The organism is Bacteroides timonensis (assembly GCF_000513195.1).
Lineage (GTDB): Bacteria > Bacteroidota > Bacteroidia > Bacteroidales > Bacteroidaceae > Bacteroides > Bacteroides timonensis.
This window is the reverse complement of sequence record NZ_CBVI010000104.1, coordinates 1-86101: the sequence shown is the minus strand read 5'-3', so window position 1 is coordinate 86101 and position 86101 is coordinate 1. Positions and strand designations below refer to the sequence as shown.

Sequence of the window (86101 nt, the reverse complement as noted above, 5' to 3'; positions counted from 1 at the left end):
GCGTATTTCTGTATCTGGTTGTCATACAGTAGAATGCGGTTTTTCCTTCCCGTATTTCCTCTGCAACGCACTCCCGGGCGCAAAGAAACGATTCTCGGAGCGTTGATAATACAAAATGTCAGAATGATACTTAGCGCCCATCCGGAACGGTTTTGAATGAACGGGATTCATCCGTTTCCGGTATCTTTCTGAAGGATAGCTCATGGATCAGATGATATTTATATACAAATCGCTCTTCCAAACCAAGATGATTCACTATTGGTTATCAGGTGATTACAAGAACCCAATTTCCTGTTTACAAAAAGTTAGGAGTTTGTCGACAAGAAGTTAACTCCTTGTCGACAAACTCCTAACTTCTTGTAAATGGGAAACAGGCCGTTTTTCGGTCTTATTTACAGCCTTATTTATGTACCGAAGGCGAAAACCAGCACATATCTGAGGATATTAGGGCTGTTTAGTGCCGTAAATACGGTGATTTTGCATAGATTATGAAGAAACGGTATATATGCGCATTAGTAGTTGATATACAGATGATTAATATGAATTTATTGTATGGTTATCGAAAAAAGAGTGTCGACAAATTTGCAGAAATTCTTTTGTTGTAAGATTGATCTTGATTCATGTTTCGCAAAGGAATAGGTATGCTGATGAATGGTAATTTAGCGGTGAGAATGAATAGGCAGAACTATCTCAATTCTCCTCCTCCTCGGAGGAGGAGTACCCGTAGGGGGAGGTGGTAGGTAAAATAATAAATACCTATTAATAAGAATATTAAGGAATTCTTTCCCACCTACCACCCCGCCCTCTGGGCACCCCTCCTCCGAGGAGGAGGGGAATTTAGATAGTCCGAGTATTTCACCGCTAAATTATCATTTATAAACCTCCGTGTACTCCGTGGTGAAAAGATTCAAACCCCATCAATAATGAATCAAATAATGAAACATACTGTCTCAACCTCTTTGTCAAAGGCAAGTAGTAACACATTCATGTTACATTTTCGGCTTTTCAGCCGTCCGGCCTCCACATTTGCCCGATTTGACTTGCCTTTGAGGTTAAAAGAGTTTTTACTGCTTCTGCCTAATGTTGTAATCTGGTAAGCATAAAAAAAGCGGTAAGGCATTTGCCTATCCGCCAGAGAGGGAGTCGAAGCCCTTACGCACAAACAGGAAACGCCTACCGCATAAACGATGAGGCGTATAGTCTGTTCTATGTGCGTATAGATAATTTTCGACTTTTCTCTGGCACAAGAAATCAGCTAAACGCTTTTTCTTTAATATGTAAAATCATAGTCGTGTTTACGACTGCACAAATATAATAAATAATCGAATCATAGAGTACAGAATTCTTTATTTTTTTCAGCAAAGCTTATTTTTTTCCTTTATGAAACCGTACGTCAACGTTTCCGGTGAATTCCTGCCAAAAGACTCATGAAACTTTCCATTTCAGATATTTATTCCGTATTTTTGTCCGTGAAGATTTATTGTTAAACCGTGAAAGAAATCCATATGAGGCAACTGAAAGTAATTTTGGCAGTCTTTTTTGTATCCTTGTCCCTGTATTCTTATGCCAATGAAACAGACTCTTTGCTTCGGGTACTTGATATGTCTATCAGGAACCGCCCTCAATATACATTAGAACGCCAGGAACAGATAGATGCTTTGCAACGGAAACTTCGTTTGCCTCATTCGGATCAGGAACGCTTTGATGTCTATCGCGAATTGTTCGGCAAATACCGTTCTTATCGCATGGACTCCGCCTTGTGGGTTGCCAACCAGCGTGTGGAGCTTGCCAAGCGCATGAAGAATCCCCTTCACATTTATTCCGCGGAACTGAATGTGGCCGAAGTCATGATCGGAGTGGCCATGTATAAGGAAGGGCTGGAGATACTGGACGGCATTAAATCCAGCGACTTGGATGCTTCCGGCATTTCTTACTATTATTATCAGTATCACCAGGTTTACACGTTAATGGCGGATTATGCTTTTTCCGATAAGATGAAAGATCATTACCGGAGTCTTGCTTATCAGTATAAAGATTCTATTCTCAATATCCGGAAGCCAGGTTCGCAGGGTTATCTGCTGATGAAAAGTGAGAAACTACTGTACGAGGAAAAATACGATGAAGCCATCGAGATACTGAGCAGTTGTTACGAGACGCATAAACAGAAAGGATATAGCGTTGCCATTCCTTCCATCGGGCTGGCGAATGCTTATGGCGTGATGGGGAAGACAGAACTACAGAAGAAATATCTGATTATTTCCGCTATTGCCGACATTCAGGCAGCGACGAAGGAATATATTTCTCTTTGGAAACTGGCAAACCTCTTGTTTCAGGAAGGGGATATTAACCGTGCTTATACCTATATAGAATGTTCCATGCAGGATGCCACATTCTGTAATGCCCGCTACCGTACACAGGAGATTTCGGAAATGCTTCCCATTATTAGCCGGACTTATGAGAATAAGTTGCGGCAGGAGAAGACACAAATGGTTGCTTTGTTCGTCCTGACTTCTGCTCTGCTGATAATCCTGCTGATTGCCCTGATGTTCATTTTCTATCAGATGAAGCGGCTGAACGTTGCCCGGAAGGCGGTGAGCGATATGAACGAGGAGCTCAAGCATATCAATGCAAACCTGCATACATTGAATGATAAGTTGCAGGAGTCCAACCAGGTGAAGGAAGAATACATCGGCTACGTTTTCAATATGTGTTCGCTCTACATCAACAAGCAGGAGGAACAACGGAAAATGCTTGCCCGGAAAATTAAAACCGGACAGTTGGATGATCTTTACAAGACTGTTAATTCTTCTTCTTTCGTAGCTAATGAACTGAAGGAGTTCTTCTATACGTTCGACAGTGTGTTCCTGAAACTCTATCCTAAGTTCATAGAGCAATTCAACACTTTGCTTCAGGAAGATGAGCGCATTTGTCCGAAGGAAGGTGAGTTACTGACACCGGAGTTGCGTGTCTTTGCTCTGATCAGATTGGGTATTACAGATAGTGGGAAGATTGCTAACTTCCTTCATTATTCAGCCCAAACGGTGTATAACTATCGCTTAAAAGTGCGGAACAAATCTCAGCTTTCTAAAGAAGAATTTATGGAAGCGGTGCAGCAAATTGGATGAAAGATCGTGCATATTCGGTGAATTATAGTAAAATAACGAATAATTTATTTAGTACTATTCATATTATTACTATATTTGTATGCTAATTAAGTCCAAAGCGTTATGAGTTACAAATCAGTGAAAGACGTTGTAACTATGTTGCAAGAGAACGGTTTTGTTCTAAGGAGTCAGAAGGGTAGTCACATGAAGTTTGAGAAAGACGGCAAAGTGGTTATTGTACCGAATCATAATAGCAAAGGCGTTGAGAAAGGCACTTATTACAGTATTTTGAGGCAAGCGGGGCTGAAATAAGTCCCCCTTGTTCTCATGATTTAAAAACAGGAGGTAATATGAAAACAGTAGAAGTTATTGTCGAACATGCAGGAAAGAATCTCAGCGCTTATATCGAAGGTGCCCCGGTTATCACTGTGGGCAATGATATGCGGGAGATTGAGGATAATATGAAGGAGGCTATTGAACTGTATCTGGAGGATAATCCTGGTCCTTGCGAATTGTTATCCGGGGATTTTGATTTGAAGTTCAAGATTGATGCTGCAACCTTTATCAACTATTATAGCAATATCTTTACCAAAGCTGCGCTAAGTCGTATCACGGGAATCAATGAACGTCAGTTATGGCACTATGCGGCTGGAGTTCACAAACCTCGCAGGCAGCAATTGGAAAAAATACAGAAAGGTATTCAAGCGTTGACGAAAGAGTTATCTGCCATTAATTTGCTTTAGAATACAGACTACCTAAAATATAAAGAAACACTATATTGCATTGATGAAATCTTGCAGAATGGTGTATTCTCGAAGTGAGGAGGCTATTTTTAGCCTCTTTTTATTTTCCTCAAATGTCTCCTCTTATCTACTTTCCTTGTATATAAGAGAAAATGTATATTTTCTGTATATCAGTTAATTATCTCTTTTCTGATTCTACTTCCGTCTACTTTGCCCATCTACTCTGATCACTTATCCTGAAAGTAATGCTTTAACTTTGCCGTAGAAAATAAAGTTAACAATAGGTCTTCTTTTAGGTATTAGTTTTTATTGGGTAAAATGTAGAATGAATTATCTTTTTTATTAATTATAATAATAACCTTATGAAAAACATTTTTAGACTTGTCAAGGGACTTCTCCCTTTGTTGGGATTACTACTATCCCTGTCGCTTTCAGCACAAGACATCGTGGTGAAAGGGCATGTGAAGGACGCTATCGGTGAATCGGTTATCGGAGCTAACATTCTTATTAAAGGTACTTCTATAGGTACTATTTCCGATGTGGACGGCAATTTTACACTGAAGGCGGCTGCCGGAAATGTACTTACCGTCACCTGTATCGGCTATAAAGGGCAGGAAATCACCGTGACAAACAAACCTCTCATTGTAGTTACCATGCAGGAAGACAGCGAATTGCTGGACGAAGTAGTAGTCATCGGCTACGGACAGGTGAAGAAAGGCGACGTGACCGGATCTTTGCTGACCGTGAAACCGGATGAGCTGAACAAAGGTAAGCAATTGACGGCTGAAGATGCTCTGGTGGGTAAAGTTGCCGGTGTGAATATCGTGCCGGGTAATGGTGCGCCGGGTAGCGGCGGTACCATCCGTATTCGTATGGGAGCCTCTTTGTCGGCAGATAATGATCCGCTGATTGTTATTGATGGAGTACCCGTGAGCAATACTTCTATCAGTGCCATCAATCCGAATGACATTGCTTCCTTTACAGTATTGAAGGATGCTTCTGCCACAGCTATTTACGGTTCGCGTGCCTCCAATGGTGTCATCATCATCACTACCAAGAAGGGAAGTGCCGACGGTACCTCTCGTCCCTCCTTCAACTACAACGGAAACATGACAGTGAGCAATGTATATCAGTATATGGATGTACTTTCTACCGAAGAATTCCGTCAGGCTTTTGCCGAGCATGCCAATGCTCCGGAGACTTTCAAGCTGGGCAATGCAGATGTAGACTGGCAGAAAGAAATCTACCGCGTGGCACTGGGTACGGATCATAACTTGTCCATGACCGGAGCTTTGAAGAATATGCCTTACCGTGTGTCCGTAGGATATACTAACCAAAATGGTACATTGAAGAATAATAACTACGAGCGTATCAACGCCAGTGTAGGTCTGTCTCCGAAGTTCTTTGATAAACATCTTTCTGTAGATATCAATGTCAAGGGAAGTATTGAGAATAATCAACCGGTTTCAACAGGCGTGATTGGCAGTGCCATCTCTTTTGATCCTACCCGTCCCGTTTACGAAGACTATGAAGGTAATGTAGGTTTGGGATATTATACATGGATGAATGGCGGTAAACCCATCACGCTGGCCGCTGCGAATCCGGTTGCCGATTTGGAACTGGCTGACAAACTCGAAAAGACAAAACGTTCTATCGGTAACATTGCCCTTGACTACAAGGTGCACGGATTGGAAGACTTGCGCTTCAATCTGAATATGGGCTATGACATCCAGAAGAATGACAATCGTGAAAATGTACCCGATCTTGCTCCCTCCATGTACACTGGTAATCAAAATGACGGTACGGGCAAGCGCTATAAATACCATCAGACCAAGCGCAACACCTTGCTCGATTTCTATGCCAATTACGACAAAGAACTTAAAGATCATCACATCAATGTCATGGGTGGTTACGGCTGGCAACGTTTCTGGTATAAGAATAATAGCGTTACCACCGATACCGAAGGCAAAGAACTGGCTACTCCTCAGCATGCCGAAGCCGAACTTTATCTGCTTTCTTTCTATGGACGTGTAAACTACTCCTGGAAACAACGCTATATGCTGACGGCTACTCTGCGTGCAGATGCTTCTTCACGTTTCTCTCCTGATAACCGTTGGGGGTATTTCCCTTCAGTTGCGGCAGCCTGGCGTGTGAACGAAGAGGCTTTCCTCTCGAACTTCAAAGCCCTGTCCGATTTGAAACTCCGTTTGAGCTACGGGCAGACCGGTCAGCAATCCATCGGTTCTTACTATCAGCACCTGCCGACTTATACGGCATCTTATGACGAATCCCGCTATTACTTTGGTGATCAATGGTACACTACTTACCGTCCCAATGGCTACGATGCCAACATCAAGTGGGAGACTACCGAAACTTATAATATCGGTATCGACTATGGTTTCCTGAACAATCGCATCTCCGGTACGATTGATTATTACTGGCGTACTACCAAAGACCTGCTGAATAAGATATTCGTTCCTGCCGGAAGTAACTTTACCAATATGATTGAAACTAATATCGGTAATATGAAGAGTAAAGGTCTGGAAATCGGTATCAATGTGATTCCCGTGAAGAATAAGGATTGGGAATGGACAGTCAGCGGTAACTTTACCTGGAATACTTCCGAAATAACAAAGCTGAACACCATCGACCGTGAAGATAACTATGTAAAGACTGGTAATGCCGGTGGTACGGGTAAATATCTGCAAGTCCACATGGTAGGCGAAACTCCGAATACTTTTTACCTGTTGCAACAGGCCTATGACGATAATGGTAAGCCGCTGGATGGCAAATATATCGCAAAAGATGGTTCCGTCACCAGCAGCGAAGAAGATGCCAATAAGTACGTGACCGGCAAAAGCTCCAAAGCTCCTTACTACTGCGGTCTTTCTACCCGTCTGACATACAAGAACTGGGATTTGGGTATCAACGGACATGGAAGCTTCGGTGCTTATGTCTATAACTATGTGAAAGCCTCCGATTCTTTGGACGGACTTTATGGTGGAACCGGCGTTTCCAGCAATATTCTGCGTTCTACTCTTGAAACCGGATTTACGCAGGATCGCATCTATACCGATTATTTCCTGGAGAAAGGCGATTTCTTCCGTATCGACAACATCACGTTGGGGCATACCTTCGATAAGTTGTGGAACGAAAAGACCTCTCTTCGTCTCTCTTTCACAGTACAGAACGTATGTACGTTGACAGGTTACAGTGGTCTTGATCCGGAAATCTACAGTGGCATCGATAAGAACATCTATCAGCGCCCGCGTATGTTCATGCTGGGAGTAAATCTTAATTTTTAATTCATGAAAAATCAGAAAACAATGAAAACGAAATATTTCAAGTTAGCAAGTATATGTCTGGTATCTCTCTTCCTTCTTTCTTCTTGTCTGGGAGATTTGGATACATTGCCTTTGGACGACAATGAGTTGGTGGGCGAGAAGGTTTATTCTACGCCTGAGGGATACATCGGAGTATTGGCAAAGTGTTATGCCAGCCTTATCCAGACCGGACAAAAGGGTGGTGATGGCGGAAACGGTGACGTGCCGGGTATTGATGAAGGTTATAGTGGTTATACACGTGCTCTGTTCTATTTGCAAGAGGCTTGTACGGATGAGATCGTTTTCCATTCCGGTGGCAGTCATGGAAGTTTGTCACTGTTGTATATGAACTGGGACCCTTCGACAAAGATTATTTGCTATTCATATTATCGTCTGTATATGGCCATTAACTACTGCAATGAGTTTTTGCGCGAAAGTGCGGAAGGGAAGCTGAAAGCCCGTGGCGTATATGATGCTTTGCAGGCTGAAATGCCTTATTACCGTGCCGAAGCACGCTTCATCCGTGCTTATTGCTACAGCATGATTTGCGACTTGTACGGTTCGGCTCCCTTCATTGATGAAACGATGGATGTAGGTACGATTCCCCATCAGAAGACCCGCCAGGAAATCTACGACTATGTGGTTTCCGAAACGGAAGAACTGACAACCTTGCTGAAAGAACCGAAGCGGAATGAGTATGGCCGTGTGGATCGTGTGTCGGCTTGGTTTCTTCTGGCACGTGTCTATCTGAATGCCGAAACATGGGTAGGCAAGAATGAATATACCAATGCTTATAAATATGCCAGGAAAGTGATTACGGAAGGTAATTATCCGTTGGCTTCCGATTATCGTCACATCTTCCTGGCAGATAACAATACTTGCTCCGAAATCATCTGGCCCTTGGTGCAGGATGCTGACTATGCACAGAGCAGTGCCGGAACCAACTTCCTGATTAAAGCATTGATGAATGGTCCGATGGATAGCTATGTAAAAACCGGAGTAGGTAGCCGTGGCTGGGGTAATGCCCGTGTAAAGGTGGCGCTTGTAGATAAGTTTGATGAGGCTGACCAAACCTTCTATGAAAATGATCCCTGGGGAGATAATAAGAAGGATAAGCGTGCACAGTTCTTTACCATCGGTCATACAAAGGAAACCTGGGTAGAAGGTAAGGCTTTCCAGAAGACTTTTGAGAATGGTTATGCGTGCATCAAATGGAGAAATGTAACCAAGGACCGTAAGGAATTGGTAGATGGCGGTACTAAGTATTCGTCTGTAGACCTCCCGATGTTCCGTACGGCAGATGCTTACCTGATGGCGGCTGAGGCTATTCTTCGCGGGGCTGCGGAAGGTACGCGTGCTGAGGCGCTGGGTTATGTAAATGAAATCAGAGACCGTGCTTATATGTCCGGCAACTATGGTGACGGGGTATCCGGTCGTATTACCGACGGTCAGTTGAATCTGGATTTCATTCTGGATGAAAGAGCCCGTGAGATGAATATGGAGTTGGTGCGTCGCACAGACCTGATCCGCTTCGGCAAATTCACAAAAGGATATAACTGGGACTGGAAAGGTAGCAGCGACGGTGAAGTTGGTACGTATGTGGGTAAAGATGTGGACGATAAGTATAAATTATATCCCATTCCGCAGGATGAGTTTACCACGAACCCGTATCTGACGCAGAATCCGGATTATCAGAAATAAGGATGAAGGTTGATTCATTACTTTCCCTTTTTACTAATACAATAATAAATACATTAAAAATGATAACTTATTTATGAGAATGAAACGAACTCTTTTTTCAATCGTCCTGTTAGCTGCTTTTGTTGTTCAAGGTTTATATGCACAAGCCACACGCGAAGAAATCTTCAATGATATTGCAACGACAGGTGGTGTATATTACGCTTATCCCGGTCCTTCGGGTGTCCAGACCAAGGCTCCGAAAGGTTATGAACCCTTCTATATCAGTCACTATGGTCGTCATGGTTCCCGCTGGCTGATTGCGGATGAAGACTACGTCCGCGTGATGGAAGTCTTTGAGAAAGCCCATGCAGCCGGAGTATTAACCGATTTGGGCGAAGATGTCCGTAAACGTCTGGACATTGTCTGGGCAGATGCCAAAGGACATGGCGGCGACCTCAGTCCGGTAGGAGTGAAGCAACAACGAGGCATTGCCGAACGTATGTATCAGGCATTCCCTGAAGTATTTAAAGGCGAACCGCAGATGTCTGCCCGCTCTACCGTAGTTATCCGTTGCGTACTCAGCATGGATGCATTCTGCGAACGCCTGAAGGAGTTCAACCCGAAGATGCAGATTGAGCGCGAATCCAGCAATAAGTATATGGATTACCTGAATTTCCATACACAGGAAGCTATGAAGTTTACTTCACGCAAAGGGCCTTGGTATGAGGAATTCCGTAAGTTCGAAGAAGAACATGTCCGTCCGGAACGTCTGATGAATACACTGTTCAATAGCAAAGAGTATATTCGTAAGAATGTGAATCCTGAAGAACTGATGCGCGGTCTGTATTGGGTTGCTTCTGATATGCAGAACGTGGAACCGGAGGTTTGTTTTTATGATATCTTTGAGAAGCAGGAATTGTTTGATATCTGGCAGATACATAACTATAAGAACTATGTATGCGACGGCCCTTCGCCCATGACGAACGGACTGATGCTGGCAAACGCCAAATCTCTGGTCGAGAATATCATGGACTCGGCAGATGCGGTGATTGCCTCGGGTACAAACTCGGCCACTTTCCGCTTCGGACACGACGGTAATGTTATTCCTCTGGTGGGCTTGCTGAGACTGGAGAACTGCTATAATGAAGAGTCCGATCCGGCCAAATTCTATCAGGCATGGTGTAACTTCAAAATGGTGCCTATGGCTGCCAATGTGCAGATTGTTTTCTTCCGTAAGAAAGGCAGCGCAGACGATATCATCGTGAAGTTCATGCTGAACGAGAAAGAAGTGAGTATTCCGGTGAAGACCGACATCGCTCCTTTTTATCACTGGAAGGACGTCAGGGCATTCAACAAAGACCTACTGTCCCAACTGCCGGATAGACCGTAAATCATAAGGAATACGGAATAGAACGCAAATTACACAGGTTACGCAATTTCTTTCAGGCCTCCTATCGGTTGCCTTATATAAGACGAAAAATTGCGTAATTTGTGTAATTTGCGTTCTGTCTTTATTCCCCACTTGCTTTTTTTCCGTACTTTCGTGCATTCATCCAATAAAATTAAAGAAGAACGATATGAAAATACGTGTAGGCTTTGGCTTCGATGTACACCAGTTGGTGGCAGGACGTGAACTCTGGTTAGGCGGTATCCGCCTGGAACATGAGAAAGGATTACTCGGACATTCGGATGCCGACGTGCTGATTCATACCATTTGCGATGCCTTGCTGGGAGCCGCCAATATGCGTGATATCGGTTATCATTTTCCCGATACCGCAGGAGAGTTCAAGGACATAGACAGCAAAATATTACTGAAGAAAACCGTAGAACTGATTGCAACCAAAGGCTATTCCGTGGGCAACATTGATGCAACCATCTGTGCGGAACGCCCCAAACTGAAATCCCATATTCCCGCCATGCAGCAGACGCTTGCCAAAGTAATGGGAATAGACGAAGACGACATCTCCATCAAAGCCACTACTACGGAAAAGCTTGGTTTTACCGGTCGGGAAGAAGGAATCTCAGCCTATGCAACAGTTTTGATAACCAAAGAATAATACTGATTTCAACCTAATAAACTACCTAAAAACTAATTACTAACAACATGAAGAGAATTTCTTTAACCCTTTGTCTGGCTTTTCTGACAGTTCTGTTCTGCCAGGCACAGGTTGCCCCCTTAAAGTTTAACAAGAACGGAGAGTTTAAAATCGTCCAGTTTACCGACATCCATTTTCAGTATCACAATCCAGCTTCAGCCATTGCCTTGAAGCGTATCAACGAAGTCCTGGAGGCCGAACGTCCCGATTTGATTGTTTTTACCGGAGATGTAGTTTATGCACCGCCTGCTGATACAGCTATGCGAGCCGTACTTGATTGTGCTTCCTCCCGTAAGATACCTTTTGTCGTGACTTTCGGTAACCATGATAACGAACAAGGCAAAACGCGTGCCGAATTATACGATATTATCCGTTCCATGCCTTACAACATCCAGCCCGACCGCGGTAGCGTTGAGTCTCCCGACTACGTCCTCACCGTGAAATCTTCGGATGGTAAGAAAGATGCTTCAGTGCTCTATTGCCTGGATTCTCACTCTTACTCCAAATTACCGGATGTGAAAGGGTATGACTGGCTTACATTCGATCAGGTGAACTGGTATCGTCAACAAAGTGCAGCTTTTACCGCTAAGAATAACGGAAAGCCTTTGCCTGCTTTGGCATTCTTCCACATCCCGCTGTCCGAATACAACGAAGCAGCTTCTGATGAGAACGCCATCCTTTATGGTACACGTATGGAAAAAGCCTGTTCGGCTGCTATTAATACCGGTATGTTTGCCGCTATGAAAGAAGCAGGTGATGTAATGGGTACGTTTGTCGGACATGACCATGATAATGACTATTCAGTCATGTGGAAAGGTATCGTACTGGCTTATGGACGTTTCACAGGTGGTAATACGGAATATAACCATCTATCTAACGGTGCACGCGTAATTGTGTTGAAGGAGGGGGAACGTACCTTTACTTCCTGGATACGCCTGAAAGGTGGTGAGTTAAAAGATAAAACAGTCTATCCCGATAGCTATGTGAAGGATGACTGGCGTAAACGTCCGTTGGTTACGGAGTAATATTGCAAGGAAAGTATATATTCAAATAGTTGAGGCTGAATCAAAAATCCTAGTTTGATTCAGCCTTTGTATGTTATGACAATCTTATAAAGAATGATGTCATTTTGTGGAAGAGGATTACTTTACTTTTACAATAATCTGTGTGAATGATCGCGGAGCAAATGAATATGTTATTTTCTCACCGGAAGTTTTTATTTCTTCTTTCTTTATATCAACGTTCTGTTCGTTTACAGAGTTTGTAATATTTGTGTTTGCTCCTGATACAATATTGGCTGTCGCTTTTTTATCGAAAGAGCCGGTTTGAGAAAGGATATCAGCTGTAATAGCTTTGTCTTTATTACGGTTAACGACATTGATCACTACTTCGTTCCGTGAAGGTTCGTAAGTGGATGAAACGTCCAGATAAGGAACTTCTTTATATTTATCAGTAGAATACGCCGGACTTTTTATGTATATGTCCAGTGCTTTTCCACGGCAGTTATTGGCAAAAAGATAGAGTGGGTAATAAGTGGTTTGCTTCCATAATTTATCATTGTCAACACGCATCGGAGCGATGACATTTACTAATTGTGCCATATTGGCCATCTTGACAATGTCACAAGTACGTAAGAATATATTGAGGTATTGAGCTACAATAAGAGCGTCCTGTAAATCATATATTTCCGATAGGGTATTGTCAGTACCTCCGAATGTCCGAGTCCATGCATTCCATTCGTCGAAAGCTATAAAAACATCTCTGGAAGAACGATTCTTCATTTTCGCTTCCTTTATCTGTTGTTCTACAATGCGGATGTAATTCTCTACTTCAATAGTATTTGTCAGATATGTGTAGTAATCTGAGGTGTTGTGCGAATAATGATGAAGAGAGATGTAATCGATGTAGTTATACATTTCGTCCAGTATTGTCCGGTTCCATTTATTCCAGTCGGCATCGTAATTGCTTGAACCGCTGGCTATGAGCTTGATGTCTTTATCAATCCAGCGCATTAATTTTGCTGTTTCTATTGCTATTTTAGAATAATCTTCGGGTGATTTGTGTCCCATTTGCCACGGACCGTCTACTTCATTGCCTAACCCCCAATACGTTACTTTATGCGGTTTTTCAAATCCATTTTTACGGCGAAGGTCTGAGTAGTATGTTCCTTTCTCCACATTGCAGTATTCCACCCAATTTCGTGCTTCATCCAATGAACCGGTTCCCAGATTGACACAGAAATAAGGTTCCACTTTTGCTTTGCGAGCAAATTGAATGAATTCATCTGTTCCTATCATATTACTTTCTTTACCTCCCCAAGCCAGGTCAATCCGAGTAGGGCGTTTGCTACGATCTCCAATACCATCTTCCCAATGGTAACCTGAAACGAAATTCCCTCCGGGCCATCGTAAGATGGAAACTTTTAACTCTTTTGTCTGTTCGATGACGTCTTTGCGAAAGCCATCTTCATCTGCTTGAATAGACTTCGGATCATAAATACCTCCATATATACCTTGTCCTAGATGTTCCGAAAAATTTCCGTATAGATGAGGGTTAATCTGGTCAATTATGCGATCTGTGTCTATTTTTATAATTGCTCTTTCTTGAGCAATCGTCTCATTGGGAAATAGAAATAAGAGAGAAGCAAATAATAAATTATACTTTTTCATAATGGTTGAATTAATAGATTTATAATAATACGGGAGTGTTGTTAACCGCTGCAAACATACATATAACACTCAAAAGTAATCATTCAAAAAATACTAGAAATCATTCAAACGCCTGAAATAACAGATTATTGATACTTAATGACGGCTTATTTTCACTGGTATTTGAATGAGGGGGATATCTTTGCATCACGATGTTGTTAACCCTCGTAAATGTTTTTATTGAACCTGTTTTATTAATCTTTAAAACTAATAAGATGATGAACGATTTCTTTAGTAACAAGCTTCGCTTGTTGAAATTTATTCTCTTATCAATAGCCTTAGGAAATTTCTTCGTATCAGAGGGCTATGCAACGACAAAGTCTGTTGTTATTGCTCAGCAAGAGAAAACTGTAAAAGGGAAAGTTACCGATGACAATGATGAACCTTTAATAGGGGTGTCAGTGCGGGTTGCCGGTACGAGTGCAGGTACTGTTACTGACTCTGATGGAATGTTTCAGTTGAACGTTGCTGGTACCGACGTTTTGGAATTTTCTTACGTAGGCTATAAAACTGTAAAAGTTACAGCTGGAAATAAACCATTTCTTGCTGTCATATTGAAAGAAGATCAGGAAATTCTGGATGAGATTGTTGTGGTGGGATATGGGACTAAACGTAAAGGGAGTATTGCTGCGGCAGTTACTACTATTGGTACAGAAGATATCGCCCGTACTACTTCTTCGACTGTTTCTGGAGCATTGGTTGGTAAAATAGCCGGTATCACTACCCGACAGAAGTCGGGACAGCCGGGTAGCGGTACTTCTATTCAGATCAGAAATATGGGTACTCCTCTCTTTGTGATAGATGGTATTATAAAAGATGAGGCACAGTTTAATAATCTGGATGTAAATGATATTGAGAACATTTCTATACTGAAAGACGGAGCTGCTGCCATCTATGGAGTAAAAGCAGCGAATGGAGTCGTACTGGTTACTACAAAAAATGGTTCTAAGAACCAAAAGGCAGCCGTAACTTTGGACTTTAATTACAGTTGGCAATCATGGACTTCTTATCCCAGAATGTTGAATGCGTATGAATGGCAATATGCTAATTATATGAAGGAGGCTAATCTGGGTACCCTGTCAGTTTCTCCGGATGTGGCTAGAGCTGAATTGGAAAAATGGCGTACGGGATATTATAATCCTGAAACTGGTGAAGACTATCGTGGATTTGATTGGGGAGATAACTATGTTAGTAATGCAGCACCACAATCATACATACATGCAAACCTGAGTGGCGGTGGAAATAAGACCACCTATTATTTATCAATCAGTAATATTGACCAGGATGCAGTTTTCAAGGATTATAATTTTCAACGTACTAATATTCAGTCTAATTTCAATATTGATATCAGTGAGAAACTGAAGTTGGGTTTCCGGTTGAACGGACGTTTGGAGAATCGTACTAATCCAGCTCTTCCGGGTAGTGATGACTATGCAAATGCCCGTCAGGCGGTTTTTAATCTTCCGCCCATTTATCGTCCTTATGCAAATGATAACCCTAATTATTTGAATAATGTACCCGGTGCTTCTGGTCTTAATTTGGCTGCACTAACTACTGATAATGCAGGTAAATCAGATAACAATACTACCGTGGTACAGATTGATTGGGATATGGAGTGGAAAACACCCATTAAGGGGTTGACGGGAAAAGGCATTTTCTCCTATTGGACCTCTCAGAATAAGGTGAATAATCTGGAGAAAGGCTGGAAAGAGTATACTTATGACAGGGCTGCGGATGAATATATTGTGGCCTATGATAAGTCAGCAGCTAATGAAACTTGGATGGAAAGATTTGATACGACTATCAAAGAATTTTCCGGGCAGTTTCTGCTAAACTATGACAATCAGTTTGGTAAACATCATGTAACTGGTGTAGGTGGTTTTGAGTTTACCAAACGGGATTATCATTCGCTGAATGTACAGCAACATCCGGTTGAAAATGAATTTATAGATCTTATTTCAACTAATGATAACAACTTGGTAAGCGAGAATAAAGCTATAACTTCTACAGCCAGCTGGGTATTCCGTGCAGGTTATGATTATGAAAATCGTTATATTCTTGATTTATCGGCCCGTTATGATGGTTCATGGAAATTCCCGAAAGGCAACCGATGGGGCTTTTTCCCCTCAGTTAGTGCGGCATGGCGTATTTCGGAAGAGAACTTTTTTAAGAACTCATCTATAAGTAGCTGGTTTTCGAATTTGAAGTTGAGAGCGTCGTATGGTATGATGGGAGATGATAATCTGGGCGGTTTATATCCTGACTTTGCATACCTTTCCGGATATACTTATTACAAAGGTCAGTCACTTATGCCTGATGACCCGTTCAGTTCTGTGAAAAGTAAAAAAGTAATAGGCTCGGCACCTAAGGGAATTCCTGTAACCACCATTTCATGGATGAAAATTAAATTGATGAATGTCGGTATTGACTTTGGTTTCTTTGATAATCGACTTACAGGAGAGTTTGACCTCTTTAAACGTATGCGTGATGGTATTCCGGGCACACCGAGTGATATTATGTTTCCGTTGGAGACAGGTTTGAGTGCTTTACCTGAGAATATGAATTCAGATATGACGGTAGGATTTGATGCATTTGTGAAATGGAATGATAAAGTTGGAGATTTGAAGTATAGTGTTGGGGCTAATATAACATTTGCCCGGCAGAAAAATGGTAAACGTCATGGAGAAATATTTGGTAATGCATGGGATAAATATCGTTGGGCGCAATCCAATCGCTGGTCCAATGTAGTGCTCAATACAGATCAGGGTAATGCCGGAGGTGTATGGATGTGGGAAGTAATCGGTCGTTTTGAAACACAGGAACAGATTGATAGTTATCCGGTTGATCAGGACGGTCAAAACAATGCTACTGTTCGTCCAGGTGACGTAATACTTCGTGACGTCAATGGTGATGGAATTATCAATGATTTTGACGAACGTCCTCAAGCCTATGCATCGGCTGACTGGCCCTGGGATTCAAGTACATCCAATAAGAATCCGTTGATTTCAATGGGCATTAATTTAGGATTTGAATGGAAGGGGTTTGATGTGGCTGCTGACTTTGCCGGTGGTTTTAAAAATACATTTGTTGCTGACTGGGATTTGAAGTGGGGTGTAACGCGCAGCGTGAATGGATATTACTATAACAATATTGACGTATGGAGGCATGAAGATATTTTTGATCCGAAGTCTCCTTGGATTCCAGGGAAATTCCCGGCCTTGCGTGGACAGGAAAGTCATTCGGGGCGTTGGTGGAACAGTTTCTATACGAGAGAAGTTAATTACCTGCGTCTCCGTAATCTTGTAGTTGGCTATTCTTTACCCAAAAACTGGATAAGAAAGGTAGGTATGGAACAATGCCGCATATATTTCCAAGGAACCAATCTTTTCTGTCTGAGTTCGTTGCATGATTATGGTTTTGATCCTGAAATTTCAACAGTGAATGGTCAGGACTATCCGCAACATAAGGTATTGACATTAGGTGTTAACGTTAAATTTTAAAAGAAGAGCATAAATATGAAAACAAAAATATTAGTATATGCATGTGTCGCTTTGTTGAGCTTTACCTCGTGTGAAGACTGGTTGAGTCAGAACGATCCCAAAGAATTATCCGAGGATCAAGCATATTCATCTGTTGCCAGTATCAGTAGTATTGCTGCAAATCTATACGGGCGTATCAAGTTGGACCAGAACTTCGCTTCGGATAATGAATCTTATGATATATGCAGGTGGGATGAAGCTACCAGTAATAGTTATTATTGGCAATTTTCGAGTAATGTTGGTCGTACCTACCGTAATTACTATGATTATAATCTGATACGGGACATCAATATTCATATCAGGAATTTGTCAGAGAAAACCTCACATTTGCCTGAAAATCAACGCGCTTATTTTCTCGGTGAAGCACGTTTTCTAAGAGCATTTACTTACTTCAATATGGTGAAAAATCTGGGAGGCGTACCTTTAATTACAGAAGTGTACGATTATAGTACTACTCCGATAGAATATGCTAAACCCCGTGATACAGAGGCAGCCGTATATGAGTTTGTTGCGACAGAAATGGATGAAGTGAAAGAGGCGCTTGATATTGCTCCGCAAGGAAGTAGCTTACTCACACGTGCCACTAAGGCTTCTGCATTGGCACTCAAGTCACGTGCAATGTTATATGCAGGTACTTTAGCCTACAATGAGGATAAAAGTAAAACAATGGGATTGACCTTGACAAGCGGAGCAGTCGGAATCTCTAAGAATAAAGCAACAGAATATCTGCAAAGTTGTATTGACGCCTATCTGGAGCTAAAGGAAATAGGGCGGTATTCTTTGCTAAAGGGTACTGGAAGCAGTCTGGGTGAGAACTTTAATAATGTGTTTGTATCCAAGACGAATAATCCGGAACTTATTCTCATTCGTGATTATGATGGAAGTACTGATTTCCCAAACAATTTTACAGTGTGGAATATTCCTCGTTCTCAACGTTCAACTGCTAATTTTGGTGGCCATGTGAACCCGACGTTAAACTTAGTCGAGAGTTTTGAAACTATAAATTCCGGTTCATCACAGCTGAATGCTTATGTTGGTAATGAGATTATCGAATCAATGGGAAATGAAACTTCCGCTTATAACTATGTTCTTTATGATTCTCCGATGGGTATTTTCGAAGGACGTGATCCGCGTTTGTGGGGAACCGTAATTCTGCCTGGTGCGGATTTCAGAGGAAAAGAGATTCAATTACAGGCAGGGCTGGCTGTGAAAACAGCTTCCGGTTATGATTTGAAAATGCTGGATTTAATCGAGAATGTATACGATCCGGACAAAAACTTTTATAATGGGCAGCAACTGACCAGCATTGACGGTCCTATCCGTAATAGTTATTATACCAGCCATACAGGTTTCTTGTTGCGTAAATATATAGATCCGGTTACTGGTTCCGAAGCATCAGGAAAGAGTGCAGTACCGTATATCATTTTCCGATATGGAGAGATTCTGCTTAATGCGGCTGAGGCTGCTTATTATCTTAATCAACTTGGTGTTGCTAATTATAAAGGCAGCAATACATTACAGTTGTCTTCTGATTGTCTGAATGAAGTAAGAGAACGTGCCGGAGGTACTGCTTTCCGTATTAAAAGTTCGGATTTGACACTTGCACTTTTGCAGAATGAGCGTAAGATAGAGTTGGCATTTGAGGATCATCGTTTTTATGATCTGAAGAGGTGGCGTATTGCTGATCAGATATGGTCGGGTGACTGGAATACTTCGACAGCCCGGATGACTGGCTTGTGGCCTTATAAAGTGTATGCTCCGGGACAGCCGGAAGATGGAAAGTGGCTTTTCCGAAGGGTGTATATTGAGCATCGTGGTAATGATAATGAGAAGGGATTACCTATCCGGTTCGGACAAGATATGTATTATGCAGAATATCCGATGACAGAAGGTAATCCGTATATTGAGAAGAATCCGAAACACTAAAACCTATTAATAGTAAATTGATTATGAAGAAGATTATTATATTATTATTGGCTACGATATTGTTTACTGCTTGTGAGTATGATAATTATGATGCGCCGAGCGTAACTTTCTCTGGGCAATTACTCTATAATGATAAACCATTTCTATGTGATGGTAATGATGCGCGTGATATATTTCTCTTTTTCCAGGAAGGGTTCGGTAAGGTAGACTGGGGAACGAAAATGCACACTTTGGCTGATGGTTCATACCAGCAATTGCTACATTCCGGAGAATATAAACTAACTTTAGGGAATGTAAAGTATCCGTTTGAAATAAATGAGTTTCCAGCTGGGACAGTAGGATATGATTCTATTTATTATGATCTGAAAAAGGATGTACGTCAGGATTTTCACATCACACCTTATTATGAGATATCTGATTTGGATGCAAAATTGGAAGGCATTAACATTGTTGCCAAGTTTAAGGTGAAAAAAGTTTCTGGAACGAGTAAGCCTGCTCCACGTATAGTGAAAGCTCGTATTTATTTAGGTATTAACCACTTTGTAAACAGTAAAAGTCCGGTTGTTGCCGAACAGGAAGTGGATGCTAATTTTAGCGGTGACGGAGAACTGACGGTGTCTATAGATGCGATAAAATATCGTACCGGCTATAAAGAGAATTACAGGGACAATGCTTTTTATCGTGTGGCACTTGAGTTGGAGAACATTCCTGATTATTATCTTTTCTCAGAAACGAAAGAAATTACTGGGATTCCGGAAGAGTTTGATGATATTACGAATCAATATCTAAAGAATTATAAACAGCCGTTTAATGTTGTTTCCTATTTCCCGGATTCTCGCCGTGGTATCCTTTCAGACTGGTTAACATCTAACGCAGCCGTACAGTATACAATGTATGACGGTTGGAGTGACCGCTTGTTTATGTGTGCTGAGAACTGGGGGAATCCTACTGCCTTACAGGGAGCTGTTTATCAGACATTCACTTTGCCTGCAGGAAAATACCTGTTTATAGCTACCCGTGGTTTCAATTGGTGGGATATTGAAAATGAAGGTGGAAAAGACCGTGCTTTCTTTGTTGTAGCAAAAGGTAAAGGAATTGAATGGAAAAGTCCGAGTATTATAGCCCAGAGTGATTGTGGAGATCCTGCAAGTCGTGTTTCCATGCCACTTAATATAACTTTGGAACAAGAAACGGAAGTTAGTATGGGATATGTAGTCAATTTCCCGGGTGGAGAAACGAATGCATTATCATTTACAGCATTTACTATCTATGCAATTTAGAATATGGACAATAAAATAATGAAAATTATAGCAGTTGTTTTTTGCCTGATGCTGAATGCAGGATGTTCAGATAATGATGATTTAACAGAGGAGCCTCCAGGCCCGGTTCATAATGAAAATATTAGTATAGGTTCCGGTAATCCGGAACTTATGCTCGCCTGGAAAGAGAATACGGGTTATACAGTAACAATAACAGGATGGGGGCAGAAATATATACCTGTCGATGAAGCGATTGTGTGTTTAGAAGTATTCCCAGTAGGTGTACAGTCGTCTAAATGGTACAGGGCAGCGTATCAGGAAGCAGAAAAACAAAATGATCGATTGGTTTGTAAAGCCAGGATAATCACGGACTCCGGTTCTGATTTTGAAGTGACAGATGTATATACCGTGGCGGAGAATGAAGATAAATTACGTTTGTCGAGAGTAGTAGATGTCATGAAAGCTTCCGGTAAGGATCATGCGTTCAACTCTTACTTTATGGTACGGAATGAAGTACAGCAAGCTATTACCGGATGCGAATATTTCATACCTTCTCTCATATATAAAGATGAATCTAATTTAAGTGAATCCTCCATAGGCGCAGATTTTACTCATGATTGGATACTAGCTCGTGAGGAACGTATGGGATTACCTCTGGCCATGTTCAGAAATAAAAGTTCGGAGGTATCTGTTGCTTTGGTAGACTATAATCTCAATCCGGTTACTTTTAAGGAAGAGGTGGGAATGGATCATCTGGTAAATGCGGATATGCATTTCGGCTCATTGGGTTTTTATTTGGCAAGCCAAAGTCCTGCATTAGTATATTGCTTTCCTGGTTCTGAAGGTGAGCATACTTATGCAGACGGAGGTGGAACTCGTGAAAGACGGTGGGCGCGTCGGAGTCATCCTGTACGGGTTGGTGTAGAACATGCCTATATGCTGGAATTGCAATTTAAGAAAGAAGTAGCTTTTCCAAAAGCGCTTGAGGAACACTGGAAAACGACATTCAATCTGTACAATCCTGAAGTATTGGAGGTGGATAACGAAGATGTAATGAATTACAGTCTGGAGGTTTTAGATCATTATTGGCTGAAAGATAATGATGCCCCCGGTTTTCCTTTCTCCGTACATCTTCCAAGTGGGGAAGTGAATGAGATTTCCTATTCTATGGGATTTGTGGGGATGCAGATTCCTTGCGCATATTATCTTTACCGGAAAGGCTTGGAAACCAATAATTCCATCTATACGGATAAGGGAGAGCAGATACTTGATTTCTGGGCGGAGAACAGTTCGGCGCCTAATGGGATGCCACGGATATGGTGGGATATATCTCCTTGGAATTTCTTTCGTAATCATAATGACTTACGTAATATGCAAGGTGGATTGGAGGCTATGGTTTTAGCATGGTCGCATGCTGAAAAACATTTTCCCGGAAGTAAAACTAATTGGTTGGATTATTGCCGGCGGTCAGCTGACTGGATGGTGAGCCGACAACATGCCGACGGTAGCTGGGACAAAGCTTTTGACAATGGCGGGACTTCTATAGATTCGGGTAAACTACTTACTTCCAATCTGATCCGTTTTCTTACTTACATGTATATAGTTACTAAGGAAGAATGCTATAAGACAGCTGCTGTTAAAGCCGGAGAATTTTGCTATCGCGAGATTCATGAACCCTATAAATATGTGGGAAGTGTAATTGATAATCCGTATGTAAAAGACCGTGAGTCCGGGCAAAAGATTATTGAGGCTTTCCTTTGTTTGTACGATTTAACCAAAGATAAAAAATGGCTTGAAGGAGCATCCCAAGCGGCTTATTACACTGTAACCTATATGTATGCCTGGAATATTCCGGCGGCTGGAGGAAATAACCTCATGGCTTGGGATAGCAAAAAGACTACTGTTGGAATTACAATCATTTCCACCGGACATTCCGGAGCAGATTGTGGGCTTTCATATAATTCTTTTGAATACCTGAGACTCTATGTTTTGACAGGCGATGAGTATTTCTTGCATATTGCCCGGCTATTGGAGAAAAATACGAAACAGACTATGGATTATGATGGTACGTTGGGGTATGCTTATCGAGGATTACAGACGGAAGCCTTGAGATTGGTCACCCGTTGGGGAGATGGAGTTAATTTGTGGTTACCCTGGGTTACTGCATCTGCTTTAGATCCATTGTTCAAGATACAGGATGCTTATGGAGATATGGATATAGAACGTATAGGAACAGAATCTTTATCTACATTGAGACAGAAAGATGCGGTATATGCTGCACATCAGGGAATAATATATTAATTCAGGAGCTTATGGAAAAAAATAGAAGAATAAGAAAGGTTGTATTCCGGATACTGATGATATCAGGATTTTGTCTATTGGGCATATCCTGCCATTATCATGCCATGATCGGGAAAAGTGATTTGAAAACTATTTCTCAGGAATGTATAGAAGAAAGTGATACAGAGAAAATCATTAAAAATGGTGATTATTCCCTTATACTAAGAGAAGGGGATGAAGGTTTTGCTATATTTTTACAGAATGGTAAAGAGATAGTGGGAAGCCAAGAACTGCCTGCATGGATCACTGTCCGGGGAAGTGATACTTTACCAACGGGGGAATATATCGAAACTGATTATAAGCAACCTTATCATCAGGTCATAAGAAAGAAATATGGCTTTTGTGCTACAGCCAGTGTCAACACGGAAAAAGGGTCTGTATTTATTGTAGAAGATAAGTATACTTTATTAAAGGATGGGGTATTTGGGATATATAGAGATGTGAAAGTGAAAGAAGCGCGGGCAGAGGATGTCGGGTTTGCCAGTACAATTTCATTTCAAACCGGGCTTCGTTCGTCTGATAACAATGATTTCGAGTATTTTATTCCTTCTGTTTTATATAGAAATACCTCTGAAGTAAGAGAAGACGCGGTTGCTGCTGACCTGAATACTGACCGGATGTATGTAAAAGAAACGCGTACGGGACTGCCGCTGGCTATGCTTCGGGAAAAGGTAACAGGAACTACTTTAACCCTCATGCATTATAATCCTAGGATAGATGTCGGACAAAATCCTGGTGGTGGAACATTCTATGAGGTGAATGATGCGTTACAATATGGTTCAATAGGTTACTCTATATATCCTTCATTATCGGTGGATTTTCATTATCCGTGTGCAGAAGGGCCCAGAACGTATGAAGTTGCCGGAAGAAAAAGGGATGCAAAGACTATATGGTCCAAAAGATACCATTCGGTGAAAGAGGGCAATATACATAGCTATTCTGTAGCCTTGATTCCTGATAAAAAGGATAATTATAATGAAGCTATGATGTATGCGTTTGGTATGGGCTATAAAACGGAAGAACCGACAATCGTGGATATGAATATGGATGAAATCTACCGGCAGAATATAGAACTTTTTAAAGCTGAATATCGGATGTTTGGAAAGGGAAACATAAAAGCGGCAGGTTTACCATGGTCACTTGATTTACCTGATGGTACAAACACTGAAGGGATATCTTTTCAAATGGGTTTTGTGGGACAACAAATAGCCGTTGGATATCACATGTATCGTTATGGTCTGGATCATCATGATTCAGAGACTAAGGGGAAAGGTAAATCAATGGTTGATTTCTGGGTTTCTGATGCCATCATGAAAACTTATTTCCCCACTGTATGGTGGGATCCTGCTGATAATGCCACAGCCGGACAAAGGCGGGAATATCCAAGTTTTCTTCGATGTTTTGTAGATGGTATGGAGGGATTACTGGATGCCTATCGTATTTCTGTGGCTCACAATGAACCTCAGGAAGCGTGGAATCAAGCTCTTAAAAGGGTTGCTTCTAATTTGGTGAAGAAACAAAATGAAGACGGTTCTTTTTATAGAGCATATAAGACGAATGGTGATGTTGAGACGGGAGGGGATAGGAATACTCATGGGACTTCTAAATTGAATACTCCGGTGGCTATTAGATTTCTGGTGAAGATGTTTGAACATACCGGAGAGACTAAATATAAAGAAGCTGCAATCAAAGCTGCTGATTTCTCTTACAATGAACTGTATCTGAAATTAGGGAAATATGTAGGTGGAACTCCGGACAATCCTAATACTGTTGATAAAGAGGCAGCCATATTTGCTCTCTACGGATTCAATGCCATACATGAACTGACAGGGGATCTGAAATATCTGAAAGCGGCAGAGCATGCTGCAAACTGTGCTATGAGCTGGACGTATTGTTATGATTTTGCCATTCCTAACCGAGATGCAATAGATGCCAAAAAGAATCCTTTTGTTAACGGAGGCATTACAGGGTTTTCTATTATTGCTACAGGACATTCGGGTGCTGATAATTTTATAGCTTATATGTTTTATGAAATGTATAAATTGTATATCAAAACCGGAAATGAACTCTATTTACATATGGCAAAACTCTTACAGAATAATACGAAACTGAATACAGACTTTGACGGTAGAATGAATTATAAATATCGTGCATTTATGCCGGAAGCAACTAATGTTGCTGATTTAGCTTTCAGGTCTGTATCCTTGTGGCTTCCATGGGCAAGCATTGCGAACATTGAGCCGATTGTTAATCTGGAAGAAGCTTTCGGAAAAAAAGATCTATCTCAGATTGATATGAGTTTACCTGAACTTCGCAGTAGATTGACAATCTATGGAGTAGGTGGAAAACCTCTCCATAGATAGAATGGCTTTGGTCTGATATATGATCGGAAAAGAACCATCTGTTGCTGCGGGAGTAGCCTGTTTTTATTATATTTGTAGATCACTTTCAATGAATCATATTGTATAGTTATGCTCATAAAGAAAAAAGAAATAGCGTTATTACTAATTTTTCTCTCTTTGGTAGTAACTAACCTTTTTGCCGAAAACTATTATTTTAAGCGATATGACAAAGAGAATGGGCTTTCTCAGCAAACTGTTTTCTGTGCAGTTCAAGATCGTAGAGGTTTCCTGTGGTTTGGTACGAAAGTTGGTCTGAATCGGTTCGATGGTACAAAGTTTAAGAACTATGTGGCCGATCCGGAACAGTCCAATTCTCTTCCCAACAATACAGTTCTTGCTCTGGCGGAAGCACCGGATGGTTCTCTCTGGTTAGGGACTTCAGATGGTTTATGTACTTACAATCCGGAGAAGGATACTTTTGCTCCGTTTGTCAGTGCTGACCTGACAATTGAAGGTTTAATAGATAATTTAGTTTTTGACAAGCAGGGAAACCTTTGGGTTATAAATTCCAAGGGCATATATTGCTTGGATGTAAAAAATGGAAATCATAAGTTTTTTCCTGCATCTGATTTCTTTGTGCCTACAGGGATAACAGTGACTCAGTCCGGTAGTGTGTGGGTATTGGGTCTGGATGGTAATATCTATTTGTTTAATCCTCAACGCATGGAGTTTTCGTCTTATCCTATATTGACAAAAGAAGAGAAAACAAAACATATTCTACTTTATCGGATTCTGGAATGTAGTAATGGAGACTTAGTTGTGACTACAGATCGTATTGGGGCCAGGCGTTTTTCCCCTAACAATGGTGAAGTTAAAGTCTTGTTTAGTAATGATTCTCAGAATAATCCTATTTATATCCATACGGCTATTCAACGGAATAAAGATGAATTCTGGTTTGGTACAGAGTCAGGCATTCATATCTATCAATTGGACTTGGGATTTATTGATCATTTACAGAAGTCGTATAATGATGCTTATTCGCTTTCTGATAATGCTGTTCATATGTTGTTGAAAGACCGTGAAGAAGGTATTTGGGTAGGGACTTTTTTTGGTGGTGTGAATTACTTGTCGAGTAATAATACATTGTTTGATAAGTATCTGCCGAAAGATGAAAAAGGAAGTATAAAGGCAAATGTTATTCGTGAAATTCATCCGGATGTGGAAGGAAATTTATGGGTAGGAACTGAAGATGGAGGGTTATGCTATTTTGATACCAAGACAAAAGTATTCAGGGCGTTGACTAATCTGAAATGGGATGGACGTCCCATATCCAAAAATATACAATGCTTGTTGGTTGATAAGAATATGATATGGATTGGAACTTTTGATAGTGGTATCTACCTGTTTGATTTGAAGTCGCAAAATATAATCAATCATTTCTGTAGTGAGAATACTGGTTCCGGATTATTGGTTAATGGGATCGTTTGTTTCAGGAAGACTTCTTTTAATGAAATATTGGTTGGTACAATGGGAGGGTTATACCGCTATGTAGAGTCAAAGAATAGATTTGAAATTGTTCCGCAACTGGACTGGGGACTTGTACATTCCATTTATGAGGATTTAGATCATACTTTATGGGTTGTTACAATGGGGAGAGGATTGTTTGCATTCAAATATAATGGGATACATGAGAAGATAACAGTTAAGACAATGCCATTCATAAGTAACTATATCACTACTATCTTCGAAGATTCCCGGAAGCGTTTATGGATTGGTACTGAAGGAAACGGCCTTTTTCTTTATGACAGGACAGATGGGACATTTACTCAGACTTTATCAAAACTGGATTATTCCGGGCAAATTATTTATCAGATTATAGAGGATGCCACAGGAATGTTATGGGTAACTACTTCGAATGGCTTATTGCATTATGATCCTGAGCAGAAAGCTTTAAGCAGGTTTACAACGTTGAATGGATTGCCGATAGATCAATTTAATTATAATTCCGGCTATCAGGATCGAATAGGCAATATTTATTTTGGCTCATTGAAAGGAATGATAGCTTTCTCGCCTGAGAATTTTATAAAGGCATTAGAACCATTAAAAGTATTCTTTACAGGTTTTCAGTTATTTAATAAAGAAATAGAGACCTATCAACCGGATTCTCCTTTGAAACAATCGATTATTTTTACAGATAAAATAACATTGCGTTATGATCAGTCTACTTTTAGTATTGATTTTGCTATACCTACTTATTCTATTTCTCAGGATGTATGGTATAGATATAAGCTTGAAGGGTTAGATCATGAATGGATTGTTAGTCAAGGACCTAAGAAATTGTATTATACAAAGTTACCACCGGGGAAATACACCCTTCGTGTACAAGCTTCAAGAGAAAGCGGAACATGGACTGGCGAAGCTTCTTCATTGGCTGTCATTGTAAAACCTCCATTCTGGAGTATGCCGTTTGCGTATTTCTTGTATGTTCTTATTATCTTTACTACATTTACTTGGTTTTTCATCAGATACAGAAGAAAACTCAAAGAGAAGGAACGACATCAGATAGAAATGTTACAGAACGAGAAGTATAAGGAAATTCTTCAGGCTAAGATTAGTTTCTTTACAAATATTACTCATGAAATAAGAACCCCTTTGACATTGATAATGGGGTCACTGAACCGTATAATAAAGTCGGGAGAAAAGAAACTTGCTGAGAATGAAAATATAGCTGTTATGAGTAAGAATACTCAGCGTTTGCTCGATCTGGTAAATCAGCTACTTGATTTCAGAAAGATAGAATCTTCTACCTTCTTGATGAGTTTTGTAAAACTGGATATCAAACAACTACTTGAAGAGACTTATAGCCGTTTTACTCCGATAGCTCAAACGAGATGCATTGATTTTCATTTTTCCATGCCTGATGAGGAATGTGAAATAATAGCTGATAAAGAGGCTTTGATAAAGATATTAAGTAATATGTTGAACAATGCGATTAAATTCTGTGACCATATTGTTGAGGTATCTTTAGTGAGTATACAGAAAGAAGACAATTCTATTGTTCGGATTAGGGTGAACAATGATGGAGACAGAATCCCTAAAGATGTGACAACAGACATCTTTAAACCTTTTTTCCAGTATTTCGGAGAAGATGCAAGAGTACCGGCAAAAGGTTCCGGATTAGGGTTGCCTTTAGCTAAATCACTGGCCGAGATGCATAATGGCGCTTTTTATCTTGATAATTCCATTACTGAGATGAATTCCTTTGTGCTTGATTTACCCTTGGAACAGCATGATGTTGCAGAGCCGGGACATTCTCCTTTTTATAAGGAAACCTCTTCTGTAGAAGGAAATAAAGACTATATGCATAAGAGTATGTATAATGTACTGGTGGTTGATGATGAAGTGGAATTGCGTCAGTTTGTTTGTGAAGAACTAACCCCACAATATAATGTGTTGGTTGCCGATAATGGGAAACAAGCATTGGAAATATTGGAAAGTCATGTAGTATCGCTGATTATTAGTGATTTGATGATGCCGGTGATGGATGGAATTGAATTGTGTAAGTCTGTCAAAACAAATATAAAATATTGTCATATTCCTATTATTGTATTAACAGCAAAAGTTTCTTTACAGGCCCATATTGATGTACTGGAATCGAAAGCTGATGCTTATATAGAGAAGCCGTTCTCTACAGAGCATTTACTGGCTCAGGTTTCAAATCTTTTAGCTAACAGAGAGCTTATCCGTTCTACATTTGTCCGCTCACCTCATGCACATCTCATAAGTGTTGCGTCTAACAGTATAGATGAGAAGTTTATTGGAAAGATGAATGATTATGTGATGAATAATTTGTCTGATTCCTGTTTGTCGGTTGAAAGCCTGGCTGAATATATGAATATGAGCGTATCGACCCTTTATAGAAAAGTGAAAGCCATCACTTCTTTGGCGCCTAATGACTTTATCCGTTTATGCCGATTAAAGAAGGCTGCCGAAATGTTGGCTAAAGGTGATCTTCGGATCAATGAAGTTGCTGAGAGTTTAGGGTTTTCTACCACTTCATATTTTACCTCATGTTTCATGAAGCAGTTTGGAATTACTCCGAGTGAGTTTATTAAGTTGAATAAGAATAAATGAAATATCCCCATGTTCCGGACATGGGGATATAATCCTTTCTGCTGTTAATCAGTTTGCTCAGCGGAAGTAATCTGCTTACCGTTCACCTCTACGTTTTCGAGCGTTAAGTTCACTACATTGTCCATCTGTATGGCTTTCGGTGCCTGTTTTACCTTTATGTTCCGCAGGGTGATATTATAAAGTTTAGCTTCCGGTAATCCGTTTGCCATGAGTGCTACGCTGTCCACGCGGTTGCAAGTTACATCTTCTATGCAGATATTGCGGAAGAGTGTCGGATGATTTCCACCGCGGTATCCGTGGTAGTTCGTACGGAAATTAATCACTCCCCACAGGCAGACGTCCGCTTCTATCCGGCGCATGTTCAGATTTTCAAAGTAACCGCCACGGTCCAGATTTGATTTGAAGTAAATACCATTGCGGCAACTGTCTATCTTGCAATCCTCGATAAAGATGTTCCGTACGCCACCGGACATTTCACTACCGATGGTAATGGCCCACCGGGCGAAGTGGCAGTTACGGATAATCACATTTTCCGTGGCTTGGCCGATGCGCCAGCCGTCCTGGTCGCGTCCTGATTTTATGGCGATGCCATCATCTCCCACATTGAAGTCCATGTTCTCAATCAGTACGTTCGTGCTTGATTCCGGATCACAACCATCGTTGTTGTAGTTGTTACTGTCTATATATACATTGCGTACGGTGACATTGTCGCAGAATACAGGATGGATAATCCAGAACGGAGAATCGTATATCTGTACATCTTCTACAAGTACATTCTTGCAGCCGTAGAATTGTATCATGCACGGGCGCAGGTAATATCCCTCTCCGAATACGCGTTCGTATACCGGGATGGAATCTATACCCATCTGGCGCAAGCGATCCAAGGAGGGACCTTGCAGGGCGTGCCAACCATTGAAAGTTACAGCTCCGTTGCCGTCAATCGTGCCTTTGCCGGTCAGGGCGACATTGGTGCACTGGTAGGCATAGATGAAAGGGGAGTAGTTGAAACATTCCGTTCCTTCCCATTTGGTCAATACCATGGGGAGATAGTCAGAGGCCACGGTCGAGAATTCCAGACGTGCGCCTTCCGCAACGTGCAGGTTTACATTACTTTTCAGCAGGATGGCGCCTTTGCTGAAATAGTTTCCGGCAGGGATGAGAACGGTGCCGCCGCCATTTGTATTACATTGATTGATGGCTTCCAATATGGCAGGTCGGCTGTCAAAACTCGTATCGTTTTTTGCCCCGTAGGCAGTTACGTCATATATACTGTCCGGAAAAGTGGGCGGAACAATGTTCTTCAGGATTTCGGGGACTTTTGCCCATTCACCGGATTCTTTGCGGGTGGTTGCAGTGCTGCTACATGCCGCCCATAGAATGGGGAGTAGACAGGCTAAAAAAGCTAATTTCTTCATGGTATTCAATATAAATATGGTATTCAATCTACATAATGCGTGTGGCAAAAATACCTGTTTCCAGTCGAAGTATATAGTCAGAATTGATTTTTGGATTGGAGATTTTGATATTATCGTTGCTTCATGAAGCAAATAATGATAAATTCATTAGTTTTGCCGAAAGAAAAAATGAAAGATATGGATAAGATAAGAACCGGATTGGCTGCCTTTGGAATGTCGGGACAAGTGTTTCATGCTCCTTTTATTTCCACAAATCCTCATTTTGAGTTGACTGCTGTCACTGAGCGTAGTAAAGAATTGTCACGGGCGAAGTATCCGCAATCCCGTATTGTGCGTAGTTTTGATGAATTGATAGGAGTGGAAGAACTGGAGTTAGTGGTAGTGAACACCCCTGACAGTTTCCATTACGAATATGCCCGTCGTGCTCTCGAAGCCGGAAAACATGTTATCGTTGAAAAACCTTTCACCACTACTGTAGAGGAAGGTGAAGAACTCGTAGCTCTTGCTGCGGAAAAAGAACTGACCTTAAGTGTTTACCAGAATCGTCGTTGGGATTGTGATTTCCTGACCGTGAAAGAAATATTGACTCAAGGATTGTTAGGCCGTCTGGTCGAATTTGAATCAACCTTTCCTCGCTACCGGAATTTCATCAAGCCGAACACTTGGAAAGAAACCGGCGAGAATGGTGGTGGTCTGACTTATAATCTGGGTGCCCATGTCATCGACCAGGCTGTTCAACTATTTGGCATGCCCGAAGCTGTATTTGCTGATATTGCAACTTTACGTACCGGTGGTAAAGTAGATGATTATTTTATCATCCATCTGATGAAACCTGCCCGGATGCCGGAAGTGAAAATCACCTTGAAAGCCAGCTATCTGATGTGTGAGAATGAACCTCGCTTTGTTCTTCATGGAACGGAAGGCTCTTATGTGAAGTATGGTCTTGATCCTCAAGAGGCAGATCTGACTAAAGGTATGTTGCCGGATACCCCGCATTGGGGAGAAGAGGATGAATCCCAATGGGGAATACTCCATACGGAAAAAGATGGTAATGTGGTGCGGAAACCTTATCCGACCCTTCCCGGAAACTACGCTGCTTTTTATGAGAATATTTATCAGCATATCCGGAATGGCGAAGTGTTGCAAAGTGATGCGTGCGGAGTGCTTGGCGTTATCCACCTGATTGAGGCGGCATGGGAGAGTAGTCGTACAGGGAATGTTATAAAGTTGTAATTTGGTTTATGGATAAGAAAGCAATCGTTCTTTCCGTTGCCGGTTCCGACAGTTCCGGTGGCGCGGGTATACAGGCAGATATAAAAGCTATCTCGGCACTTGGAGGTTATGCAGCTACTGCCATCACAGCCATTACAGTGCAGAATACATTGGGTGTGCAAGCCGTTCATCCTATTGCGGCAGAGCTGGTAGGCCAACAGATGCAGGCGGTGATGGAAGACTTGCAACCGGATGCCATTAAAATAGGTATGACCGGAAACGTAGAGATTATCTATGAAATAGTACGGATACTGCGTCGCTATTCTCCCCGGAAAGTGGTTTTCGATCCGGTGATGGTTTCTACCAGCGGGCATAGTCTGATGACGGATGAGGCATTGGAAGCCATTCGTACTAAGTTGATTCCGAAAGTAACTCTCGTAACTCCTAATCTGCACGAAACAGAAGTATTGTTGCAACAACCGGTTCAGACGATTGATGAAATGGAGGATGCCGCATGCCGGTTATTCGAAAAATATCACTGTGCTTTTCTTATTAAAGGAGGTCATCTGACCGGTCATGAAATGTGCGATGTACTTTATGACGGAAAAGAACTGAATATCTTTGGTGGCAGGCGTATTCATTCCGCCAACCTGCACGGTACGGGATGCACGCTTTCATCCGCCATTGCCACTTTTCTGGCGCAAGGATCATCCTTGTATGAAGCAGTGGAACAGGCCAAAGAATACATTTCCTGTGCTATTGAAGCCGGGAAGAATTTACGTATAGGGCAGGGGAATGGTCCTTTGTGGCATTTCCCGTTTCCGACGCATCCGGTAAATGAAGGATAGAAAAATGAAACTGATTATTATCACCTCTCCGGATTTTATTCCGGATGAAGCACGCATCGTCACTGAGTTATTCAAAGCCGGACTGGACTTGCTGCATGTACGCAAACCGGATGCGGATGTTCATGCGGTAGAAAATCTGCTGCAAGGTATTGCTCCGGAATATAGAACCCGGATTGTCATTCATGATTTCTTTTCTTTGAAAGATAAATATCTTCTAGGCGGAATTCACTTGAATTCCCGTCATCCGGAGGCACCTGCAAATTATGAGGGAATACTGAGTCGTGCCTGCCATAGCTTGGAAGAAGTGGAAAGTACAGTCTCCCTATTCAATTATGTGCTTATGAGTCCTGTTTACGATAGCATTTCCAAACAGGGATATCGCTCGGGATATTCAAAGGATGAGTTGAAACAAGCACAGGAAAGCGGAGTCATCCATGAAAAGGTAGTAGCCTTAGGCGGAATAAGTGAGGTGAACCTTGTGGAAATAAAGTCTCTTGGCTTTGGTGGTGCAGCTTTATTAGGAGATATCTGGAACCGTTACCATACGTGGAAAGATGCCGAAGAGTTGCTTGCTCATTTCAGGAGGCTGAAAAAGATTGCAGGATAAGTCTATACAAGAGTATGCCAAAGATCACCACAGATTAAATCTGTGGTGAAAAAATTGCCCACCTTGATAAATAGTGGTTTCTGGGAAATTACTTCTTCAGCTTCGCGATAATTTCCTCAGCTACCTTTTTACCGGACATCAACATTCCTCCAAAGATCGGTCCCATACGCGGAGTGCCCGAAACGGCGGAAGCAGCCATGCCGCAAACGTAAAGTCCCGGATAGATTTCCTTCGTACCGTTTACAACCTCTTCCTCTCCTGCAATTACATCCAGTGAACGTTCGCCAATTACACCACCGGTTTCGGTTGCCAGGCGACTGCCATTCTTGCGGGCTACGGTAGCGGCTATTTCGCTGTCATGGCCTGTTCCGTCTATTACTATCTTTGCAAGGATGTTTAGCGGGTCCACGTGCATGCCTTCGCGTAATACGGGAGTCCAGTTTACCACTACTCCGCTTACCGTATTATTCTTGAAGATAACATCTTCTACGGAATAGCAGTTGAATACGGTGGCTCCGGCATGTACGGCATGATAAAGCAATGCAGAGGTACTCTCTACAGAGTCCATCACATATAAGCCGTCCTCATATTCCTCGTGGTTGATATTGAATTCCTTTACAATGTCAATCGCTTCTTCCTGAATCACAATCTGGTTGAACATCATGGCACCGCCCCACATTCCGCCGCCGGGGGCAAGCTTACGGTCGAACTGCGCTACTTTCAACCCGGCCTTTGCCAGATAATAAGCGGCTACTATGCCCGACGGACCACCACCTACAATGGCAACGTCCAGATCAAGATTTCTCTCTAATTTCTCAAAATAGGTACTGATGATACCTTTGGATACTTTTGTTTCAATCATTTTCTTATAAGTTTAAAAAGTAATAGTTACAAACTACAAGTTACAAGTTACGAGCTACAAGCTACGAGTGGCTGCGCTATGAAACTGCAGAGCACTTGTAGCTCGTAGCTTGTAACTCGTAGCTTATTCATAATCACAATCTCTCAGTCGTTGGCTGATGCGCATGGCACAGAAGTTGGGCCCGCACATGGTGCAATACTTCCCGTTCAGGTGGTTGGCTTCCTTGTAATATTGCAAGGCGCGTTCCGGATCAAGACTCAGATTGAACTGGTCTTTCCAGCGGAATTCATAGCGGGCTTTGCTTAAGGCATCGTCACGTACTTCGGCACCCGGATGGCCTTTGGCAAGGTCTGCGGCGTGTGCGGCAATTTTGTAAGTTACCACTCCTACGCGTACATCTTCTTTCTGCGGTAATGCAAGATGTTCTTTGGGTGTCACATAGCAAAGCATCGCTGTTCCGTACCAACCGATTTGTGCTGCGCCAATGGCACTTGTGATGTGATCATATCCCGGTGCAATATCTGTAACCAGTGGACCGAGAGTATAGAACGGTGCTCCGTGGCATTTCTCAATCTGTCGGTCCATATTTTCCCTGATCTTATGCATGGGTACGTGTCCCGGACCTTCGATGAATGCCTGTACATTTTTTGCCCAGGCGCGTTCTACCAGTTCTCCCATCGTATCCAGTTCCGCAAATTGTGCCCGGTCGTTCGCATCACGGATAGCTCCCGGACGCAAACCGTCACCTAATGAAAGTGCCACATCATATTGTGTGCATATATCGCATATATCATCGAAATGCTCATACAGGAAACTCTCTTTCTGATGGATTTTACACCATTGGGAGATAATGCTTCCTCCCCGGCTCACCATTCCGCAAAGGCGGTCATTGGCATAATGAATATTCTTCAGGCGGATGCCGCAGTGGATTGTAAAATAATCTACCCCTTGCTCGCACTGTTCGATCAGGGTATCCTTAAATAGCTCCCAGGTAAGGTTTTCCGCCTTTCCGTGTACTTTCTCCATTGCCTGATACATGGGAACCGTACCTACCGGAACAGGACAATTCCGGATAATCCATTCCCGTGTCTCGTGAATATTCTCTCCTGTAGATAAGTCCATCAGCGTATCTCCACCCCATTTGCAACTCCAGACGGCCTTTTCCACTTCTTCTTCAATCGTGGAAGAGGTAGCTGAATTTCCGATATTCGTATTAATCTTTACGAGGAACTTTGAACCGATAATCATAGGTTCTGCTTCGGGATGGTTGATGTTGGCGGGTAAGGCGGCACGTCCTGCCGCAATTTCATCACGCACAAACTCAGGTGTGATGTAAGTTTCTATACCCAACTCTTGGCAGTTCATATTCTCACGGATGGCTACATACTCCATTTCCGGTGTTATGATACCCTGTTTGGCATAGTACATCTGCGTAATCTGCTTGCCTGCTTTGGCGCGATAGGGCAAAGTGATATGATCAAAACGGAGGGAGTCAAGACTTTTGTCTGCCAGACGCATCTTTCCATATTCGGAGCTGATTTCCGTCAACCGTTCTACATCCCGTTCCTGTATCCACGGTTCGCGGAGGCGTGGCAAACCTTTCTTTAAATCTACCTTCTGTTCCGGATCACTGTATGCGCCGCTTGTATCATATATGTAGACGGGTGCATTCTCCGTCATAACTTTTTTCCCGTTTTCCACTATTACGGTAGGGGTAAGGTTCACTTTTCGCATCCCAACTTTCAGATAAGGATGGAGTTGCCCCTGCATATAGACTTTCTCGGATTCGGGATAAGTAATTTTTGTTTTATCTTCCATGGTTCGCTAATTGATTGCTATTGGGTCAGTCGTATAATTGTTTCCATTTCACGTACCGGATTCTCAGCTTTTAGAATACCGCCGCTCAATGCTATTCCGCTCAGTCCTGATGCTTTCAGGGATGGGATGTCCTCACGTGTGATTCCACCGATGGCAACGACAGGAATTGTTATTCCTTCTTCGTGCATTTGCGTCAGGATGGAATGATAACCGTCCAGCCCCAGAATGGGTGATAACTTTTGTTTGGTAGTTGTGAAGCGGAAAGGGCCGCAACCGATGTAGTCGGCGCCATCAGCGGCATGTTGCCGGATGTCCTCGAACGTGTTGGCTGTTCCGCCAATAATGAAATCTTTGCCCAGCCTTTCCCTTGCTTCTTTTATCGGCATATCCAGTTTTCCTAAGTGGACACCGTCCGCGCCAATCTGTTTCACCAGTTCCACGTGGTCATCAATGATGAACGTGGCTCCGTATTGGCGGCAGAGTTCCTGCACTTGCATGGCTGTGGCTTTCAGCTCTTCTGAAGAAGCATCCTTCATCCGAAGCTGAACCCAGCGGCAACCCCCTTCAAGGGCTATGCGTGCGGAGTCCGAATAAGAAATGGATGCCGTAAAATGCGTAATGAATTGTACGTCAAACATTCAAACTCTGAATTTAGAAATTATACTTACAGAAAGGGATAGTAGTATAAACGAATAGTAGAATATAGAAAGAAAATTCCCTTCGACGGTACTAACCGTATCAGGTTCATTGGGTATAATCTCAGCTATTTTTATAGCACCCCCTTTTCTGCCGACAAAGAAAGGACGAATGTTTTTAATAGGAATAATACCGCTCTATCTTTTAAGTTTATTTAAACTTGACATAATTGAGGCGGGTGTATTGCTTGTTTCCCGAAGTAAAGGTACAAGAGATGCGTGCCGAGGCAATATATACCGATTCTCCGGGCTCGAAAGCGTGCTCCGTAGCGGGTACCTGGCACGATTCCCGGCTTGCCGTACGCGAGCTGATCCGGAAAGTGACGAGATTGCCGATAGGGTCTTCCAAAGTCAGTATCTGCCGGACATAGAAATAAGGAGTCGTTCCTTTCACGGTGGTTTTGTAAGGATCGTCTTCCAGCCGGACACGGAGCACTTTCAGTGTCAGTTCTTTCACTTTATCCCCTTCTTTTCCCAGAAAACGGCTGGTAGAATATTTCTGATGTGCCTGCCGCTTCTGAATATCCAGATGGACGGAATGATATACTTGTGCTATCTGTACGAAGCGTTCCTGTTTTGGTATACGTGGAGTAAATTTATAAGCAATCCAACTCACATATGCCGGATCGATACGGAAGATTTCGTGCAGGAAATGTCCATGATACTTTCCGAAAGAGATAATGTCGTCTCCCTTACTCTGCATGCGTTTGACATTGTATTCTACTAGCAGAATGCAACGTGGAGAATAATAACATAGGCTGCTTGCCGCTCGCAGACTTTCATGGATGTCTGTAGAGAGGTCCTGGACGTAAAAGATGGACTGGCGTTCGGGAAGAGGGGAATACACCCATAAGGAGTAACGGGGAGACTCCGGACGGGGCAGTACAACCAGATAAGCACCTGCCTCTTTGTAAGAGGTTCTTCCCTGATTGTATTCGTTTAGTTTCTTGTACAACAGTTCTTGTTCAGCTTCTGATATACCAGGAAGAATCGGATTTGCCATAAGCTCTGAGTTATTTACTCAAATATATGATTTTTCGGGCAAATAATCAAGTTTTGTATGGAAAAGTTTAGAAAGTCTCTCTTTTTTTATACAATTCATGCTTTCGTTGTGATGTGTTTCTTTTATATCTGTTCCGTACCCGAATCGTATCAGGGCCGTACTTGCTCCGTACATTCTTCGGTCAAAGGTACTTCTACACGGAGAAAGTACGGAGCGGGTACGGAGCAAGTACGGCTCTGATACGCCACAGATGTTTCTGGAGGTATTTAAGACTTGGTGTTTATCTCCCTATATTATTTTGAAATATCTGAAATTTTATATTCATAAATGGAGTCTGTGTCCGAATTATTATTACTTTTACTATCTCACGTTTAAAGTGCTTAATCTGATATGAAAAAGATATATTTGTTTTGCGTGGTTTACATGTTTTCTGTTATCTCATTGAATGCACAAAACATTGAAGCTATTATTGCACCTCCTGTGGGATATGTGCGGGAGGCTTGTGGACAATCTTCTTTTACTGCTTATTTACGCCAGTTGCCATTATTGCCGAAGGGGAGTAAAGTGTTGCTCTATAATGGGAAGGAAAAGGGGAATCAGGCTGCAGCATTTGCCGTAGTGGATATGGAGATAGGGCATCGGGATCTACAACAATGTGCGGATGCGGTAATACGTCTGCGTGCAGAATACTTATGGTCGCAGAGACGTTATGATGAAATTCAGTTCAATTTTACGAGTGGATTTAAAGCTGAGTATAAAAAATGGGCAGACGGAAATCGCATTAAGGTTAATGGGAATGTTGCGCAATGGTATGTATCCGGAGGTTCTGATTATTCTTATCAGACTTTCTGTAAATATCTGGATATTGTTTTTATGTATGCCGGAACGGCCTCTTTGTCGAAAGAACTTGTTTCGGTTCCTTATACATCTTTACAACCCGGAGATGTGTTTATCAAAGGCGGGTCACCGGGGCACGCAGTCATTGTAGTGGATGTGGCGATTTATCCTCAAACAGGAAAGAAAGTGTTCCTGCTGGCACAGAGCTATATGCCGGCTCAACAGATTCACATATTGGTGAATCCCGCTAACCGTGGATTATCGCCTTGGTATGAGCTGTCTGACAATGATGAAGGTAAGCTCTACACTCCGGAATGGGTGTTTGAGAAGAAGGGTTTGAAACGGTTTAAGTAGGATGAATGAGAGTGATTCAAAGAGTACTTACCGGACGTAAGGATGCACCTGTTGTTGGCAGGTGCATGTGAGGTGTTAGAACCTCACCATCAGTTCCAATACAATCTTATCTTGTTCAGACTCTTTGGCAATACTGTTTTTGGCGTAGAAATACTTTTCGTAGTTCAGCCGGAGGTCTGTACGGAATGCTTTGCTGAGGCTGAAAGTGATACCTCCGGTTATACGGTGGCGTTTGTAGTCGGTGGTAGTCAAAGCGCCGGTTTCTTCATCAATGGCTTTCCCATCGCTTTGGCTGGTCATCATGTCGTAGCGTGCCAGAAAGGACATCTTGTTGAATACTTTTCGTAAAGGGAGGTCGTAATTGATAAAACTATTTACGGCATGCACGTTGTCATAGGCATTGTCTGCATAAGTTTTGTACAAATACTCTCCTTCAATATGGAAGCGTCCGAATTCATAGAAAGCACCGATATCATACGAGTTTATCCTTACCTCTTGTGGCTGGATGCTCTGTATACTTAAAGCCAGATTCAGCTTTTTGGCGAAAAGGAATTGTGCTTTGGCGGAATAGTTTACCTCTTTGTGCCATTCTTTTTGATTAGTCAGTCCCGAACCATTGTAGAGTCCGCCTTCTAAGGTTACAGGTACTCCTGTGCCGAATTTATATCCCAATGTAACACCAACGTCACGTACATTACCAACTTGTTTCGCGATAAACGAACGGTTAGCGAAATATTGCTGATGTGGAGAGCGGTGGGCGTCGATTGTAAATGGTACTCGCATTTGTCCTGCGGTGACGGTCAGGTCTTTTATAGGGAAAAGGCGGGCGTAGGCATCCAGCATTTTGATTTGTCCTTCATCGGAGAGATCGATTTCCGCTTTATAAGCTACGATAGGCAATACATTTCCGGTAATGCTGATGCGTGCGTTGCGTACTTCGAAACGACTGGCGGCCATCTCAGTCTGATACTCAAACTTAGTACGGATAGTACCGTGTATTTCCGGCAGGTAATCCTTTGTTTCCAACTCTTCTTTATCAATCTTCTTTCCGTCCTCGTTGCGGTATGGCGTCTGGGCGTTTGCTGCCAGTGACAGCAGGGTGATGAGCAGCATGAATACGCTTTTCTTCATAATCATTAGTTGTAGTCGATTAATTAATGGCGGCAAAGTTCAGACATGTGTGTTATGTTTTTGTGTCATGCATGTTTCGTTTTGATTACAATCATCTTTATCTCTTCATTTCAGTGGCGATATTGCTCTTGAGAACCCATTTTCCTTCACTTTTATTAAAGGAGGTAACATAAACGAAAAAACGTGTTACACAAATATGAAGAATCTCTCTGAAAAAAGCATTCTTTTGTAACCGTTTCCAATTAGTGAGTGATATGCATGGAAAAATACATGAAATTGTAGATGAATAGATATACAATGAAAAACCTTTTAAATAATTATCAGATGAAACATTTATTCAAAATTTCTCTTTGCGCGTTGGCATTTACCATAGGCGCAAATAACGGGTTCGCACAAAGCGGCGAAACAGGATTGAAGGATGCTTATAAAGATTACTTCTCTATTGGCGTGGCTGTTAATATGCGTAATATCGCAAATCCCGAACAGATTGCCATTATCAAAAAAGACTTTAACAGTATTACGGCAGAAAACGACATGAAGCCGCAACCCACCGAGCCTGCCTACGGACAGTTCAACTGGGAGAATGCCGACAAGATCGCCAACTTTTGCCGTAGCAACGGTATCAAACTTCGCGGGCATTGCTTGATGTGGCATGCCCAGATAGGAGAGTGGATGTATAAGGATGAAAAAGGCAATCTTGTGTCGAAAGAGAAATTGTTCCAAAATATGAAGCACCACATCACAGCCATCGTGGAACGTTATAAAGACGTGATATATGCGTGGGACGTGGTGAACGAAGCTATCTCCGATGGTGGCTGGCAGGGTGGCCGGCGAGGCATGGGAGAGCAACCAAGTCCATATCGTAATTCCCCCCTTTATCAGATTGCCGGTGACGAGTTCATTAAGAAAGCCTTTATTTATGCCCGTGAGGCCGACCCTAATGTACTCCTTTTCTATAATGACTATAATGCTGCCGATCCTGGAAAGCGTGACCGTATCTATAATATGGTGAAATCCATGAAGGAAGAAGGTGTGCCCATTGATGGTATCGGCATGCAGGGACATTACAATGTCTACGGTCCGAGCATGGAAGATGTAGATGCTGCCTTGACAAAATACTCTACGATAGTGAAACATATTCATATTACCGAGTTGGATATTCGTGCCAATCAGGAAATGGGAGGACAGCTCAACTTCAGCCGTGATGGCGGCAATATCAGTCAGGTAGTGAAAACGCTTCAGGAAGATCAGTATGCTCGCCTGTTTAAAGTGCTTCGCAAGCATAAGGATGTGGTAGACAATGTTACTTTCTGGAATCTTTCCGATCGCGACTCATGGCTCGGCGCACGCAATTATCCGTTGCCTTACGATGAAAATTATAAGCCGAAACGTGTCTATAGCATCATTAAGGATTTTGATCCGGCACGCGATAATGCTGTGGTGAAAGAAGATTTCCGTCCTTCTGTGCTTAATCAGCCCGGACAGCAGTATCCTATGGTTAATTCGCAAGGATATGCCCGCTTCCGTGTAGTTGCTCCTGATGCCAAATCAGTCATTGTCAGCCTTGGACTGGGTGGTCGTGGCGGTACAGTTCTCCGCAAGGATAAAGAAGGTGTATGGGTGGGTACTACAGATGGCCCTATGGACGAGGGATTCCATTATTACCACCTCACTATCGACGGTGGCGTGTTTAATGACCCGGGAGCCAAGAATTATTACGGTTCTTGCCGATGGGAAAGCGGCATTGAGATTCCGGCTCATGACGAAGATTTCTATGCCATGAAACAAGTGCCTCATGGCAATATTCAGCAGGTTTATTTCTATTCCAAGAGTACGGACACTCACCGTCGTGCATTTGTTTATACACCGCCCACTTATGGCAAGGATAAGAAGAAGTATCCGGTTCTCTATTTACAGCACGGATGGGGAGAAGATGAAACGGCATGGTCCAACCAGGGACATGCGAATCTGATTATGGACAACCTGATTGCCGAAGGCAAGATTGAACCGTTCATCATTGTAATGACGTATGGTATGACGAATGATGTGAAATTTGGACATATCAGAGAGTTCACGGCTAAGGAGTTTGAAACGGTGCTGGTAGACGAACTGATACCTTATATTGATAGTAACTTCCGTACACAAGCCGACAAGAAGCACCGTGCTATGGCAGGGCTTTCTATGGGTGGTTTTGAGACGAAACTGATTACTCTGCGCCGTCCGGAGGTATTCAATTACTATGGACTGTTGAGCGGTGGTACTTATGCACCGGACGATATCAAGGATAAGAATCAGGTGGCATCCATTTTCATCAGTTGCGGAAGCAAGGAGAATCCGGATGGTGTGACTAAGGCTGTGAACGACCTCAAGGCTGCCGGTTTCAAGGCTACGTCGTTTGTTTCTCCCGATACGGCGCATGAATTCCTGACTTGGCGTAGAAGTTTGTATCACATGGCACAGTTGCTTTTCAAATAGGAATAAATTCGCTGAAACTGTTTTCACCGCGTTGTTCATTCCCTTCCGGAAGCTATGTCTTTTTATCCACCGTGATAAAGAACAGTCCCGGTAGGCGACCGGAAAACAGCCGAGGCGTTGATACTCAGACGCGGAATTTCACGGATTTTTTTGCTTATTCCGTGAAATTCCGCGTAATCTGTACGAAGTGTTCCTGTTTGAGGATGCGTAGGAGAATTTGCAGGTACCCCAACTGATATTGGCACTTAATAAATGTCGCATCTTTTTATAGGGTTTATAATTTATACTTAATAAAATTGCTATATTTGCATTGTTTATTAATCATAAATTATAAAAGAATGAAGCTGATAAACCGTCCTTTGTATACAAATAGAATACGTCCTTTTATTGGGAAGGGCATCATCAAAGTGCTGACCGGACAACGGCGGGTAGGGAAGAGTTGCATTTTAAAACAGCTTCAAATTGATATTCTTAAAGAGAATCCCCAGGCAAACATTCTCTATATCAATATGGAATACGAAGAATTCAGGGGCATTCGGAATGATACGGATTTGTTTGAATATCTGCGCGATAAGTTTCAGGAAGGTGTGGATAACTATCTCTTTATTGATGAAGTGCAGGATATTGATGGTTTTGAACATGTATTGCGTAGCTTGCAGGCAAGAGATAGCTGCGATATTTATATTACCGGTAGCAATGCTAAAATGCTTTCAGGAGAGTTGTCTACTTATCTTTCAGGACGATATGTGGAGTTTCATGTACACAGTTTGAATTATCCAGAGTTTTTAGAATTTCATCAATTGGAAGATAACAACCAAAGTTTGATGTTATATCTCACTTATGGCGGGCTCCCTTACTTATCTCGTTTGCAACTGACGGATGAACTGGCATTTGAGTATCTTCGGAATATTTATTCTACCATATTGTTGAAAGACGTAGTGAAGCGTGAGGGAATCCGCAATGTAGACTTTCTGGAGACATTGGCATTGTATACGGCTGATAATGTAGGAAGTCTTTTTTCTGCAAATAATATTAGTAAGTATTTGAAGTCACAAAGGGTGGATATATCTACTCCTCAGGTTATTAATTACCTGAAAGCTCTGAGCAGTGCTTATTTGATTAATAAAATAGGTAGGATTGATGTCACTGGATTGAGGAAGTTTGAGATTGGTGACAAATATTTCTTTGAAGATTTAGGTTTGCGGAATTGCCATCTGGGTTTCAATCTGCAGCGGGACATACAGAAATTACTGGAAAATGCTGTTTATCTCCATATCAGCTCCTTGCAATATGATGTGTATGTGGGTGATAATGCCCAAAAAGAGATAGACTTTGTTGGGGTGAAACAAGGTAAGCGAGTATATGTGCAAGTTGTTTATTTGATGGTAGATGACAAAACCCGGGAGCGGGAGTTTGGCAATCTGATGAATATACCGGATAATTATCCAAAGTATGTTGTCAGTTTGGATGAGTTTAATCGTGGAGGAGATGTGCAAGGCATACAGCATCTGCATTTGTCGGACTTTCTGAAGAAAGAGGTGTTATGAAGTACTCCTCAGGCTTGTGATGCGCTTGCGAGGGGGATTTTGTTATATTTGCCCTTCCTCTTTCAATCCTTTTTCTTCTTCCAGAATTTCAGGTGTCAGTAGTTCTTTGGGGAGGTAATAGCTCAAGGGTATGCGATAGCAGTCTACCTTCTTGAGGCGTCTGAGCAGATTGCGGTCTGCCATGAAATAGACCTTCGATACGCTGACCTCTCCGGGAGTCACCTGGCCCGGATGCTCGAATCCTTTGCTGGTCAAGGCAGTCTGAAAGGTACCGAATCCCCGTATAGTGACCGATTGTCCTTTGCTGAGTTCCGTTTCTATAACTTCGCTGACGGCGGTCAGCACTCCCTCTACCACTCCGCGGTTAAAACCTCCGCGCATGGCCACCAGTTCTCCCAGTTCTTTTTCATTTACTCCGCCACGGCGTTGTAATTTACGGATGACGGCATACCATAGTCCGCTTTTTGCCTTATTTAGCAGGTTTGTTTTTTGTCTTACTAAGTATGGAATTGACATGTTACTACTATTAAGTTGTGAACTTACTACTATTCTTGTTTTTGGTTACTACGGGGAACTTACGAGTTGTACAACTTGTAATGCTACAGTAGTACAACTTAAGCTGCTCTAGTTGTACAACTCGTAAGTTTTTCATAACTGCAAAGCTACGGAGAGGTAGGGAGAAACAAAGAGAATGATGTGAAGTCATGTGAAAAAGGTATGCCTTTTTTGTTTCTTCTCCCCGAAATCATCTATTTTTGTAAGCTAATTGAATGAATATCCTAAAATGGACAAACCTGAGAAGCGAGTATTGGTAGGTATGAGCGGTGGTATAGACAGTACCGCCACTTGCCTGATGTTGAAGGAACAGGGTTATGAGATAATCGGACTAACCATGTGGGTGTGGGGAGACGAACCTGTGGAAGCCCGGCAACTTGCCGACAGTATGGGTATCGAACACCATGTGGCTGATGAACGTGAGGCTTTTCGCAAAGTAATTGTGCAGAACTTTATTGATGAATATTGCCAGGGGCGGACACCCAATCCGTGCGTGATGTGTAATCCTACGTTTAAATTCCGCATACTCACAGAGTGGGCGGACAAACTAGGTTGCGCATTTATCTCTACCGGACATTACAGCCGTCTGGAAGAAAAGAACGGAAAGATATATATAGTGGCCGGAGACGACGATAAGAAAGACCAGTCTTATTTTCTTTGGAGACTGGGGCAGGATGTGCTGAGGCGTTGCATTTTTCCACTGGGCACCTATACGAAGTTGCAAGTGAGGGAATATCTGCGCGGGAGAGGCTATCCGTTGAAGGCGGAAGAAGGGGAGAGCATGGAGGTATGTTTCATCAAGGGTGATTATCGAGACTTCCTGCGCGAACATTCTCCTGAAATAGACCGTGAAATCGGTTCCGGATGGTTTGTCAATTCCGAAGGGGTGAAGTTGGGCGAGCATAAAGGTTTTCCCTATTATACCATCGGACAGCGGAAAGGTCTGGAAATAGCTTTGGGTAAACCGGCTTATGTGCTGAAGATAAATCCGCAGAAGAATACAGTGATGCTGGGTGATGCCGAACAATTGCGGACTGAATATATGCTGGCCGAACAGGATAATATCATTGATGAGCGGGAATTCTTCTCGGCTCCTGACTTGGCGGTGCGTATCCGTTATCGCAGCAAACCGATTCCCTGCACGGTGAAAAGGTTGGAAGACGGGCGGCTGTTCGTACATTTCTTGTCCGAAGCATCGGCTATTGCACCCGGTCAGTCGGCTGTATTCTATATTGGAAGGCGGGTAGTGGGGGGATCGTTTATTGCTTCCCAGCGGGGCATCGGGTTGGTTATTTCAGAAAATAAATAAGTAATTAAATAATAGCATGAGAAAATTGTTTTTCCTTTTAGTTATTGCCGTGTTTGCAACAGGGGTATCGGCACAGCAAGATACATTGAAATATCGCATTAGCCTGAAAGACAAGGCTGCCACAGAGTATTCGTTGAAGCGGCCGGAGAAATTCTTGTCCGAAAAGGCAATTGAACGCCGTAAAAAACAGAATCTTCCCATTGATTCTACAGATCTCCCGGTTTGCCGCAAATATATAGATGAGATTCGTAAGCAGGGAGTTAATATTGTGGTGACCGGAAAATGGAACAATTTTGTAACGGTGTCCTGCAACGATACGACTTTGATTGACCGCATAGCGGCACTGCCTTTTGTGCTTTCAACGGAGAAGGTCTGGATGTCTCCCGGTGCCGGCAAACCATCAATGGCAACGGAACGTGATTCTGTACTAAATCAACCGACGATACATCCGGATAGCATTTACGGACGTGCTATTACTCAGATCCAGTTGAGTAACGGTGACAAATTACACGAAGCGGGTTTCAAAGGGCAAGGTATGACGATTGCGGTTATCGATGCAGGCTTCCATAACGTGGATAAGATTACTGCTATGCAGAATATCCGTATTCTCGGTACAAAGGATTTTGTAAACCAACAGGCTGATATCTTTGCAGAAAGCAGCCATGGAATGAGCGTACTGTCCTGTATCGGTATGAACCGACCTGATATTATGACGGGTACGGCTCCCGAAGCTTCTTTCTGGTTGCTTCGCAGCGAGGATGAATATTCGGAACACCTGGTAGAACAGGATTATTGGTCGGCTGCGGTTGAATTTGCCGATAGTGTGGGAGTGGATGTAATCAATACATCTTTGGGATACTACTCATTTGATGATAAATCGAAGAATTATAAATATCGAGATTTGGATGGACGTCATGCATTGATGTCACGCCAGGCTTCCCATATTGCAGATAAAGGAATGATACTGGTGTGCAGTGCCGGCAACTCCGGTGCAGGTTCCTGGAAAAAGATCACTCCTCCGGGAGATGCCGATAATGTGTTGACGGTAGGAGCGATTGACAAGAGAGCTGTACTGGCTACTTTTTCTTCCGTAGGTAATACAGCGGATCATCGTGTGAAGCCGGATGTGGTTGCGGTAGGAGTTGGATCGGATGTGATCCGTACGGATGGTAACCAGGGACGGGCTAACGGTACTTCTTTTTCTTCACCTATCATGTGCGGTATGGTGACTTGTTTGTGGCAGGCTTGCCCGACGTTGACGGCAAAAGAAGTGATTGAGTTGGTGCGCCGATCCGGTGACCGTGCCGGTTTTCCGGATAATATCTACGGATATGGAGTACCTGATATGTGGAAGGCATACAATGATTATAAATCAAATAATAAATAACTGATTACAAGCTGTTACTCGTAGTTCGTCACTTGTAGCTGGTAGCTTGTCACTCGTAGCTGAATAATATGGAAGCATTATCTTTACTGGAACTTAATGCCTTGGTGCGCCGCAGTCTTGAACAATGCCTGCCTGATGAATATTGGGTACAGGCGGAGTTGAGTGATGTGCGAACGAACAGTACCGGGCATTGCTATCTGGAATTTATTCAGAAAGACCCCCGTAGCAATGGTTTGGTTGCAAAGGCGCGGGGTACTATCTGGTCGAATGTCTATCGGCTGCTGAAACCTTATTTTGAAGAAGCAACAGGGCAGGCTTTTGTTTCCGGTATTAAGGTACTGGTTCAGGTTATTGTCAGCTTTCACGAGCTTTATGGCTATAGTCTGACCGTACAGGATATCGATCCTACTTATACGTTAGGAGATATGGCACGTCGTCGTCGGGAAATACTGAAGCAACTGGAAGAAGAAGGTGTGCTTACTTTGAATAAAGAGTTGGATATGCCCGATTTACCGCAACGTATTGCCGTAATTTCTTCCCCTACGGCTGCCGGTTATGGTGATTTCTGCCATCAGTTGCAGAATAATCCCCGTGGCTTTTTCTTCTATACGGAGCTATTTCCTGCTTTGATGCAAGGCGACCGTGTAGAAGAGTCCGTATTGTCAGCTTTGGATCTTATTTTAAATCGTCAGAATGATTTTGATGCCGTAGTCATCATCCGTGGAGGTGGAGCTACTTCCGATCTTTCCGGTTTTGATACGTATTTGCTTGCTGCCGCGTGTGCCCAATTCCCGCTACCTATAATTACCGGAATAGGACATGAAAGAGATGATACAGTGCTTGATTCCGTGGCGCACACTCGTGTGAAAACTCCGACAGCAGCTGCCGAATATCTTATTGATTGTATGGATCTTGCTGCCGATGGGTTGGAAGTTCTTGCCAGCCGTTTACACGAAAGCGTCCTTTCCCGTCTGACGGAAGAGCATCGTAAATTGAATTTATACAGGAACCGTATTCCCTCTGCCGTTGTACGCCGTATCTCTGATGCTAAGTTGACTCTGCTGGCTGCCCGGAGAGATATTTCCCAGGCAGTTACGTCTTCCCTTTCGCGCCAACGTCATCGTCTGGAACTGTTACAGCAACGCTTGACTGATGCTTCACCCGAAAAGATGCTTGCCCGTGGCTATAGCATCACTCTGAAAGATGGGAAAGCTGTAAAAGATGCCGCTTCTCTGAATGAGAATGATGAAATACTCACCCGTTTTTACCGGGGCGAAGCAACCTCAATCGTAATTCATAAATCATAAATACTCCTATGCCTACTTCAAAGAAAAAAGAAACCTATTCCCAAGCCATGGAGCGCTTGGAGAAGATTGTCCGTCAAATAGACAATAATGAATTGGAAATTGATGCGCTTGCCGAAAAAATAAAGGAAGCGAATGAGATTATTGCGTTTTGCAGCGATAAATTGACCAAAGCTGACAAGGAAATCGAAAAATTACTGTCGGAGAAGCGGGAAAGTGAAGAATAAAGACTAAATTTGTTGCAGAATGTACGTAATGAGATTACTAATACTTTGAGATATGAAAGAAATAGATTGGTCTAATCTGTCATTCGGATACATGAAGACAGATTACAATGTGAGAATTAATTTCCGCGAAGGTGAGTGGGGAAAACTTGAAATCAGCAGTAGCGAACTTATCAATCTGCACATGGCGGCTACCTGTCTGCATTATGGACAGGAAGCGTTTGAAGGCTTAAAGGCATTCCGTGGCAAAGATGGTAAGGTACGTATTTTCCGTTTGGAAGAGAATGCTGCCCGCTTGCAGTCTACGTGTCGTGGTATCATGATGGCAGAATTGCCGACAGAACGTTTCAAAGAAGCTGTACTGACAGCGGTGAAAATGAACGAACGCTTTATACCGCCTTACGAGAGCGGTGCTTCCCTTTATATCCGTCCGTTGCTGATTGGAACCGGAGCACAGGTGGGGGTACGTCCTTCCAATGAATATATGTTCCTGATATTTGTTACTCCGGTAGGCCCATACTTTAAAGGTGGCTTTGCTGCTACTCCTTATGTCATTACACGTAAGTATGACCGTGCTGCTCCGCTTGGAACTGGTATTTATAAGGTTGGTGGTAATTATGCAGCCAGTTTGCGTGCCAGTCAGGAAGCTCATGCTGCCGGTTATTCTGCAGAATTCTATCTGGATGCTAAGGAGAAGAAGTACATCGACGAGTGTGGCGCTGCCAACTTCTTCGGAATAAAAGATAATACTTATATTACTCCTCTGTCTACTTCCATTCTGCCATCCATTACCAATAAGAGCTTGATGCAGTTGGCTGAAGATATGGGAATGAAGGTGGAACGTCGTCCGATTGCAGAAGAGGAACTTACTACGTTCGAGGAAGCCGGTGCATGTGGTACGGCTGCGGTGATTAGTCCGATTGAGCGCATAGATGATCCTGAAAATGAACATTCTTATGTGATAGCTAAGGATGGTAAACCGGGACCTGTCTGCACCAAGTTGTACAACAAGCTGCGTGGAATCCAATATGGTGACGAACCTGACACGCATGGCTGGGTAACCATTGTGGAATAACGCATGAGTAAAGGTAAGTTAGCGAAGTTTGCCGATATGGCAAGTTATCCGCATGTGTTCGAATATCCTTATTCAGCAGTAGATAACGTGCCCTTTGAGATGAAAGGAAAATGGAACGAGTCATTCTTCGGGAATGACCGTCCCATTGTTTTGGAATTAGGTTGCGGACGTGGTGAATATACCGTCGGGCTGGGACGATTGTTTCCTGATAAAAATTTTATCGGAGTGGATATTAAAGGTTCACGTATGTGGTCCGGTGCTACCGAGTCATTACAGGCAAGCATGAAGAATGTTGCCTTTTTGCGTACGAACATTGAAATAATCGACCGCTTTTTCTCAGAAAATGAAGTGAGTGAAATCTGGTTGACTTTCTCCGATCCGCAAATGAAGAAAGCTACCAAGCGCCTTACTTCCACTTATTTCATGGAACGTTATCGTAAATTCCTAAAACCGGATGGTATTGTTCATCTCAAGACAGATAGTAACTTTATGTTCACTTATACCCGTTGCATGATCGAGGAAAATCATCTTCCCGTGGATGTGCTGACAGAAGATCTGTATCACTCCGGCATGGCTGATGAAATTCTCAGCATCAAAACCTATTACGAGCAACAATGGTTGGACCGTGGATTGAACATCAAGTATATCAAGTTCCATCTGCCGAAGGAAGGCGAACTGCACGAACCCGATGTGGAAATAGAGTTAGATGAGTATCGCAGTTATAACCGCAGTAAGCGGAGTGGGCTGCAAACTTCAAAATAAAAAAAGAGTAATGACACTTTATCCTAAACTAATTTTAGATGCACTGGCCACAGTGCGATATCCCGGTACCGGAAAGAATCTGGTTGAGGCGGAAATGATTGCCGATAATTTACGTATTGACGGGATGAAAGTTAGTTTCTCACTGATATTTGAGAAACCGACCGATCCTTTCATGAAATCTGTAATAAAGGCGGCGGAAGCGGCTATTCATACGTATGTATCTGATGAGGTAGAAATAGCCATTACTACGGAAAGCAAACAGGCGGCACGTCCCGAACCAGGCAAACTGTTGTCTCAGGTGAAAAATATTATCGGAGTTTCTTCCGGTAAGGGTGGCGTAGGTAAATCAACGGTAGCTGCTAATCTTGCAGTGTCTTTGGCGAAGTTGGGTTACAGGGTTGGTTTGTTGGATGCCGATATTTTCGGGCCATCCATGCCGAAGATGTTTCAGGTGGAGGATGCGCGTCCTTATGCTGAGCACGTAGACGGCCGTGACTTGATTGTACCGGTTGAGAAGTATGGTATCAAATTGCTTTCTATTGGTTTTTTCGTTGATCCTGATCAGGCTACGTTGTGGCGTGGCGGCATGGCAAGTAATGCCTTGAAACAGCTGATAGGGGATGCGAATTGGGGAGAGCTTGACTATTTCTTAATCGACCTTCCTCCCGGAACGAGTGATATCCACCTGACAGTGGTTCAGACATTGGCGCTGACAGGAGCTATCGTAGTCAGCACACCGCAGGCTGTGGCATTGGCAGATGCCCGCAAAGGTATCAATATGTTTATCAATGATAAGGTGAATGTGCCTATTCTCGGTTTGGTAGAGAATATGGCCTGGTTTACACCTGCCGAACTTCCGGAGAATAAATACTATATTTTTGGAAAGGAAGGTGCCAAGAATCTGGCGGAAGAAATGAATGTGCCTTTGTTGGGGCAAATTCCTATCGTACAAAGCATTTGCGAAAGTGGAGATAAGGGTACTCCGGTAGCACTTGACGAGAATACCGTGACCGGACGCGCTTTCCTGCAATTAGCGGCAAGCGTGGTTCGCCAGGTAGATAAGCGGAATGTGGAGATGGCGCCGACAGAAGTAGTGAAGATGCATAAATAAGAAGTATCTTTTACGATTTATATAAGAAACAGTAGACTGAGTATTGACGACTCATTCTACTGTTTTTTTATTTGGATATATTTCTATAATAATTCTGTTATAGCATCTATAATTTCCTTGTTTGTCTTTTCATTGCCATAACCCCTGATGACTTTTCTGATGATGTGGTGTTTATCCAATATAAAAAAGAAAGGGGCGGCATTTCCTGTTTGATAGTCTTTGATTACCTGATCATTTGCATTTAGAATTGTGTAATTGAGTTTTTTATTATTTGCATAAACCTGAATGGCATGTTCTTTCCGACTCCATCCCTCAATTGCTATAAGATTAAAATCTTCATTGTTGAATTTGTCCTTCAATTCTTTCAGGAAAGGAACAGCGGCCTGACAGGCGCCGCAGCCTATTCCGGTAAAGTTGATTAGCAATACTTTGCTTTTTAAGTCGGCAAGTGATACCGGATTGCCATTGGAGTCATTTAAAGTCCATTCCGGAGCTTGCTTGCCTGTAAGTTCGGGTGCTGAAGTGGCTGCTTTGTTGCCATAGCTGTATGGCTCAACAGTATACCCCTTGGGGTAATAATCAGATACATTGAAATCATTAATGGACAATTGATTAAATTCTACGGATGTGATAGTCTTGACTGATATATCATGCGACATTTCTCTCCGTGCTTTATAAGGTAAGTTGTCCGACTTATGTATCCATATCTCGTAGATTGAAGTCGGTTCTACGTAAAATGGCGGTTTCGGCATATGATGGGCTTTACCGAAAAACTCCACTTGGGTCTCTTCTTCAATAACTAATCTGAAAAAGTAATCGTTATCTTTATCCTGTAAATCAATGGTTATATTATCTTTCGTTTGCAGGGCATATTTTATAATGTTTTTTGTGTAGTTATAAAAAGGCCCGGTCAATGGCCTGAAAGGAAGCGGGCGGGCGGTAAAGTTATCTTCTACGATTGCTTTGTCCTTATCGTACACCAGTACTCTTTTGTGTCCGTCATAGCAAAAGGTCATTTTATCCATGTCTTTCGTTTTGAAAGATGCATAACTAGCTCCAATAGTACTGTCATTCGGATTATTATATTCATTGGTATAATCAGAATAAGTAAATATCGGGACTGTATCAACAGGTTGCCAGGATTCATTAAAACTTGTATAGCTTGCTGACTCTATTTTTTCAAGATTAGCGAGTACCTTTTGTAGATATTCTTTTTTGCCTTCTTGCGCATGGATTGTATTGATTATGAGTAAGAGAGGAAATATGTAAATTAGTTTGTTCATGGCATGAATCGTTAATGGTTATCCGCATCCCACTCCTGATTGTGCTGTTAAAAATCAGGAGTAGGACATTACAGATAATCTTTATGTGAGAGAGAATTAATGTAGAAAGGAGGTTGTTTTATTGCAATCTGAATACGATAGGGAATGTATATTTAACATTGACCGGCATTCCTCTTTGTGTACCAGGCTTCCATTTAGGCATACTTGCGGTGACGCGAATCGCTTCTGTATCCAATAAGGGATCTACAGGCTGGATAACTTTGGGGTTGGTAATATTACCATTCTTATCAATGATAACCTGTATCATCACTCGTCCTTGAGTTCCTGCTTTTTGTGCTTCTACCGGGTATTTGATATTCTTGGACAGGTATTGCATAAGACCTCCCATACCACCGGGAAATTCAGGCATATTTTCAACCACTTCAAAAACTGGGTCTTCCTCTGCAGGGACTTGTTTGGGGGCATATCCAACAACAACGGTTTCATCAATTTTAGGTATAGGCTTATACTCCTCTTTTTGGCCATCATCCGATAAGCGGAACATGACAGGAACTGTATATTTCACCCGTACAGCTTTTCCTTTTTGCATACCAGGTTTCCAATTGGGCATTGTGCTGATAACGCGTACCGCTTCACCGTCCAATTCCGGGTCTGCTCCGCGGATAATCCCTATGTTGGAGATGCTTCCGTCTGCGTTGACAATAAATTGTACGGTAACGCGTCCTTGCGTACCACTCTTCTGTGCATTTATCGGATATCTGATGTTTTTCGATAAGAATTGCATCAAGCCGGACATTCCACCATCCGGAAATTCAGGCATTTGTTCCACTACTTCAAATACAGGATTATCAGGATCATCAGCTGGTGGATTTTGCCATTCTCTGTTCATGACAATCTTCATATTGGAATTATTCTCTTTGTTGACAGTGACGGGTACTCCCATCATTTTCCCATCTTTTTTCCAAATTACCACCATTTTGGCATTCTCAAATGCTTTGAAGGAGAAATTACCATTTTTTCCTGTGAGATACGATTGGTCTTTAGGGAGTTTGTAGCTGGCATCAACAAAAAACTCGGCGCCTTCCACTGCTTTCCCGTCTTTATCTACTACGACTCCTTGGTAAGTCACGAGCTTGTCTTTTTCCTGTTGCGGTGCCGGTGTTTTCAGCGGGACCGTTTCAGTAGCAACTTCCATCTCCGGCGTCGTTGCATCTGACGTCAGATTTTCTTCTACAGCCTCTATGACATCTTTTGCTATCTCTTTCGTGGTACGGGCCACGGCTTCGATATTGCTGATAATCATAAGTAAGGCTGCCAAGGGGAGAAACATAAGGTATTTAGTTCTCCCTATTTCTCGGGTTCTCTTTTTGTTCATCATTTTGATGCGTTTTTTTAAAGGTAATACATTAAAACTGTTATAGATAGTTGCTGCAGCCTTATGGTGTGATAATCCTAACAGGTGATACTGATAGGCTTTAGAGTCATGCCCAGTTTCCAGTACACGGTTGTCCGCCAGATATTCCAGATTGGTGCGAATTTCCCGTTTCATGAGCCAGGCAAAAGGATTGAACCAGCAAAATGTACATACAATCTCACTGACAAGTACATCAATGGAATGCCATTGGTTAGCATGAGTTTGTTCGTGGGTTAATATTTCGCTTAGTTCATCCTCTGTATGTGAAGTCGGATGGATAAAAATCCAGTGGAAGAAGGAAAAAGGTCCGCTTGCTTGTCTGAGCAGATGTACATTCGTATTTCCTATCTTTGCTTTCCGGCAACGGAAAGCCAGCCGGATAATGCCAGCCAACTGTATGAAGAAGCGGATTGCTAATACAATTACCATTCCCCAATAAGCAAAACCGACCGTTTGGAGCAGGAGGTTTTTCCAGTCGGCAGTTGCCTGTTCCGGTGTTATTGTAAATTCCGGTAAAACGATGTCGGCGTATAAATCTGCCATGGCTACCATAGGTTCCTGTTCCGTGATCCATGTCTGTATATTCAGTAGCGGATAAACGGCGGAAATGGCAAAGAAACAGAGCAAAGCGGTCCTGCGCCACGTGAAAAACGTGTCTTTATAGAAAAATAGCCGGTAGAACGCATAAAATAGCGCAATGGCTACATTGATTTTTAGAAAATAAGCTAACATCTTGATCTATTTTATTATTATTCGCCTTTCATAATCTCAGCCACCTTCTGTTTCATTCCATCTCCCCTGAGATTGCGGGCAACAATAGTGCCATCCGGGGCAAATAAAATAATATGTGGGATACCATTGACACCATAAAGTTCCATTACTTTTTGTTGGGTGTCCAATAGCTGTGGCCATGTCATATTCAGATCTCCTATCGCTTTAATGATTCTGTCTTTTTTATCCCAGGTTGCAATACCTAATATAACCAGGCCTTTGTCTTTATATGTATTGTAAATTTCTGCTAAATTGGGTATTTCTTCCCGGCATGGAGCACACCAGCTTGCCCACATGTCAACAAGAACATAGTTACCTTTGCCTACAAAATCCGACAACCGTGTTTCTTTACCTTCTGTGTTTTCACCGGCTATATCGACAAACGGTTTGCCTACTGCGGTTCTCTTTAGTGCTTCGAAACGTGCTTTTATAGCCTGTACTGTTTTTAAAGAATTCAGCCAATTGCCTATTTCTGTCTGAAGAGCATCCATTTCATCGGTACTACATGCCATACTATAATCTCTGAAGGCATATTCTCCTACACCATTATCCTTGTTGGATATAATTTGTTGTTTCAGATATCCAAGGAGTGTTGGGCGGATTTTCTGCTCATAGTATTCTGTCCATACCGGTTGCCAGTCTTCTACATTCGGCTTCTCTTTTTTTATTTCTGCCAGATGTGCGAATCCTTTTTTCCGGATACTGTCAACTGTAGCTATCGTCTTATTGAAAGCTTCATTTAGTTTTGTACCCGTAGGGACATGAGTATATAGATTGACTTTTATAGTTCCTTCATCCAAAATGAAGTTGGCATAATTGCGTCCTGCATCAATTCTACAAAACGAGGGAGTTGTAGTTTGTCCCTCAAATGCAAACTTCTGATTTTCAACTCGGGTACTATCAATATAGCGATTATCATCATATCGCATGATGTATAATATTTTTCCATTAAACGAATTATCTGCTAATTCTCCTTCTACTTTATAGGAGTAAGTAGTCTGTGCGTGAGTAATGAAACTTACCAGACAAGCTAATAAAGAAAAATAGTATTTCATGCGATTCTTTTTTATGTTTATCTTTTTTCAATCATATCGATTATATCTTTCAGGTCTTTAGTTGAAATCTTTTGCTCTTTGGCAAAGAAAGAAACCATTTCCTTATAAGAATTTTCAAAGTAGTTACGCACGAAGCCGCTCATAAAGGTACGCTTGTATTCGCTTTCACGAATGGCAGGTGTGTACTGGTATGTATTCCCTACGCGAGCGGCTGTAACATACTGTTTGCGTTCTAGGTTTTTAATGATGGAAGCCACGGTAGTGTAGGGAGGTGCCGGTTGGGGATATTTGGCAACAATGTCTTTTACGAAGCAACTGCCCAGTTCCCAAATGTAAATCATTGCTTCTTCTTCTTGTATAGTTAACTTTTCCATGGAAATAAAGTATTAAAATGAATTCGATACAAAACTACGAATATTTCGTAATAAAGCAAACTTCAGACGGTTAATAAGTGTGAATGCATTCAAAAGAGCTGTGGAACCATAATAGGAGGTCTATTACCTGTTAATTGATGTAAAACTGTTTATAAATGCAGTTTTTCAGTGTACCTTTGAATCATCTTAATATCTACTAATCATGAGAATCAGAGTTTTTATTTTGGGATTGTTGCTGGCTGCATCCACTCAGGCCCAACTTCTTTATCGCGATGCTTCCGTTTTCCCCTTGTTGGGCAAGGCAACGGATGCTACTCTTACCCGTTACGAACGCCTTCCGGCTTCTTTGGAATCAGTTTCCCGCAAACCGCTTTGGGATTTAGGACGCAATAGTGCCGGACTTGCTTTGCGCTTCCGTTCCAACTCTACATGCATTGGGGCAAAGTGGGAAGTGAGGGATAACAGAAGCATGAACCACATGACTCCTACCGGAATCAAGGGTCTGGATCTTTATTGCCTGCAAGATGGTAAGTGGGTTTTTGCCGGTAGCGGGCGTCCTCAGGGAAAGGTAAATGAGGCTACTATCGTGAAGAATATGGATCCTGAAGAACGGGAATATCTTTTATATCTTTCTTTGTATGACGGGGTCACTTCATTGGCAATTGGTGTGGATAGCCTTTCGACGCTTGATCAACCTGCAGTCGGCTTACCGGTACGTGAAAAGCCCGTTGTTTTCTATGGAACCAGTATTTTACAGGGTGGTTGTGCTTCCCGTCCCGGAATGGCCCATACAAATATTCTGGAACGTTGGCTCAATCGCGAATGTATCAATTTAGGATTTAGCGGTAATGCTTTGCTCGATCTGGAGATTGCGGAACTTATAGCTACGGTTGATGCTTCCATGTTCGTGCTTGATTTCCTTCCTAATGCCACAGTAGAACAGATGAAAGAACGGGCGGAGAAATTCTACTCTATCGTTCGCAGCAAACATCCCGATACTCCTATCCTTTTTGTAGAAGATCCTATTTTCACTCATTCCCGTTTTGATAAAAAGATTGCAAGGGAAGTGAATGCTAAAAATGAAACGATTGCGGCTATTTTCCAGTCAATGAAGAAAAAGGGTGAGAAGAATATCTATCTTCTTTCTTCAAAGGACATTATCGGGCACGATGGTGAGGCTACTGTTGATGGTATCCATTTTACAGATCTGGGCTTTATGCGCTATGCGGAAGTATTATATCCGTTAATTAAAAAACATATCCGGTAACTTTTTCTATTTTATTATTCTATGAAATCATATTCTGCCACTTCGTGATCTTTCGATGTGGGGAAATTGTTTTAAGATATATCAATGATGACAACTAAAATTAGCCTATTGGCAGCGAGTCTTTTTCTGCCAGTCTTTATTTCTGCACAAAATGTGATTCCTGAACCGGCACAATATCGCCCGGCAAAAGGAGAGTTCGTACTGTCTATTGCCGAAAATAAGGCACTTGAGACAAATAATGTGCTTCCGTCACGAGTAGTACAGCGTATTACACCGGATTGTACTACGGGGGCTGGTGAGGCTTATTGTTTGGAGATAACTCCCGATTCTGTTTTTATTCAATCAGCTACTGTAACCGGAGTATTTCGGGGAGAAGAAACCTTGAAGCAACTCTTGCGTTCCGGGAAAGGCACTACGAGCGCTTGTGTAATCAATGATGCTCCCCGTTATTCGTGGCGGGGTTTTATGCTCGACGAGAGCCGTCATTTCTTTGGTAAGGAGAAAGTCAAGCAGTTACTTGATATAATGGCTTCTCTTCGCCTGAATGTTTTTCATTGGCATCTGACGGATGAACCGGGATGGCGTATTGAAATAAAGAAATATCCTTTGTTGACAAAGGTTGGATCCAAAGGGAATTATCATGATCCGTCGGCACCTGCTGCTTTTTATACGCAGGAGGATATTAAAGATATTGTTGCCTATGCGGCTGCACGACACATAATGATTGTGCCGGAATTCGATATGCCCGGACATGCCACTGCAGCTTGTCGTGCCTATCCGGAATTGTCTGGTGGGGGTGAAGGACGATGGAAAGATTTTACTTTTCACCCTTGCAAAGAAGAAACTTTCCGTTTCATAAGTGATGTGCTGGATGAACTGATCACTCTGTTTCCTTCTCCTTATATTCATGTTGGAGGTGATGAAGTACATTTCGGTAATCAGGAATGGTTTACAGATCCACAGATACAGCAGTTCATCAAAGATAAACAATTAATGAACGAAACCGGATTGGAGCAATATTTTGTGCGCCGTGTGGCAGATATTATTGCTGCCAAAGGTAAAACAATGGTCGGTTGGGATGAAATTGTGGATGCCGGTGTATCGCCGGATAAAGCAGTAGTGATGTGGTGGCGTCATGATCGTAGGTATCAGTTATTGAAAGCTCTCGAAAGTGGATATCGTGTTATTATGACTCCACGTCGTCCGATGTATGGCGACTTTGTGCAGTATTCCACACACAATGTTGGGCGTTACTGGGATGGATATAATCCGATAGAGGATGTCTTCTCATTCCCTCGCTCGATAGAACATCTGTTTAAGGGGTACGAAAGCCAGATTATGGGTATGCAGTATTCACTTTGGACAGAACGTGTCGCTGATGTCAAACGATTGGATTTTATGGTCTTCCCGCGTCTTGTAGCTGCTGCTGAAGCTGCTTGGACGCCTGCTGTGCGTAAGGATTATAGTCGTTTTATGCGGCGCTTGCCCTTTTTCCTGCATTGGTTGGATGCCAAAAATATTTATTATTTCGACCCGTTTGCCCCTGAAAGGAGGCCGGAGCCTACTGCTCCGGAGAAAGAAGATGTCCTGCAGAATGGATAATAATCTCCTGAAATTATTATTTATTCTTGTACTCTTTATATTTCTCAATCACATGCTTCCTGCTTTGGATAATCTGCCAACGATATACCCAGCAAGTAGTCAGGAAGTAGATGCCTGCCTGTATCCATAACGCGCGGTATTCAAAGGCTACTTCGTTGAGTGTAGCTCCCATGCTATTAATGCGTACGTAGCCATTGATGCCGAAAGTGGACGGGAAGATATAAGAGAAGTATCTCCAGAAATCCGGCATGGCGGCTCCCGGCCAGGAAACACCTGAAAGGAACAATAAAGGTACGGATGTGAAGACAAATATTAACATGCAGGTTTCACGATTGCGTATGGCAATAGAAGCTGTCATGGCGAAGAAAATACATGCTGCCAGATAAGGCAACATAAAGAGGGTCAGTACACCCGGTTGAGCTATCTGGATGAGACTGAACAGACGTGGCACTACACAGAGCACATATACGGATACAAGTGCATACACCATGAAGTAACTTAAACCTTTACCCAGTACGATACGTAATGTGCCGTTGTAGTGGCGGTTGATAGGAACCAAATCTTTGAAACGATTCTGTTCGCGGGCTGTTCCGGCAGAAAGTCCGATACCCAGCAGCAAGGTTTGCTGAATAATCAGTATCAATACCGCAGGTATCAGGAAAGCCGCAAAACCGTTTGCGGGGTTGAATAAGGTAACATCTTCATATTTTATCGGATAGGCGGTAATCTCATCCTGGCGGTTGGTGGTATTGCCGGCACGTTGCATTTTGATATCTGCATTCATGTCCAGTGACACGCTGGTATTGGTGTTCAGCAGAGATTTGTAATAAAGCAATCCGCTCATATCGCAATACAGACTGACCTGTGTTTGCTTTCCCCGTGCAATATCTTCACTGAATTCAGCAGGTATATAGATGATGCCATAAGCCAGACGATCTTTCAGCATCAGTTTGGCTTCTTCCATGTCGGCGCAATAAGATACAATCTTCACTTCTGGACTGGAGTCAACTTTGCGCAGGTATTCGCGGCTTAGCGAACTGCGTGAGTTATCCACTACCACAGCAGGTACTTCCCGTATGGTTTCATTGGTATAAATGAAAGCATAAATCAGTGGATACACCAACGGGACAAGCACAAAGAAGATGAGCACACCCTGATCGCGAAAGGTTGTGCGGAATTCCCGTATCCAGATATAGAATAGGTCGTGGATACCTTGTACTACTTTCTGTTTGAACGTCAGATGTTTCATTAGGGCACGTATTTATAATAAATCAACGCTTCTTTGAGCCGGTGTACGACAAAGAAAGGAAGCATCATAAAAATAAGTAACGCCACATAGTTTATCCATGAATAAATCATCGGATAACCGTTCAGGGCCTGATCTACATAGATCAGGAAATAGTGACGCAGCGGGAACAGATTGGCTAATCCTTGCAGCACCGGATGCATTGCCATAGCTGGGAATGATAGTCCGCACATAGAGAATGAAAGCACTCCCCATAAGGATGCAAAACTCAGTCCCAGACGCAGGGTAGGCAATGTACCTATCATCAGTACACCCATCCCTTGCGAAGCCAATACAAGGCAGAGAGTGGCAAGAAGCATCGGCATGATGCCACTGTTGCAGGGGAAGTGCAGGAAGCCATATAAATATACATTATATAATATTCCCATCAGGAAGAAAATAGCCGTATGCGGCAACAGCTTTCCGGCAAGGGAGATGTAGATGGAATTATTTCCCATGCGCAGCCATTCGCGTGCGGTACGGTCTTTTATTTCCACGCCGATGGAGTAAACCGTTATCATGAATATAAGCAGCATCAATACACCCGGTGCAAATGTATTACATAAGTATACGGAGTAATTCAGCCACGGATTGTTCAGCGGATGTGTATCGATGACGATGGGTTGCAGGAATGCCATAGCCTGGTCTTCCGTAGCACCTTTAGCATACAAACTGGTGCGTGCGGCAGCTCCCGATGCCAACTCGCTCATCATCTTCATATCTTTGTAGAGCAGAGAACCGGCGATAAGCAGCGTATTGTTGGTATAGAATGATACGGTAGGCTGTCGTTGAGATTGCGCCTTGGCGGTGGTACCTTTCGGAATGTAGTAGAATCCGTAGATTTCTCCTTTCTGCATGGCGGCACGTGCTTCGTTGATAGTAGGATAATGGGCTACGATGGCGGTCTGCTCAAATGCATCCAGGTTTCGCATCAATTGGCGCGAAGTGGATGTCATATCCTGATCCACCACCCCTACAGGCATATTGACCGGTAAACCCGAATCCATCAGTGTCGTGAAGAAGACGTAGCAGAACAACGGCGCTATCACCATGCAGAACAGGTACAGCGGACGGGAAACGAGCCGTCGGCCTTCCCGTTTCATGACGTTCCACAAAGCTATATATTTCTTATCTCGTGCCATTCCTTTACTTATCACTAATCACTAACCGTTAATCACTTCTTCAGTATCACCGACATTCCGGGACGCAAGCCTTCCACTTTCTCCTGTGGCAAAGCTTTTACCTCAAAAGTCTTCAGATCAAATTGCCCGGTTGTTTTCGTAGCCTTCCAGGCTGCATAAGTGCCAAGATCCTTCATGTAGTTCACTTTCAAGCGGATATTTTTGTCCAATGCCGGAACGAAAGCTTCGAATTCAGTTCCCATTGTCAGACCTTGCAGCAAATCTTCCCGAACATTGAATGTTACCCACATATCATCCAGTATGGCTATGTTCATGATCGGTGCACCGGTTCCTACCAATTCACCTACTTTGGGGAAGATTTCCGACACTTCTCCGGCTGTCTGGGCTATAAGATAAGTTTCTTTGATATAAGATTCAACTTCTGCAACAGCTCCTTTGGCGCGGTCTACCAAGGCGGCGGCAGCAGCTTTATCTTCTCGTTCTGCACCGTTCTTTGCCATGTCGTATTGAGCTTTGGCGGCTTTTTCTGTTGCGACGGCAGCGTCTCGCTGTGCAGTCACCTCATCCAGCTTTTGGGCTGACATCACGCCCTGATCAGCAAGATTCTTCACACGTTTGTAAGATTTCTCGGCTATTTCAAGTCCTGCTTTAGCTTTTTGCCACATCTCAAAGGCAGCCTGTACCTGTTCGTGACGGGCGCCTTTCAGTGCTTTCTCATTCTGTGCCTGAGCAGCGGCTTCCGCCGCACGAGCCTGTTCCAGTTTTGCTAACACATCCGGAGCTTCCAGTATGGCGAGTGTATCTCCGGCCTGCACGCTTTGTCCCTCTTTCACACGGAATTCCAGAATACGTCCCGGTACTTTACTCGATACCCGGTATTCTGTGACCTCTGCCTGACCCTGTACGATTTCCGGTCCTTTGCGCAACATGAAGAAACCTACTACGGCTACAATGGCAATGACGCCTGTCAGCGTTAAGAACGCTAATAGCATGTTACTGTTTTGTGATTTGGTATCCATTTTCAGATTTATGATTTCGGATTTATGATTTATGAACTGTCAATTCTCTATTTTTATTTTTCAATGTTCAACTGTCCCAATGCCTTCTTCAGATAGATGTCGGTCAATTTCACATCAATTTGTGCATCTATCTTTTCGGACTGGGCTGAAAGCCAGGCTGTGTGTGCTTCGAGTACGTTGCTGGCAGCTATCACGCCTTCTTCAAATCCGAGGGTGGCATATCGAAGATTTTCATCGGCTTTTTCCAGATTATTTTCTGCCATAATCAGCTTTTTAGCGGCTTCATTAACCTTGAAGACGGACTGGTTGACTTGAAGTTCTATCTTTTCTTTAGCATCGTCCAATTGGTATTGGGCGATACGGGCTTCCGCTTTGGCTGCCTTCACCTTGTACATGCCTTCACCCCAGTGCCAGATAGGAACCTGTAATACCACGCCTACATTCCACATACCTTTGAACTTCTTTTCGAAACCATTGAAAACGGAGGGGTTGGTCATCATATAGCTTCCCATCAGAGCCAGTGACGGCAGATATTCGGAGCGAGTGACGTTTACCTTCTGCTTGTAGATTTCTGTGGCAAGTTCCAGACTGCGTACTTCCGGCCGTGTAGCATAAACCGTATTCAGATCAATTCCATTTGCTGCTACAGGATCAGGAGAGAGATCGTCTTCCCGTTCATCTTTCAGCGTGATAGGAGAGGACAAGTCCAAACCGCATAACTGGCATAATAACATTCTGGACAGGCTCAAGCCATCTTCGACTTTGGTCAGTGTCATTTCCGCTTCGTTCACTCTTACCTTTACAGATAGACCGTCCGCTTTGGTGGCAACACCTTCGGCGATCATCTTGTCCACATCGCTTTCCAACTTTTGCAATAACTTGAGGTAACCTTCGGCTAATTTCTTTTTACTGGCGAGTGATACTACCTGCCAGTAAGCCTGGTCGGTACTAAGTATTACATCTTGCAGACCACTGTCATGTTGCTGGCGTGCCAGTTCTTCTGCATATTTGGTGATTTTGTTGTAAGCACGGATTTTGCCGCCCATATATAAAGGTTGTGTCAGCGTCAGGGCACCGGCATACATGTTGCGGGTATCTGTACGAAATGCGTCGACGAGGGAATTTCCGAGGCCGTTGAGCGGAGAGGCAACATCCACACTTCCTAACGCCTGGATCAACGCCATGAATTGCGGATTCTGTGTCAACTCAGGGTGCTGTGTCAGTATACCTTGTATACCATTTTGCATAGCACCGCTTACCTGAGTTCCCATTGAACCTAATGCACCTTTTTGGGCATCACTCAATATTGAAATCTCTTTTTGGGTACGCATATATCCGCCGGTGGCGGAAATATCGGGTAGGTAGTTGGTAAACGCCGCTTTTCTCTGATAATGTGCAGAGTTAATTTTCTCCTGGCTTATCAGTAGTTCTTTGTTATTGGCAATGGCCAATGCACGGCAACTATCGAGGCTCAAAACCTCTTGTGCACCGACAGAGAAGGTCAGACATACCAACCAAATGAAACAGAAGAACTTTCTCATCGTGTCTATACATTATTAAGGTGATTAAAACGTTGTTTTGTGATGCAACAATAATTGCATAAACAACGATACAAATGTATAGGCTTTCAGTGAGACCTCAAAATAATTTAATCTTTTTTAGTCCAATGTAAAGGATTGCGAGCCGATAAGTGTTCCGTCTGCGAAAAGATCTACCCGATAGGTACCTGCATATAGATACTCTTCTACGTTCCAGTACACGGTTATATTTTGCTCTTCACCGTTGTATTCAATGTACTTTTTGATGGAATACCCCAACTCGCGGTTTTCATACGGGAATGTATTGGAAGGGTTTTTAGTCAGCACGTCATTATCCGGTTTGGTGATGCGGACATAGATGGTACGTTCGCCTGTTTCAGCTGTGATGTTTTTGACGATAGTAAATCCTATCTTGAATTTCACCACGTCTTTTACTCTCTTGGCTACTTTATCCCGTTTGTTCACGGCTTGAATGTTGATGTTGGTCGCATCCAGTTGGGCAGCAAGAGTTACTTTTTTATTCAGGTTCTTTTTTTCTTCGGACAAATTACTGATTTGGCGGGAAGCATCGTTGTATTTCTGCGTGACCTGTGCGATCACCTCTTTCTGATGAGCGGTAAGCCTATTCAGTGAATCTATTTGGTTGATATAACCTATCATAACTTTACGCAAGGTGGCAAGTTCATTCTTCAGACGGCGTATTTCAGCGGCGTTACTGCTTTTTACGGTACGCAGTTCTTCTAACAGACGTTGGGTTTTCAATTGCTCCTGTTCTAATAGTACGGACAGGGAATCGTTGGAGACTGTTAATTTCAGTTCGTCATACTGTTGTGCAAAGCGTGTATATTCGTTTTCCAGGTCTTCCTTTTCCAGTTGAAATTCCTGTACCAGTTCTTTGTTGGTCTGCTTTTCGGTGAGTAATAATACAGTAACGCCCACCAAGGCTAATACCAATACAGTACCTGCAATAATCACCAGCTTATTTTTGTTATTTGCCATATTGTTTCATTAATATAATAGGTGTGTAAAATAGGGTTAGGTCTATTCCGCCGCAAAAATAAGCATTAATCGTCAATCGCTAATCACCAACCCTTAACTTAATAATCATTTAACTAAAATTATTACGGAAAAATTTCCTTAATTACGAATGTCGTTGTACTTTTGTCGCAACTTTATTACACATATAAACAAAAAATTGAAGATTATGTCAAAAGTAACCGTAGTAGGTGCAGGTAACGTAGGTGCTACATGCGCTAATGTGTTGGCCTTTAATGAAGTGGCTGACGAAGTGGTAATGCTGGATGTTAAAGAAGGCGTTTCAGAAGGTAAGGCAATGGATATGATGCAGACAGCTCAATTGTTGGGTTTTGATACCACTATTGTAGGTTGCACCAACGATTATGAGAAGACTGCAAATTCTGACGTTATTGTTATCACATCAGGTATTCCCCGTAAGCCGGGTATGACTCGTGAAGAGTTGATCGGTGTGAATGCCGGTATCGTGAAGACAGTTGCTGAAAATGCATTGAAATATTCTCCCAACGCTATCCTTGTAGTTATTTCTAATCCGATGGATACAATGACTTATCTGGCATTGAAATCTTTGGGGTTGCCTAAGAACCGTGTTATCGGTATGGGTGGTGCTTTGGACAGCTCTCGTTTTAAATATTTCCTGTCTCAAGCTTTGGGTTGCAATGCAAACGAAGTGGAAGGCATGGTAATCGGTGGTCATGGTGATACTACTATGATTCCGTTGGCTCGTTTGGCTACATACAAAGGACAACCGGTCAGCACACTGTTGAGCGAAGAAAAACTGAACGAAGTTGTAGCTTCTACTATGGTAGGTGGTGCTACTCTGACTAAGTTGCTGGGTACTTCTGCATGGTATGCACCGGGTGCGGCAGGAGCTTATGTAGTTGAGTCTATCATTCACAACCAGAAGAAGATGATTCCTTGCTCTGTATTGCTGGAAGGCGAATATGGCGAATCTGATCTTTGTATCGGTGTTCCCGTTATCCTGGGCAAGAATGGTATCGAAAAAATCGTTGAACTGGAACTGACTGCTAACGAAAAAGAAAAATTCGCTGCCAGCGCTAAGGCTGTTCACGGAACTAACGCTGCATTGAAAGAAGTAGGTGCTCTCTAATCGAGAAAGCGTTTTTATATTAATATTCAGTAGCGGTTGACTCCCTTTGTGAGTCAGCCGCTATTTCTTTTATTGGAGGACATTCGCAGGTTGCCATGTTGCGTGCGGTGGCCGATGGGGAATCTCAACTAAACGCAGCGGCTGTGGTTAGTAAATATAGAGAAAAATAGAGACACTTTCACTTTCGCCGATCTTGTTTTCGAATTGTGGTTCCGGCAACAAAACATGTCGCTTATTTAAGTTTTTAGGATGGCTACACCCTTTCGCCCGTATAGTGTAGCCCTTTGACCTAAAGGGTGTAGCCATAGGAGGTAAAGGGTGTAGCCTTGGCAAATGCTAATATTAGCCTTGATTATCAGCCGTTTCCGGTTTTCTCTTTTCTTAGTGCGGCGATGACGTATTTGCCTTTTGCCAGTACGGTGCTCCACCGTGTACTACTGATTATTTTAAACACATATCCTCCCAGTCTTCCGTAGTCGGATAGCCGCAGAATGGCATTGATTTCATTTCGGTCTACGATATGAAGTTGTTGCAGTTCCAACATCAAACCTTCCAGATTGTGTGTCTTCTTGTTGTAGGCATATCCCGGAATTTCGAAAGAAGAACCCTCCATTCCTTTTCCTCCGTCCTCCCCTTGGGGAGTTAGAGGGGGAGTGTTTTGCTTTTCTTTACTTTGCTTTTCTTTACTTTGTTCGGAATTGCATGCATTTTCGGGTGGAAACAATACATCCTGTACCTCATTTTCTTCTTTCCCGTTTTTAGGAACTTTGGTTTCCATAAGGAAGTAAGGGAGGGGAGTCAAGTCCCGTTTTCTGCGTTTGGTAGCTTCCAGCCATACTTTCTGTATGTGTACGGATGTCAATACCTGATGTTCCTCATACATTTTCCGGTCAAATATGTCTTTCGCTATCAGAAGTTCTACGATTTCCTGCATTTCCTCATCCGATAATTCGTTTCCTAATTTGTGGGCAAAGAGCATGCATTGCTCTTTGTTCCACACCAGGTAATATCCCTCTTCTTTATAAATTTTTCCGAGTAGCTTTATGAATGCCGCTACACCTTTCAGTCCGAACCGGGCTTCTATCAATTCTGTTGCTACTCCTTCGAGCAGACTTATAGTTATGGGGAAATACAGTACCCCTGTACAATTCATTGCCATTTCTTTAGTGATTAAACGATAAGTGATTAATGATTAGCAGACGGGGCTCCAGTCTAGTAAATTCTCCAACTGGAAACTTCTCCAAGCCTGTGACTCTACATCCCAGTAAACTACAGTACTTTCTATGCGCTCCATTTCATAGAATCGGTGAAAGAAACTTTCATAGGGTATGAGGGTTGCTTTCACCATTTTGAAGATTGTGCCTTGTTTGTGAAAGGCAATAAGGGCATAGCCATACTGCATGTGGTCAATGAGGTCGATCAATCTTTGTGCCATGTATTCTGCACATTCCTCAGAATACCCCTTTTCGAACATGAACCGTTTTTTCCATTTTTCTGCCATTCTTTCACGGACTGGAACCGGATTTTTGAACTCGTGTCTTTTCATCTTACGATATATTTAATTAATAATAATGTTGGTTACGTTTTCGAGCTCATGCCATAGCATAAAAAAAGATGTCGCTTCGCATAAGAGGAAGCGGCATCTCATTGAGGTCTGACTTGGTCTTGTTAACGTGAGGGCAAAGGTAGGTCTTGCTGTTTTGACAGTATCTTTTTAATTTCTGTCTTTTCTGTAGGGTGATTTCTCCTTATGCTTTTCATTGTGTCGTACTCTTTTATCCTTTTGCCACATTTTTTCTGCCATTTTGGTTAAAGTACTCTTTGACATAGGGATTCCGTCATTATTTAGGAAGAGTTTGGTTTCCGCTATGCGCTCTATAAGCGGGGCCAATTCGAGTTTTTCGGGTGGAATCTTTTCATTGTTTCCAACGTAGAAATTACCTTCGATGTATTCATCCAAAAGATTTCCCAGCATGCTTTCCTGATTATTGTTAATTCCTTTAACTTTTTTACCCTTAGGACGGCCTCTGTGTGGTTTATTTTCCGCTTGTTCAGAGGATTGTCTGTTTTGTTCACTTGGTTTTACTAACCCTGTTTCTTCGCTTTTAGCAGCGTTTTTTTTGAATTACTCATTTTGAAAAATTATTTAATTAAAAACAGTTAATTTGTAAATAGGGGCGCAAAGATAAAAGGATTGTTGATGTGCAGAATAGAGGAGAGACAATAAAATGAAATAAATACTTTTCGAACAGATGTAATATGCAGTAAATTAGAATGGTATAGCGAAAAATAGGGGGTGTCCAGAAAACGTTCGTTTAATGGGCACAAAGATAAGAGGTATTTTTTGAACGTGCAAGATGTTTAATAAAAATATTTCTATTATTTCGGATTTTGTTACTTATATTACTAATAATCAATACGATAATACTAATGATATATATATTTAATATCCTCTCATTTTTATACCTTCAAACTTCATTTTAAAGGCATGATAATGTTGCCCATTAAACGAACGATTAAAAGACGCTTTTTTGAATTTAATATATTCGTTTATAACGCATTAAGTCGAAATATCTATTTGCTACGGTTTGAAAGAGAATATGTCTCGTTCAAACCGCGAAGCGCATCCGAAACTATAGTAAAATCCTCGATTCTCTTTTTGCAAGTGATTGAAAATCAAAAATATTGGTTTGCTGCCCGCACTCGTGACAAGCAAGAGTTTGCTATCCGAAAATCCTTAGATAAACTTAAGTCCGAAGAGAATCTGGATATTGATTATTATCTTCCCACGCGAATTGTGATATCACAGTTGAAGTATCGCCGTAAACGTAGTGAGGTTCCTGTTATTCGGAATTTAATCTTCATTCATGCTACTAAACAAGCAGCTTGCGACATATCCAATGTTTATAATGTCCAGTTATTCTATATGAAGGATCTTTCCACTCATTCTATGTTGGTGGTTCCTAATAAACAAATGAAAGACTTCATGGTTGTTATGGACTTGAATCCTGATGGGATTAGTTTTGATAGCGAACCCTTTGCTATAGGGAATAAAGTGAAGGTCATCAAGGGGGATTTTAGCGGCATTGAAGGTGAGATTGCTACAGAGGCGAATAAAACCTATGTTGTTATTCGTATCAAAGGCGTTTTAGTTGCGAGTGTCAAAGTACCCAAATCCTATTTGAAAATAATAGAGTAACACTTTCTCAATTATATTTTAATCATATACCAAATGAATTCTTTACTTTCTTGTGCTCTTGAGCTTCAACGTGCTGCTCATGAGCTGATGTATCTTGGCATGGACGGAGAACCTATATATTCCGACACTTTTTGTCGTTTGAATAAGGAAGTTCTCGTTAAATCCAATTCTCTTTTTTCCTCTAAGAGTTCCGATATCGAAGAAGAAGCCAATTTGTGTTTGGCTCTTTTGATGGGTTACAATGCTACAATCTACGATTATGGGGATAAAGAACAAAAAAAGCAGTCAGTTTTAGATCGTGCTTATAATATCTTGGAACAGCTTCCAGCTTCCTTACTTAAAGTTCGTTTGCTGACTTACTGTTATGGCGAAATTTATGAAGAGAGTTTGCTTCAAGATGCTCATTTCATTATTGATCAGTGGGATAAGGGAACTTTGACTTCCGAACAAATGGAAACTATGGAAGAACTAAAGAATATTGAAGAAAATCAATATCCTTTTGAAGTTTTGCAATGATAAAATTAATTATGCCGTATGGAATCTATGGAACAAGACGATCATTTCATTCCTGATGGAATGAATGATTTTGAACGTAGTGTAAAACGCATTGGCGATTGTTTACTGGCTTTTATAGGTCTTATTATTTTTTCGCCTTTATTTTTGATTTGTTATCTTGCGGTGAAGCATGAAGATGGCGGTTCTGCCATATTCAAACAGGAACGTATCGGACGTTTTGGGCGTCCCTTCTATATTTACAAATTCCGCAGTATGAGGTTGGATGCCGAAAAGTACGGTCCGGCACTTTATGCTGGTGGTAGAGATGAACGGTTGACCAAAATCGGTAAATTTCTTCGTGAACACCATTTAGATGAACTTCCTCAACTTTGGAATGTCTTCCGTGGTGATATGGCTTTTATCGGTCCTCGCCCGGAACGGAAGTTTTATATAGATCAAATTATGGAACATGATCCTCGTTATCGTTATTTGTTTCAGATCCGTCCGGGAGTTACTTCATATGCTACTTTGTATAATGGATATACGGATACAATGGAGAAAATGTTGCGTAGATTACGGTATGATTTGTTTTATTTAGAACGTCGTTCATGGTTTTTTGATTTTAAGATATTGTTTATGACGTTCATGAATATTGTGTTTGGAAAGAAATTTTAATAGACACTTCTCATGTCTGAATCCTTAAAGCATAAGCTCATTAAAGGTATAGTTTGGAGTAGCATAGAGCGCTTTTCTGTTCAAGGTGTTCTATTTTTAGTCATGATTATCATGGCTCGTTTATTAACTCCGAAAGACTATGGATTGGTGGGCATGTTGATTGTCTTTATTGCTGTTGCTCAATCATTGGTCGACAGTGGTTTCTCACAGGCTTTGATCCGCAAGCAGAACCGAACAGAGGTTGATAACTCCACTGTATTTTATTTTAATATTGCTGTGGGTGTATTACTTTATCTACTTCTATTTACTGTTGCTCCGTGGATAGCAGATTTTTATGACAGTCCTGAACTGACAGTCTTGATGCGTGTTGTCTGCCTAAATGTGGTGTTCAATTCTTTGGCGGTAGTGCAACGTGCTTTGCTTACGGTCAACCTTGATTTCAAGACACAAGCGAAAGCCAGCTTGGTAGCTGCTATTGTGTCAGGTATTGTGGGTATTAGTATGGCTTACTACGGTTTCAGTTATTGGTCAATTGCTATCCAGCAATTGGTAAACTTGGGTCTGAACACATTGTTACTTTGGCTGCTTACGCATTGGCGTCCTCAATGGAAGTATTCGTGGCACTCTTTTAGTGAACTGTTTGCTTTTGGTTCCAAACTGATGGCTTCAGGATTGCTGGATGTTATTTATCGGAACATATACCAACTGGTGATTGGCAAATTTTTTACAGCTTCTGCTTTGGGGTATTACACGCGTGCACAACAATTTGCAGATTTCCCATCGTCGAACTTGACGGGCATCATGCAACGGGTTACCTATCCCACACTTTGTCAGATACAGAACGATAATGGACATTTGGCACAGATTTATCGGCGTTTCCTCCGATTGTCTGCCTTTTTGATATTCCCGTTACTGATAGGACTGTCTGCTGTGGCTCAGCCTTTAATTTTATTATTACTGAAAGAGCAGTGGCTGTTTGCCGCCACACTATTACAAATTATTTGCTTTGCTATGATGTGGTATCCCATTCATGCCATTAACCTGAATCTATTACAGGTAAAAGGACGCTCTGACCTGTTTTTGAAATTGGAGATCATTAAGAGGATGATAGCTTTGGTTGTGCTTTGTATCACGATTCCTATAGGACTGAGTGCCATGTGCATAGGACAGATATTCTCCTCTTTAATAGCTTTGGTCATTAATACCCATTATACGGGAAAATTGATACAGGTGGGTTTTTTCCGACAGATGTGTGATTTGTTGCCTACTTTACTACTCTCCCTCACTATGTGGTTAGTGGTTTATTTTACACTATCTCTCATTTCTGGAATCATTCTTCAATTGATTGTCGGTGTATTGGTGGGTGTCATCTATTATTTGACCCTTTCTTTTCTGTTCAGGTTTCCAGAATTGAATGAATTGGTTTCTATTCTTCGCAGAAAGTAGAAAATCGTATAAAATATATAAAGATGAAATTGAAAGAATTAATAACGGTGACTTCTCCGTTATTACCCAATTTAGATGACTTCAATGACTTGCTAAAAGACATTTGGGATCGCAAATGGATAACCAATAATGGACACTATCATCAAGAATTGGAAAAAGCTCTTTGTGAGTATTTGAAAGTACCTTACATAAGTTTGTTTACAAACGGTACTCTTCCCTTAATAACCGCCTTGCAGGCACTTCGCATAACTGGCGAGGTGATTACTACACCTTACAGCTTTGTTGCTACCACACATTCCCTGTGGTGGAATGGTATCAAGCCTGTGTTTGTAGATGTTGAGCCATTGACAGGCAATATTGATCCTGATAAGATAGAAGCGGCCATCACTCCCAAGACTACTGCTATCATGCCAGTTCATGTGTACGGTAAACCTTGCGATATGAAACGTATTCAGGAGATAGCAGACAAATACGGATTAATGGTAATCTATGATGCTGCCCATGCTTTTGGTGTGGAGATAAATGGTGAGTCTGTTCTGAATGCAGGTAATATGTCTACTTTGAGCTTTCATGCTACTAAAGTTTTTAACACCATCGAAGGCGGTGCTTTGGTGGTAAAGGATGAACAGACTAAAAAGCGTATAGATTATTTAAAGAATTTTGGTTTTGCAGGAGAAACAGAGGTAGTGGCACCCGGTATCAATAGTAAGATGGATGAGATACGTTCTGCTTACGGTTTACTTAACTTGAAACAGGTGGATGCTGCCATTGCTGCTAGGAAACAAGTAGCTGATATTTATCGGAATGCTCTTCGCTATGTAGATGGAATAACCTTTATGGAAGATACGCCTGGGGTGCGTCATAACTACTCTTATTTCCCAGTCTTTATTGATGCTGAAAAATATTGTATGACGCGTGATGAACTCTACTATAAGATGAAAGAAAACAATGTATTAGGTAGACGTTATTTCTATCCATTGATTAGTGAATTTTCTACTTATCGTGGATTGGATAGTGCAAGGCCGGATAATTTAAAGGAAGCTCATAAAATAGCAGATAGTGTAATTTGTTTGCCAATGCACCATGCTTTGGCTGAAGAAGATGTGGATAGAGTTATAAGTTCTATTATATGATGAATTTCTAATGTCAGGATTACCATTATGCCAATAGTTGATAAATTTTCATGTTTGGATATTTTGCGTTTTAGAACTTTGCAAAAGTGTCTGAAATGAGAGTGTATTTTAGAGTACAAATGTAAAGAAGATGAAGCAAAAAAAATTAATGCTCTTGGGAGGTATTCGTTATCTCCTTCCCGTTATTGAGGCGGCTCACAATCAAGGCTATTATGTGATAACAGCAGATTACTTTCCTGATAACATAGCCCATAAGTATAGTGATGAGTATATAAATGTTAGTATTATTGATAAGGAAGCCGTCTTGGAAGTTGCCTGTGAGAAAGAAATAGATGGAATTATGTCATTTGGAGTCGATCCTGGAGTTGTGGCAGCTTCATATGTTCAAAACCATATGGGACTTCCTTCATTCGGTCCAACTGAATCAGTAGAGATACTTCAGAATAAGGATAAGTTCAGAGCCTTTCTATTTGAAAATGGCTTTAATGTGCCTTGGGCTTTCGGGTTCTCTTCTTTAGATGAAGCTTGGGACAATAAAAAGAAATATTTTTATCCATTGATTGTGAAACCGACAGATTCCGCCGGTTCTAAAGGAGTGACTCGTGTGGACAGCGAAAATGAGTTGATGCCTGCTTTATTGTATGCTTTTGAACATTCAATTAAGGGAAATATTATTGTCGAAGAATTTATAGAGAAGAAAGGATGTTCTTCAGATAGTGATAGCTTTTCTGTAAATGGAGAACTTAAGTTTATATCATTTTCCGCTCAGCGTTTTGATGAGAATGCAGTGGGTATGTTTGTCCCTGCTGCATATTCATGGCCTTCAACAATGAATGTGCAGCAAGAGTTGGAATTGTCTTCCGAGCTTCAGCGGCTTTTGGTTCTTCTTAAAATGAATACTTCAGTGTATAATATAGAAACACGTGTTGGCCTTAATGGCAAAACCTATATAATGGAAGTGTCTCCTCGTGGAGGTGGTAACCGTCTTTCTGAGATGATTCGTTACGCTACTGGAGTTGACCTTATCACGGCCGCTGTTCGTGCATCAGTTGGCGACGCGATACAAAATATAGAACAGAAGCCATATCACGGACACTGGGCAGAGATTGTGCTTCATGCTGATAAAAATGGAACTTTTGAAAGGCTTGAGATATCTAACGAACTTACGGCAGAGATTGTTGAAAGAGACTTATGGGTAAAAGTAGGAGATAAAGTAGACTGTTTTGAAGGAGCCAATAACGCGATTGGAATGCTAATTCTAAAGTTTAATACTCAGGATGAACTGGAACATGCTTTGGTAACACAACGTGAATGGTTGAAAGTAATTGTAAAATGATGAAAGCAATAGGCGGATATTTCTCTTGGGAGTTTCCTATGACTAAAATAGCATTTCCTCACGATAAGGGAGTTTTGGTTAATAGTGGACATGGAGCACTTCAACTGATTCTTCAAAACATAGGAAGAATTTCGAAGTTGTGGATTCCTTACTTTACATGTGACATAGTACCTGATGCATTGAAAGCAATAGGTGTGGTCTATGAATTTTATCACCTTAATTTTGATTTGGAGATCGGTAAATTGCCAGAACTTAAAGCGGATGAATATCTGTTATATACCAATTATTTTGGTGTTATGGATAGTTATGTTTTGATACTGGCAAATTATTATGGGGACAAATTAATAATTGATAACGCACAAGCTTTTTTTACTCAGGAATTTGAGGGATGCCATCAGATTTATAGTCCGAGAAAGTTTGTTGGAGTACCTGATGGTGGCATTGCTGTATCTCCTTTAAAGATAGATATAAGCAGACTTTCATCAAATGATGCAAGTGGTTATTGTTCACATTTAATATTGAGAGGCGAAGGAAAAGTAACAGAAGGTTATGAGTTATTCAAAAGTAATGATAATGCCCTTCGTGACTTTCCACTTGCGAAAATGAGCCAATTAACTCAGAATATTCTTCACTCTTTGGATTACCAGCAGATAATTGAAGTTAGGAAAAAGAATTATAGCTATTTACACTCTAATTTAGAAACAAAAAATGGTTTTGTTCGCTTACTTCAAAAACGCGATGAAAATTCCTTTACCTGTCCGATGGTTTACCCTTTTTATACAAATGATGTAACATTGCGGTCAAGACTCATGAAGAATAACATTTTTGTTGCACAATATTGGCCAAATATATTGGAATGGTGCTCTCCTATGGATTGTGAATATGCTCTATGTAACCATATTGTTCCTATTCCTGTTGACCAAAGGTATGGAGAAGAGGAAATGAATAGAATAATTGAAATTGTAAAAAGATAATGAATATAGAGGTATTGGAAACTCACAATGATGATTTTGTAGAAAAATCTTCTGAGAATGTGTCAGTCTATAGGTCTGTTCGTATCGTAAATTCTGAGGTTAACCGTTCTACTATTGGAGATTATGCTTATGTGAAAGACTCTTCTTTAGGAAATAATACTCTTATTAATCGTAATGCATTTATTCTCAATAGTAAGATAGGTGATGGATCTCAGATTGGCTTTAATACTAAAGTGATGTATGCTGAGGTTGGAAAGTTCTGTTCCATCTCTTGGGATTGTAGTATTGGAGGACCGAATCATAATATGAAAGCTTGTACTACTTATAATCTTACAGGGGATCGTTTACATTATTTAGAAACTAAATGTATTATAAAAGATGATGTGTGGATGGGGGTCGGAGTAACTGTAATGAGAGGATTATCAATAGGTTGTGGCTCTGTGATAGGAAGTGGAAGTGTAGTGACTCATGACGTGGATGACTATGAAATTGTTGCAGGTGTACCAGCAAGGCATCTTGGTTGGCGATTTGACGAAGAAATTCGCAGAAGGTTAAAGGAAAGCAGGTGGTGGGAGTTACCGCTTGAAGTTATAAAAGAAAATCATGAGCTCTTTTCAAAAGATATTAATGAAGAGGTGCTTGAACAAATTTTAATACTAACATCACATAATTCATAATGGGATTACTTAAAGGTAAGAAGCTTCTCATTTTAGGTGCAACTTTGATGGAAGCTGAAATTGTTGAGGCTGCACGTAAAGAAGGGATTTATACAATAGTAACGGACAATCATTCAAATTGGGATGATGCTCCTGCAAAGGCTATAGCAGATGAAGCTTGGAATATTAGTTGGTCAGATATTGAGACTCTGAGAACTAAATGTATTGAATACGAGGTTGATGGTTGTATTGCGGGTTTCTCGGAGAAACGTATTAGTTGTGCCCAAAAGTTGTCAAAGAATCTTAGGAAACCATTCTATGCAGATAATGCTAATCTTGACGTAATCCTAGATAAGATTAAGTTTAAGGAAGCGTGTATCAAGAGTGGGGTTATAGTTCCTAAAGCATTTAAATATGGTGATAAAATAGAATTCCCTGTAATTGTAAAACCGGCTGATAATGGTGGTTCACGAGGTATCTCTGTATGCTATAAGGAAGAGGAATTTCAAGAAGCTTATAAGAAAGCTTTAGATGCATCTGATAATAAAACAGTAGTTATAGAGCAGTACATTGTAGCAGACGAAGTTATGGTCTATTTCACTGTGCATGATGGTCTTGTTGATGTTTCTGCAATGTGTGATAGGTATATGCATCATTTTGGAACGGGAATAACTCAACTTCCAGTTGGCTATTATTATCCCTCAAAACATCTTGATACATTCTTGAATCATAACTCTAATAAATTTGAGGCATTAATTAAAAATTTAGGCATTAGGAATGGGCTCATTGCATTTCAGTCATTTGTTTGTGGTGATAACTTGATTCCTTTTGATCCGACTTATCGTCTTGATGGGACAATGACTTATCACGTATGTGAATACATAAATGGTTCTAATGTTCTTAAAATGCTTATTCGTTATTCGCTCACCGGTTCTATGGGAGATGACAGGTATATTGCTGCTATTGAGAATCCCCGGTTTGGCAAGATTGGATTTCAACTTCCTATTCTGTTGAAGAATGGTGTAATCACAAAGATTAGTGGGCTTGATAAAGTAAAAAAACTTAAAGAGGTTATTCATCTTTATCAGAATCATATTGAGAGCGATGTAATGACTAGGACTGCAGATTTTTCGCAAATTTTGTGTCGTATCCACATGGTTTCTGACAATGTAGAGAATATTCGTGAGTCAGTGGCCTATATTTATGACAATCTTAAGGTTATGGATGAGAATGGTGAAAATATGGTTATCTGTAAGCTTGAGATAAATAAAATCGGGAATTTATGAAAATAGGAATAATTGGTGCTGGCTGTGTTGGCAGTGTTCTTGTAGAACGTTTATCATATTTGAAAGAAGATGTAGAAACGTTTTTTATTGCGAAAGGGAAATTTGTCGAACGTTTACGTAATGGAATAAAAGTAAACGATAGCATTATTCAAATAGCGATTCCTGCAGTGGGTGATTGTTATGCGGATTTGATTTTTGTTTGTGTAAAGAACTATGACCTAGAACAAGCATGTGAAGATATGAGACCCTATGTGAATGTTAATACTATTATTCTTCCTATGTTGAATAGTGTAACGCCTACTCCAACCATAAGAGAATTTTATCCAGATAATAGAGTCCTTTATGGTTATATTAGTAAAATTGATGCATACAATGATGGTACTGGATATCGTTACAATGTTGCAGGTGATATTCATTTTGGTTATTCTAATAATACGGAAGTGAAGCCTGAACTTGTAGAAATCAAAAATATTCTTGATAGAGCTGGATTTATTACATTTGTAGATGTAGATATGAAGAGAGGTATTTGGAAAAAGTGGATGTTGAATGTTGGTGCCAATCAAGTGTCGGCTTTGACAGAAGCAGACTATATTCAGTTTTCAAAGATTAGGGAAATTCATCATATTCTTCGGTTGGCAATGCAGGAGTTACTCATCATTGCAAGTTATGAAGGTGTAGATCTTGGTACTCGTGATATTGCCGATACTATTGAATATCTCACAACTTATCCATATCCCAAAAAAACTTCAATGTTACAGGATATTCTTGCTCACAGAAAGACTGAGGTCGATTATATATCAGGAGATGTTATGAGACTCGCTCATAAATGGAATTGTCCATCTCCTGTGAATCTTACAATGTATTATTTGATCAAGGCAAAGGAGTCAACATACCTACTAGATTAGTCTTTAATATTTTATTAGTACCAGTAGGAGTATTAGTCATATAGCTTATTCTTTTCTCATAAGGGTAGCATTTTATCAATAGTTAATAATTTTGTTGTGTATCATGTTTGGGTATTTCATAACATATCTGAAAAGAAGAGGATGTTTTAAATTGAGTACAACTTATATTTTTTCAAATGAGACAGGGTAAAATAGTTATATTACATGTGTTCAATGATGAAAAATTCTTTGATATTGCGAGCGTATTTTTTGATTCTATACGAGGAATTGAAAACTTATATTATATGTATATACCTGATAATTCACTTTTTAAATTTATAAAAAGAAGTGAGAGTGTTAAGGTTATAACTTCTTATCAAAAATATATAGGTCTTTTTGGAGATCCTTCTATTGATATCGTATATTTCCACAGCTTGGATCCCAAGTATTATAAATATTTTAAATATATTTCACCGGAAAAAAAAGTTATATGGTGGTGTTGGGGATATGAAATTTATCATTCGGTAAGATTGTTGAAGCCATTGATTAAGCTGGACTTGTTTAAACCGAAAACTAAAGCTTACATTCGGAATCGTAGAAAGTCAATAAAGGATGTGGCGAGGTTATTATATTATGTAATAACCTATTTTCATGATAGTTTTATAAGAAGGAAAGTTTTGGCTCGGATTGATTATTTCACTCCTGTTATTCCTCTTGAATATACATTATTATTAAAAAAATATTCTATATTCCGTGCTAAGCCTTTCTTGTTAGGCTTAGGACCTGGCATTTCTCAAAAGAGTGAATTTGTTAACCATGAAAAAGCAAAACATATTCTAATTGGAAACTCTTTATCATATACGAATAATCACCTTGATATATTTTTTATTATTAGCAAATATAAATTGGGGAATCAAAAGATTGTGGTTCCTATAAATTATGGTGAAGATTATAATGCTGATAAAAAATGGTTTAAGGAAAACTCTTGTTTGGAAAAAGATTCGACTATATGGTTGGAAGATTTTCTACCTAGAAATGTGTATTTGGAATTATTCTCAAATATAACTCATGCTATATTTGGACATATTAGGCAACAAGCGATGGGAAATATCTATATCTGCTTGTTAAATGGAATTAAACTGTTTTTGTATGAGAATAGTTTGATTTATAAACAGCTGGTAGAATGGGGATTTAAAGTGTTTACTATTGATTCTGATTTGTCGGAATTGGCATTGAAGCAGGTATTGTCTCCCGAAGATGCACTTAATAATTATAATATTATGTGCAAGAGGAATGAAGGAAAAGTAGCTAAATACGAGGATGGTTTATATTCTATTTTTAAACAGTAGGGTATTACTGCTACTGAATATATTTATTGCATTATTCTTCATCTCTTGCTCGGATAATGAGGCTATTGATGACGATTCTTACATTGAGGTAAGGTTGTCTGATTATTTGAAGTATGGAGAAAATCATTCAGATGCTATCCGATTGTGCTTGAATGATTGTATACTTTATAAAACTAAAGTTATTCATTTTGATATTCGTGAAATTTGTATAGATGAAGCTATTTTATTGGATAGTAATACAACAGTTGTTTTGGAAGACTGTATAATCAAACAAAATAATGGTGTATTTGATAATGTATTTAGAGGAAATAATTTGGTTCTTGAGAATGATAATCCTTTTGGAATTCCATTGCATATAGATTCGATTTCCAATATACGTATAATAGGAAGAGGAGAATGTAAGATTATTGGTCCGGACGTAAATGCAAAGATTTATCACCCTGTTCGAAATGTAGAAGAAGATGCAATAGGTGACTATTATGGATGGAGGACATTACAAATATCTTTTTCACTTGCTTCTGATATTGAAATATCAGGTATTTCTTTTGAACAAATAAGATGTTGGGCTATATCTTTTGATAAATGTTCTAATGTCAGTGTTCATGATTTATCAATATTTTCCGATTGTAAAAATGGAGATGGTATTAATATTCGCTCAGGATGTCATCACTGTGAGATTTACAATATAACCGGAGATACTTCGGATGATACTATTGCTTGTAGTGCTTTGGGACGTAATGTGAAAAGAACTTATCCTAATGGTAATTATATTTATCCTATGGAACCTACTGTGAATTTAGATCCTACTGGTAATATGGATATATTTGAAATAAATATTCATGATATATCAACTGTTGGGAATCATCATGGTGTTATATTATTGACAGCTTATGATAATGAGATTTATAATATTTCGATATCTGACTTTGTTGAACCAGAAAATGCTAGTAGAAATCGTAGTTCAGTCTTATATCTATACACTGGTTACGGAGATCCTTCTTTATCAAACAAAATACATGATGTAAATATTCGGAATATAGTATCTAATACTGCTAAATATGTGATACAAAGTAATATGAAATGTGAAGATATTCATGTCAGTAATCTGACTCAGAACAATACTAATGGGGAGTTATATGATTTGAAACACATTGATGGATTTGAATTTAATTAAACGTTTAAATATGAAAGCTTGTTTTATGGGGTTAGGCTATATTGGTCTGCCTACTGCAATTATTGCCGCTAAATATGGCATTGAGATTATTGGAGTTGATATTAATCCTAAGGTTGTTGAAATGACGAACCAAGGGAAGTTACATATCATCGAGCCTGGTATGGAGGAGTTACTTCAAGAAGTTGTGAAGAATGGACAATTAAAAGCTTCTACTGTACCTGAAGTTGCAGATGCATATTTTATAGTGGTACCCACTCCTTTCAAAGGAAATCATGAACCGGATACATCGTATGTGGAAGCTGCTACTCGTGCGGTACTTCCTCTTCTCAAAGAGGGTGATTTATATGTTATAGAGTCGACTTCTCCTGTAGGAACTACAGATAGAATGAAAAAAATGATTTTTGAATTACGGCCGGAGTTAACAGATAAAATCTATATAGCTTATTGTCCTGAGCGTGTTTTACCAGGAAATGTGATCTATGAATTGGTGCATAATGACCGTGTAATAGGTGGTATGAATGAAGATTCCACTGATAAGGCCATTGAGTTTTATAGTCAATTTGTACAAGGTACACTTCATCGGACCAATTGTAAGACGGCTGAAATGTGTAAATTGACGGAAAATTCGTCACGTGATGTACAAATTGCTTTTGCAAACGAATTATCGTTGATTTGTGACAAAGCGAATATTAATGTTTGGGAACTTATCAACTTAGCTAATAAACATCCGCGTGTAAACATCCTACAGCCGGGGTGTGGTGTTGGCGGGCATTGTATAGCTGTTGATCCTTATTTTATAACAGCTGATTTTCCGATGGAGTCTAAAATTATTTCTACAGCTCGTGAAATAAATAATTATAAGGCATTTTGGTGTGCTGAAAAGGTAGAAAATGCTATGCTTAAGTTTGAGTTGGAACACCACCGTAAACCAACTATAGCCATGATGGGATTAGCTTTCAAGCCTGATATTGATGATTTACGTGAAGCTCCTGCTAAGTATATCACTACTAAAGTGATGCAAAGTTGTAATAATGCAGATATTTTGATTGTTGAGCCTAATGTGAAGGAACATAATGTGTTTAAATTGACAGATTATAAAGAAGCTTATGCAAAGGCGGATATTGTAGTGTTTTTGGTAGCACATACGATATTTAAGTCTCTTGCTTATGATGATAAGAAAATTATTCTAGACTTCTGTGGTATATATAAAAAGTAAATAATAAGTTTTGGTGGTATGAAAAAAATAATGTTGGTTTTTGGAACGCGACCCGAAGCCATTAAAATGGCTCCTTTGGTGAAGGAGTTTCAAAAATATCCTGAGAATTTTAAAACGATTGTTTGTGTTACTGGTCAGCATCGTGAAATGCTTGATCAAGTATTGCATATCTTCAATATTATTCCAGACTATGATCTGAATATAATGAAGCAGGGGCAGGATTTGTATGATGTGACGGCTCGTGTGCTGATAGGGATGCGTGATATTTTGAAAGAAGTTAGACCGGATGTTGTGTTGGTTCATGGTGATACTACGACATCCACTGCGTCAGCTTTGGCGGCTTTTTACCAGCAGATACCTGTTGGGCATGTAGAGGCTGGATTGCGTACCTATAATGTGTATAGTCCATGGCCTGAGGAGATGAACAGGCAGATTACTGGGCGTATTGCTACTTATCATTTTTCTCCAACATCTCTTAGCAGGCAGAATCTGTTGGATGAGGGGATCAAAGAGAATTCTGTTTTAGTTACTGGAAATACGGTGATAGATGCACTTTATATGGTAGTAGATAAAATCAAGCAAAATGCTATTCTTGATAAAGAATTGGAAGATACTTTGATAGTTTCAGGTTATGATGTTAATCGTTTAAAAAATGGGAAAAAATTAGTCTTAATCACAGGTCATAGAAGAGAAAATTTTGGCAATGGGTTTATTTCTATGTGTAGTGCAATAAAGGCACTTAATCAGAAATATCTGGATACGGATTTTGTATATCCCATGCACTTGAATCCTAATGTTCGTGAATCAATACATGAGGTTTTTGGTGAAGATCTTACTAATTCGGATAATATGTTTTTTATAGAGCCTTTGGAATACTTGGCTTTTGTCTATTTAATGGAAAAATCATCAATTGTATTGACTGACAGTGGAGGCATACAGGAAGAGGCACCAGGACTTGGGAAACCGGTACTTGTAATGCGTGATACTACAGAAAGACCGGAGGCTTTGGAGGCTGGTACGGTGAAGTTGGTAGGGACGAATTATGAAAGGATTATTGATGAGGTTTCTCGATTGTTAGATGACAAGGCTTATTATGACCAAATGAGTACTGCAGTTAATCCTTATGGAGATGGTCAGGCATGTATGAGAATTGTTAATTCTTTGTTATAAGAAGAATTTATGTTTGGCTGTGTTTGTTCTATTCTATTAATTATATTTATAGCCGTACAAATTTATAATAATAATATAAAGAGAAGTCCTAATTTGTTTTCTGCTTTTTCAATGGGTTTTCTCTTTTATTATTGTGTCGTTCCCATTCTCATTCAAATATGTAGAGTAGCAAGTGACGATAGTAACTATTTCTTTTCGGAATTTCTTATGGATAATGGAATGTCTCCGTTGTTCTATTACTTGCTGTTATTTGTTTTTTACTTAGTATTTCTTTTTTCTTATAGATATTCATCAGGGAAAGAAGAACATCAGTATTACTTTTCTCTGTTAAAAGCCAAGTTTTTTTTTACTTGTTTAGGATATTTTACATTAATAGTTGGTAGTATATCTTTGTTGATATATTTTAAGGCATTGGGAGGCTTTTTTCAAGCTCTTGTTATTGCAGAAGCGGCACGCTCTTTTTCTGCTGATATGGCTTCTTATGTCGGTGCCTCGTATAAGTTTATTGTATTAGCAAGATTTCTAAAGTTCTCTCCTTGGGGAATGCTGTTTTTATATGATTATAAAAAGACTTATTTGTCGAAATTATTGCTAATTGTGGCTGTCATATTTGTACTGATGTTATATATGTTCCAAGCAAGTCGTTCGGCTTTAGGAGCTTTTATTATTGCGTTTTCGTTTCCGTTGATAAAAAGATGGACGCAAAAACCGTGGCTTTTTATATTTACAGCTGCTATTGTGGGAATCAATATGCTCAATGTATTGGATGCTCTATTTGTGTATTTTGAGAAAGAGTCATTTGATGTATCTTCATTTGATTATGATGCAGTATTGTGGCAATTTGCACATCCTTACCGGAATTTGTCACATTCCTTTAATATTATTAATGATTATGGGATAGCTTATGGTTCGCATTTCGTAACCGGACTTCTGAATTTTATACCAGGTGTAACTACGGAGGCGTCATATGAAAGAACTTGTGAATACTATATGGGAGTAAATTGGAGGGATATGTATGGCATCCCCAATGATATAGTAACATTCTCAATTATTGAATTTGGCATTGTGGGTGTGGTTATTTATTCTTTTTTTATCGGTAAATTGTTGAGATGGCTTGATAAGAGTCTTGTTTTGTTGAAGGAAAGTGGAAAACTACCTGCTTTTCATACTATGTTTCAAGTAAGTCTAATGCTTGCATTTTTCTTTCATGTGGCATCTGCCGATATTAGTACTATTTATGCCAACTACTCACTTGTTGTATATCCTTTAATACTGATTTTGTCACTAAAAAAGAAAACTGTTTAATGAATATTTTATTTGTTACCACATATCCTTTAGAATATAATACTTCCGCTAATATAAGGAATATAGCATTAATAGAAGGATTGCTGAAGTTGGGACATGCGGTTTCTACTTATAGTCTATATCCGGAAGATGCCCGTTTTTTCAATAAGATACTTTCTATAGGAATAAAGTCTCGTTATTGGATAAATAAGGGGGATGCTATAAAAAGTATTTCAACAGTTCAGTTATCCAAATGGAATGTGTATGTAAAGAAAAAAGCTTATTATGTCTATAGTTTGTTTTCTATTTATGATAGAAGAAAAAGTTTTGTAAAACAGATAAATAGTAAGTTGTTTAATGAAAAATTTGATGTTGTGATATCATCATCAGATATGAAATCGGCTCATTTGTATGTCGAAGAGTTATTTAAGCAAGATTCATCAATAGCAAATAAATGGATTCAATATTGGGGGGATCCATTGAGTAATGACATTTCAGTTAAAAGATTGCTACCGGACTTTTTAGTGGAAAAAGAAGAGCAAAGGATAATCTCCAAATGTGATAAAGCTGTATACGTCTCTCCATTTACTGCTGATATGATAAAAAACAAGTATCCCCAGTTGGCAGATAAAATTGATTTTCTTCCTATACCAGTTGTAGAAACAGACGAAAATAGGTCTGGAACTTCTTCTACTAAACTATTGGGGTATCTGGGTGACTATGATACTGCCAATAGAAATATTCATCCTCTTTTGGAGGTAATAATCAATAATAATTTTGATTTTGTAATAGCTGGAAATTCTGATGTGAAAATAGAAAGCAATGATAAAATCAGGGTTTATAAGAGGATGCCGGTTGATGAAATAGAGAAAATGCAACAAGAAATTGATATATTTATTTGTCTTTGTAACAAATCAGGAACTCAGATTCCAGGAAAAGTATATCATTATGCAGCAACCTCAAAGCCTGTTATCGTTGTTTTGGACGGTGATAGAGCTGATGATATAGCTCAATTCCTTTCTACATTTGAACGCTATTATCTATGTAATAATAGACCGGACGAAATATTGAAGTGTATTAAAGCTGCAATGAATAACCACGAAGCTTATTCTCTTCCAGCTGTATTGAAAACAGAAAATGTAGCGCATGCAATATTAGCCAAGTAATTTTTTTGATTATTTATTCTGTAATACAATATTTCTC

The 86101-nt window shown here is 41.1% G+C and carries 66 protein-coding genes and 1 riboswitch; of the genes, 46 read left to right on the top strand and 20 right to left on the bottom strand.

Features of this window, described 5'->3' with window-relative positions:
* The first annotated feature begins 1505 nt into the window (after positions 1-1505).
* From BN161_RS19565 to BN161_RS19530, 8 genes are all read left to right on the top strand, one after another.
* Positions 1506-3125: a DUF6377 domain-containing protein gene (locus BN161_RS19565; RefSeq protein WP_044269506.1), complete on the top strand. Its 1620-nt coding sequence runs from the start codon at positions 1506-1508 to the stop codon at positions 3123-3125.
* Positions 3126-3227: 102 nt separating this feature from the next.
* The gene (locus BN161_RS19560; RefSeq protein ID WP_044269504.1) at positions 3228-3416 is read left to right on the top strand and encodes a type II toxin-antitoxin system HicA family toxin; all 189 of its coding nucleotides are present in this window, start codon (positions 3228-3230) and stop codon (positions 3414-3416) included.
* Between the two features lie 38 nt (positions 3417-3454).
* Positions 3455-3847 carry an antitoxin HicB gene (locus BN161_RS19555; protein ID WP_044269503.1) on the top strand — a complete coding sequence of 131 codons (393 nt, stop codon included), beginning with the start codon at positions 3455-3457 and terminating at the stop codon, positions 3845-3847.
* 362 nt (positions 3848-4209) lie between these two features.
* The gene (locus BN161_RS19550; protein WP_044269502.1) at positions 4210-7152 is read left to right on the top strand and encodes a SusC/RagA family TonB-linked outer membrane protein; all 2943 of its coding nucleotides are present in this window, start codon (positions 4210-4212) and stop codon (positions 7150-7152) included.
* 21 nt (positions 7153-7173) lie between these two features.
* Positions 7174-8871, top strand: a complete 1698-nt coding sequence (locus tag BN161_RS19545) for a RagB/SusD family nutrient uptake outer membrane protein (RefSeq protein ID WP_044269501.1) — start codon at positions 7174-7176, stop codon at positions 8869-8871.
* A 73-nt stretch (positions 8872-8944) separates the two neighbouring features.
* A complete protein-coding gene (locus BN161_RS19540) occupies positions 8945-10240 on the top strand; it encodes a histidine-type phosphatase (protein ID WP_044269499.1) in 1296 nt (431 codons plus the stop codon).
* Positions 10241-10427: 187 nt separating this feature from the next.
* Positions 10428-10907, top strand: coding sequence for a 2-C-methyl-D-erythritol 2,4-cyclodiphosphate synthase (gene ispF / locus BN161_RS19535; RefSeq protein ID WP_007210486.1), 480 nt, complete (start codon positions 10428-10430; stop codon positions 10905-10907).
* 47 nt (positions 10908-10954) lie between these two features.
* On the top strand, positions 10955-11971 hold the full coding sequence (locus BN161_RS19530) for a metallophosphoesterase family protein (RefSeq protein ID WP_044269497.1): 1017 nt from the start codon (positions 10955-10957) through the stop codon (positions 11969-11971).
* A 117-nt stretch (positions 11972-12088) separates the two neighbouring features.
* Here BN161_RS19530 and BN161_RS19525 read toward each other — a convergent pair whose 3' ends face one another.
* A complete protein-coding gene (locus BN161_RS19525; RefSeq protein ID WP_044269495.1) occupies positions 12089-13615 on the bottom strand; it encodes an alpha-N-arabinofuranosidase in 1527 nt (508 codons plus the stop codon).
* A gap of 254 nt (positions 13616-13869) precedes the next feature.
* Here BN161_RS19525 and BN161_RS19520 point away from each other — a divergent pair, with 254 nt between their 5' ends.
* From BN161_RS19520 to BN161_RS19495, 6 genes are all read left to right on the top strand, one after another.
* Positions 13870-17154 carry a SusC/RagA family TonB-linked outer membrane protein gene (locus tag BN161_RS19520; RefSeq protein WP_052356341.1) on the top strand — a complete coding sequence of 1095 codons (3285 nt, stop codon included), beginning with the start codon at positions 13870-13872 and terminating at the stop codon, positions 17152-17154.
* Between the two features lie 15 nt (positions 17155-17169).
* The gene (locus BN161_RS19515; protein WP_044269493.1) at positions 17170-19119 is read left to right on the top strand and encodes a RagB/SusD family nutrient uptake outer membrane protein; all 1950 of its coding nucleotides are present in this window, start codon (positions 17170-17172) and stop codon (positions 19117-19119) included.
* A gap of 23 nt (positions 19120-19142) precedes the next feature.
* Positions 19143-20399 carry a DUF3823 domain-containing protein gene (locus BN161_RS28195; protein ID WP_022208584.1) on the top strand — a complete coding sequence of 419 codons (1257 nt, stop codon included), beginning with the start codon at positions 19143-19145 and terminating at the stop codon, positions 20397-20399.
* 18 nt (positions 20400-20417) lie between these two features.
* On the top strand, positions 20418-22679 hold the full coding sequence (locus BN161_RS19505; protein ID WP_125910879.1) for a hypothetical protein: 2262 nt from the start codon (positions 20418-20420) through the stop codon (positions 22677-22679).
* Between the two features lie 11 nt (positions 22680-22690).
* On the top strand, positions 22691-25081 hold the full coding sequence (locus tag BN161_RS19500; RefSeq protein WP_125910878.1) for a hypothetical protein: 2391 nt from the start codon (positions 22691-22693) through the stop codon (positions 25079-25081).
* A gap of 108 nt (positions 25082-25189) precedes the next feature.
* The gene (locus tag BN161_RS19495; protein ID WP_081743748.1) at positions 25190-29194 is read left to right on the top strand and encodes a hybrid sensor histidine kinase/response regulator transcription factor; all 4005 of its coding nucleotides are present in this window, start codon (positions 25190-25192) and stop codon (positions 29192-29194) included.
* A gap of 44 nt (positions 29195-29238) precedes the next feature.
* On the opposite strand, the gene BN161_RS19490 is transcribed toward BN161_RS19495, so the two are convergent.
* A complete protein-coding gene (locus tag BN161_RS19490; RefSeq protein ID WP_044269517.1) occupies positions 29239-30609 on the bottom strand; it encodes a glycoside hydrolase family 28 protein in 1371 nt (456 codons plus the stop codon).
* Positions 30610-30786: 177 nt separating this feature from the next.
* Between BN161_RS19490 and BN161_RS19485 the strand changes: the two genes are divergently transcribed.
* Genes BN161_RS19485 through BN161_RS19475 form a run of 3 tightly spaced genes read left to right on the top strand, consistent with a single transcriptional unit; the run spans position 30787 to position 33276 of the window.
* Positions 30787-31842, top strand: coding sequence for a Gfo/Idh/MocA family oxidoreductase (locus BN161_RS19485; RefSeq protein WP_044269516.1), 1056 nt, complete (start codon positions 30787-30789; stop codon positions 31840-31842).
* 8 nt (positions 31843-31850) lie between these two features.
* Positions 31851-32669, top strand: coding sequence for a bifunctional hydroxymethylpyrimidine kinase/phosphomethylpyrimidine kinase (gene thiD / locus BN161_RS19480; RefSeq protein WP_044269490.1), 819 nt, complete (start codon positions 31851-31853; stop codon positions 32667-32669).
* A 4-nt stretch (positions 32670-32673) separates the two neighbouring features.
* Positions 32674-33276: a thiamine phosphate synthase gene (locus tag BN161_RS19475; protein WP_044269489.1), complete on the top strand. Its 603-nt coding sequence runs from the start codon at positions 32674-32676 to the stop codon at positions 33274-33276.
* 88 nt (positions 33277-33364) lie between these two features.
* Here BN161_RS19475 and BN161_RS19470 read toward each other — a convergent pair whose 3' ends face one another.
* The 4 genes from BN161_RS19470 to BN161_RS19455 all read right to left on the bottom strand — a co-directional run bounded on the left by BN161_RS19470 (position 33365) and on the right by BN161_RS19455 (position 37654).
* Entirely contained in the window at positions 33365-34138 is a 774-nt protein-coding gene (locus tag BN161_RS19470) for a sulfide-dependent adenosine diphosphate thiazole synthase (RefSeq protein WP_044269488.1), read from the bottom strand.
* Between the two features lie 123 nt (positions 34139-34261).
* Positions 34262-35956, bottom strand: a complete 1695-nt coding sequence (gene thiC / locus BN161_RS19465; RefSeq protein WP_044269487.1) for a phosphomethylpyrimidine synthase ThiC — start codon at positions 35954-35956, stop codon at positions 34262-34264.
* Between the two features lie 17 nt (positions 35957-35973).
* Positions 35974-36594, bottom strand: coding sequence for a thiamine phosphate synthase (locus BN161_RS19460; protein WP_044269486.1), 621 nt, complete (start codon positions 36592-36594; stop codon positions 35974-35976).
* A 59-nt stretch (positions 36595-36653) separates the two neighbouring features.
* A riboswitch (TPP riboswitch) is annotated at positions 36654-36748 on the bottom strand.
* A 54-nt stretch (positions 36749-36802) separates the two neighbouring features.
* On the bottom strand, positions 36803-37654 hold the full coding sequence (locus BN161_RS19455; protein ID WP_044269485.1) for an exodeoxyribonuclease X C-terminal domain-containing protein: 852 nt from the start codon (positions 37652-37654) through the stop codon (positions 36803-36805).
* Between the two features lie 423 nt (positions 37655-38077).
* On the opposite strand from BN161_RS19455, the gene BN161_RS19450 reads away from it, so the two are divergent.
* Positions 38078-38845: a DUF4846 domain-containing protein gene (locus BN161_RS19450; protein ID WP_244436564.1), complete on the top strand. Its 768-nt coding sequence runs from the start codon at positions 38078-38080 to the stop codon at positions 38843-38845.
* 75 nt (positions 38846-38920) lie between these two features.
* Here the strand turns inward: BN161_RS19450 and BN161_RS19445 are convergent, their stop codons facing one another.
* Entirely contained in the window at positions 38921-39976 is a 1056-nt protein-coding gene (locus BN161_RS19445) for a porin (protein WP_044269515.1), read from the bottom strand.
* A 324-nt stretch (positions 39977-40300) separates the two neighbouring features.
* On the opposite strand from BN161_RS19445, the gene xyn10D/fae1 reads away from it, so the two are divergent.
* Positions 40301-42451, top strand: a complete 2151-nt coding sequence (gene xyn10D/fae1 / locus BN161_RS19440; protein ID WP_044269514.1) for a bifunctional endo-1,4-beta-xylanase/feruloyl esterase — start codon at positions 40301-40303, stop codon at positions 42449-42451.
* A gap of 338 nt (positions 42452-42789) precedes the next feature.
* On the top strand, positions 42790-43998 hold the full coding sequence (locus BN161_RS19435) for an ATP-binding protein (RefSeq protein WP_044269483.1): 1209 nt from the start codon (positions 42790-42792) through the stop codon (positions 43996-43998).
* Positions 43999-44040: 42 nt separating this feature from the next.
* Here the strand turns inward: BN161_RS19435 and BN161_RS19430 are convergent, their stop codons facing one another.
* Positions 44041-44514 (bottom strand): HU family DNA-binding protein, encoded by a 474-nt coding sequence (locus BN161_RS19430; protein WP_044269481.1) that lies wholly within the window; start codon positions 44512-44514, stop codon positions 44041-44043.
* 268 nt (positions 44515-44782) lie between these two features.
* Between BN161_RS19430 and mnmA the strand changes: the two genes are divergently transcribed.
* From mnmA to BN161_RS19395, 7 genes are all read left to right on the top strand, one after another.
* Positions 44783-45862: a tRNA 2-thiouridine(34) synthase MnmA gene (gene mnmA, locus BN161_RS19425; protein ID WP_044269480.1), complete on the top strand. Its 1080-nt coding sequence runs from the start codon at positions 44783-44785 to the stop codon at positions 45860-45862.
* A 16-nt stretch (positions 45863-45878) separates the two neighbouring features.
* Entirely contained in the window at positions 45879-47249 is a 1371-nt protein-coding gene (locus BN161_RS19420) for a S8 family peptidase (protein WP_044269479.1), read from the top strand.
* Positions 47250-47317: 68 nt separating this feature from the next.
* A complete protein-coding gene (gene xseA, locus BN161_RS19415) occupies positions 47318-48556 on the top strand; it encodes an exodeoxyribonuclease VII large subunit (protein WP_044269478.1) in 1239 nt (412 codons plus the stop codon).
* A gap of 8 nt (positions 48557-48564) precedes the next feature.
* Positions 48565-48780, top strand: coding sequence for an exodeoxyribonuclease VII small subunit (xseB, locus tag BN161_RS19410; RefSeq protein ID WP_044269476.1), 216 nt, complete (start codon positions 48565-48567; stop codon positions 48778-48780).
* Positions 48781-48832: 52 nt separating this feature from the next.
* On the top strand, positions 48833-49852 hold the full coding sequence (locus BN161_RS29550) for a branched-chain amino acid aminotransferase (RefSeq protein ID WP_044269475.1): 1020 nt from the start codon (positions 48833-48835) through the stop codon (positions 49850-49852).
* 3 nt (positions 49853-49855) lie between these two features.
* Complete coding sequence (gene trmB / locus BN161_RS29545; protein ID WP_044269473.1) at positions 49856-50614, top strand: tRNA (guanosine(46)-N7)-methyltransferase TrmB; 759 nt, start codon at positions 49856-49858, stop codon at positions 50612-50614.
* A gap of 10 nt (positions 50615-50624) precedes the next feature.
* Positions 50625-51725, top strand: a complete 1101-nt coding sequence (locus BN161_RS19395) for an Mrp/NBP35 family ATP-binding protein (protein ID WP_044269472.1) — start codon at positions 50625-50627, stop codon at positions 51723-51725.
* A gap of 83 nt (positions 51726-51808) precedes the next feature.
* Here BN161_RS19395 and BN161_RS19390 read toward each other — a convergent pair whose 3' ends face one another.
* The 4 genes from BN161_RS19390 to BN161_RS19375 all read right to left on the bottom strand — a co-directional run bounded on the left by BN161_RS19390 (position 51809) and on the right by BN161_RS19375 (position 56622).
* On the bottom strand, positions 51809-53008 hold the full coding sequence (locus BN161_RS19390; RefSeq protein WP_044269471.1) for a peroxiredoxin family protein: 1200 nt from the start codon (positions 53006-53008) through the stop codon (positions 51809-51811).
* Positions 53009-53126: 118 nt separating this feature from the next.
* A complete protein-coding gene (locus tag BN161_RS19385) occupies positions 53127-55154 on the bottom strand; it encodes a M56 family metallopeptidase (protein ID WP_044269469.1) in 2028 nt (675 codons plus the stop codon).
* Between the two features lie 17 nt (positions 55155-55171).
* Positions 55172-56248, bottom strand: coding sequence for a TlpA disulfide reductase family protein (locus BN161_RS19380; protein ID WP_044269468.1), 1077 nt, complete (start codon positions 56246-56248; stop codon positions 55172-55174).
* Between the two features lie 17 nt (positions 56249-56265).
* Entirely contained in the window at positions 56266-56622 is a 357-nt protein-coding gene (locus BN161_RS19375; protein ID WP_007210515.1) for a BlaI/MecI/CopY family transcriptional regulator, read from the bottom strand.
* Between the two features lie 202 nt (positions 56623-56824).
* On the opposite strand from BN161_RS19375, the gene BN161_RS19370 reads away from it, so the two are divergent.
* Both BN161_RS19370 and BN161_RS19365 read left to right on the top strand, forming a co-directional pair.
* Positions 56825-57889 (top strand): SGNH/GDSL hydrolase family protein, encoded by a 1065-nt coding sequence (locus tag BN161_RS19370; protein WP_044269467.1) that lies wholly within the window; start codon positions 56825-56827, stop codon positions 57887-57889.
* 87 nt (positions 57890-57976) lie between these two features.
* Entirely contained in the window at positions 57977-59491 is a 1515-nt protein-coding gene (locus BN161_RS19365; RefSeq protein ID WP_044269513.1) for a beta-N-acetylhexosaminidase, read from the top strand.
* A 16-nt stretch (positions 59492-59507) separates the two neighbouring features.
* Here the strand turns inward: BN161_RS19365 and BN161_RS19360 are convergent, their stop codons facing one another.
* The 5 genes from BN161_RS19360 to BN161_RS19340 all read right to left on the bottom strand — a co-directional run bounded on the left by BN161_RS19360 (position 59508) and on the right by BN161_RS19340 (position 65474).
* Positions 59508-60740, bottom strand: coding sequence for an ABC transporter permease (locus BN161_RS19360; protein ID WP_044269465.1), 1233 nt, complete (start codon positions 60738-60740; stop codon positions 59508-59510).
* A complete protein-coding gene (locus BN161_RS19355) occupies positions 60740-61918 on the bottom strand; it encodes an ABC transporter permease (RefSeq protein WP_007210521.1) in 1179 nt (392 codons plus the stop codon). Before BN161_RS19355 ends, BN161_RS19360 begins: the two co-directional genes overlap by 1 nt.
* Positions 61919-61950: 32 nt before the next feature.
* The gene (locus tag BN161_RS19350; protein ID WP_007659678.1) at positions 61951-62937 is read right to left on the bottom strand and encodes an HlyD family secretion protein; all 987 of its coding nucleotides are present in this window, start codon (positions 62935-62937) and stop codon (positions 61951-61953) included.
* A gap of 53 nt (positions 62938-62990) precedes the next feature.
* Positions 62991-64478: a TolC family protein gene (locus tag BN161_RS19345; RefSeq protein WP_044269463.1), complete on the bottom strand. Its 1488-nt coding sequence runs from the start codon at positions 64476-64478 to the stop codon at positions 62991-62993.
* Between the two features lie 117 nt (positions 64479-64595).
* Entirely contained in the window at positions 64596-65474 is an 879-nt protein-coding gene (locus BN161_RS19340) for a coiled-coil domain-containing protein (protein ID WP_044269461.1), read from the bottom strand.
* 205 nt (positions 65475-65679) lie between these two features.
* Between BN161_RS19340 and mdh the strand changes: the two genes are divergently transcribed.
* Positions 65680-66621, top strand: a complete 942-nt coding sequence (mdh, locus tag BN161_RS19335) for a malate dehydrogenase (protein WP_044269512.1) — start codon at positions 65680-65682, stop codon at positions 66619-66621.
* A 355-nt stretch (positions 66622-66976) separates the two neighbouring features.
* On the opposite strand, the gene BN161_RS19330 is transcribed toward mdh, so the two are convergent.
* The 3 genes from BN161_RS19330 to BN161_RS19320 all read right to left on the bottom strand — a co-directional run bounded on the left by BN161_RS19330 (position 66977) and on the right by BN161_RS19320 (position 68596).
* On the bottom strand, positions 66977-67780 hold the full coding sequence (locus BN161_RS19330; RefSeq protein WP_044269460.1) for a DUF4373 domain-containing protein: 804 nt from the start codon (positions 67778-67780) through the stop codon (positions 66977-66979).
* Between the two features lie 33 nt (positions 67781-67813).
* Positions 67814-68167 carry an SH3 beta-barrel fold-containing protein gene (locus BN161_RS19325; protein WP_007218771.1) on the bottom strand — a complete coding sequence of 118 codons (354 nt, stop codon included), beginning with the start codon at positions 68165-68167 and terminating at the stop codon, positions 67814-67816.
* Between the two features lie 168 nt (positions 68168-68335).
* On the bottom strand, positions 68336-68596 hold the full coding sequence (locus BN161_RS19320; RefSeq protein WP_007210529.1) for a hypothetical protein: 261 nt from the start codon (positions 68594-68596) through the stop codon (positions 68336-68338).
* Between the two features lie 690 nt (positions 68597-69286).
* On the opposite strand from BN161_RS19320, the gene BN161_RS19315 reads away from it, so the two are divergent.
* The 16 genes from BN161_RS19315 to BN161_RS19240 all read left to right on the top strand — a co-directional run bounded on the left by BN161_RS19315 (position 69287) and on the right by BN161_RS19240 (position 86064).
* On the top strand, positions 69287-69820 hold the full coding sequence (locus BN161_RS19315; RefSeq protein ID WP_044269511.1) for a UpxY family transcription antiterminator: 534 nt from the start codon (positions 69287-69289) through the stop codon (positions 69818-69820).
* A 33-nt stretch (positions 69821-69853) separates the two neighbouring features.
* Positions 69854-70336, top strand: a complete 483-nt coding sequence (locus BN161_RS19310) for a UpxZ family transcription anti-terminator antagonist (RefSeq protein WP_044269458.1) — start codon at positions 69854-69856, stop codon at positions 70334-70336.
* Positions 70337-70354: 18 nt separating this feature from the next.
* Positions 70355-70990 (top strand): sugar transferase, encoded by a 636-nt coding sequence (locus BN161_RS19305; RefSeq protein WP_044269455.1) that lies wholly within the window; start codon positions 70355-70357, stop codon positions 70988-70990.
* 12 nt (positions 70991-71002) lie between these two features.
* Positions 71003-72436 (top strand): lipopolysaccharide biosynthesis protein, encoded by a 1434-nt coding sequence (locus BN161_RS19300; protein ID WP_044269453.1) that lies wholly within the window; start codon positions 71003-71005, stop codon positions 72434-72436.
* A 23-nt stretch (positions 72437-72459) separates the two neighbouring features.
* Positions 72460-73569: a DegT/DnrJ/EryC1/StrS family aminotransferase gene (locus tag BN161_RS19295; protein WP_044269451.1), complete on the top strand. Its 1110-nt coding sequence runs from the start codon at positions 72460-72462 to the stop codon at positions 73567-73569.
* Positions 73570-73699: 130 nt separating this feature from the next.
* Entirely contained in the window at positions 73700-74905 is a 1206-nt protein-coding gene (locus BN161_RS19290) for an ATP-grasp domain-containing protein (RefSeq protein ID WP_044269449.1), read from the top strand.
* Positions 74902-75879 (top strand): aspartate aminotransferase family protein, encoded by a 978-nt coding sequence (locus tag BN161_RS19285; RefSeq protein WP_125910877.1) that lies wholly within the window; start codon positions 74902-74904, stop codon positions 75877-75879. Before BN161_RS19290 ends, BN161_RS19285 begins: the two co-directional genes overlap by 4 nt.
* On the top strand, positions 75879-76556 hold the full coding sequence (locus BN161_RS28190; RefSeq protein WP_052356338.1) for a CatB-related O-acetyltransferase: 678 nt from the start codon (positions 75879-75881) through the stop codon (positions 76554-76556). The genes BN161_RS19285 and BN161_RS28190 overlap by 1 nt, the downstream gene beginning before the upstream one ends.
* Positions 76556-77821 (top strand): ATP-grasp domain-containing protein, encoded by a 1266-nt coding sequence (locus BN161_RS19275; protein WP_044269447.1) that lies wholly within the window; start codon positions 76556-76558, stop codon positions 77819-77821. Before BN161_RS28190 ends, BN161_RS19275 begins: the two co-directional genes overlap by 1 nt.
* Entirely contained in the window at positions 77818-78726 is a 909-nt protein-coding gene (locus tag BN161_RS19270; protein WP_044269445.1) for a ketopantoate reductase family protein, read from the top strand. Before BN161_RS19275 ends, BN161_RS19270 begins: the two co-directional genes overlap by 4 nt.
* A 176-nt stretch (positions 78727-78902) precedes the next feature.
* On the top strand, positions 78903-80054 hold the full coding sequence (locus BN161_RS19265) for a TDP-N-acetylfucosamine:lipid II N-acetylfucosaminyltransferase (RefSeq protein ID WP_044269442.1): 1152 nt from the start codon (positions 78903-78905) through the stop codon (positions 80052-80054).
* Positions 80026-81228 carry a glycosyl hydrolase family 28 protein gene (locus tag BN161_RS19260; protein WP_044269440.1) on the top strand — a complete coding sequence of 401 codons (1203 nt, stop codon included), beginning with the start codon at positions 80026-80028 and terminating at the stop codon, positions 81226-81228. Before BN161_RS19265 ends, BN161_RS19260 begins: the two co-directional genes overlap by 29 nt.
* A 10-nt stretch (positions 81229-81238) precedes the next feature.
* A complete protein-coding gene (gene wecC / locus BN161_RS19255) occupies positions 81239-82444 on the top strand; it encodes a UDP-N-acetyl-D-mannosamine dehydrogenase (protein WP_044269507.1) in 1206 nt (401 codons plus the stop codon).
* An 18-nt stretch (positions 82445-82462) separates the two neighbouring features.
* A complete protein-coding gene (wecB, locus tag BN161_RS19250; protein WP_044269438.1) occupies positions 82463-83614 on the top strand; it encodes a non-hydrolyzing UDP-N-acetylglucosamine 2-epimerase in 1152 nt (383 codons plus the stop codon).
* A 207-nt stretch (positions 83615-83821) separates the two neighbouring features.
* Entirely contained in the window at positions 83822-84919 is a 1098-nt protein-coding gene (locus BN161_RS19245; RefSeq protein ID WP_125910876.1) for an O-antigen polymerase, read from the top strand.
* Positions 84919-86064: a glycosyltransferase family protein gene (locus BN161_RS19240; protein ID WP_044269435.1), complete on the top strand. Its 1146-nt coding sequence runs from the start codon at positions 84919-84921 to the stop codon at positions 86062-86064. Before BN161_RS19245 ends, BN161_RS19240 begins: the two co-directional genes overlap by 1 nt.
* Positions 86065-86101: the final 37 nt, after the last annotated feature.

Excerpts from the sequence above, each read along its gene's own strand:
- BN161_RS19565 (WP_044269506.1), top strand. The coding sequence starts at position 1,506 with ATGAGGCAACTGAAAGTAATTTTGGCAGTCTTTTTTGTATCCTTGTCC.
- BN161_RS19560 (WP_044269504.1), top strand. The coding sequence starts at position 3,228 with ATGAGTTACAAATCAGTGAAAGACGTTGTAACTATGTTGCAAGAGAAC.
- BN161_RS19555 (WP_044269503.1), top strand. The coding sequence starts at position 3,455 with ATGAAAACAGTAGAAGTTATTGTCGAACATGCAGGAAAGAATCTCAGC.
- BN161_RS19550 (WP_044269502.1), top strand. The coding sequence starts at position 4,210 with ATGAAAAACATTTTTAGACTTGTCAAGGGACTTCTCCCTTTGTTGGGA.
- BN161_RS19545 (WP_044269501.1), top strand. The coding sequence starts at position 7,174 with ATGAAAACGAAATATTTCAAGTTAGCAAGTATATGTCTGGTATCTCTC.
- BN161_RS19540 (WP_044269499.1), top strand. The coding sequence starts at position 8,945 with ATGAGAATGAAACGAACTCTTTTTTCAATCGTCCTGTTAGCTGCTTTT.
- ispF (WP_007210486.1), top strand. The coding sequence starts at position 10,428 with ATGAAAATACGTGTAGGCTTTGGCTTCGATGTACACCAGTTGGTGGCA.
- BN161_RS19530 (WP_044269497.1), top strand. The coding sequence starts at position 10,955 with ATGAAGAGAATTTCTTTAACCCTTTGTCTGGCTTTTCTGACAGTTCTG.
- BN161_RS19525 (WP_044269495.1), bottom strand. The coding sequence starts at position 13,615 with ATGAAAAAGTATAATTTATTATTTGCTTCTCTCTTATTTCTATTTCCC.
- BN161_RS19520 (WP_052356341.1), top strand. The coding sequence starts at position 13,870 with ATGATGAACGATTTCTTTAGTAACAAGCTTCGCTTGTTGAAATTTATT.
- BN161_RS19515 (WP_044269493.1), top strand. The coding sequence starts at position 17,170 with ATGAAAACAAAAATATTAGTATATGCATGTGTCGCTTTGTTGAGCTTT.
- BN161_RS28195 (WP_022208584.1), top strand. The coding sequence starts at position 19,143 with ATGAAGAAGATTATTATATTATTATTGGCTACGATATTGTTTACTGCT.
- BN161_RS19505 (WP_125910879.1), top strand. The coding sequence starts at position 20,418 with ATGAAAATTATAGCAGTTGTTTTTTGCCTGATGCTGAATGCAGGATGT.
- BN161_RS19500 (WP_125910878.1), top strand. The coding sequence starts at position 22,691 with ATGGAAAAAAATAGAAGAATAAGAAAGGTTGTATTCCGGATACTGATG.
- BN161_RS19495 (WP_081743748.1), top strand. The coding sequence starts at position 25,190 with ATGCTCATAAAGAAAAAAGAAATAGCGTTATTACTAATTTTTCTCTCT.
- BN161_RS19490 (WP_044269517.1), bottom strand. The coding sequence starts at position 30,609 with ATGAAGAAATTAGCTTTTTTAGCCTGTCTACTCCCCATTCTATGGGCG.
- BN161_RS19485 (WP_044269516.1), top strand. The coding sequence starts at position 30,787 with ATGGATAAGATAAGAACCGGATTGGCTGCCTTTGGAATGTCGGGACAA.
- thiD (WP_044269490.1), top strand. The coding sequence starts at position 31,851 with ATGGATAAGAAAGCAATCGTTCTTTCCGTTGCCGGTTCCGACAGTTCC.
- BN161_RS19475 (WP_044269489.1), top strand. The coding sequence starts at position 32,674 with ATGAAACTGATTATTATCACCTCTCCGGATTTTATTCCGGATGAAGCA.
- BN161_RS19470 (WP_044269488.1), bottom strand. The coding sequence starts at position 34,138 with ATGATTGAAACAAAAGTATCCAAAGGTATCATCAGTACCTATTTTGAG.
- thiC (WP_044269487.1), bottom strand. The coding sequence starts at position 35,956 with ATGGAAGATAAAACAAAAATTACTTATCCCGAATCCGAGAAAGTCTAT.
- BN161_RS19460 (WP_044269486.1), bottom strand. The coding sequence starts at position 36,594 with ATGTTTGACGTACAATTCATTACGCATTTTACGGCATCCATTTCTTAT.
- BN161_RS19455 (WP_044269485.1), bottom strand. The coding sequence starts at position 37,654 with ATGGCAAATCCGATTCTTCCTGGTATATCAGAAGCTGAACAAGAACTG.
- BN161_RS19450 (WP_244436564.1), top strand. The coding sequence starts at position 38,078 with ATGTTTTCTGTTATCTCATTGAATGCACAAAACATTGAAGCTATTATT.
- BN161_RS19445 (WP_044269515.1), bottom strand. The coding sequence starts at position 39,976 with ATGAAGAAAAGCGTATTCATGCTGCTCATCACCCTGCTGTCACTGGCA.
- xyn10D/fae1 (WP_044269514.1), top strand. The coding sequence starts at position 40,301 with ATGAAACATTTATTCAAAATTTCTCTTTGCGCGTTGGCATTTACCATA.
- BN161_RS19435 (WP_044269483.1), top strand. The coding sequence starts at position 42,790 with ATGAAGCTGATAAACCGTCCTTTGTATACAAATAGAATACGTCCTTTT.
- BN161_RS19430 (WP_044269481.1), bottom strand. The coding sequence starts at position 44,514 with ATGTCAATTCCATACTTAGTAAGACAAAAAACAAACCTGCTAAATAAG.
- mnmA (WP_044269480.1), top strand. The coding sequence starts at position 44,783 with ATGGACAAACCTGAGAAGCGAGTATTGGTAGGTATGAGCGGTGGTATA.
- BN161_RS19420 (WP_044269479.1), top strand. The coding sequence starts at position 45,879 with ATGAGAAAATTGTTTTTCCTTTTAGTTATTGCCGTGTTTGCAACAGGG.
- xseA (WP_044269478.1), top strand. The coding sequence starts at position 47,318 with ATGGAAGCATTATCTTTACTGGAACTTAATGCCTTGGTGCGCCGCAGT.
- xseB (WP_044269476.1), top strand. The coding sequence starts at position 48,565 with ATGCCTACTTCAAAGAAAAAAGAAACCTATTCCCAAGCCATGGAGCGC.
- BN161_RS29550 (WP_044269475.1), top strand. The coding sequence starts at position 48,833 with ATGAAAGAAATAGATTGGTCTAATCTGTCATTCGGATACATGAAGACA.
- trmB (WP_044269473.1), top strand. The coding sequence starts at position 49,856 with ATGAGTAAAGGTAAGTTAGCGAAGTTTGCCGATATGGCAAGTTATCCG.
- BN161_RS19395 (WP_044269472.1), top strand. The coding sequence starts at position 50,625 with ATGACACTTTATCCTAAACTAATTTTAGATGCACTGGCCACAGTGCGA.
- BN161_RS19390 (WP_044269471.1), bottom strand. The coding sequence starts at position 53,008 with ATGAACAAACTAATTTACATATTTCCTCTCTTACTCATAATCAATACA.
- BN161_RS19385 (WP_044269469.1), bottom strand. The coding sequence starts at position 55,154 with ATGTTAGCTTATTTTCTAAAAATCAATGTAGCCATTGCGCTATTTTAT.
- BN161_RS19380 (WP_044269468.1), bottom strand. The coding sequence starts at position 56,248 with ATGAAATACTATTTTTCTTTATTAGCTTGTCTGGTAAGTTTCATTACT.
- BN161_RS19375 (WP_007210515.1), bottom strand. The coding sequence starts at position 56,622 with ATGGAAAAGTTAACTATACAAGAAGAAGAAGCAATGATTTACATTTGG.
- BN161_RS19370 (WP_044269467.1), top strand. The coding sequence starts at position 56,825 with ATGAGAATCAGAGTTTTTATTTTGGGATTGTTGCTGGCTGCATCCACT.
- BN161_RS19365 (WP_044269513.1), top strand. The coding sequence starts at position 57,977 with ATGACAACTAAAATTAGCCTATTGGCAGCGAGTCTTTTTCTGCCAGTC.
- BN161_RS19360 (WP_044269465.1), bottom strand. The coding sequence starts at position 60,740 with ATGAAACATCTGACGTTCAAACAGAAAGTAGTACAAGGTATCCACGAC.
- BN161_RS19355 (WP_007210521.1), bottom strand. The coding sequence starts at position 61,918 with ATGGCACGAGATAAGAAATATATAGCTTTGTGGAACGTCATGAAACGG.
- BN161_RS19350 (WP_007659678.1), bottom strand. The coding sequence starts at position 62,937 with ATGGATACCAAATCACAAAACAGTAACATGCTATTAGCGTTCTTAACG.
- BN161_RS19345 (WP_044269463.1), bottom strand. The coding sequence starts at position 64,478 with ATGAGAAAGTTCTTCTGTTTCATTTGGTTGGTATGTCTGACCTTCTCT.
- BN161_RS19340 (WP_044269461.1), bottom strand. The coding sequence starts at position 65,474 with ATGGCAAATAACAAAAATAAGCTGGTGATTATTGCAGGTACTGTATTG.
- mdh (WP_044269512.1), top strand. The coding sequence starts at position 65,680 with ATGTCAAAAGTAACCGTAGTAGGTGCAGGTAACGTAGGTGCTACATGC.
- BN161_RS19330 (WP_044269460.1), bottom strand. The coding sequence starts at position 67,780 with ATGGCAATGAATTGTACAGGGGTACTGTATTTCCCCATAACTATAAGT.
- BN161_RS19325 (WP_007218771.1), bottom strand. The coding sequence starts at position 68,167 with ATGAAAAGACACGAGTTCAAAAATCCGGTTCCAGTCCGTGAAAGAATG.
- BN161_RS19320 (WP_007210529.1), bottom strand. The coding sequence starts at position 68,596 with ATGCTGGGAAATCTTTTGGATGAATACATCGAAGGTAATTTCTACGTT.
- BN161_RS19310 (WP_044269458.1), top strand. The coding sequence starts at position 69,854 with ATGAATTCTTTACTTTCTTGTGCTCTTGAGCTTCAACGTGCTGCTCAT.
- BN161_RS19305 (WP_044269455.1), top strand. The coding sequence starts at position 70,355 with ATGGAATCTATGGAACAAGACGATCATTTCATTCCTGATGGAATGAAT.
- BN161_RS19300 (WP_044269453.1), top strand. The coding sequence starts at position 71,003 with ATGTCTGAATCCTTAAAGCATAAGCTCATTAAAGGTATAGTTTGGAGT.
- BN161_RS19295 (WP_044269451.1), top strand. The coding sequence starts at position 72,460 with ATGAAATTGAAAGAATTAATAACGGTGACTTCTCCGTTATTACCCAAT.
- BN161_RS19290 (WP_044269449.1), top strand. The coding sequence starts at position 73,700 with ATGAAGCAAAAAAAATTAATGCTCTTGGGAGGTATTCGTTATCTCCTT.
- BN161_RS19285 (WP_125910877.1), top strand. The coding sequence starts at position 74,902 with ATGATGAAAGCAATAGGCGGATATTTCTCTTGGGAGTTTCCTATGACT.
- BN161_RS28190 (WP_052356338.1), top strand. The coding sequence starts at position 75,879 with ATGAATATAGAGGTATTGGAAACTCACAATGATGATTTTGTAGAAAAA.
- BN161_RS19275 (WP_044269447.1), top strand. The coding sequence starts at position 76,556 with ATGGGATTACTTAAAGGTAAGAAGCTTCTCATTTTAGGTGCAACTTTG.
- BN161_RS19270 (WP_044269445.1), top strand. The coding sequence starts at position 77,818 with ATGAAAATAGGAATAATTGGTGCTGGCTGTGTTGGCAGTGTTCTTGTA.
- BN161_RS19265 (WP_044269442.1), top strand. The coding sequence starts at position 78,903 with ATGAGACAGGGTAAAATAGTTATATTACATGTGTTCAATGATGAAAAA.
- BN161_RS19260 (WP_044269440.1), top strand. The coding sequence starts at position 80,026 with ATGGTTTATATTCTATTTTTAAACAGTAGGGTATTACTGCTACTGAAT.
- wecC (WP_044269507.1), top strand. The coding sequence starts at position 81,239 with ATGAAAGCTTGTTTTATGGGGTTAGGCTATATTGGTCTGCCTACTGCA.
- wecB (WP_044269438.1), top strand. The coding sequence starts at position 82,463 with ATGAAAAAAATAATGTTGGTTTTTGGAACGCGACCCGAAGCCATTAAA.
- BN161_RS19245 (WP_125910876.1), top strand. The coding sequence starts at position 83,822 with ATGGATAATGGAATGTCTCCGTTGTTCTATTACTTGCTGTTATTTGTT.
- BN161_RS19240 (WP_044269435.1), top strand. The coding sequence starts at position 84,919 with ATGAATATTTTATTTGTTACCACATATCCTTTAGAATATAATACTTCC.